The sequence below is a fragment of the Micromonospora sp. NPDC020750 genome (assembly GCF_044334565.1).
In the GTDB taxonomy this organism is placed as follows: Bacteria; Actinomycetota; Actinomycetes; order Mycobacteriales; family Micromonosporaceae; genus Micromonospora.
In genome coordinates this window covers 200,364-311,466 of sequence record NZ_JBIRTH010000007.1, presented here as the reverse complement: position 1 = coordinate 311,466, position 111,103 = coordinate 200,364, and the positions used below count along the sequence as shown (strand labels likewise).

114 protein-coding genes, 3 tRNA genes, 1 pseudogene and 1 riboswitch (1 of these 119 running past the window's edge) are annotated in these 111,103 nt (G+C 73.4%); of the genes and pseudogenes, 62 read left to right on the top strand and 56 right to left on the bottom strand.

Annotated features, from left to right (window positions below):
• From ACH4T9_RS22885 to ACH4T9_RS22805, 17 genes are all read left to right on the top strand, one after another.
• Positions 1-59, top strand: partial view of a DivIVA domain-containing protein gene (locus tag ACH4T9_RS22885; protein ID WP_396671729.1) — the end only. The gene continues 310 nt to the left of window position 1, outside the view; 59 of the gene's 369 nt are visible here — the last part of the coding sequence; the start codon falls outside the window, past its left edge; its stop codon occupies positions 57-59.
• Positions 56-307: a hypothetical protein gene (locus ACH4T9_RS22880; RefSeq protein WP_396671728.1), complete on the top strand. Its 252-nt coding sequence runs from the start codon at positions 56-58 to the stop codon at positions 305-307. Before ACH4T9_RS22885 ends, ACH4T9_RS22880 begins: the two co-directional genes overlap by 4 nt.
• Positions 308-468: 161 nt before the next feature.
• Entirely contained in the window at positions 469-3,057 is a 2,589-nt protein-coding gene (gene clpB / locus ACH4T9_RS22875; protein ID WP_396671727.1) for an ATP-dependent chaperone ClpB, read from the top strand.
• Between the two features lie 91 nt (positions 3,058-3,148).
• Positions 3,149-3,520 (top strand): hypothetical protein, encoded by a 372-nt coding sequence (locus ACH4T9_RS22870; RefSeq protein ID WP_396671726.1) that lies wholly within the window; start codon positions 3,149-3,151, stop codon positions 3,518-3,520.
• Positions 3,521-3,589: 69 nt separating this feature from the next.
• Complete coding sequence (locus ACH4T9_RS22865) at positions 3,590-4,471, top strand: hypothetical protein (protein ID WP_396671725.1); 882 nt, start codon at positions 3,590-3,592, stop codon at positions 4,469-4,471.
• 83 nt (positions 4,472-4,554) lie between these two features.
• Positions 4,555-5,187, top strand: a complete 633-nt coding sequence (locus tag ACH4T9_RS22860) for a DUF4178 domain-containing protein (protein ID WP_396672065.1) — start codon at positions 4,555-4,557, stop codon at positions 5,185-5,187.
• A gap of 3 nt (positions 5,188-5,190) precedes the next feature.
• The gene (locus ACH4T9_RS22855) at positions 5,191-5,694 is read left to right on the top strand and encodes a DUF2617 family protein (protein WP_396671724.1); all 504 of its coding nucleotides are present in this window, start codon (positions 5,191-5,193) and stop codon (positions 5,692-5,694) included.
• Between the two features lie 55 nt (positions 5,695-5,749).
• Positions 5,750-6,178, top strand: a complete 429-nt coding sequence (locus ACH4T9_RS22850; protein WP_350880472.1) for a DUF4247 domain-containing protein — start codon at positions 5,750-5,752, stop codon at positions 6,176-6,178.
• A 35-nt stretch (positions 6,179-6,213) separates the two neighbouring features.
• The gene (locus tag ACH4T9_RS22845) at positions 6,214-6,636 is read left to right on the top strand and encodes a DUF350 domain-containing protein (protein WP_396671723.1); all 423 of its coding nucleotides are present in this window, start codon (positions 6,214-6,216) and stop codon (positions 6,634-6,636) included.
• On the top strand, positions 6,636-7,418 hold the full coding sequence (locus ACH4T9_RS22840; RefSeq protein ID WP_396671722.1) for a hypothetical protein: 783 nt from the start codon (positions 6,636-6,638) through the stop codon (positions 7,416-7,418). The genes ACH4T9_RS22845 and ACH4T9_RS22840 overlap by 1 nt, the downstream gene beginning before the upstream one ends.
• Positions 7,415-9,007, top strand: coding sequence for a polyamine aminopropyltransferase (locus ACH4T9_RS22835; protein WP_396671721.1), 1,593 nt, complete (start codon positions 7,415-7,417; stop codon positions 9,005-9,007). Before ACH4T9_RS22840 ends, ACH4T9_RS22835 begins: the two co-directional genes overlap by 4 nt.
• Before the next feature lie 40 nt (positions 9,008-9,047).
• Entirely contained in the window at positions 9,048-10,070 is a 1,023-nt protein-coding gene (locus ACH4T9_RS22830) for a hypothetical protein (RefSeq protein WP_396672064.1), read from the top strand.
• 58 nt (positions 10,071-10,128) lie between these two features.
• Positions 10,129-11,109 (top strand): hypothetical protein, encoded by a 981-nt coding sequence (locus tag ACH4T9_RS22825; RefSeq protein ID WP_396671720.1) that lies wholly within the window; start codon positions 10,129-10,131, stop codon positions 11,107-11,109.
• A 126-nt stretch (positions 11,110-11,235) separates the two neighbouring features.
• Positions 11,236-11,841, top strand: a complete 606-nt coding sequence (locus ACH4T9_RS22820) for a hypothetical protein (RefSeq protein ID WP_396671719.1) — start codon at positions 11,236-11,238, stop codon at positions 11,839-11,841.
• 8 nt (positions 11,842-11,849) lie between these two features.
• Entirely contained in the window at positions 11,850-12,659 is an 810-nt protein-coding gene (locus ACH4T9_RS22815; RefSeq protein WP_396671718.1) for an SDR family NAD(P)-dependent oxidoreductase, read from the top strand.
• 166 nt (positions 12,660-12,825) lie between these two features.
• Complete coding sequence (gene pyrE / locus ACH4T9_RS22810) at positions 12,826-13,365, top strand: orotate phosphoribosyltransferase (protein WP_396671717.1); 540 nt, start codon at positions 12,826-12,828, stop codon at positions 13,363-13,365.
• 57 nt (positions 13,366-13,422) lie between these two features.
• The gene (locus ACH4T9_RS22805) at positions 13,423-13,800 is read left to right on the top strand and encodes a helix-turn-helix transcriptional regulator (protein WP_007454255.1); all 378 of its coding nucleotides are present in this window, start codon (positions 13,423-13,425) and stop codon (positions 13,798-13,800) included.
• Positions 13,801-14,008: 208 nt separating this feature from the next.
• Here ACH4T9_RS22805 and ACH4T9_RS22800 read toward each other — a convergent pair whose 3' ends face one another.
• From ACH4T9_RS22800 to ACH4T9_RS22790, 3 genes are all read right to left on the bottom strand, one after another.
• The gene (locus ACH4T9_RS22800; protein WP_396671716.1) at positions 14,009-14,929 is read right to left on the bottom strand and encodes a DedA family protein; all 921 of its coding nucleotides are present in this window, start codon (positions 14,927-14,929) and stop codon (positions 14,009-14,011) included.
• Positions 14,930-15,026: 97 nt separating this feature from the next.
• Entirely contained in the window at positions 15,027-17,549 is a 2,523-nt protein-coding gene (locus tag ACH4T9_RS22795) for a polynucleotide kinase-phosphatase (RefSeq protein ID WP_396671715.1), read from the bottom strand.
• Positions 17,546-19,036 (bottom strand): 3' terminal RNA ribose 2'-O-methyltransferase Hen1, encoded by a 1,491-nt coding sequence (locus ACH4T9_RS22790; protein ID WP_396671714.1) that lies wholly within the window; start codon positions 19,034-19,036, stop codon positions 17,546-17,548. The genes ACH4T9_RS22795 and ACH4T9_RS22790 overlap by 4 nt, the downstream gene beginning before the upstream one ends.
• Positions 19,037-19,156: 120 nt before the next feature.
• Between ACH4T9_RS22790 and ACH4T9_RS22785 the strand changes: the two genes are divergently transcribed.
• On the top strand, positions 19,157-19,360 hold the full coding sequence (locus ACH4T9_RS22785) for a hypothetical protein (RefSeq protein WP_396671713.1): 204 nt from the start codon (positions 19,157-19,159) through the stop codon (positions 19,358-19,360).
• Between the two features lie 70 nt (positions 19,361-19,430).
• Here ACH4T9_RS22785 and ACH4T9_RS22780 read toward each other — a convergent pair whose 3' ends face one another.
• The gene (locus ACH4T9_RS22780) at positions 19,431-19,643 is read right to left on the bottom strand and encodes a hypothetical protein (protein WP_396671712.1); all 213 of its coding nucleotides are present in this window, start codon (positions 19,641-19,643) and stop codon (positions 19,431-19,433) included.
• Positions 19,644-19,776: 133 nt separating this feature from the next.
• On the opposite strand from ACH4T9_RS22780, the gene ACH4T9_RS22775 reads away from it, so the two are divergent.
• Together ACH4T9_RS22775 and fbaA are read left to right on the top strand one after the other, a co-directional pair.
• Positions 19,777-20,160 carry a phage holin family protein gene (locus ACH4T9_RS22775; protein ID WP_350880498.1) on the top strand — a complete coding sequence of 128 codons (384 nt, stop codon included), beginning with the start codon at positions 19,777-19,779 and terminating at the stop codon, positions 20,158-20,160.
• A gap of 179 nt (positions 20,161-20,339) precedes the next feature.
• Positions 20,340-21,362 carry a class II fructose-bisphosphate aldolase gene (gene fbaA / locus ACH4T9_RS22770; protein WP_350880500.1) on the top strand — a complete coding sequence of 341 codons (1,023 nt, stop codon included), beginning with the start codon at positions 20,340-20,342 and terminating at the stop codon, positions 21,360-21,362.
• Positions 21,363-21,424: 62 nt separating this feature from the next.
• Here the strand turns inward: fbaA and ACH4T9_RS22765 are convergent, their stop codons facing one another.
• The gene (locus ACH4T9_RS22765) at positions 21,425-22,633 is read right to left on the bottom strand and encodes an LOG family protein (RefSeq protein ID WP_396671711.1); all 1,209 of its coding nucleotides are present in this window, start codon (positions 22,631-22,633) and stop codon (positions 21,425-21,427) included.
• A 324-nt stretch (positions 22,634-22,957) separates the two neighbouring features.
• Between ACH4T9_RS22765 and ACH4T9_RS22760 the strand changes: the two genes are divergently transcribed.
• Positions 22,958-23,386, top strand: coding sequence for a DUF3151 domain-containing protein (locus tag ACH4T9_RS22760; protein WP_396671710.1), 429 nt, complete (start codon positions 22,958-22,960; stop codon positions 23,384-23,386).
• Positions 23,387-23,444: 58 nt separating this feature from the next.
• Here ACH4T9_RS22760 and ACH4T9_RS22755 read toward each other — a convergent pair whose 3' ends face one another.
• Positions 23,445-25,232 carry a chromosome partitioning protein gene (locus ACH4T9_RS22755; protein WP_396672063.1) on the bottom strand — a complete coding sequence of 596 codons (1,788 nt, stop codon included), beginning with the start codon at positions 25,230-25,232 and terminating at the stop codon, positions 23,445-23,447.
• Positions 25,233-26,125: 893 nt separating this feature from the next.
• Complete coding sequence (locus ACH4T9_RS22750; RefSeq protein ID WP_396671709.1) at positions 26,126-27,124, bottom strand: hypothetical protein; 999 nt, start codon at positions 27,122-27,124, stop codon at positions 26,126-26,128.
• A gap of 122 nt (positions 27,125-27,246) precedes the next feature.
• On the opposite strand from ACH4T9_RS22750, the gene ACH4T9_RS22745 reads away from it, so the two are divergent.
• The 4 genes from ACH4T9_RS22745 (at position 27,247) to ACH4T9_RS22730 (ending at position 31,235) form a co-directional block, all read left to right on the top strand.
• On the top strand, positions 27,247-28,536 hold the full coding sequence (locus tag ACH4T9_RS22745) for an adenylosuccinate synthase (RefSeq protein WP_350880507.1): 1,290 nt from the start codon (positions 27,247-27,249) through the stop codon (positions 28,534-28,536).
• Between the two features lie 171 nt (positions 28,537-28,707).
• Entirely contained in the window at positions 28,708-29,682 is a 975-nt protein-coding gene (locus ACH4T9_RS22740) for a type IV toxin-antitoxin system AbiEi family antitoxin domain-containing protein (RefSeq protein ID WP_396671708.1), read from the top strand.
• A 91-nt stretch (positions 29,683-29,773) separates the two neighbouring features.
• Positions 29,774-31,033 (top strand): phosphoribosylamine--glycine ligase, encoded by a 1,260-nt coding sequence (gene purD, locus ACH4T9_RS22735; RefSeq protein WP_396671707.1) that lies wholly within the window; start codon positions 29,774-29,776, stop codon positions 31,031-31,033.
• Positions 31,034-31,091: 58 nt separating this feature from the next.
• A complete protein-coding gene (locus ACH4T9_RS22730) occupies positions 31,092-31,235 on the top strand; it encodes a hypothetical protein (protein ID WP_396671706.1) in 144 nt (47 codons plus the stop codon).
• 157 nt (positions 31,236-31,392) lie between these two features.
• On the opposite strand, the gene ACH4T9_RS22725 is transcribed toward ACH4T9_RS22730, so the two are convergent.
• The 4 genes from ACH4T9_RS22725 to ACH4T9_RS22710 all read right to left on the bottom strand — a co-directional run bounded on the left by ACH4T9_RS22725 (position 31,393) and on the right by ACH4T9_RS22710 (position 36,198).
• The gene (locus tag ACH4T9_RS22725) at positions 31,393-32,616 is read right to left on the bottom strand and encodes a serine hydrolase domain-containing protein (protein WP_396671705.1); all 1,224 of its coding nucleotides are present in this window, start codon (positions 32,614-32,616) and stop codon (positions 31,393-31,395) included.
• A 142-nt stretch (positions 32,617-32,758) separates the two neighbouring features.
• Entirely contained in the window at positions 32,759-34,321 is a 1,563-nt protein-coding gene (locus ACH4T9_RS22720; protein WP_396671704.1) for an AMP-binding protein, read from the bottom strand.
• Between the two features lie 208 nt (positions 34,322-34,529).
• Positions 34,530-35,744, bottom strand: a complete 1,215-nt coding sequence (locus ACH4T9_RS22715) for an acyl-CoA dehydrogenase family protein (RefSeq protein ID WP_396671703.1) — start codon at positions 35,742-35,744, stop codon at positions 34,530-34,532.
• 1 nt (position 35,745) lies between these two features.
• Positions 35,746-36,198 carry an SCP2 sterol-binding domain-containing protein gene (locus tag ACH4T9_RS22710; RefSeq protein WP_396671702.1) on the bottom strand — a complete coding sequence of 151 codons (453 nt, stop codon included), beginning with the start codon at positions 36,196-36,198 and terminating at the stop codon, positions 35,746-35,748.
• Positions 36,199-36,286: 88 nt separating this feature from the next.
• Between ACH4T9_RS22710 and ACH4T9_RS22705 the strand changes: the two genes are divergently transcribed.
• The 6 genes and pseudogenes from ACH4T9_RS22705 (at position 36,287) to ACH4T9_RS22680 (ending at position 41,160) form a co-directional block, all read left to right on the top strand.
• The gene (locus ACH4T9_RS22705) at positions 36,287-36,925 is read left to right on the top strand and encodes a TetR/AcrR family transcriptional regulator (protein ID WP_396671701.1); all 639 of its coding nucleotides are present in this window, start codon (positions 36,287-36,289) and stop codon (positions 36,923-36,925) included.
• A gap of 267 nt (positions 36,926-37,192) precedes the next feature.
• A pseudogene (locus tag ACH4T9_RS22700) lies at positions 37,193-37,381 on the top strand (helix-turn-helix domain-containing protein); the annotation flags it as partial.
• Between the two features lie 198 nt (positions 37,382-37,579).
• Positions 37,580-38,185, top strand: coding sequence for an NBR1-Ig-like domain-containing protein (locus tag ACH4T9_RS22695; protein ID WP_396672062.1), 606 nt, complete (start codon positions 37,580-37,582; stop codon positions 38,183-38,185).
• A gap of 261 nt (positions 38,186-38,446) precedes the next feature.
• A complete protein-coding gene (locus ACH4T9_RS22690) occupies positions 38,447-39,310 on the top strand; it encodes a peptidoglycan-binding protein (RefSeq protein ID WP_396671700.1) in 864 nt (287 codons plus the stop codon).
• 52 nt (positions 39,311-39,362) lie between these two features.
• On the top strand, positions 39,363-40,145 hold the full coding sequence (locus ACH4T9_RS22685) for a peptidase inhibitor family I36 protein (RefSeq protein ID WP_396671699.1): 783 nt from the start codon (positions 39,363-39,365) through the stop codon (positions 40,143-40,145).
• A gap of 82 nt (positions 40,146-40,227) precedes the next feature.
• The gene (locus ACH4T9_RS22680) at positions 40,228-41,160 is read left to right on the top strand and encodes a SpoIID/LytB domain-containing protein (RefSeq protein ID WP_396671698.1); all 933 of its coding nucleotides are present in this window, start codon (positions 40,228-40,230) and stop codon (positions 41,158-41,160) included.
• Between the two features lie 138 nt (positions 41,161-41,298).
• Here the strand turns inward: ACH4T9_RS22680 and ACH4T9_RS22675 are convergent, their stop codons facing one another.
• From ACH4T9_RS22675 to ACH4T9_RS22645, 7 genes are all read right to left on the bottom strand, one after another.
• Positions 41,299-41,916: a DedA family protein gene (locus ACH4T9_RS22675; protein ID WP_396672061.1), complete on the bottom strand. Its 618-nt coding sequence runs from the start codon at positions 41,914-41,916 to the stop codon at positions 41,299-41,301.
• A gap of 57 nt (positions 41,917-41,973) precedes the next feature.
• Positions 41,974-43,212, bottom strand: coding sequence for an adenylosuccinate synthetase (locus ACH4T9_RS22670; protein WP_396671697.1), 1,239 nt, complete (start codon positions 43,210-43,212; stop codon positions 41,974-41,976).
• The gene (locus ACH4T9_RS22665; RefSeq protein ID WP_396671696.1) at positions 43,209-44,174 is read right to left on the bottom strand and encodes a hypothetical protein; all 966 of its coding nucleotides are present in this window, start codon (positions 44,172-44,174) and stop codon (positions 43,209-43,211) included. Before ACH4T9_RS22665 ends, ACH4T9_RS22670 begins: the two co-directional genes overlap by 4 nt.
• A gap of 9 nt (positions 44,175-44,183) precedes the next feature.
• The gene (locus tag ACH4T9_RS22660) at positions 44,184-45,158 is read right to left on the bottom strand and encodes a serine/threonine protein kinase (RefSeq protein ID WP_396671695.1); all 975 of its coding nucleotides are present in this window, start codon (positions 45,156-45,158) and stop codon (positions 44,184-44,186) included.
• Positions 45,155-45,907 (bottom strand): NUDIX domain-containing protein, encoded by a 753-nt coding sequence (locus tag ACH4T9_RS22655; RefSeq protein WP_396671694.1) that lies wholly within the window; start codon positions 45,905-45,907, stop codon positions 45,155-45,157. The genes ACH4T9_RS22660 and ACH4T9_RS22655 overlap by 4 nt, the downstream gene beginning before the upstream one ends.
• A 94-nt stretch (positions 45,908-46,001) precedes the next feature.
• Complete coding sequence (locus tag ACH4T9_RS22650) at positions 46,002-46,865, bottom strand: MaoC/PaaZ C-terminal domain-containing protein (RefSeq protein WP_396672060.1); 864 nt, start codon at positions 46,863-46,865, stop codon at positions 46,002-46,004.
• A complete protein-coding gene (locus tag ACH4T9_RS22645; protein WP_396671693.1) occupies positions 46,865-48,223 on the bottom strand; it encodes a 3-oxoacyl-ACP reductase in 1,359 nt (452 codons plus the stop codon). The genes ACH4T9_RS22650 and ACH4T9_RS22645 overlap by 1 nt, the downstream gene beginning before the upstream one ends.
• 56 nt (positions 48,224-48,279) lie before the next feature.
• On the opposite strand from ACH4T9_RS22645, the gene ACH4T9_RS22640 reads away from it, so the two are divergent.
• The 5 genes from ACH4T9_RS22640 (at position 48,280) to purB (ending at position 52,333) form a co-directional block, all read left to right on the top strand.
• The gene (locus ACH4T9_RS22640; protein ID WP_396671692.1) at positions 48,280-49,572 is read left to right on the top strand and encodes an acetyl-CoA C-acetyltransferase; all 1,293 of its coding nucleotides are present in this window, start codon (positions 48,280-48,282) and stop codon (positions 49,570-49,572) included.
• Between the two features lie 52 nt (positions 49,573-49,624).
• A complete protein-coding gene (locus tag ACH4T9_RS22635; RefSeq protein ID WP_396671691.1) occupies positions 49,625-49,759 on the top strand; it encodes a hypothetical protein in 135 nt (44 codons plus the stop codon).
• Positions 49,760-49,788: 29 nt separating this feature from the next.
• On the top strand, positions 49,789-50,040 hold the full coding sequence (locus tag ACH4T9_RS22630; RefSeq protein WP_396671690.1) for a hypothetical protein: 252 nt from the start codon (positions 49,789-49,791) through the stop codon (positions 50,038-50,040).
• Between the two features lie 185 nt (positions 50,041-50,225).
• Positions 50,226-50,855: a hypothetical protein gene (locus ACH4T9_RS22625; protein WP_396671689.1), complete on the top strand. Its 630-nt coding sequence runs from the start codon at positions 50,226-50,228 to the stop codon at positions 50,853-50,855.
• Positions 50,856-50,908: 53 nt separating this feature from the next.
• Entirely contained in the window at positions 50,909-52,333 is a 1,425-nt protein-coding gene (gene purB / locus ACH4T9_RS22620; protein WP_396671688.1) for an adenylosuccinate lyase, read from the top strand.
• Positions 52,334-52,419: 86 nt separating this feature from the next.
• Here the strand turns inward: purB and ACH4T9_RS22615 are convergent, their stop codons facing one another.
• Positions 52,420-52,986, bottom strand: a complete 567-nt coding sequence (locus tag ACH4T9_RS22615) for a YbjQ family protein (protein WP_350880553.1) — start codon at positions 52,984-52,986, stop codon at positions 52,420-52,422.
• Between the two features lie 63 nt (positions 52,987-53,049).
• Positions 53,050-53,733 (bottom strand): S1 family peptidase, encoded by a 684-nt coding sequence (locus ACH4T9_RS22610; protein WP_396671687.1) that lies wholly within the window; start codon positions 53,731-53,733, stop codon positions 53,050-53,052.
• Between the two features lie 356 nt (positions 53,734-54,089).
• On the opposite strand from ACH4T9_RS22610, the gene purS reads away from it, so the two are divergent.
• The 4 genes from purS to ACH4T9_RS22590 all read left to right on the top strand — a co-directional run bounded on the left by purS (position 54,090) and on the right by ACH4T9_RS22590 (position 58,689).
• The gene (purS, locus tag ACH4T9_RS22605) at positions 54,090-54,353 is read left to right on the top strand and encodes a phosphoribosylformylglycinamidine synthase subunit PurS (RefSeq protein ID WP_396671686.1); all 264 of its coding nucleotides are present in this window, start codon (positions 54,090-54,092) and stop codon (positions 54,351-54,353) included.
• On the top strand, positions 54,350-55,033 hold the full coding sequence (gene purQ, locus ACH4T9_RS22600) for a phosphoribosylformylglycinamidine synthase subunit PurQ (RefSeq protein WP_350880559.1): 684 nt from the start codon (positions 54,350-54,352) through the stop codon (positions 55,031-55,033). Before purS ends, purQ begins: the two co-directional genes overlap by 4 nt.
• 64 nt (positions 55,034-55,097) lie before the next feature.
• Positions 55,098-57,929 carry a phosphoribosylformylglycinamidine synthase subunit PurL gene (gene purL / locus ACH4T9_RS22595; RefSeq protein ID WP_396671685.1) on the top strand — a complete coding sequence of 944 codons (2,832 nt, stop codon included), beginning with the start codon at positions 55,098-55,100 and terminating at the stop codon, positions 57,927-57,929.
• 4 nt (positions 57,930-57,933) lie between these two features.
• A complete protein-coding gene (locus ACH4T9_RS22590; protein ID WP_396672059.1) occupies positions 57,934-58,689 on the top strand; it encodes a 2-phosphosulfolactate phosphatase in 756 nt (251 codons plus the stop codon).
• A 128-nt stretch (positions 58,690-58,817) separates the two neighbouring features.
• Here ACH4T9_RS22590 and ACH4T9_RS22585 read toward each other — a convergent pair whose 3' ends face one another.
• Positions 58,818-61,028, bottom strand: coding sequence for a carboxypeptidase-like regulatory domain-containing protein (locus ACH4T9_RS22585; protein ID WP_396671684.1), 2,211 nt, complete (start codon positions 61,026-61,028; stop codon positions 58,818-58,820).
• Positions 61,029-61,159: 131 nt separating this feature from the next.
• On the opposite strand from ACH4T9_RS22585, the gene ACH4T9_RS22580 reads away from it, so the two are divergent.
• From ACH4T9_RS22580 to amcA, 5 genes are all read left to right on the top strand, one after another.
• Entirely contained in the window at positions 61,160-61,495 is a 336-nt protein-coding gene (locus tag ACH4T9_RS22580; RefSeq protein WP_396672058.1) for a sterol carrier family protein, read from the top strand.
• 160 nt (positions 61,496-61,655) lie between these two features.
• Positions 61,656-63,194, top strand: a complete 1,539-nt coding sequence (gene purF, locus ACH4T9_RS22575; protein ID WP_396671683.1) for an amidophosphoribosyltransferase — start codon at positions 61,656-61,658, stop codon at positions 63,192-63,194.
• Positions 63,195-63,258: 64 nt separating this feature from the next.
• Complete coding sequence (purM, locus tag ACH4T9_RS22570; protein ID WP_396671682.1) at positions 63,259-64,413, top strand: phosphoribosylformylglycinamidine cyclo-ligase; 1,155 nt, start codon at positions 63,259-63,261, stop codon at positions 64,411-64,413.
• Positions 64,414-64,542: 129 nt separating this feature from the next.
• Positions 64,543-65,649: a cyclophane-forming radical SAM peptide maturase AmcB gene (gene amcB, locus ACH4T9_RS22565; protein WP_396672057.1), complete on the top strand. Its 1,107-nt coding sequence runs from the start codon at positions 64,543-64,545 to the stop codon at positions 65,647-65,649.
• Positions 65,618-65,854, top strand: coding sequence for a multiple cyclophane-containing RiPP AmcA (gene amcA, locus ACH4T9_RS22560; protein WP_396671681.1), 237 nt, complete (start codon positions 65,618-65,620; stop codon positions 65,852-65,854). Before amcB ends, amcA begins: the two co-directional genes overlap by 32 nt.
• 150 nt (positions 65,855-66,004) lie before the next feature.
• Here amcA and ACH4T9_RS22555 read toward each other — a convergent pair whose 3' ends face one another.
• Together ACH4T9_RS22555 and ACH4T9_RS22550 are read right to left on the bottom strand one after the other, a co-directional pair.
• Positions 66,005-66,217 (bottom strand): DUF3073 domain-containing protein, encoded by a 213-nt coding sequence (locus ACH4T9_RS22555; RefSeq protein WP_387017165.1) that lies wholly within the window; start codon positions 66,215-66,217, stop codon positions 66,005-66,007.
• 313 nt (positions 66,218-66,530) lie between these two features.
• Complete coding sequence (locus tag ACH4T9_RS22550; RefSeq protein ID WP_396671680.1) at positions 66,531-67,613, bottom strand: Glu/Leu/Phe/Val dehydrogenase; 1,083 nt, start codon at positions 67,611-67,613, stop codon at positions 66,531-66,533.
• A 212-nt stretch (positions 67,614-67,825) separates the two neighbouring features.
• On the opposite strand from ACH4T9_RS22550, the gene ACH4T9_RS22545 reads away from it, so the two are divergent.
• Positions 67,826-68,665, top strand: coding sequence for a hypothetical protein (locus tag ACH4T9_RS22545; protein WP_396671679.1), 840 nt, complete (start codon positions 67,826-67,828; stop codon positions 68,663-68,665).
• Between the two features lie 284 nt (positions 68,666-68,949).
• Positions 68,950-69,159, top strand: coding sequence for a BldC family transcriptional regulator (locus ACH4T9_RS22540; RefSeq protein ID WP_007073996.1), 210 nt, complete (start codon positions 68,950-68,952; stop codon positions 69,157-69,159).
• Positions 69,160-69,240: 81 nt separating this feature from the next.
• Here the strand turns inward: ACH4T9_RS22540 and ACH4T9_RS22535 are convergent, their stop codons facing one another.
• Positions 69,241-69,621, bottom strand: a complete 381-nt coding sequence (locus ACH4T9_RS22535) for a PPOX class F420-dependent oxidoreductase (RefSeq protein WP_396671678.1) — start codon at positions 69,619-69,621, stop codon at positions 69,241-69,243.
• Positions 69,622-69,674: 53 nt separating this feature from the next.
• Between ACH4T9_RS22535 and ACH4T9_RS22530 the strand changes: the two genes are divergently transcribed.
• Positions 69,675-70,454 carry a class I SAM-dependent methyltransferase gene (locus tag ACH4T9_RS22530; RefSeq protein WP_396671677.1) on the top strand — a complete coding sequence of 260 codons (780 nt, stop codon included), beginning with the start codon at positions 69,675-69,677 and terminating at the stop codon, positions 70,452-70,454.
• Between the two features lie 157 nt (positions 70,455-70,611).
• On the opposite strand, the gene ACH4T9_RS22525 is transcribed toward ACH4T9_RS22530, so the two are convergent.
• Positions 70,612-70,899 carry a hypothetical protein gene (locus ACH4T9_RS22525; protein WP_396671676.1) on the bottom strand — a complete coding sequence of 96 codons (288 nt, stop codon included), beginning with the start codon at positions 70,897-70,899 and terminating at the stop codon, positions 70,612-70,614.
• 163 nt (positions 70,900-71,062) lie between these two features.
• On the opposite strand from ACH4T9_RS22525, the gene ACH4T9_RS22520 reads away from it, so the two are divergent.
• The gene (locus ACH4T9_RS22520) at positions 71,063-71,917 is read left to right on the top strand and encodes a 3-hydroxyacyl-CoA dehydrogenase family protein (protein WP_396671675.1); all 855 of its coding nucleotides are present in this window, start codon (positions 71,063-71,065) and stop codon (positions 71,915-71,917) included.
• Positions 71,914-72,657 carry an enoyl-CoA hydratase/isomerase family protein gene (locus tag ACH4T9_RS22515; protein ID WP_396671674.1) on the top strand — a complete coding sequence of 248 codons (744 nt, stop codon included), beginning with the start codon at positions 71,914-71,916 and terminating at the stop codon, positions 72,655-72,657. Before ACH4T9_RS22520 ends, ACH4T9_RS22515 begins: the two co-directional genes overlap by 4 nt.
• A gap of 83 nt (positions 72,658-72,740) precedes the next feature.
• Here the strand turns inward: ACH4T9_RS22515 and ACH4T9_RS22510 are convergent, their stop codons facing one another.
• Positions 72,741-74,081 carry an ABC transporter substrate-binding protein gene (locus ACH4T9_RS22510; RefSeq protein ID WP_396671673.1) on the bottom strand — a complete coding sequence of 447 codons (1,341 nt, stop codon included), beginning with the start codon at positions 74,079-74,081 and terminating at the stop codon, positions 72,741-72,743.
• A gap of 169 nt (positions 74,082-74,250) precedes the next feature.
• Between ACH4T9_RS22510 and ACH4T9_RS22505 the strand changes: the two genes are divergently transcribed.
• On the top strand, positions 74,251-74,640 hold the full coding sequence (locus tag ACH4T9_RS22505; protein WP_396671672.1) for a hypothetical protein: 390 nt from the start codon (positions 74,251-74,253) through the stop codon (positions 74,638-74,640).
• A 45-nt stretch (positions 74,641-74,685) separates the two neighbouring features.
• Here ACH4T9_RS22505 and ACH4T9_RS22500 read toward each other — a convergent pair whose 3' ends face one another.
• The gene (locus ACH4T9_RS22500; protein WP_396671671.1) at positions 74,686-75,132 is read right to left on the bottom strand and encodes a hypothetical protein; all 447 of its coding nucleotides are present in this window, start codon (positions 75,130-75,132) and stop codon (positions 74,686-74,688) included.
• A gap of 124 nt (positions 75,133-75,256) precedes the next feature.
• Between ACH4T9_RS22500 and ACH4T9_RS22495 the strand changes: the two genes are divergently transcribed.
• Complete coding sequence (locus tag ACH4T9_RS22495) at positions 75,257-75,958, top strand: DUF2786 domain-containing protein (protein WP_396671670.1); 702 nt, start codon at positions 75,257-75,259, stop codon at positions 75,956-75,958.
• A 106-nt stretch (positions 75,959-76,064) separates the two neighbouring features.
• On the opposite strand, the gene ACH4T9_RS22490 is transcribed toward ACH4T9_RS22495, so the two are convergent.
• From ACH4T9_RS22490 to ACH4T9_RS22450, 9 genes are all read right to left on the bottom strand, one after another.
• Complete coding sequence (locus ACH4T9_RS22490; RefSeq protein WP_396671669.1) at positions 76,065-76,574, bottom strand: SRPBCC family protein; 510 nt, start codon at positions 76,572-76,574, stop codon at positions 76,065-76,067.
• A 279-nt stretch (positions 76,575-76,853) separates the two neighbouring features.
• Positions 76,854-76,927 (bottom strand) — tRNA-Phe (locus tag ACH4T9_RS22485).
• A gap of 104 nt (positions 76,928-77,031) precedes the next feature.
• Positions 77,032-77,105: transfer RNA gene (locus ACH4T9_RS22480), tRNA-Asp, on the bottom strand.
• Between the two features lie 31 nt (positions 77,106-77,136).
• Positions 77,137-77,209, bottom strand: a tRNA-Glu gene (locus ACH4T9_RS22475).
• Positions 77,210-77,363: 154 nt separating this feature from the next.
• Positions 77,364-78,161: a polysaccharide deacetylase family protein gene (locus ACH4T9_RS22470; RefSeq protein ID WP_396671668.1), complete on the bottom strand. Its 798-nt coding sequence runs from the start codon at positions 78,159-78,161 to the stop codon at positions 77,364-77,366.
• 71 nt (positions 78,162-78,232) lie between these two features.
• A complete protein-coding gene (locus tag ACH4T9_RS22465; protein WP_396671667.1) occupies positions 78,233-79,186 on the bottom strand; it encodes a MerR family transcriptional regulator in 954 nt (317 codons plus the stop codon).
• Positions 79,176-79,796: an isopentenyl-diphosphate Delta-isomerase gene (gene idi, locus ACH4T9_RS22460; protein WP_396671666.1), complete on the bottom strand. Its 621-nt coding sequence runs from the start codon at positions 79,794-79,796 to the stop codon at positions 79,176-79,178. Before idi ends, ACH4T9_RS22465 begins: the two co-directional genes overlap by 11 nt.
• Positions 79,793-81,274, bottom strand: coding sequence for a phytoene desaturase family protein (crtI, locus tag ACH4T9_RS22455; protein ID WP_396671665.1), 1,482 nt, complete (start codon positions 81,272-81,274; stop codon positions 79,793-79,795). Before crtI ends, idi begins: the two co-directional genes overlap by 4 nt.
• Before the next feature lie 28 nt (positions 81,275-81,302).
• Positions 81,303-82,457 (bottom strand): polyprenyl synthetase family protein, encoded by a 1,155-nt coding sequence (locus ACH4T9_RS22450; RefSeq protein WP_396671664.1) that lies wholly within the window; start codon positions 82,455-82,457, stop codon positions 81,303-81,305.
• Between the two features lie 66 nt (positions 82,458-82,523).
• On the opposite strand from ACH4T9_RS22450, the gene ACH4T9_RS22445 reads away from it, so the two are divergent.
• A complete protein-coding gene (locus ACH4T9_RS22445) occupies positions 82,524-83,447 on the top strand; it encodes a phytoene/squalene synthase family protein (protein ID WP_396671663.1) in 924 nt (307 codons plus the stop codon).
• 15 nt (positions 83,448-83,462) lie between these two features.
• Here ACH4T9_RS22445 and ACH4T9_RS22440 read toward each other — a convergent pair whose 3' ends face one another.
• On the bottom strand, positions 83,463-84,527 hold the full coding sequence (locus ACH4T9_RS22440; RefSeq protein ID WP_396671662.1) for a serine hydrolase domain-containing protein: 1,065 nt from the start codon (positions 84,525-84,527) through the stop codon (positions 83,463-83,465).
• An 84-nt stretch (positions 84,528-84,611) separates the two neighbouring features.
• Between ACH4T9_RS22440 and ACH4T9_RS22435 the strand changes: the two genes are divergently transcribed.
• Positions 84,612-86,057 (top strand): dihydrolipoyl dehydrogenase family protein, encoded by a 1,446-nt coding sequence (locus ACH4T9_RS22435; protein ID WP_396672056.1) that lies wholly within the window; start codon positions 84,612-84,614, stop codon positions 86,055-86,057.
• Positions 86,058-86,119: 62 nt separating this feature from the next.
• On the opposite strand, the gene ACH4T9_RS22430 is transcribed toward ACH4T9_RS22435, so the two are convergent.
• Positions 86,120-86,887, bottom strand: a complete 768-nt coding sequence (locus ACH4T9_RS22430; RefSeq protein ID WP_396671661.1) for a crotonase/enoyl-CoA hydratase family protein — start codon at positions 86,885-86,887, stop codon at positions 86,120-86,122.
• A 194-nt stretch (positions 86,888-87,081) separates the two neighbouring features.
• Positions 87,082-87,281: riboswitch (cobalamin riboswitch) on the top strand.
• 34 nt (positions 87,282-87,315) lie between these two features.
• Here ACH4T9_RS22430 and bluB point away from each other — a divergent pair.
• The 3 genes from bluB (at position 87,316) to ACH4T9_RS22415 (ending at position 89,407) form a co-directional block, all read left to right on the top strand.
• Positions 87,316-87,960 carry a 5,6-dimethylbenzimidazole synthase gene (gene bluB / locus ACH4T9_RS22425; protein WP_396671660.1) on the top strand — a complete coding sequence of 215 codons (645 nt, stop codon included), beginning with the start codon at positions 87,316-87,318 and terminating at the stop codon, positions 87,958-87,960.
• A 68-nt stretch (positions 87,961-88,028) separates the two neighbouring features.
• Entirely contained in the window at positions 88,029-88,373 is a 345-nt protein-coding gene (locus ACH4T9_RS22420; RefSeq protein WP_396671659.1) for a hypothetical protein, read from the top strand.
• A gap of 182 nt (positions 88,374-88,555) precedes the next feature.
• Complete coding sequence (locus tag ACH4T9_RS22415) at positions 88,556-89,407, top strand: DUF2231 domain-containing protein (RefSeq protein ID WP_396671658.1); 852 nt, start codon at positions 88,556-88,558, stop codon at positions 89,405-89,407.
• Positions 89,408-89,608: 201 nt separating this feature from the next.
• Here the strand turns inward: ACH4T9_RS22415 and ACH4T9_RS22410 are convergent, their stop codons facing one another.
• From ACH4T9_RS22410 to ACH4T9_RS22355, 12 genes are all read right to left on the bottom strand, one after another.
• The gene (locus tag ACH4T9_RS22410; RefSeq protein ID WP_396671657.1) at positions 89,609-90,769 is read right to left on the bottom strand and encodes a LysM peptidoglycan-binding domain-containing protein; all 1,161 of its coding nucleotides are present in this window, start codon (positions 90,767-90,769) and stop codon (positions 89,609-89,611) included.
• A gap of 16 nt (positions 90,770-90,785) precedes the next feature.
• Positions 90,786-91,217 (bottom strand): hypothetical protein, encoded by a 432-nt coding sequence (locus ACH4T9_RS22405; protein WP_396671656.1) that lies wholly within the window; start codon positions 91,215-91,217, stop codon positions 90,786-90,788.
• Positions 91,214-91,783, bottom strand: a complete 570-nt coding sequence (locus ACH4T9_RS22400; RefSeq protein ID WP_396672055.1) for a TadE/TadG family type IV pilus assembly protein — start codon at positions 91,781-91,783, stop codon at positions 91,214-91,216. Before ACH4T9_RS22400 ends, ACH4T9_RS22405 begins: the two co-directional genes overlap by 4 nt.
• A 62-nt stretch (positions 91,784-91,845) precedes the next feature.
• Positions 91,846-92,256: a TadE/TadG family type IV pilus assembly protein gene (locus ACH4T9_RS22395; RefSeq protein WP_396672054.1), complete on the bottom strand. Its 411-nt coding sequence runs from the start codon at positions 92,254-92,256 to the stop codon at positions 91,846-91,848.
• Positions 92,257-92,414: 158 nt separating this feature from the next.
• Positions 92,415-92,618: a hypothetical protein gene (locus ACH4T9_RS22390; RefSeq protein WP_396671655.1), complete on the bottom strand. Its 204-nt coding sequence runs from the start codon at positions 92,616-92,618 to the stop codon at positions 92,415-92,417.
• A 29-nt stretch (positions 92,619-92,647) separates the two neighbouring features.
• A complete protein-coding gene (locus ACH4T9_RS22385) occupies positions 92,648-93,517 on the bottom strand; it encodes a type II secretion system F family protein (protein ID WP_396672053.1) in 870 nt (289 codons plus the stop codon).
• Between the two features lie 159 nt (positions 93,518-93,676).
• Complete coding sequence (locus tag ACH4T9_RS22380) at positions 93,677-94,633, bottom strand: type II secretion system F family protein (RefSeq protein ID WP_396671654.1); 957 nt, start codon at positions 94,631-94,633, stop codon at positions 93,677-93,679.
• The gene (locus tag ACH4T9_RS22375) at positions 94,582-96,138 is read right to left on the bottom strand and encodes a CpaF family protein (protein ID WP_396671653.1); all 1,557 of its coding nucleotides are present in this window, start codon (positions 96,136-96,138) and stop codon (positions 94,582-94,584) included. Before ACH4T9_RS22375 ends, ACH4T9_RS22380 begins: the two co-directional genes overlap by 52 nt.
• A complete protein-coding gene (locus tag ACH4T9_RS22370) occupies positions 96,128-96,928 on the bottom strand; it encodes a ParA family protein (RefSeq protein ID WP_396671652.1) in 801 nt (266 codons plus the stop codon). Before ACH4T9_RS22370 ends, ACH4T9_RS22375 begins: the two co-directional genes overlap by 11 nt.
• A 2-nt stretch (positions 96,929-96,930) precedes the next feature.
• On the bottom strand, positions 96,931-97,587 hold the full coding sequence (locus ACH4T9_RS22365; protein WP_396671651.1) for an SAF domain-containing protein: 657 nt from the start codon (positions 97,585-97,587) through the stop codon (positions 96,931-96,933).
• Complete coding sequence (locus ACH4T9_RS22360; protein WP_396672052.1) at positions 97,584-98,498, bottom strand: hypothetical protein; 915 nt, start codon at positions 98,496-98,498, stop codon at positions 97,584-97,586. Before ACH4T9_RS22360 ends, ACH4T9_RS22365 begins: the two co-directional genes overlap by 4 nt.
• 101 nt (positions 98,499-98,599) lie before the next feature.
• Positions 98,600-99,061, bottom strand: coding sequence for a hypothetical protein (locus tag ACH4T9_RS22355; protein WP_396672051.1), 462 nt, complete (start codon positions 99,059-99,061; stop codon positions 98,600-98,602).
• 651 nt (positions 99,062-99,712) lie between these two features.
• Here ACH4T9_RS22355 and ACH4T9_RS22350 point away from each other — a divergent pair.
• Positions 99,713-100,621 carry a prepilin peptidase gene (locus ACH4T9_RS22350; protein WP_396671650.1) on the top strand — a complete coding sequence of 303 codons (909 nt, stop codon included), beginning with the start codon at positions 99,713-99,715 and terminating at the stop codon, positions 100,619-100,621.
• Between the two features lie 14 nt (positions 100,622-100,635).
• Here the strand turns inward: ACH4T9_RS22350 and ACH4T9_RS22345 are convergent, their stop codons facing one another.
• Entirely contained in the window at positions 100,636-101,262 is a 627-nt protein-coding gene (locus ACH4T9_RS22345) for a phosphatase PAP2 family protein (protein WP_396671649.1), read from the bottom strand.
• 127 nt (positions 101,263-101,389) lie between these two features.
• Positions 101,390-101,869, bottom strand: a complete 480-nt coding sequence (locus ACH4T9_RS22340; RefSeq protein WP_396671648.1) for a hypothetical protein — start codon at positions 101,867-101,869, stop codon at positions 101,390-101,392.
• A 170-nt stretch (positions 101,870-102,039) separates the two neighbouring features.
• Between ACH4T9_RS22340 and ACH4T9_RS22335 the strand changes: the two genes are divergently transcribed.
• On the top strand, positions 102,040-102,882 hold the full coding sequence (locus tag ACH4T9_RS22335) for an SAM-dependent methyltransferase (protein ID WP_396671647.1): 843 nt from the start codon (positions 102,040-102,042) through the stop codon (positions 102,880-102,882).
• A gap of 82 nt (positions 102,883-102,964) precedes the next feature.
• On the opposite strand, the gene ACH4T9_RS22330 is transcribed toward ACH4T9_RS22335, so the two are convergent.
• The 3 genes from ACH4T9_RS22330 to ACH4T9_RS22320 form a co-directional block, all read right to left on the bottom strand.
• The gene (locus ACH4T9_RS22330) at positions 102,965-103,567 is read right to left on the bottom strand and encodes an FHA domain-containing protein (RefSeq protein WP_396671646.1); all 603 of its coding nucleotides are present in this window, start codon (positions 103,565-103,567) and stop codon (positions 102,965-102,967) included.
• Between the two features lie 16 nt (positions 103,568-103,583).
• Positions 103,584-105,548, bottom strand: coding sequence for a protein kinase (locus tag ACH4T9_RS22325; RefSeq protein WP_396671645.1), 1,965 nt, complete (start codon positions 105,546-105,548; stop codon positions 103,584-103,586).
• Between the two features lie 146 nt (positions 105,549-105,694).
• Positions 105,695-105,931: a hypothetical protein gene (locus ACH4T9_RS22320; protein ID WP_396686855.1), complete on the bottom strand. Its 237-nt coding sequence runs from the start codon at positions 105,929-105,931 to the stop codon at positions 105,695-105,697.
• Positions 105,932-106,183: 252 nt separating this feature from the next.
• Between ACH4T9_RS22320 and ACH4T9_RS22315 the strand changes: the two genes are divergently transcribed.
• Positions 106,184-106,720, top strand: coding sequence for a hypothetical protein (locus ACH4T9_RS22315; protein ID WP_396671643.1), 537 nt, complete (start codon positions 106,184-106,186; stop codon positions 106,718-106,720).
• A 58-nt stretch (positions 106,721-106,778) separates the two neighbouring features.
• On the opposite strand, the gene ACH4T9_RS22310 is transcribed toward ACH4T9_RS22315, so the two are convergent.
• Entirely contained in the window at positions 106,779-107,375 is a 597-nt protein-coding gene (locus ACH4T9_RS22310) for a TetR/AcrR family transcriptional regulator (RefSeq protein ID WP_396671642.1), read from the bottom strand.
• A gap of 9 nt (positions 107,376-107,384) precedes the next feature.
• Here ACH4T9_RS22310 and ACH4T9_RS22305 point away from each other — a divergent pair, with 9 nt between their 5' ends.
• On the top strand, positions 107,385-108,401 hold the full coding sequence (locus ACH4T9_RS22305) for an SDR family oxidoreductase (RefSeq protein ID WP_396671641.1): 1,017 nt from the start codon (positions 107,385-107,387) through the stop codon (positions 108,399-108,401).
• A gap of 210 nt (positions 108,402-108,611) precedes the next feature.
• A complete protein-coding gene (locus ACH4T9_RS22300) occupies positions 108,612-110,861 on the top strand; it encodes an MMPL family transporter (RefSeq protein WP_396671640.1) in 2,250 nt (749 codons plus the stop codon).
• Positions 110,862-111,103 lie beyond the last annotated feature (242 nt).

Genomic DNA, 111,103 nt, shown 5'->3' with positions numbered 1-111,103 from the left:
GGGAGTGGCAGTCCCGCCAGGCACCCGCCGCGCGCGACCTGGCCCGGCGGCGGCCGTGAGCCGCCGGTACGTCATCCATCTGCCGGTGACGGCGGCCGACCTGGCCCGCGCCAAGATCCTGGCCCGGACCGCCGTCCGCTCGCTGGCCATCGTCGCCCCCGTCGATCCCGGCGAGACCACCGTCTCGACCGAGGACGACCAGGGGGTACGCCACCGCGTGTTCTGCGACCGCCGGCTCGATGGTGGGCGGCGGTGCGTGCTGCGGGCCGAACACGAGACGCCCTGCACCGCCCGCGTACCCCGCTGATCGGGGCTGCGCCCGCTCCTCGATCCGGACCGTTGGCCGTCCGGCCCGGTGCCCCCGGAGGCGCGCCGGAACGTGACCCAGCTCACACACCCAGGGTTGAGCGGAATAGGCTCAACCCTGGGTGTGTCCTTCCTAGTGGACACGCCGATCCGGGGGAGCCCATGAACACGGAACGTCTCACCACCAAGAGCCGCGAAACCATCACCGGTGCCGTCGCGCTGGCGAACCAGCGCGGCCACGCCACCGTGGAGCCCTGGCACCTGCTGCTGTCGCTGCTGGACACCGAGGGGTCGACCGCCGCAGGTCTGCTGCGCGCCGCCGGGGCCGACCCCGCCGAGCTGCGCCGGGCCGCCCAGCGCGCGGTCGACGGCCTGCCGGCAGCCAGGGGCTCCAGCCTCGCCGAGCCCACCCTGGCCCGCGAGTTCGTCAACGCCATCGGCGCCGCCGAGCAGATCGCCCGGCCGCTGGGCGACGAGTACACCTCGACCGAGCACCTGCTCGCCGGCCTGGCCCGGGTCGGCGGCGCGGTCGCCAGCGCGCTGAAGAACGCCGGCGCGACCGAGGAGAACCTGGTCGCCGCCTTCCCGACCGTCCGGGGCGGGGACCGGCGGGTCACCACCGCCGACCCGGAGCAGACCTACCAGGCACTGACCAAGTACGGCGTCGACCTGACCGCCAGCGCGCGGGACGGCAAGATCGACCCGGTGATCGGCCGGGACTCCGAGATCCGCCGGGTGATCCAGGTGCTGTCCCGGCGTACCAAGAACAACCCGGTGCTGATCGGCGAGCCCGGCGTCGGCAAGACGGCGATCGTCGAGGGGCTGGCCCAGCGGATCGTGGCCGGCGACGTGCCCGAGTCGCTGCGGGGCAAGAAGCTGGTCTCGCTCGACCTCGGCGCGATGGTGGCCGGCGCGCAGTACCGGGGGCAGTTCGAGGAGCGGCTGAAGTCGGTGCTGGAGGAGATCAAGAACTCCAACGGCCAGGTCATCACCTTCCTCGACGAGCTGCACACCGTCGTCGGTGCCGGCAAGGGCGAGGGCTCGATGGACGCCGGCAACATGCTCAAGCCGATGCTGGCGCGCGGCGAGCTGCGGATGGTCGGCGCGACCACCCTCGACGAGTACCGCGAACACATCGAGAAGGACCCGGCCCTGGAGCGCCGCTTCCAGCCGGTGCTGGTCGGCGAGCCGACCATCGAGGACACCATCGGCATCCTGCGCGGCCTCAAGGAGCGCTACGAGGTGCACCACGGGGTACGGATCACGGACGCCGCCCTGGTCGCCGCCGCATCCCTGTCCGACCGGTACATCACCGAGCGATTCCTGCCGGACAAGGCCATCGACCTCGTTGACGAGTCCGCGTCCCGGTTGCGCATGGAGATCGACTCCCGGCCGGTCGAGGTGGACGAGATCGAGCGGGCGGTGCGCCGGCTGGAGATCGAGGAGATGGCGCTGGCCAAGGAGCCGGACGCCGCCTCTGCGGAGCGGTTGGAGCGGCTGCGCAAGGAGTTGGCCGACAAGCGCGAGCAGCTCACCGCGCTGTCCGAGCGCTGGCATGTGGAGAAGGACCACATCACCCGGCTCTCCACGGCCAAGGAGGAGCTGGAGCGGCTCGGCGGCGAGGCCGAGCGGGCCGAGCGCGACGGCGAGCTGGAGCGGGCCGCCGAGCTGCGCTACGGCCGGATTCCCGAGCTCAAGGCCGACCTGGCGAAGGCCGAGGAGGAGCTGGCCCGGCTCCAGGCCGAGGGCGCGATGCTCAAGGAGGAGGTCGGCGCGGACGACATCGCAGCCGTGGTCGCCTCCTGGACCGGCATCCCCGCCGGCCGGCTGCTGGAGGGCGAGACCGCCAAGCTGCTCCGGATGGAGGAGTCGCTGGGCTCGCGGGTCGTCGGCCAGGCCGAGGGCGTCGCCGCAGTCTCCGACGCGGTCCGCCGGGCCCGGGCCGGCGTCGCCGACCCGGACCGCCCGACCGGCAGCTTCCTGTTCCTCGGCCCGACCGGCGTCGGCAAGACCGAGCTGGCCAAGGCGCTCGCGGAGTTCCTCTTCGACGACGAGCGGGCCATGGTCCGCATCGACATGAGCGAGTACGGCGAGAAGCACTCCGTCGCCCGCCTCGTCGGCGCCCCGCCCGGGTACGTGGGCTACGAGGCGGGCGGCCAGCTCACCGAGGCGGTGCGCCGCCGGCCGTACTCCGTGATCCTGCTGGACGAGGTGGAGAAGGCCCACCCCGACGTGTTCGACGTGCTGCTCCAGGTGCTCGACGACGGTCGGCTCACCGACGGCCAGGGCCGCACGGTGGACTTCCGCAACGCGATCCTGATCCTCACGTCCAACCTCGGGTCGTCGGTGATCAGCGACCTGACGATGGCCGAGGAACAGCGCCGGGAAGGCGTCCTCGCGGTGGTCCGGTCGCACTTCAAGCCGGAATTCCTCAACCGGCTCGACGACATCGTGGTCTTCGCCGCGCTGCACGGGGACGACCTGCGGGCCATCGTGGACATCCAGCTTGAGCGGATGCGTCGGCGGCTGGCCGACCGCCGGCTCGGCCTGGAGATCACCGAGGCGGCCCGCGGCTGGCTCGCCGAGCACGGGTACGACCCGATCTACGGGGCCCGGCCGCTGCGCCGGCTGGTGCAGTCCGCCATCGGCGACCAGCTCGCCAGGGCGCTGCTCTCCGGCACGGTCCGCGACGGCGACACGGTGAGGGTCGACCTGGCCGACGGCAGGGACGGCCTGACCGTCACCGCCTGACGCCGCCGCCCAGGTGTCGGAAGGGGCCCCCGGTGCAACGTTCTGGCGTTGACAGGGGGCCTCTTCGCCCGATCGGGGTATGGAGGTGGGCATGTTCGGACGCGGAAACAAGGAGCTCGACGCGGCGGTGCGGGAGCTGGCGAAGGCCGACACCCTCGCGTTCGGCGGGGTGGGCTTCGCCGGCACGCTGTTGCCGGTGACCGAGGCGTACCGGGAGGTCGAGCGGCAGCTCGACGCGCACCCGGAGCAGGCCCGGCGGAAGGTCGACCGGCTGCTGGAACACGGCTCGCCAGCCGGTCGGGCGTACGCGGCGACGCTGCTCGGCCGGGTCGACCCGGCGGGCGCGCGGGCGGCGTGGGAGTCACTGCGCGACGAGCCGGCCGAGTTCACCACCTTCGGCGGCTGCGTCATGGGCCGGAGCCGGCTGGGCGAGTACGCCGCCGCCCGGCTCGCCGAGGGTTGATCGACCAGCCGGGTCGACGCTGACCGATCGGGGCTGACACCCACCGGCCGCCGGCCGTACGGTCCTGCCATGACCGCACCCGTGGCCGCCCCGGTCCGTCCGCCCCGACCGACCTCGGTCGTCGTCGCCTGCTGGCTCCAGATCGCCACCGTGCTGATCCTGCTCGGACTGGTCGCCCTGATGGTGTACGAGGCGGTGCGCTTCGACGGCGAGATCAGCCGGGTGGCCCGGCTGGTGCCGGACGCGGACCCCGCCGAGGTGCGCGACGAGCGGGACACCAACGTCTTCGGCACCCTCTTCATGGGCATTCCCGTCCTGCTGCTCGCCGGCTGGCTCGCCGGCACCGCACTACCGCTGCTGCGAGGGCGCAACGTCGCGCGCATCCTGGTCTTCGTCTCCGGCGGTGGGCAACTGCTGCTCTGTCTCGGTCCGGCGTGCTCCAGCACGCTGCTGTTCCCGCTCGTCCTCGCGCTCGGGTTCTCCGAGGAGATGGGCCCCGAGGGGGAGCCGCTCCCCGGGGATGACTTCTGGCAGGAGTCGAGGTTCCTGGAGACCCTGTACGGCCGGCAGGAGTCACACGACGATGTGATCTTCCCGATCATCGGGATCAGCGCGCTGACCGCGCTGCTGCTCACCGCGACCGTGGTGCTGCTGCTCTCCCTGCCGCCCGCGAACCGGTACTTCCGCCCTCGGGCGCAGCCGCCGGCCGGTCCGGTGCCCTACGTCGGCTGGCCCACCGCCCCGCTCCCGCCGGTCGCGCCGGCGGGCGCCTGGGTGCCGGCCGGGTACCCGGTCCCGCCGGGGTACCTGATCTGCCCCGACCCGGCCCTGCACCTCGCCCACCCCCCGACGTCGCCCGGCCCGGCCGGTCCGGCGTCGGTGCCGCCCGGTTCGACCCCCGCGCCGGCCGGTCCCCCGGTCCCCGATCCGCCCGCAGCGCCAGGTAGCTGAGCCCCTACTCAGCGATCGCGAGGTTCCCCGACGTGCGCAGGGTTGTTACCGTCTCCGCCGACGCAACTGGGGAGGCGATCGGATTGAACGGATCGGTGGCATATCTGGTGACGGCGGCGGGCTGCCTCATCGGGGTGGCCGGGATCGTCATCGCCGTGGTGGCGATTCGGCGGAGCCGGACCAAGCCGCCCCGGCACCCCGGCCCGACCGACCCGTTCCGCGACCGGGACGCCGACGCGCTGCGGGGCGACCCGCGCCGGCTGAGCCCCGGCGACATCGTCGAGATCCGTGGGAGGCCGTACGCGGTGCGCGGCTCGGTGCTGCTCAAGGAGGGCAGCTGGGCCTGGTCGGAGCACCTGCTCGACGACGCCGGCGGCGGCCAGCTCTGGCTCTCCGTCGAGGAGGACCCGGACCTGGAGCTGGTGTTCTGGACGACCGACCCGGCGCTCACCCTCACGCCGGGCGCGCCGACCGTCGACCTCGACGGCCACCGGTACACCAGCAACGAGTCCGGGCACGCGCTCTTCACCGGCACCGGGACCACCGGCCTTGACCCGTCCGGCGCCATGCGCTATCACGACTACCGGGGCCCGGGCGCCCTCCGGCTCTCCTTCGAGGCGTACGGCAACGCCGCGTGGGAGGTGGCGCGGGGCGAGGTGCTGCACCGCTCCGAGGTGATGATCTACCCGCAGGCCGGCCCCGGGAAGGTGAGCTGACCCGTGCTGGTCACCCTCGACACCCCGTACGTCGACACCAGCGCCGCCGACCTCAGCCTCGCCCTCGGCGACGCGGAGCGCCCCGCGCTGCACGTGCTCGACCTCGACCTGCCCGCCGGTGTCCGGCTGCGGCTGCGCCTGCTCGGCGCCTCCCACCAGGTGGTGCTCCGCGCGGCGGGCACCGAGCTGACCGAGACCGTGGCCTGCCTGCCCGGCAGCCCGCCCGAGCTGCCCGCCACGAGGCTGGACGAGGCGAACGGCTACCGGTTCACCGCCACGGTGCTGCGGCCGGCCGGAACGGAGCTGAGCGACCGGGTCGCCGCGCTCCGCGCAGAACTGGCCGGCGACCCGTACGCCCTGGTCGGGGTCTTCCCGGGCGACGCGGACGCGGTGACCGCCCTCGCGGTCCGACCGGATCCGCCGGACGGGACGGTCTCCTGGCGCACCTGGCACGCGTACCCCCAGACCAACGAGCTGGTCCTGACCGAGACGGTGGTTTCCCTGTGAGCGCGAGGAGTGAGTCGGGTTTGCGAGCCCCGCAGTCGGGAACGGAGGCGACCCTGTGAAGACGTACCGACCCTGGTTCGTGGTGGGAGCGGCGGTCGCCGTGATCGGTGCGCTGATCGCCGCCTTCGCGATCTTCTACGGCAACTTCTCCCCACGCGGCTACGTGGAGGACAGGTACACCCGGGCGGCGAGCCGGGACATCGGCGGGAACGCCGCAGCGTACACCTCGTCGAAGTCGCCCAGCCAGGTCGCCGACGAGATGACCGACGCCTGGAAGCCGGCCGACCAGTACATCGACGGCAGCGGCGTCTATCTGCGCTACGACGACGACTCGGTGGTGATCCTGCCGATCGCCGCCGGCTCGGTGATCCTGCTCGAACGCATGACCACCGCCTACCCCCGCTACCACTCGACCGTCGGGTCGCACTGGGGCTGGGGACGCGGCAGCACCGTCCGGGGCGGCGGCCCCGGCACCGGCAAGTAGCCCGACGACCGACCCCCTCACCCTGGAGCCCTCCTGTGCAGAACCTCGTCATCGATCTGCTGGTCACCCTCGCCTACGGCGTGGTCGGCGTCGTCCTGATGGGCATCGGCTACGGGCTGGTCGACGTGGCCACCCCCGGCAAGCTCCACGAGCTGATCTGGACCGAGCGCAACCGCAACGCCGCGCTGTTGCTCTCCTCCAACCTGCTCGGCGTCGGCACCATCGTGGTCGCGGCGATCGTGGCCAGCGAGGACGACTTCCTCATCGGTCTGGTCGGCGCGACGGCGTACGGGATCGTCGGCCTGGTCATCATGGCCGCCGCGTTCCTGCTGCTCGACGCGGTGACCCCGGGCCGGCTCGGTGAGCTGCTCGTCGACCCGGAGCCGCACCCCGCCGTGTGGGTGTCGGCCGTGGTGCACCTCGCCACCGGCGCGATCATCGCCGCCGCGATCAGCTGATGGCCTCCGCAGCTCACCGGGGTCGCGGCCGGCCGGGCAAGCCGACGGCGAAGGCGACGTCCTCGGCCGCCTCCGGCTGGATCGTCGGCCTGGTCACCGTCGTCGTGGTCGGTGGCTGCATCGGCGTCGGCGTCCTCAACGGCGACTCCGGCGGCACCACCGTCCCCGCCCCGGCGACCGACGAGCGCGCCGACACCGTGCCGATTCTCGCGCAGGCCGCCACCAGCCAGGGCATCTGCTACGGCTGGCGGCTGGAGAGCTACTACGGCTCCGTGGTCAGCGTCGGCTCCAACCTCGGCGACGGGGTGGCCGTGGTCGACAACCCGGCCTGCCCGCGCTGGGTCGAGGTGACCGCCGAGGTCAGGTACACCTCGGAGAGCAGCGAGAGCAGTGACTCGGCGACCGTCGACGTGACGGGCTCGACCGACATCGACCGCTCCGACCTGTACGCCGTGGAGAACGGGCTGCAGCGGTTCGGGCTGGACGACGACGCCTTCGTCGACGACCCCGGCTGGGCGGTCTGCCGGGCGGCCGTGGCGTTGCCCCTGCTGGTCGCCGAGGCCGGCGTGGCCGAGCCCGCCGCCACCCCGGCCGCCGCGCCGGGCTCCTCGGCGTCGCCGCTGCCGGCCGCGGGCAGCGACTTCTGGCGGGACCGGTGGGGCTGGCTGCTCGCCACCGCCGGGCTGCTGCTGGTCGCCGCGCTGCTGTTCACCGTCGGGTTCGTGCGGCGCAGTCGGCAGCGCGCCCAGGCGCCCGCCGGGCGTACCCGGGGGAGGGCATGACCACCGAGGCGCCGGCGGCGGCCGACGGCGGCCCCACCGCCCGGCCGCGCTGGCGGCTGTCCCGCGCGGCGGTGCTGGTCGCGGTCTTCGTCTGCGCCGCCTGTGGCCTGGTGTACGAGCTGGCCCTCGTCGCCCTCGGCAGCTACCTGATCGGCGACACCGTCGGCCAGGCGTCGATCGTGCTCGGCGTGATGGTCTTCGCGATGGGCGTCGGCGCGCTCGCCGCCAAGCCGTTGCAGTCCCGGGCCGCCGCCGCGTTCGCGTTGGTCGAGCTGGCCCTGGCCCTGCTCGGCGGGCTGTCGGTGCTCGGCCTGTACGCCGCCTTCGCCTGGCTGGACCTGTACGGTCCGGCGCTGGTCGGCACCGCGTTCGTGCTCGGCCTGCTGATCGGCGCGGAGATCCCGCTGCTGATGGTCATGCTGCAACGCATCCGGGAACAGTCCGCCGGCAGCGCGGTGGCCGACCTGTTCGCCGCCGACTACGTCGGCGCACTGCTCGGCGGGCTCGCCTTCCCGTTCCTGCTGATGCCCGTCTTCGGCCAGCTCAAGGGTGCCCTGGTGGTCGGCGCGGTGAACGCGGTGGCCGGCGTCGCGCTGGTCTGCACGGTGTTCCGCGCCGAGCTGAGCCGCCGGGCGCGGATCGCGGTCGGCGCCGGCTCCGTCGTGGTCGCCCTCTGCCTCGGGTACGCGTGGATCACCGCCCACGACTTCGAGGTGACCGCCCGGCAGCAGCTCTACCGGGACCCGGTGGTGCACGCCGAGCGCAGCCGGTACCAGGAGATCGTGCTCACCCGCTCGGTGCGGGAGGTCGGCCACGCCGACACCGACCTGCGGCTGTTCCTCAACGGCGACCTCCAGTTCAGCTCGGTCGACGAGTACCGCTACCACGAGGCGCTGGTGCACCCCGCGCTGAACGGCCCCCGCGGCGAGGTGCTGGTGCTCGGCGCCGGGGACGGGCTCGCGGTCCGGGAGATCCTGCGCTACCCCGACGTGCGCCGGGTGACCGTGGTCGACCTCGACCCGGCCGTGGTGGCGCTCGCCCGCAGCGAGCCGCAGCTACGCCGGCTCAACGGCGACGCGTTCGCCGACCCCCGGGTGCGGGTGGTCAACGTCGACGCGTTCGGTTGGCTGCGCGCCGCCACCGAGCGGTTCGACGTGGTGGTCGCCGACCTCCCCGACCCGGACGAGACGGCCACCGCCAAGCTCTACACCGTCGAGTTCTACGAGCTGATCCGGGCGGTGCTCGCCGAGCGCGGACGGCTGGTCGTGCAGTCCGGCTCGCCGTACTTCGCGCCCCGGTCGTACTGGTCGATCGAGGCGTCGGTGCGGGAGGCCGGCTTCGCCACCGTGCCGTACCACGTCGACGTGCCGAGCTTCGGCGACTGGGGGTTCGTGCTCGCCGCGCCGGGGGGCACCCCGCCGGGGCTGGCGCTGCCGGCCGACGCGTCAGGGCTGCGCTTCCTCACCGCCGGGACGCTGGCGTCGGCCGCGAACTTCCCCGCCGACCGGAGCCGGATCGACCTGCCCGCCTCGACCCTGTTGCGGCCCCGCGTGCTGGAGTACGCCCGCGCCGAGTGGCGCGGCTACTAGGGTCGTTGCCATGGTGCGCGGACCGTCGCGTCGCCGGTGGATGCCGCCCCGGGCGGAGGCTGCTGCGGCGTACCTCCAGGCGTTCGTCCTGTCCGGGGTGGCCTCTGTGCTGCTCATCCGGGCGTACCTCCAGGCCACCGACTACCCGCAGCTCGGCGGCGGCGGCCTGCACATCGCGCACGTGCTCTGGGGTGGCCTGCTGATGACCGCCGGCCTCGGCGTGGCGCTGGTCTTCCTCGGCGGCGCGGCCCGGATGACCGGCGCGATCCTCGGCGGCATCGGATTCGGCCTGTTCATCGACGAGGTGGGAAAGTTCGTCACCACCGGCACGGACTACTTCTACGCCCCGGCAGCCGGCATCATCTACGGCGTCTTCGCCCTGCTCGTGGTCATCACCCAGGCGGTACGCGGCCGGACCCGGCTGCTCCCCGCCGAGCGCACCGCGAACGCCCTGGACGCCGTGCTCGGCGGCCTGATCAACGGTCTCACCGACCGGCGTCGGGCCGAGGTGCTCCGGCTGGCCCGGGGCTCCGGGGCGCTGACCGAGGCCGCCGTGGCCGGGCTGCTCGACGCGGTGCCCCGCCGGGAGCCGCCGCCGCCCCGGTTCTGGCAGCCCTGGCTGGCCCGGCTCCGCCGGTTCGTCATCGGGCTGACCGCCCAGCGCTGGCTGGTCAGCCTGGTGGTGGTCTACCTGGTGGCGGCGCCGGCCCTGACCCTGATCGGCGTGCTGCTGGACGGGGTGACCGGCGCGCTGGACCAGGAGCGGGAGTGGGGCGCGGTGCTCGGCGTCTCGGCGTCCGCGCTGGTCACCGCCGTGCTCAGCGTCACGGCGGCGTTCCGGCTGCGCCGGGACCCGGTCGATGCGTTCCGGCTGTTCAAGCTGGCGATCCTGGTCGACCTGCTGTTCGGGCAGATCTTCAACTTCACGGTCAACCAGTTCGGCGCGGTCACCGCGGTGGGCGCCGACCTGTTCCTGCTCGCCGTGGTGACCGCCGAGCACCGGCAGCTGCGCCGGGAAGCCGAGCGGCATGCGTCCGCGTCCGGCGCGCCCCGCACAGTCTGACGTGCCGGGCTGGCCCGTACTGGATACGGTGTGAACCCGACTCCAGGGAAGGAGCGCCGTGGTCGACCCCCACAGCCCACCGCCGGCCCGGACACGTCCGGCCGTCGTCACCATTTCCAGCTACCTGCTGATCCTCGTCGCCGCGATCCAGGTGATCCAGCTGATCCTGACGCTGACCACCATCGGCACCACCCGCGACGTGCTGCACGACGCGTACTCGGGCACTGACGCCAACGGCGCCGACGCGCTGGCGGATTTCACCGTCGCGATCGGCATCGGTGGGGCCATCCTGGTCCTGCTCATCGGGATCGGGCTGGTGGTGCTGGCCATGCTCAACAACCGGGGCCGTAACGGCGCCCGGATCACCACCTGGGTGGTCGGCGGCATCCTGGTCTGCTGCACCGGCAGCAACCTGATCAGCGGGCTCGCCGGCGGCTTCGCCGGCAGCGGCCAGACCTCCGGCGACGCGCCGAGTCCGGAGGAGATCCAGCGCCGGTTGGAGCAGGAGCTGCCCTCGTGGCTGACGCCGGTCAGCACCCTGCTCGCCGTCGTCGCGCTGCTCGCCCTGCTGACCGCGCTGATCCTGCTGGCCCTGCCGGCCGCGAACGAGTTCTTCCGTAAGCCGCAGCAGGGCTGGGAGCCCCCGGTTCCGGGTGCCGCCTACCCGGCCTACCCCCAGAATCCGGGCTACCCACAGAACCCGGGCTACCCGCAGGCCCCGGCGTATCCGCAGACCCCCGGCTACCCGGCGGCACCCGGCTACCCGCACGGTCCGGGCCAGCCCGGCCAGCCGACCCACCCGCACGCGACCCCCGGCCCGTCCTCCCCGGACCAGCCGACTCCGTACCCGGACCAGCCGACCCCGGGGCCGTCCTCGTCCGACCGGCCGGACCCGTCCGGGCCGGGCCAGTGGGGCGACTCGGGGCCGTCCACGAGCGGCGGGTACTCCGGGCCGTCCGGCGGCGACTCCGGATCGTCCTCCGGCGGTGGCGGCGACTCCGGATCGTCCTCCGGCGGTGGATCGTCGTCGTCGGACTGAGCACCGGACACCGCCCAGGCCGTCGGCCGGCGCAGCCCGGGTGGCGGACTGGGCACGCCGGATAACGGCGACATCGACGATCCCTCCGAGTAGGTTCCACACGGACGCCTACCGGAGGGATCTGTCGTGTCGTACCCCGATCAGGCGCAGCCCCGTCGCCCCGCGGCCGTGGGGCTGGCGGCGGCGGTGCTGGTGCTGATGGCCGTCGGCGCGCTGGCCTACGCGGTCGCCGGTCTGGTCGCCCTCGGCGGCACCGTCGACCGGTTCCGGGCGGCGGCGGCCGGCACCACCGTCGGTTCCGGGGAGATCGACGGCCTGGTCACCCTGTTGCGGCTGGCGGTGGGGGTGTCGGCGGCGCTGACCGTGCTGGTCGGCGTCGTGCTCGTCGGGCTGGCGTTCGGCCTGTTCGCCGGCCGGCCCGGGGCCCGCGTGGCGACCTGGGTGGTCTGCGGACTGGGCCTGGCCTTCGGCTGTTGCGGGCTCGCGGCGCTGGTCGGCCAGCGGGCCGTTCCGCTGCGGCTGTCCGGGAGGGACCAGGCCACCACCGCCGAGCTGCTCGGGCTCCTCGGCGACGCCTACCCGTCCTGGTGGATCCCGGCCAACGCGGCCCTTTCCGCCGGCCAGATACTCGGTTACCTTGTGGTAACCGCGTTGCTGACCCTGCCGGCCGCCAACGCGTGGTTCCGCCGAGGCCGTCCCGTGCCGGCCGTGCCCCTGTACCCGAGCCGCTGAGGACACCCGTGACGGCAGAGCAGGTTCCCGCCGAGCGCCGCGCGCTGGTCACCGGCGCGACCGCCGGTATCGGCGCGGAGTTCGCGCGCCGGCTGGCCGCCGACGGTTGGGCCCTCGTGCTGGTGGCGCGCGACGCCGCGCGGCTGGCGGCGGTCGCCGCGGAACTGACCGGCAGGTACGGCCGTCCGGCCGAGGTGATCGCGGCGGACCTGTCCACCGACGACGGTTGCGCCGCCGTGGAACGCCGGCTGGCCGAGGGCAGCCCGGTCGAGCTGCTGGTCAACAACGCCGGGATCAGCCTCAACCAGCCCTTCCTGAGCTCCTCCGTCGCCGACGAGTCACGCTTGCTGCGGCTGAACGTGCACGCCGTGCTGCGGCTGACCCTCGCCGCGGTCGGCCCGATGACCCGCCGGGGCCACGGGGCAGTGATAAATGTCTCTTCGGTTGCGGGCTTCGGGCCGGTCATGCCCGGCTCGACGTACCCGGCCAGCAAGGCGTGGGTCACCGCGTTCAGCGAGTCCGTCGACCTGACCACCGCCGCGTCCGGGGTGCGCGTGATGGCCCTGTGTCCCGGCTACACCCGCACCGGCGCGCACGAACGGCTCGGGATCGACATGTCCGGGACCCCCCGTTTCATGTGGCTCCAGGCCGGACAGGTGGTCGACGAAGCCCTTCGTGACCTGCGGAAAGGCCGCTCCGTAAGTGTTCCGTCGCGGCGCTACAAGCTGGCCGTCGCCGGGGTCCGGCACGCGCCGCGGAGCCTGCTGCGCCGGTTCGCCCGGGACACCCGCGGTCGCGACGACCGCCGCGCCGGCTGACCTACGGCACAGTGCCTTTCGTCGGGCCCGGCGGCAGGTGTCCGCCCCTGCCCGGCGGCAGCGGTCGCACAGAGTAGCCGAACATCGCCAACCATCGGTCGCCCGCAGGGCTGATCGGGTGGACCCGACACACGGCTCCCAGACTTGCGCAGTAACCTCTATCGCCATGGGGGACCACGACGACCTGCGCAAATTCATCAACGACCTAGCCGTGGTCCACGGGCGGGTGGTGCTCTCGTCGGGCCAGGAGGCGGACTGGTACGTCGATCTGCGGCGTGTCACGCTCCATCACCAGGCCGCACCGCTGGTCGGTCGAGCACTGCTCGACCTGACCTCCGACTGGGAGTACGACGCCGTCGGTGGCCTGACCCTGGGCGCCGACCCCGTCGCCCTCGCAATGCTGCACGCCGCGTCGACGACCGACCGGTCGCTCGATGCTTTTGTCGTCCGTAAAGCGGGTAAGGCTCATGGTCTGCAACGCCGCATCGAGGGACCGGACGTGGCTGGACGGCGGGTGTTGGCGGTCGAGGACACGTCAACCACCGGCGGCAGCGTGCTGACCGCGGTTGAAGCGTTGCGCGAGGCCGGGGCCGAAGTGGTGGGTGTTGCGGTTATTGTTGATCGTGGCGCCGGCGACGCGGTGCGAGCCGCCGGACTGCCGTATCGGGCGGCCTATACGTTGGCTGACCTCGGCCTTGTGGCCTAAAAGTTTGCCGATTCGGATCTGCTGATATGCAGGCGGATCGATGCTGCTGGTGGAAGGATGGAATACGTGGGAACTGCGTTGGCTGAAATGACCATGCCTCAGATCTCGCCGCTTGCCGGCGAGCCGATCGAACGTGCCGACGCCGAGCGGCTTGCGGGGGTCCTCAAGGCCCTCGCGGACCCCGCTCGGCTGCGGCTGCTCAGCCTGATCCAGTCGGCGCCCGAGGGCGAGGCGTGCGTGTGCGACCTGACCGCACCGCTCGGCCTCTCCCAGCCGACGGTCAGTCACCACCTGCGTATCCTCACCGAGGCCGGCTTGCTGGAGCGGGAGAAGCGCGGTGTCTGGGCGTACTACCGGCTGGTGCCGTCCGCGATCGCGACGATCGCGGATCTGCTCACCCCGCCGCGCAAGCGGGCCACCAAGAAGGCTCGCTGACGACAAGGCTCTGTTCCGGGCCGTCCCGCCTCGGGTCGGCATCGGGTGGCGTGTCAGGGGTGGCGCCACCACCGGGCGGTGACGCGGGGCCGCGTCACCGGCAGTTGCCTCGTTGATTCGTCCGCCGTCGATCCGTCACGGCCTCGACCGATGGCCGGTCCCGCAGCTCGGGGCCGGCCATCGGCGTACGCCGGGACGGATCGCGCCGTCAGCGGCCCCTGCCCTGCTCCGGCCACCGGCCGCCATCGTGTGGCTGCTGCGGCTCCTGCTGCCCGTACTGGGGGTACTGCTGCTGCGGTGCCTGCTGCTGCCCGTTCGGCTGCTGCGGCGACCGGTCGTGGGCGTGGTGGTGACGGTGGTGCTCCACGGTGTCCCGGACGGCCTCCATCGCGCCGGCGGCGCTCGCCGCCGCCACCACGGTCATCACCTCGCCGCGCTTGCGGGCCCGCCGGTCGCGGAGGAACTCGAAGAAGATCGGCAGCACCGAGATCAAGATGATCAGCGCGACCACCGGCAGGATGTACCGGTCGATCTTGTCGCCGATCGCGTTGTAGATCTGTTCGGCGAGCAGGTACCCGATCAGCAGGATGCCGTCCACCCAGAGGATCGCGCCGACGACGTTCCAGAGCAGGAACTGCCTGGCCGGCATGCCGAGCGTCCCGGCCACCGGGTTGAGGAACGTGCGGACGATCGGGATGAACCGGGCCAGCACCACGGCCTTGGCCGGGCCGAACTTCTGGAAGTAGTACTCCGCCTTCTCCACGTACTCCCGCTTGAACAGCCGGGAGTTGGGGCGCTCGAACATCCGCCGGCCGTACCGCGCGCCGAGCCAGTGCCCGAGCTGGGCGCCGACGATCGCGCAGATCGGCCCGCCGATCAGCAGCCCGATCAGGGAGATCCGGGTGCCGTCGCCGAAGATCGCGTCCGCCACCGGCGATGCGGCGACGCCGGCCAGGAACAGCAGCGAGTCGCCCGGGAAGAAGAAGCCGACGAGCAGCCCCGTCTCGGCGAACAGGATCACCCAGACACCGATCAGCCCGAAGGTATGGAGCAATTCCTTCGGGTCGAGCGGATTCAGGGCGACGGTCTCGACGGCCGCCCGTGCCTTCTCTGCTGTGTCCACGGCCACACAGGGTACCGAACCCCGGTTCCGCTCCCGCCCGGCACCGCCCCGGTCCACCCGGGACGGTGCCGGGCCGCGCCCTCGGCCAGCCCTTCGACCACCGTCACAGGCGGGGGTCGACCGGCTCGGACTCGCAGGCCAGGATGGCGAAGACCAGCTCGTGGCGGCGCCAGAGCGGGGCGCCCGTCGCCAGCGCGTCCAGGGCGGCGAGCCCGAGGGCATGCTCCCGCAGGGCCAGCCCCCGCTTGCGGCCCAGCGACCGTCGGCGCAGCGCGGCGAGCTGTTCCGGCCCGGTGTACCCGGGGCCATAGATGATCCGCAGGTACTCCCGGCCCCGGCACTTGATCCCCGGCTGGAGCAGCGACCCCCGCGAGGACCGGGCGGCCGGCCCGGCGTACGGCTTGACCACCATGCCCTCCCCGCCGCCGCCGGTCAGCGCCAGCCACCAGTCGGTGGCGTCGGCCTCGGCCGAGGCGTCGGCCAGGTCGACGACCCGCCGCCGGGTGAGGGTGAACAATCCCGGGTCGGCGGCGCACAGCCGGTCGGCCAGGTCGAGGTGCCAGCCGTGGTCCCGGTCGGCGTGGCTGGCCCCGGCGGAGGCGAGCACCACGAACGGGGCGAGGGTCACCCCGCGCAGCCCGTCAGTCGGCGCCACGTACGCCCGGTACGCCGCCGAGTACGCCTCGACCTCCACGGACCGGACGGCCATCCGCTCCCGCAGCTCCCCGACCGGCAGGCCCCGACCGGCCACCGCGTCCAGAGTGGCCAGCACCGCCGGCAGGGCGGCCCGACCGGCCGCGCCCACGCTCGCGTACTGCTCGCGGATCAGCCCGCCCGCCTTCGCCGACCAGGGCAGCAGCTCGCAGTCCAGCAGCAGCCAGTCGGTGCCCAGCTCCGCCCACAGCCCCGCCGTGGTCACCGCCGCCCGGACCCGGTCCAGCAGCTCGCCGTCCAGCGGCGGGCCGAAGAACGGCCGGCCGGTGCGGGTGTGCACCACGCCGCCGCCCGGCCCGAACGGGCCGCCGTCGGGGTCGCGGCAGACCAGCACCACGGCACGCGAGCCCATGTGCTTCTCCTCGCAGACCACCCGGTCGACGCCAGCCGACCGGTAGTCGGCGAACGCCTGCGCCGGGTGCTCCAGGAATCCCTCGACCGTCGACGTCGAGCACGGCGCCATCGTCGGCGGCAGCCAGGTCAGCCAGCTCGGGTCGACCGCGAACCGGCTCATCACCTCCAGCGCGGCGGCGGCGTTCTCCGCCGGCACGGTCAGCGTCCCGTACGGGTGCTCGACGTGCCGTCGGCCGGAGACGTCGCGCAGGTCCAGCACCGTGTCCGGGCGGGCCGGGACCGGCGCGACCAGCGGCCGGGCCGGGGCGTACCACTCCTGCACCGCGCCGACGGAGACCAGCTCCCGCTCCGGGTAGCGCAGCGCGGTCAACTTCCCGCCGAAGACGCAACCGGTGTCGACGCAGATCGTGTTGTTCACCCATTCCGGCTCCGGGGCGGGCGTGTGCCCGTACACGACCATGGCCGAGCCCCGGTAGTCGCGCGCCCACGGGTAGCGCACCGGCAGGCCGTACTCGTCGACCTCGCCGGTGGTCTCCCCGTACAGCGCGAACGCGCGGACCCGGCCCGACGCGCGGCCGTGGTACTCCTCCTTCAACCCGGCGTGCGCGACCACCAGCCGGCCGCCGTCCAGCACGAAGTGACTGACCAGGCCGTCGATGAAGGCCGTCGCCTCGGCCACGAAGCTGTCCGGCTCCGCCGCCAGTTGGGCCAGCGTCTCCGGCAGGCCGTGGGTGAGCCGCACGTCCGCGCCGCGCAGCTTGCGCAGCAGCTTCTGCTCGTGGTTGCCCGGCACGCAGATCGCGTGCCCGGCCGCCACCATGCCCATCACCAGGCGGAGCACCCCGGGGGAGTCCGGGCCGCGGTCCACCAGGTCACCCACGAAGACGGCGGTACGACCAGCCGGATGCGCCGCGTCCACCGGGCGGCCCGCGTCGTCGCGGCGCAGGCCGTAGCCGAGCCGGAGCAGCAGCGCCTCCAACTCCTCGCGGCAGCCGTGCACGTCGCCGACGATGTCGAACGGTCCGGTCAGGTCCCGCCGGTCGTTGAACAGCTTCTCGAACCGGATCTCCGCCGCGTCGATCTCCTCGACGCCGCGCAGCACGTGCACCTTGCGGAAGCCCTCCCGGGCCAGCTGGCTGTACGACCGGCGCAGGTCCCGCTGCATCCGGGCCAGCACGGGTCGGCCGAAGGTGCGGTCCGTGCGGGCCTGCGTCCGCTCCCAGGCCAGCGCCTCCGGCACGTCCAGCACGATCGCTACCGGCAGCACGTCGTGCTCCCGGGCCACCCGGACCAGCCCGGCGCGGGCGTGCGGCTGGAGGTTGGTGGCGTCCACGACGGTGAGCCGGCCGCGCCGCAGCCGGATCCCGGCGACGTGGTGCAGCGCGTCGAACGCGTCCGCCGACGCCGACTGGTCGTTCTCGTCGTCGGCGACCAGCGCCCGGAACGCGTCGGAGGAGAGCACCTGGCTCGGGGCGAAGTGTCGCCGGGCGAAGGTGGACTTGCCGGAACCGGAGACGCCGACCAGCGCCACCAGGGCCAGCTCGGGGATGTCGATCATCGGCCCGCCTCCTTCGGTGCGGTCGTCTCCGTTGTGGCCTTCGGCTGCGCCGTGGCATTCGTCGGTTCAGTGGTGAACACGGCGAGCTGGGTGGGGGCGCCGACCTCGGGGTCGTCGTCGCCGATCCCGCCGATCGTCGCGGTGTAGCCGTGCGTGGTGGTGACCCGGTCGACCCAGGCGGCGAACTCCGCGCGGGTCCACTCGAAGCGGTGGTCCGGGTGCCGGAACCGCCCCGCGCCCAGCCCCTCGTAGCGGACGTTGTGCTCGGCGTTCGGCGTGGTCACCACGACCGTGGCGGGCCGGGCGTGGCCGAACACGGCGTCCTCCAGCGCCGGCAGGCGGGGCAGGTCGACGTGCTCGACGACCTCCATGAGCACCGCCGCGTCGTACCCGCGCAGCCGGTCGTCCCGGTAGGTCAGGGCGGACTGCCACAGCCGGATCCGGTCCCGCTGCCGCTCCGGCAGCCGGTCCAGCCGCAGCCGGCGCTCGGCCAGCGTCAGCGCCTGGGCGGACACGTCGGTGCCGACGACCTCGGTGTACCGGCGGTCGCCCACCAGGGCGGACAGCAGCGCCCCGCCGCCGCAGCCGAGATCCAACACCCGGGTCGCCCCGCTGGCCGCGAGGGCGGCGAGCACCGCCTCCCGGCGGCGTACCGCCAGCGACGGCCGGCGCGCGGCCTCCCCGCCGTCGGCCTCGGCCTCGGCCACGCTGTCGGCGGGCGGCTCCTCGGCCAGCCGCTGCTCGGCGAGGCGGGCCATGGCCTCCCCGGCCAGGGCCCGGCGGTGGGCCAGGTAGCGGCGGGTGATGGTGGACCGCTCCGGGTGGCCGGCCAGCCAGCCGGCACCCGCCCGGAGCAGCTTGTCGATCTCGTCCGGCGCAACCCAGTAGTGCTTCGCGTCGTCGAGCACCGGCAGCAGCACGTACAGGTGGTTCAGCGCGTCGGCGAGCCGCAGCGTGCCAGTCAGCGTCAGGTCGACGTACCGGCTGTCGCCCCACTCCGGGTACGTCTCGTCGAGCGGGATCGGGTCGGCCGCCACCGCCCAGCCCAGCGGCGCGAACATCCGGGCGGCCAGGTCGGCGCCGCCCCGGCAGCGCAGCACGGGCACCCGGATCTCCAGCGGGATCTCGGCGGCGGCCAGCTCCGGCCGGTCCCGGGACTCGCCGCGCAGGGCGGACCGGAACACCCTGGCCAGCGCCGAGGCGAGCAGGCTCGACGCGGCGTACGGGCGGTCGTTGACCCACTGGCCGAGGGTGAAGCCGTCCGGGGCGGTCGGCTGGCCCCGATTCTTGCCGCGACCGCCGGCCAGCCGCAGCGGGTCCACGTCGACCAGCAGGGCCACGGTGCAGCGCCCCTCGTCCGCCTCGGGGTAGACCACGTGCGCGACGCCTACGGGCAGCTCGAAGGAGTGCACCCGGTCCGGGTGCTTGACCAGCAGGTACCCGAGGTCGGTCGCCGGCCGGTGGGTGGTGGTCAGGGTGAGCAGCACCCACCCATGGTGTCAGGGACTTCGATCTTGCGTCGTCCCGTTTTAGGCCCGCGAAGGTGGGCGCGGTGGCAAGCGGGGCCGGCGCGGCACCCTCACCCCGTACGGCGGATCGGAGATCTGATGAGCCGAACGGTTGATCACCTCTGCCGCAACGTTCAGCCGGCCCGGTCCCGTCATCAGAGCAGGACACCGGGAGTCGACGCCCCGGCCCACCGCTACGAGCCGGACCCGGCCGCCGCCCCGGAGTTGCTCGCCGCGTTGCGCGAGGACCGCCTCGCGGCGTGGGTCGCGGCGCACCCCGAGCGGGTCACCGGCCTGCGCTGACGCCGGCGGCGACGGGGTGGACACCCCACGCACCCGCCGCCGGCGGCCCGCTGCCGCCCGCCGATCGGGATCAGCGGTAGTCGTCCTCGTCGGGCGCGACCACCCGGGCCTGTTCCATGGCGTCCCAGTCGTCGACCTCCAGGCCACGGCTCGGCTCCTGTTCGCCGTCGGCCGGGTCGATCGAGGTGGCCTGCTCCACGGCGTCGGCCGGGGACGCCTCCGGGTCCCGCTCCTCCGGAGCGAGGTGGTCGCTCGGAGCGAAGTCCTCGTCGGGCTGACCCATCGTCCCTCCCTGATTCCGGTGGAAAGCTACCCACACCGTACGGGCTGACCCGGGTGCGCGCTCGGGGCCGAGGAGAAAGCCGAGTAGCCGGAATCGGTCCTCCGGGCCCGGCGGGCGGTGCCAGGATGGTGTCGTGGGATTCCTGATCCGGCTGGTGATCACGGCGATCGCTCTGTGGATCGCCACTCTGGTCGTGCCCGGCGTCGAGGTGGGCGGCCGGCACGGCGGCAACACGGCGCTCACCCTCGTGGTGGTGGCGTTGATCTTCGGCGTGGTCAACGCCGTGCTGAAGCCGGTGATCAAGGTGGTGGGCTGCGTCTTCTACCTGCTGACCCTGGGGCTGTTCGCGCTGGTGGTCAACGCGCTGCTGTTCCTGCTGACCGACTGGATCGCCCGCCAGCTGGACCTGCCGTTCCGGGTCGACGGCTTCTGGGCGGCCTTCTGGGGGGCCATCGTGATGGCCGTCGTGAGCTGGCTGATCAGCGTCGCCGTGCCGGATCGGTGGGAGGGCCGGTGAGGTGTCGGAGGGGGTGCCCGGTGCCCCGGTCGCCGGCCCACGCCTCGGGCGGGTCAAGGGTCGGTTACGCCCGTGGTCACCCTCTACGGGATACTTCCGGCGGAGGACAGCGCGGTCCGGCGCACCCACGGAAGACAGCGGCCAGTACGGCCGACAGCGGTAAGTAAGGAGCGTTCGATATGCCCATCGCTTCCCCCGAGGCCTACGCGGAGATGCTGGACCGTGCCAAGGCGGGCCGGTACGCGTACCCCGCGATCAACGTGACCTCCTCCCAGACGCTGAACGCGGCCCTGAAGGGCTTCGCCGACGCGGAGAGCGACGGCATCATCCAGGTCTCCACCGGCGGCGCGGAGTACCTGTCCGGCCCGTCCGTGAAGGACATGGTCACCGGTGCCGTGGCGTTCGCCGCGTACGCCCACGAGGTCGCCAAGAAGTACCCGGTCAACATCGCCCTGCACACCGACCACTGCCCGAAGGACAAGCTGGACAAGTTCGTCCGGCCCCTGATGCAGATCTCCAAGGAGCGGGTCGCCGCCGGCCAGGATCCGCTGTTCCAGTCGCACATGTGGGACGGCTCGGCCGTGCCGGTGGCGGAGAACCTGAAGATCGCGTCCGAGCTGCTGGACCGGGCCGCCGAGGCCAAGATCGTCCTGGAGATCGAGGTCGGCGTCGTCGGTGGCGAGGAGGACGGCGTCGAGAACGCCATCAACGACAAGCTCTACACCACCGTCGAGGACGGCCTGGCCATGGTCGAGGCCCTCGGCCTGGGCGAGAAGGGCCGCTACATGGCGGCGCTGACCTTCGGCAACGTGCACGGCGTCTACAAGCCGGGCAACGTCAAGCTCCGCCCGGAGATCCTCAACCAGATCCAGGAGGCGGTCGGCGCCAAGTACGGCAAGGACAAGCCGCTCAGCCTGGTCTTCCACGGCGGCTCCGGCTCGCTGCTGTCCGAGATCCGCGAGGCGCTGGACTACGGCGTGGTGAAGATGAACATCGACACCGACACCCAGTACGCCTTCACCCGGCCCGTCGCCGACCACATGTTGCGTAACTACGACGGCGTGCTGAAGATCGACGGCGAGGTCGGCAACAAGAAGCAGTACGACCCGCGCGCCTGGGGCAAGCTCGCCGAGGCCGGGCTCGCCGCCCGCGTCGCCGAGGCCTGCGAGCACCTGCGCTCCACCGGTACCAGGATGAAGTAACACCCACCCGTACGACACGGCGGCCGGCACCCGGGAGGGGCCGGCCGTCGTCGTCACGGGGGTCAGCCGGCGGTCAGCACCCGGACCGCCTCCCGCACGTCGTCGGTGAGGTGCACGGTGCCGGAGAGGTCACCGAACGGCGAGGCGGTCAGCAGCGGACGCAGCAGCGCCTCGATCGGCAGCTCCGTCGTCCAGTAGGCCCGGTCCAGGAAGACGTACGCGCCGCTCGACCCGTCCGTGCCGTAGTACGTCTTCGTCGCCGCCTGGAACACCTCCTGCACGGTGCCGGCCCGGCCGGGCGCGAAGACGATCCCGCCCCGGGCCAGCCGCAGGATGGTGTCCTCCCGGATGGCGTTGGAGAAGTACTTGGCGATCCGCCCGGCGAACAGGTTCGCCGGCTCGTGCCCGTACAGCCAGGTGGGGATGGCGAGCCCGCCGGCTCGCGCCCAGTCCACGCCGGCGCCGCGCTGCTGCGGCACGTCCGGCGGCGCGCCGTACCGGGCCCGGACCTCCAGCGCGGCGGCGGTGTAGCGCTCGTGGTCGGTGAAGTCCGGCGCGGTCGTCAGCAGGTCGATCGCCGCGGTCAGCTCCTCAACCGGCCGGCTCGACAGGTAGGCGCCCAGGTTGGCCGCCTCCATCACGCCGGGCCCGCCGCCGGTCACCACCAGCCGGTCGGCCCGGGCCAGCTCCCAGCCCAGCACCGCCGCCATCCGGTACGGCACGCTGCCCCGTCGGACGGCGTGCCCACCCATCACACCGACCACCGACTGCGGGCCGTGCGTGGCGAGCCAGGCGCGGGTGGCGTCGACCAGTGCGTTGTCCACGCCGTGATCGTGCAGCCGCTGGCCGAGCGCCTCCTTGACCTCGGGCAGCGCGCCGCCGTGCGCCCGGAAGTGCTCGTACACCCGGGTGTCGTACATGTTCGCGAAGCCGCCTTCGGCGAAGCCGGCGGCCAGTTCGTCGGGGGTGTAGAGGTGCGACGGCTGGGTCGGGTACGGCAGCCCGGAGAAGGGCGGCACCACGTTCGCACCGCGCCGGACCAGGTCGGCGCCCACCTCACGGGAGGCGAAGCGGCAGCCGACGAAGAGGGTGCCGGTCACCTCCGTCCCGGTGAGGTCGGGGACCGGGTCGAGGTCCAGGCGTAGGCCCTGGACGGTCAGCCCGCCCAGGGTGCCGGTGGTCAACCGCTGTTCGAAGATGCTGCGGGTCTCGATCTCGGTGGTGCTGGTGTCGTGCGGGGAGATGACATCCGCTGGAGGTGGGGTCGGCACCAGCCCATCCTGCCCACCCGGGGCAACCCGCCAAACCCGCCCGCCGGGACGCACCGCTGACCCGTCCGCCCGCCCGACCCGCCGGTTCGGCGGTGCGCCGGGCTCTGGACGACAGGAGCCCGGTGGCCTCGCCACCGGGCTCCTGCGTGACCGGTTCCTGGGGAGGCTCCGGACCAATAGTTGTAATGGAGAACATCTCCCGGCGGCATGGGCCGCAGGTCCCCCGGCGTGGGGCCGCAGGCGTGACCAATGCCTCAACCGTTCAGCCAACCAGGTCTGCCGACCCGCTCGCGCGACGTAGAGCGAAGCGGGTTGAATGGGACGATGCAGAACCTGTTGCCTGAGCCGCCGGCCACCCTCCTGCCGGTCCACGACGAGGCCGACGCCACGCTCGCCGCCGCCACCGAGGCCGGCACCGACGAGGCGTACGCCGAAGTCGCGGCCCGTTTCCCGACCTACAGCGCCGGCTGGGCGGCGCTCGCGGGCCGCGCCCTGGCCGCCGGCCAGGTCGTCTCGGCGTACGCGTACGCCCGGACCGGGTACCACCGGGGCCTGGACCAGCTGCGCCGCAGCGGCTGGAAAGGGCACGGCCCGGTGCCCTGGTCGCACGCGCCGAACCAGGGCTTCCTGCGCTGTCTGTACGTGCTCTCCCGGGCCGCCGGCGAGATCGGCGAGGCCGACGAGGCGGCCCGCTGCGCCCAGTTCCTGCGCGACTGCGATCCCGCCGCCGGGGACGCCCTGGCCAGCGCCTGATCCCTGCGAGCCGGTGCGACGGCCGGTCCGGCACCTGCCGGACCGGCCGTCGCGCTACTCAGAGCCCTTCGGCGACCGATGCGGCGATCTTCAGCCACGCGTCCCGGGTTGCCGAGGAGAGTCCTCCGTACCGGATCGGCTCACCGGTGTCGATCAAGCGCTCGTACGGGGCCAGCAGCACCGCCCGGGTCCGGGCCGCGAAGTGGTCCTGGATGGCCGGCAGGTCGATCTCCTTGCGTGACGGCGGCATGGACACCACCGTCACCGCCTGCCGGACCAGTCGCTGCCGGCCGCTCTGCTCCAGGTGGTCGAGCATCCGGGCGGCGGTCTCCGCCGAGTCGTTGCGCGCCGACATGGTCACCACGAGTTGGTCGGTGGCGTCCATCGCGGCCTGCCAGTTCTGCGCCCGGACGTTGTTGCCGGTGTCCACGAAGATCAGCTTGTAGAACCGGCTGACCACCTCCCGGATCTCGGCGAACGCCGACGCGGTGAGCATCTCCCCGCCGGTGGCCGACTCGTCCGAGGCGAGCACGTCGAACATCCCCTCGCCCTGCGAGCGGACGTACTGCGACAGGTCGCCGACCCGCCCGTGGGCACCCTGGAACTGGCCCAGGTCGCGCAGCATGTCGCGCACCGTGCGGGAGTGGAAGTCCTGCTGGGCGCGCATCCCGAGGGTGCCCTGGGTCTCGTTGTTGTCCCAGGCCAGCACGTACCCGCCGCGCTTCTGCCCGAACGTCATGGCGAGCAGCAGGATCGCCACGGTCTTGCCCGCGCCGCCCTTCGGGTTGACCACGGTCACCTGGCGCAGCCCGCCGAAGTTGCGGCGAACCATCTCGATGTCGTGGCGCAACTCCTGCTCGTGCCGCCCCGGCGGGAGCTTGATCAGCCCCGTCTTGTTCACCACGGCCCGTACGCCCATCGTGGCTACCGGGTCGGCCGGGCGGATCTGCCGGCGGCGGGTGAAGTCCTCGGCGGTCGGCGCGGTCCCGAGGTCGGGCGTCCAGCCCACGTCCGGGTATCCGGGCGGCACCCGGGTCACCCCGTCCGCCTCCTGGTAGGGCGGGTGCGTCACCGGGGCCGCCGGCTGCTGGCCGTGCTGCGGCCAGCCCGGGGGATACCAGCTCGGCTGCCCCGCGACGGGGGGCCCCGGGGCGGGCTGCTGTCCCGGCCCCCACCCCGCCGGTGGGCCCGTCACGGCCGCCGGTCCCCCGGCCGCGTACGGGTCGGCCGCCGGGATGGGGGCCGTGTACGGGTCGGCCGGCGTGCCGCCGGCGGCGGGCGGATAGGGGGTCGGGGGCAGCGGCCCGGGCGGGTTCATCACCGGCGGGAACGGCCCCGGCGGGTGCACTGCGCTTCCCGCCGGACCGGGTGCCGCACGCCAACTGGCATGCGGCACCGGTCCCCCCGGCTCCGTCCCGTCTGGCTCGGTCCCGCCAGCCGTCCCGACCGCAGCCGTCCCGACCGCAGCCGTCCCGACCGCAGCCGTCCCGACCGGACCCGGGCCTTCCTGCTCCGGTCCGCTCATGCCGGAACGCCTCGGTGGCAGGGCCCACGGGGACTCGGCCGTCCCCCGCGCTCCGCCGTTCGATCCCGGCACCGATCCGCCGGCCGTTCCGTTCCGCCCGTCGCCGCTCTCGGCAGCCCCGCTCTCGGCCGGTCCGCTTGCGGCCGGTCCGCTTGCGGCCGGTCCGCTTGCGGCCGGTCCGCTTGCGGCCGTTCCGCTCTCGGCCGGTCCGCCGCTCGCGCCCGGGTCGGTCACCGCCGTCGGACCGGTCACCTCGGGGAAGGTCGGGCCGACCGTCGGCGGCACGGTCGTCGGCGGCGCGGTCGTCGGGGGGCCGGGCATCGGGGGCAAGGTCGTCGGCGGTGTCGACGGGTCGGCCGGACCCACCGGCCGACGGGCCGGAATCGGGGCCGGGTGCGCGGTGGCCGCCTGGTCCAGGGTGAAGGGCAGGTGCAGATCCACCGGCCCGGGCGTCGGCTGCCCGGCCCGGGGGGCCGGCACACCGCCTACGGAGGTCGGCGCCCACGCGGTCTCCGACGGCACCGGCGCCCACCCGTCCGGTCCGTTCGCCGACCACTCGTCGGGCCCCGATGCGCTCTGCCCGTGCCCGTGCCCGTGCCCCTGGTCGTGTCCGTGGCCACCCCCGGCCTGCCCGCCCTGCGGTCCGACCACGGGGTATCCGCCCTGCAGCCCGGCGGTGGCCGGGTACCCGCCCTGCGTCCCGGCCTCTGGATACCCGGCCTGCGGCGCGACGGTGGGCGGGTATGCGTCCTGCTGCCCCGTCCCGGGCCGCGTGGCCGGCGAGGCAGCCAACGACGGGTACGCGCTCTGCGCGTCAGACCCCGGCCCGGGGACCGGTGGAAGGGGTGTCGGCTGCTGGGGTGTTGGCTGCTGGGGCGCACTCACCGCCCACGTCGGGCCGGAGTCGGCCGGCCCGGGATCGGTCGGGTCCGGCGGCCAGAGCGGTTCGATGTCCCGCTCCGGAGCTGGCTGCTGGCCGGGTACGTGGACCCGGTCGGCGTTGTCGTCCACGACGGTTCCTCCCCATTCCTCCTGCCGAGGATAGGCCCCGGGGCCGAGCCGTCGGCCATCGACGCGGATCTCCACCGGTCCGCGCCCCGGAGGCACTCCCCCCGGACACCCCAGCGTGCCGGCGAATCGTCCGGCATGGTGGCCGTCCCCGGCATGGTGGCCGTACCCGGGGCGGGCGCCGCCGGAAACGCCACAGAGGCTCTTCAGGCCGTCCAGACCGCCCAGGCGCCCGGCTCGGTCCACCACGACCGCTTTCGGCTCAGCTCCCCCTCGACCCCGTCGTCGAGGTAGGGCACCCGCTCGTCGCGCGGGATGACGGCCACCGCGCGCCCCCGCGCCCGGCGCACCTCGAACCGCATCCGCTTCCTGCCCAACGTCGAGCGGGTCACCACAGGAACGGCCACCGCCACCTCGACCACGCCGTCCGTCGGGTCTCCGGCGGTGAGCAGGGGAAGGCCGTCGAGCTGGGCGTATCCGCCCGCGTTGCCGATGGCGCAGGCCAGGAGGGGGTCGTCGCCCGCCGAGAGCACGACGTCGTCGACCTCGATCCGGCCCCGCCAGTGCAGCGGCCGGCCGGCGTCGTCGGCGGCGCCGAGCAGCGCGCCGTCCAGCGTCACCGAGCCGCCGTCGTTTCGCAGCAGGTCGAGCCGGCGGGGGGTGCCGTCCAGGATCGCGGCGGCCACGGCCACCGGGTCGCGCGGCAGCCCGAGCTGCGCCGCCAGGTCACGCTGCCCGCCGCCCCTGGCCGGGTCGAGCGGGAGTACGCCCACCGGCGGCAGGTCCGGCACCGTACGGTTCCCGGCCAGGTCGGCGGGGCGGCGGCTGGGCGGTGGGGCGTACCGCCGGACGAGCCGGCGCACGACGGCCCGCAGCTGGCTGTCGCTGGCCGTGGCGACGACCAGCCGGGTCTTCGAGTCGGGATCGGGCCAGGTGAGCCCGTCGGGGCGAGGTGGGCCGTCGAGCCGCGCCAGCACCTTGTCGATCTCGGCGTCCGAGCATGCGGTGACGGTCTCCACCCGGGCGCCCCGGGCGGTCAGCGCATCCGCGCAGGCCAGCACCGGCACCCGGGGAGTCTCGCACCGTTCCTCGGCCCGCTCGGGAGCGTCTCCGGTGGTGTCACCGCAGCAGGCCCCGCCGCTGCCGCAGCCCCCGCCGGGAGCGTCCCGCTCCGAGCCGAGGGTGAGCAGCACCACGTCGTACACGAAAGATTCTCCTGACTCTCGACGAACCCCTGCTGATCCCGCCCTGACCTCTTGTTAGCCTGACACCCCGGGCTCGCCGACCGGTCGCCACCTGGCACCCGAGCCTTCTGGAGGCGGAAAAGATGCCAGCGATCGTGCTCATCGGTGCTCAGTGGGGCGACGAGGGCAAGGGCAAGGTTACCGACCTGCTGGGTGAGCGGGTCGACTACGTCGTGCGCTACTCCGGCGGCAACAATGCCGGCCATACGGTGATCACCCCTGATGGGCAGAAGTACGCCCTGCACCTGATGCCGTCCGGCGCGCTCTCACCGAGCGCGATGATCATCATCGGCAACGGTGTGGTGGTCGACCCGAAGGTGCTGCTGACCGAGATCGACGGCCTCGCCGAGCGCGGGGTGGACGTGTCCCGGTTGCGGATCTCCGGTGACGCGCACCTGATCATGCCGCACCACCGGGCCCTGGACCTGGTGGTGGAGCGCTACCTCGGCAGCTCCCGGATCGGCACCACCGGCCGGGGCATCGGCCCGGCGTACGGGGACAAGGTCGCCCGGATGGGTATCCGGCTTCAGGATCTGCTCGACCCGGGCATCCTGCGCAAGAAGCTGGAGCTCGCGCTACGCGAGAAGAACCAGATCCTGTTCAAGGTGTACAACCGCAAGGCGATCGACGTCGAGGCGACCGTCGAGGAGTACCTGGAGTACGCCGAGCGGCTCAAGCCGTACATCGCCGAGACCCGGGTGATGCTCTGGGACGCCCTCGACCGGGGCGAGACGGTCCTGCTGGAGGGCGCCCAGGCCACCATGCTCGACATGGACCACGGCACGTACCCCTTCGTGACCTCGTCGAACCCGACGGCGGGCGGGGCGTGCGTGGGCGCCGGCATCCCGCCGACCGCGATCAACAAGGTCATCGCGGTGAGCAAGGCGTACACCACCCGGGTGGGCTCCGGTCCGTTCCCGACCGAGCTGTTCGACGACAACGGTCAGCACCTGCGCAAGGTCGGCCACGAGTACGGCACGACCACCGGCCGGGAGCGCCGCTGCGGCTGGTTCGACGCCGTCGTGGCCCGGTACGCCTGCCGCCTCAACGGCGTCACCGACCTGGTGATCACCAAGCTGGACGTGCTCACCGGCCTGCCGAAGGTCCCGCTCTGCGTCGGGTACGAGATCAACGGCGAGCGCTTCGACGACATGCCGATGACGCAGACCGAGTTCCACCACGCCACGCCGATCTACGAGGAGCACGACGGCTGGTGGGAGGACATCACCAAGGCGAGGACCGAGGCCGACCTCCCGGAGAACGCGAGACGCTACATCGCCCGCATCGAGGAGATCTGCGGCACCCGAGTCAGCATCGTAGGCGTGGGCCCAGGCCGCGAGGAAAACGTAACCCGCCACCCCCTCCTCCCCTAACCCCCTCCCTCTCCCTCCCCTCCCTCCGGCCTCCCCCCCGCCAGCCCCGTTGATCATGAAGTTATTGCCTGCCATCTCGGCGTGTCGCGGCAATAACTTCATGATCAACGCAGGCGGGTGGTGGGGGTTTTCCACAGGGTGGTGGGGGTTTTCCACAGGGGGTTTCGGGGGGTGGGTTGGGGGCGGGAACCTGGGTTCGTGGATGCGGTGGGGGCGGTTGGGGCGGTGGGGGTGGTGCGGCGGGTTGCCGCTGCGCAGGACGGTGTCGTGACGTTGGCGCAGGCGCGTGCCGCCGGTCTCACCGTGCACGAGGTCCAACGGTTGTGCCGCTCGGGGCGGTGGCGGGCGATCGCGCGAGGCGGTTACCTCGTGGACGCCGACCTGTACGACGGCGTCCCCCGGGTGGCCCGGATCAGGGCGGCGGTGGCGTCCTTCGGCCCGGGCGCAGCCGCCGTCCTCGGGACCGCCGCCGAGCTGCACCGGATCGCGGGGCTGCCCCGGTCCGACGCGATACACCTGTCCGTGCCCGGGGCGGTCGCCAGGCCGGCCCGCGCCGCGCACCCCGAGGTGGTCGTACACCAGTTGGTGATCGCGCCGGGTCAGCTCGGCTCGGTCGGGGGGATCGCGGCGACCGGGCCCCTGCGTACCGTCTCGGATCTCATCCTCCGTGAGGACCGCTACACCGCCGTGTCCCTGCTCGACTCCGCGCTGAACCGAGGACTCCTCGGGTCCGAGGAGTTGCGCCTGATCCCGTCCATGATCCGGGGCAGGCGGGGAGCGGTCTCGGCCCGCCTCCACCTCACCGAGGCGGACGGTCGGGCGCAGTCGCCGCTGGAGACCCGGACGAGGCTGCGCTGCGTCGACGGCGGGGTGCCGCCCGAGGTACTCCAGTTGGAGGTGCGTGACTCCGACGGTTACCTGCTCGGCATCGGTGATCTCGGCTGGCGTGCCGCGCGTCTGATCGCCGAGGCCGACGGGCGGGAGCCGCACAGCGGTCCGCAGGCGGTCTACGCCGACCGTCGACGCCAGAACCGACTGGTCAACGCGGGCTGGCGGGTCCTGCGTTTCACCTGGTCGGACACCCTGCGTCCCGACTACATCCCCTGGGCCGTCCGGCAGGCACTCAGGGACGCCTCTCTCCGTTGATCATGAAGTTATCGCCCCCGACACGCCGGGCGGCCGACAACAACTTCATGATCAACGGGTGGGGGGGAGGGGGTGGGTAGGATTTCCGGTCGTGCGGGTACTTCTTTTGGGTGGTGGGGGGCGGGAGCATGCGCTCGCGCTCGGGCTCGGCGCGGATCCGGCCGTCGAGGGGCTGATCGCCGCGCCCGGTAATCCCGGGATCGCCGGGGTGGCCCGGGTGGCCGAGCTGCGGGCGGTGGATGTCGCCGATCCCGCCGCAGTGGCCGCGCTGGCCGTGGAGACCGGCGTCGACCTGGTGGTGATCGGGCCCGAGGCGCCGCTGGTCGCCGGGGTCGCCGACGCCGTGCGTGCCAAGGGCATCGCGGCGTTCGGGCCGTCCGCAGAGGCCGCCCGGCTGGAGGGCTCGAAGACGTTCGCCAAGGACGTGATGACCGCCGCCGGCGTGCCGACCGCCCGGGCGTACACCTGCGCGGACGAGGCGTCCACCGCCGCCGCGCTGGACGAGTTCGGCCCGCCGTACGTGGTGAAGAACGACGGGCTGGCCGCCGGTAAGGGGGTCGTCGTCACCGACGACCGGGCCGCCGCGCTGGCGCACGCCGCCGAGTGCGGCCGGGTCGTCGTCGAGGAGTACCTGGCCGGCCCCGAGGTCTCCCTCTTCGTGGTCACCGACGGCGAGGCGGCGGTGCCGCTGCTGCCCGCGCAGGACTTCAAGCGGGTCGGCGACGGCGACTCCGGCCCGAACACCGGCGGCATGGGGGCGTACGCGCCGCTGCCCTGGGCGCCGTCCGGCCTGGTCGACGAGGTGATGGCCGACGTCGTCCACCCCACCCTGGCCGAGATGCGCCGCCGGGGCACCCCGTTCGCCGGGCTGCTCTACGTGGGCCTGGCGATGACCGCCGCCGGCCCTCGGGTGATCGAGTTCAACGCCCGTTTCGGTGACCCGGAGACCCAGGTCGTCCTCGCCCTGCTGGAGACACCGCTCGGCGGCCTGCTGCACGCCGCCGCCACCGGCACCCTGGCCGACCATCCGCCGCTGCGCTGGCGCGACGGCGCGGCGGTGACCGTGGTCGTGGCCGCCGACAACTACCCGGGCCCTCCGCGCACCGGCGACGTGATCACCGGCGCCGACCGTCCGGGCGTGATCCACGCGGGCACCGCCCGCCGGGCCGCCGACGGCGCGTTGCTCTCCGCCGGGGGCCGGGTTGTCTGCGGTACGGCCACCGGCCCCACCCTCGCCGCCGCGCGGGACGCCGCGTACGCGCTGGTCGGCGGCATCGGGCTGGCCGGCTCGCACCACCGCACCGACATCGCCGCCGCGGCGGTCGACGGTCGGATCACAATTCCCCGCTGACCAGGCAACCCCCGCCCTTCTCACCTCCGTTTGACCGGTGAGGTGAGGGGGTGGCGGATTGCCTGCCGACATCGAGGGCTACCGCGAGTACGTCGCTTCGCGGCTGGAGCCGTTGCGTCGCACGGCGTACCTGCTCTGCGGCGACTGGCACACGGCGGACGACCTGGTGTCGATGGCGCTGGTCCGGCTGTTTCCGGAATGAAGTGGTCGGCAAACAGCTGCAGAGCTCGAAGACCGCCGACGAGCCCCTGCTCACCGTGGAACAGCTCGCCGCGATCGCCCGGGCACCCGGCCTGACCGTTTACTCGTGAACCGTGGGTCGGTCGGCCGGGGCCGTCGGGGCGATCGGTGGGCGCGGGTCAGAACATGCCGAGGGCGGCGCCGATGACGGCCTGGGCGGTGGCGCTCAGCTCCTCGCCCTTGGCGTTCGTCGCGGTGATCGAGTACTCCACCCGGAACCGGCCGTCCCGGGTGGAGGCCACGGCGGCCAAATAGCCGAACCGGGAGCCGGTCTTGGCCCACAGGGTCTCGCCGTTCGGCAGCGGCATGGCGGTCAGCCCGGCGCTGTACCGGGCCGGCCCGCCCTCGACGTCGTCCACCTGCGGGAGGGTGAACATCTCGGTGAGCTGCGGCTCCGGCACCACCCGGCCGGTGAACAGCGCCGTGATGAAGGTGTCCAGGTCGGCGATGCTGGAGATGACGTCCCCGGAGGCCGGGGTGAAGGTCTGGCTCCAGGTGGTCGCGTCCACCAGCTCGGTCACCCCGCCGCGCACCACGGCCTGGTAGCCGTGCGCGTGCGGGCCGCGGATGCGCGGGTCGTCGCCCGGCGCGTACGTGTCCCGCAGGCCGAGCGGCCGGGCGATCCGCCGGTCAAGCTCCGCCTCGTACGAGTGGCCGGTGACCTTCTCGATCAGCAGGCCGGCGACGATGTAGCCCATGTTGGTGTAGTGCTGCTTCTCGCCGGGGGAGAACTCGCGCGGGTTGTCCAGCCCGCGCCGGACGATCTGTTCCGGGGTCCACCGGTCGTACCGGTGGGCGAGCTGCCACTCGACGCCGCCCGGCATCGTCGGGCTGGGGATGCCGCTGGTGTGGTCGAGCAGCTGGCGGACGGTCACGGTCGGGTAGTCGGCGGGCAGCAGGCCGGGCAGGTATCCCTGCACCGGCCCGTTGAGGTCGACCCGCCCCTCGGCGGCGAGCTGGAGCACCAGGGCGGCGGTGAAGACCTTGGTTGCGCTGCCCACCCGGAACCGCGCGTGCGCCGGCACCGGGGCCTGGGCGCGCAGGTCCCGTACGCCGCTGGTGCCTGTCCAGCAGCCCTCCGGGGTGGTGATCCGCACCTGGGCGCTGGTCGCGTCGGCGCTGGGTAGGCCGGCGATCGCCGCCCGGAGGGGGCTGGGGTCGAGGGTGCCGAGCCGGCAGCCGGCGCCGCCACGGCCGAGCACCGTCGCCCCGGCAGCCACGGAGCCAGCGGCGGCGGGGTCGGCGGTGGACGGGGCGGCGTAGGCCGCGCCGGGGGCGGTGACGGTCAGCAGGGCGCCGAGCGCCGTGGCGACGAGGACGGTCCGGCGATTCGTGGTTTTCATGCCGTCGAGCCTGCCCGCCGGGGAGAGCCCGGGGCATCCGGGAGAGTCCCCCGGCGCACCCCGGCCGGCGGCTCGGGTGAGTCCCTGAGTGCCCGGTCCACGGCTGGGGAGAATCCTTCGGTCGTGGTGGTGGCGCATCCCGTCAGTCGTAGTAGCGGCGCAGCTCGCGGCTCAGCACCTTGCCGGTGGCGTTGCGCGGCAGGTACTTCACGAAGACCACGTCCCGGGGCACGGAGAACCGGGCCAGGTAGTGCCGGACGTACTCGCGGACCGCCTCCGGGTCCAGCGTCTCGCCGGGGTGCAGCGCGAGGAACGCGGCCAGTCGCTGGCCGTACTCCGGGTCCGGCACGCCGATGACGGCAGCCTCCCGGACCTGGGGGAGCCGGGCGATCAGGTCCTCCACCTCGGACGGGAAGACGTTCTCCCCGCCGGAGACGATCATGTCGTCGGCTCGCCCGTCGACGAAGAGGAGCCCGTCGACGCCGACCCGGCCGAGGTCCCCGGTGTCCAGCAGCCCGTCCCGGCTCTCCCGTCCCGCTCCCGAGGTGTAGCCCTCGAACAGCATCTCGTTGCCCACGAAGATCCGGCCGACCTGGCCGTCGGGGACCTGCCGCCCCTCCTCGTCGAGGATCCGCAGCCGGGTGCCGTGCGGCGGCCGGCCGGCGGTGGTGGGGGCCCGTCGTAGGTCGGCGGGGCCCGCGATGGACGCCCAGGAGACCTCGGTGGAGCCGTACAGGTTGTAGAGGACGTCGCCGTAGGCGTCCATGAACCTCGTGGCGAGCCCGCCGGGCAGCGCGGAACCGCTGACCGCGACCACCTTCAGCGGCGGCCTCCGGCCGGGCGGGGGCACCTCCATCAGCCGCTGCACCATCACCGGCACCGCGAACATGGCGTCGCAGCGCTGCGCCGCCAGCGCGTCCAGCGTGGCGGCCGGGTCGAAGCGGCGGTGCAGCACGATGGTCGCCCGCAGGGCGAAGCAGACCTGGAGGGCGGCGTACCCCCAGGTGTGGAACAGCGGCGCGGCGATCAGCACGGTGTGCCGGACGTGCAGCGGGATGCGGTCGATGATGGACACCAGCGGGCCGAAGCCGTGCGGGGTGGGCCGGCGGGCCCCCTTGGGCGCGCCGGTGGTGCCGGAGGTGAGCACGATGGTTCGGCCGTCGCGCGGCGGCGGCCGGAGGTCGCCGGGCTGCGCCCACGTGACCAGCTCCTCCTGCCGGGCCTCGTCGACCCGGTGCAGCTCGGCGGGGAGGCCGGGGAGCCGGTCGGCGAACTCGGCGTCGTGCACCAGGACCTTGAGCGCCTGCTCCTCGGCGATGGTGGCGAGCTGCGCGGCGGAGAGCCCGGAGTTGACCAGCACCGCGTCCGCGCCGAGCAGGGTGGTGGCGACCATGGCTTCGATCAGCCCGTGGTGGTTGCGGCAGAGCAGCCCGATCCGGTCCCCGGCCTGGACGCCGAGCACGCCGCGCAGCGACTTCGCCAGCCGCTCGGCCCGGTCCAGCAGGTCCCGGTACGTCAGTTCGGCGCCCAGCTCGTCGATGACGGCGGTGCGGCCCGGTTCCCGGGCGGCGGCCTGGCGCAGCTCGCCGGCGAGGCCCCAACCCCACCTGCGCAGCGCGCCGAGCTGGGAGGCGATCCGGGTCGGTCGGCCCGGGGTGAGCAGCCCGCGCCGGGTCAGCGTGGCGACGACGAACGGCAGGTCCATGCACGGCCTCCTTCGGCGGTGCGGGGCCCCACCTGTGGGGCTCCTCGCCGGGCGTGTCAGGTCTCAGGTGCCGCCGGTGTTGCTGGGGGCCGGCCACGCCCTGCTCACGGGCCCCTCCGGTGCCGGTCTCCACCGCGCAGGCGCCCTCGGCGACGAGGGTGCCGGCGCGGTGGTCGCGCGTGGTGGTGCGGGGCCGCTCCGGCGGCGGTCAGCGGATGTGCACGCCGGAGATGGCCCGGGAGATGACCAGCCGCTGGATCTCCGAGGTGCCCTCGAAGATGGTGTAGATCTTCGCGTCCCGGTACCAGCGCTCGACCGGGTGGTCCCGCAGGAAGCCGGCCCCGCCGAGCAACTGGACCGCCTTCTCGGTGACCGAGACGGCCACCTCGCCGGCCTTGAGCTTGGACATCGAGCCCTCGCCGGCGGTGAACGGGCGGTTGTTGCGACCCATCCAGGACGCCCGCCAGACCAGCAGCCGGGCCGCGTCGATCTCCATCCTCATGTCGGCCAGCGCGAACGCGACGGCCTGGTTCTCGATGATCGGCCGACCGAACTGGACCCGGTCCTTCGCATAGTCGAGGGCGTATTCGTAGGCGGCCCGGGCCACGCCGAGCGCCTGCGCGCCGACGGTCGGCCGGGACAGCTCGAAGGTGCGCATCGCGGCCTGGCCGGAGGCGCGCTGGCCGGAGCGGGCCCGGGCGAGCCGCTCCAGGAGGGCCTCCCGCCCGCCGAGCAGGCAGCTGCCCGGCACCCGGACGTCGTCGAGGAAGACGTCCGCCGTGTGCGAGGCGCGCAGCCCCAGCTTGCGCAGCTTCCGGGTGGCGCTCAACCCGGCGGTGCCCGGCGGTACGACGAACGCGGCCTGGCCGCGCGAGCCGAGCGTCGGGTCGATCGAGGCGGTGACGACATGCACCCCGGCGATCCCACCGTTGGTGGCGTACGCCTTCTGCCCGCGCAGCACCCACTCGTCGGTGGCCTCGTCGTAGACGGCCCGGGTGCGCATCGCGCCGACGTCGGAGCCGGCCTCCGGCTCGGTGGTGCAGAACGCCGCGACGGCGGGTGAGTCGACGTCGCCGAAGCACTGCGGGACCCACTCGACGAGCTGGTCGGGGGTGCCCGCGCCGTAGATGGCGGCCACCGCGAGGGAGGTGCCGAAGATGCCCAGGCCGATGCCGGCGTCGCCCCAGAAGAGCTCCTCGCTGGCGATCGGGAGGGACAGGCCGGTGGGGTCGGCCCAGCAGGTGGCGAGGAACTCGAAGCCGTACAGGCCGACTTTCGCCGCCTCCTGGATGACGGGCCAGGGGGTCTCTTCCCGTTCGTCCCACTCGGCGGCGGCCGGGCGCACGACCTCGGCGGCGAAGCCGTGCACCCAGTCCCGCAGGTCCCGCTGTTCCTCGTTCAGGTCGAGCGAGAACTCGGCCATGTCAGCCCTTGGGGATGTCGAACAGGTTGGCGATGTTGGCGGCCAGGCCCAGGTCGCCCTTGGCCTTCAGCTTGCCCGTCATGAACATCATGACCGGGTTGGCCCCGCCGGAGACGATCTTCAGGAACTCGACCGGGCCCATGGTGAGGCTCAGCTTCGGGTCGTGCTGCGGGGTCTCGTTGACCACGCAGGCGCCGTCGGCGATGGCGATCTCGTACGTGTCGGTGCCACCGTCGGGGCGGCCGGTGATGTTCCAGTGGATCACCGCGTTGGTGGCGCCGGCCCGGTCGGCGCGGAACAGCGAGGGCATCCGGCCGAAGACCTCGCTCAGAACCTTGCCGCGCAGGTCGCCGGACATCACCTCGGCGATCTTGTCGTCGGGGGTGGACTTGACCAGCTGGGCGAACTCCTTCGGGCCGTAGTTGGCGAAGTTTGCCGGGTCGAAGTCGGTCATGGGAGATGCACCTCTCGGGCGGTGAATATGGTTACTCAAGTGTGGTTACTCAAGCGTAACCTTACGCATGAGTAGGTATGCTCGCAAGGTGTCCAGCACCCCCACCTTCAAGCGCCTGCCCCGGGCCGTACGCGAGCAGCAGATGCTCGACGCGGCCGTCCGGGTCTTCTCCCGGCGCGGCTTCCACGCGGCCAGCATGGACGAGATCGCCGAGGCCGCCGGCATCTCCAAGCCCATGGTCTACGCATACCTCGGCACCAAGGAGGAGCTCTTCGTCGCCTGCCTGCACCGCGAGGGCACCCGGATGACGGAGGCAATCGCCGGGGCCGCCGCCCCCGATCTGGACGCCGACGAGCGGCTCTGGCGCGGGCTGCGGGCGTTCTTCGGCTTCGTCGGGGCGCACCGGGACGGCTGGGCGGTGCTCTACCGGCAGGCCCGGGGCTCGCAGCCGTTCGCCGGGGAACTGGCCGCCATGCGGGCCCGGCTCGTCGAGGTGGTCGCCGGGATGCTCGACCACGCGCTGCGCGCCCGGGGGCGCGAGGTGAGCGCAACAGACCTGGAGGTCGTCGCGTACGCCCTGGTCGGCGCGAGCGAGTCGCTGGCCGACTGGCTCGCCGACCACCCGGAGGCCGACCCGGAGAAGACCGCCACCCGGATGATGAACGTCGCCTGGCTCGGCGCCGACCAGCTTCTGCGCGGCAGCACCTGGCGTCCGCCGCAGCAGTAGCCCGGCGGGAAACCGTCGGCGGGCGCCGCAGGCGCAGCCAGCCCGGCGGCCACGAGGATGCGCACACTACGTCGGGAAAGACCCTTCGTCTTTGACCTACATCAATGTACCGGGACCGTCGCGCCCGGTATCGTCATCCATGACAATGATGGCCGTCGAGGCCCGTTCGGTACCTCTCACACCGTTCTGACAACACCTGACGACGGCGTCTGACATGGGGGACGAGTGGAAGACCAGCGTGCTGCCGCCGAGTCGATTCAGGACGGCATGGCCGCCGAGAGGTTCGCCCATCAGTTGCGAACACTGCGGACCAGCGTGGGCAACCCGTCATTCCGGAAAATGGCTGGGCGGTCGGGCCGCATCTCGCACACGACGCTGCACGAGGCTGCCGCCGGGACCAGGTTTCCCTCGTGGGAGACCACGCGCGAGTTCGTCCGGGCCTGCGGGGCGGACGAGGTCCAGTGGCGGCGCCGATGGGAGGACGCTCAGAGCCCGGGGACGGGACACTCCGTCCCGGACGGCGACCTGATGGCGGTCAGCACCGATTCCTCGGCCGCAGTCGAAACCCGGGGCACCCTGGACGCGGTGACGTCCGGCGTCGTGGCCGCCGAGACGTCCCACGCCGTGGACACTCCGGCGGCCGGTAGGCCCGCCGTGTCCGGCGTCGCCGCGTCTTCGGACCTCGTGCCGGTGGGCCAACGCGCGCTGCGGGCCGTGGAGCACCCGCAGGCGGCGGAGGACGAGGTCACGGGTGTGCGACGGCACCGGTTGCGGTGGCTCGCCGTCGTGGTGGCGGTGGCGGTGGTCGCCGTCCTGGGCGTCACCGTCCGCGGCCTGTCGTCCCCGGACGGCCCCGGCGCCGTGGCGGCGTCGCCGTCATCGGCAGGGTTCTCGGACGCGCTGATTCCCGGGGACTCGAGCCAGTTCGTCGCCGACGTCACCATCCCCGACGGTACGCGGGTGAAGGTGAACGCCCGCTTCGTGAAGGTGTGGGCGCTCGCGAACGTGGGATCGGTCGATTGGCACAAACGCTTCCTGGCGCGGATGAACCCCACCGGTGACGATGACGGTTGCCAGGTGCCGGATCGGGTGGCGATCGGCGACACGCCGCCCGGCGAGCAGGTGATGATCAGTGTTCCGGTCATCGCGCCGAGCCGCCCCGGGAAGTGCTGGGTCAGCTGGAAGATCGTCGACGAGCACGGGCGGGCCTACTTTCCCAGCCGCCGGCCGATTTACTTCATGGTCACCGTCACCGCCTGACTGCGTCCGGCGGCAGCCGCGGTCAAGCCCGCCGAGCCGCCGCCCCGGTCGATTTCCCGGGTCCCGGCTCGCCCCGACCGGTGTCAGAGCGCGAATGTTCGATGTAAGTCCCGGGTGCCACCCAAGCTGACAACAGCGAATTTGCCCAGGTCGATGACGGCCGTACGGATCTGACAGGACAGCGGGGTACCGAACAGCAGGCCCCTTCTCGCAGAGTGATGTTCGTTCCGAGCGACTCATCACCTACGAGGAGGATTGACAATGCACCGTCCCTGGTTAGCCGTCGGGCTCGCCACGCTCTGCGTGGCCGTCGGCGTCCCGGCCCATGCACGGGCCGCGACATCCGACGCCACAGCGCAGCGGACCGTCACCGTGGCCGGGCGGTCCGTCGTGGACATGGAGGCCACCGTCCTGGCCGCCCAGATCGACCCCCGCCGTGACGACGACACGCTGACCCCGGGCGCGAAGAGCTCCGTGCTCGCCGTCGAGCAGGCGCTCCAGGCCCAGAACCTGCTCAACGCGCAGTGGGTTGACGGTTACTTCGGCACCGAGACCATCTCGGCGTACGCGGCCTACCAGCGCTCGCTCGGATACACCGGCCTGGCCGCGAACGGGTTGCCCGGCACGACGTCGCTGACGAAGCTCGGCCGGAACCGGTACACCGTCGGCAACACGATCGGCCCGGGCGCGAAGGTCCAGCGTGACGGGTACGTCGTCGACGCCCGTACTCAGGCGATGCTGGCCGAGGCGCAGCGTCTGCTCGGTCACACCCTGGTGCTCGAGCAGGGCTCGTACAACCCCGGGGGCGACCCGACCTCGGCCGGTACGCACGACGGCGGGGGTGTGGTGGACATCGCGGTCACCGGCATGACCGCGGCCACGCGTACCGCCGCCGTCCGGGCTCTACGCCAGGTCGGCTTCGCAGCCTGGGTCCGTAACCCGAGTCAGGGTGACTGGCCGTGGCACATCCACGCCGTGGCGATCAACGACACGGACCTGTCCAGCCAGGCGCAGCACCAGGCCGGCGACTACTACCTCGGCATGAACGGCCTGGCCAACCGTGGCCCGGACGACGGCCCCCGGATTCCGATCAAAACCTGGGAGCAGTACCAGCGCGGGCAGTGACCCGCATCCGGCCCGATCCACCAACCATCGCTCACTGCCATGAGAGGACACCATGATCATCCGCAAGAGTCTCGCCGTCGTCGGCGCCGCGCTCGCCATGACCACCTCCATCCTCAGCGTCGCCTCGCCGGCGTCGGCGGCGGCCCGGGACGGGGTCTGCGACAGCGGCGAGTTCTGCTACTACTACAACAGTGACGAGGCCGGCTCGGTCTCGGACTTCACCGGGTCGCTCGGCGACTACGGCACGACCCAGCCGTCGTGCTACGAGTTCAAGGGCGCGGGCAACGGCCAGGGCGTGTGCGTGAAGAACAACGCCGCGTCGGTGTGGAACCGCACGAGCACGACCGTGCGGGTCTACTTCAACAGCAACTTCGCCGGTGCGAGCCAGGACTTCGCGGCCGGGGCGAAGGGCAACCTCAACGCCACGCTGAAGAACAACAACGCCTCGCACGACATCGTCGGCTCCGGCGGCGGCACCTACCCGGCCGACCCGCGCGCGTCCGAGGCTGTCGCGTTCGCGAGGGCGCGGCTCGGGCACACCGACTGGAACAACCAGTGCGAGCTGTTCGTCGAGCGGGCGTTCGGCACCAGCGGCCGGTTCGCCACGGCGCTCACGCACTACAACTGGCAGAAGAGCAACGGGCGTATTCACACCGGCTCGGTGCCGCCTGCCGGAACGGCCGTCTTCTTCACGTCCACCACGTACGCCGGGCACGTCATGCTCTCGATCGGCGGCAACAGCGCCATCAGCACCGGACCGACCGTTTACCAGACCAACTCGTTCCGGAGCCGGTCCGACTACCTGGGCTGGGCCTACGTCCCGAGCGGCTGGTGACCCGGCATGCGCTCGCACCTGCACCTGAACAGCGCCCAGGCCAACTTCCAGCACCCGCTCCACTTCTGATCGGCGGACGCGAATGACCATCCTGAGAAGAGTTCCGGGCATTCTGGCCGTCCTGGTGGTGGCGCTCGCCGGCGTCGCGGTGGCACCGGGCGCGGCGTCCGCCGCCGGCCGCGACGGGGCCTGCGACAGCGGCGAGTTCTGCTACTACTACAACAGCGACCAGGCTGGTTCGATCTCGGATTTCACTGATTCGCTCGGGGACTACGGCACGACCCAGCCGTCGTGCTACGAGTTCAAGGGTGCGGGCAACGGGCAGGGCGTGTGCGTGAAGAACAACGCCGCGTCGGTGTGGAACCGCACGGGCAAGACTGTGCGGGTCTACTTCAACAGCGACTTCGCCGGTGCGAGCCAGGACTTCGCGGCCGGGGCGGAGGGCAACCTCAACGCCACGCTGAAGAACAACAACGCCTCGCACGAGCTGCTGGGCACGGGCGGGCCGACGGGCTGCACCACCGACGGCACCAACAGCAAGCTGCCGAGCACCATCCTCGTCTACCGGGTCGGTCTCGGGCGAGTCGACCGGGTCGACTTCAAGACGTACGTCAAGAACGTCCTCCCGAACGAGTGGGTGACGAGCTGGCCGGGCGCCTCGCTGCAGGCTGGTGCCGTAGCCGTCAAGAGCTACGGCTGGTACTGGGCGCTGCACTCGACCCGGAAGACCCCCGGCGGACAGTGCTACGACGTCCGTGACGACACCGCCGACCAGGTCTACCGGCCGTCGTCGGCGCAGACGTCGACGTCCTCCGCGGTGGACAGCACCTGGTCGACCCGGATGACCCGGAACGGCAACATCCTGCGGGCACACTACTGCGCGACCACGACCGCGTGCGGTGGCTGGGTGACCGGGGACTGGATGTCGCAGTACGGCTCGCGTGATCTCGCGAACGCGGGCAACAACTACCAGACGATTCTGCGCTACTACTACAGCAACGTGGTTGTTTCCTGACGTCACGCCCGAACCGCGCCGCCCGCCGCAGATCCGCGACGGGCGGCGCGCTCGTGGCTGCGGCACGTTACGGTGCCACCCGTGCTCGCCCGGCTGCCCCACGTCGGCCGACCGTTACCGCCGGGCCACCGTTGTTGCTCAACTCCGGCCGGCGGCGCGGCGCTGGGCGCGGCCCCGCAGCCGGCGGATCGCCTCCAGCAGCCCGGTGATCGCGACCGACAGCCCGACGCCCGCCAGCAGGCCCGCGACGGGATTCCGCTCGAAGGCCAGCCCGCCGAAGTAGCCGAGCAGCCCGCAGTAGACCGCCCAGGAGCTGGCGGCCAGGGTGTCGAAGAGCAGGAACGCCCGCAGCGGGTACCGCACGGCGCCCATCGTGAGGGTCACGGCCGTACGCCCGCCGGGCACGTACCGGGCGGTCATGAGGATGATGCCGCCGCGCCGGTCCACCGCCCGGCGGGCCCACTCCGATCCGGCCCGTCGGCGGCTCTCCGCTGGCAGCCGGGTGAGCCGGCGCGCGCCGCCGCCCCGGCCGATGGCGTACGACAGGTTGTCGCCGGTCAGCGCGCCGACCGCCGCCACCACGATCACTGCGGTCAGGTCGGGCTGCCCGGCCGCCGCGAAGACCCCGGCGGTGACCACGACCGTCTCGCCGGGGACCGCCGGGAAGACGGCGTCCACCGCGGTGACCAGGAAGATCACCAGATAGACCCACGGCGAGGCGACCGTGTCGTGGAGCAGGTCGAGCACCGACTGCATGCCCTTCATGCTCTGCCGATCGAGTGTCAGGAAGGGGCTCTTCCTGCACAAAAGGCATTAAAGGGTGCCACTCCTTACCGTCTTGCCCTCGGCGGTGGGCGAGTGGGAGGTGAGCACCACCGGGACGTCGAGCGCCTCCTGCACCGCCGAGGGCCAGTCGGCCGGCGGGCCGTCGTCGTACACCGGGCGGGCCGCCAGCAGGCGGGCGGTGAGCGCGGCCTGGCGGTCCAGGTCGCCGGGCGGGCCGGGCTCCAGCCGGTCGGCGATGTCGTAGCGGCGGCAGATCCGCAGCCCCCGGTCGGCCAGGTCGAGGTGGGTGAGCGCGAGGCCGTCGACCCCGCCGGCCACCGCCAGGGCGTACCGGTGGGCGACCGCGTCGAAGTGGCCGAACCGGAACCGCCCCTGCCACGGGTTGGTCGGGTTGCGCGGGTCGGCCAGCGGCAGCGCCGGATCCTCGGTGACCAGTGGACCGGGGCCGTGCCGGGTGGTCGCGATCCGCAGCACGCCCAGCCGCTCGGCCCCGCCGGGCTGGCCCGCCTCGGCGAGCAGGGTCTCGACGTTGGCGAACGTGGTGGTGCTCCACGTCGTGTACGGGTGGAAGCCGTGCCACTCGTCGAGCAGCACCCCCTGCGCCCCTTCGAAGACGCAGGTCCCGGCGCGCAGCACCCCGGCCAGGTACGCCCGGTCGACGATCGCCACCCGTTCGGCGAACCCGCTGAACGCGGGCAGGCAGTCCTCCACCGGCGGGGCGTCCAGCGGGCCGAGTTCGGCGGTCAGCCGGTCCCGTAGCGCGGCGAGCCGTCGGCGCAGCACAGCCGGGGTGCGGCAGTCCGCCACCCGAGGCGCGGAGTCGGGGTGGGCGAGGCCGTACGCGACGGTCTCGCCCACCCCCAGCCCGCAGGAGCCGTGCCGGTCGGCACCCCGGGCCAGTTCCCGGGCCCGGTTCGCGGCCCGGTGGTACGGGGTCGCCAGCAGCGCCTCCCCGTCGACCGTGAGCCGGTCGAGCGCGTCGGGCACCCCCACCGAGGCGAGGTGGTCGGCCTCGGCGGCCAGGGCCAGCGGGTCCACCACCACGTGCCGCGCCAGGTGGGTCCGCACCCCGGGGCGGAACGTTCCCGCCCCGAACTGCGCGAACGTGTGGTGCCGACCGTCGCGCAGGACGACGTTGTGCGCCGCCTGCGCGCCCCCGTTGAAGCGGACCACCGTGTGGACCGGCCGCGTCTCGCACAGCCAGTCCACGACGGTGCCCTTGCCGGCGTCGCCGTAGCCGAGGTCGACCACTGCCACGTGGTTCACAGCCGGGTGACCCCCCGGGTCGACGGCGGCGCCGACGGGGTCGGCAACGCGCACACCTGGTCCCTCGGGCCGCCGCGGAGCCGGGCCAGCGCCTTGGACACCGTGCCGGTGGCCGTCGAGCCGGCCCGCTTCAGGTCAGCCAGGCCCTGGTCCAGGTCGACGGCCTGCTCGCCGAGGCCGACGGTCAGCGCGATGGTCTCGCAGACCGCGTCCAGGTCGTCCAGCACGACGGCGTTCTGCCCCAGCAGGTCGCGCCAGAAGTCCAGCACCTTGGAGTTGCCGGCGTAGTGGCTGCCGGCGGGGAGCAGGTAGTACGTGTCCCAGCGGCGGGTCACCTCGTCGACGATCTGCCGCAGCGGCACGTCCTCGCCCAGGTCGTCGCCGATCAGGCGGCTCACCTGCCGCCGGTCGACCCTGGGGTAGGCCAGCTCGTCGCCGATGACGAACAGGTAGCCGCGCCGGCCCCGCTTCTCCCAGCAGTCGGTCACCGTGTGCCGGGCCATGTAGTACATGGCCAGCTCGTACGACTCCGTCATCTGGCCGCCACCGCCGCCCTCCAGCACGATCCGGCCGAGGTCGTCGTCCATCCGGTTGTCCGACTCGAACTGGCCGATCTGCAACGGCACCCGGTCGCAGGTGGCGTCGCCGATCGCGCCGAACATGATCTGCGGGTCGCGGGCGTACCCCTGGCGCAGCAGCAGCCCGAGCAGCTGCGGCAGCTTGGTCTGGAGAGTGCGGGGCACGTTTCTCATCGAGCCGGTCACGTCGAACAGCACCGAGATGGCCGTCGACTGTGGGTGCTCGGTCGAGTCGCGGCTCTCCCGCATCGCACCGCGCGGGTCGAGGGCGGGGTGCACGGTGCGCGCCCCGCTGTCGCTGTAGGAGAACGCGCTCTTGCCGGTGGTCCGGCGGTATCGGTCGGCGGCGTCGTACACGTCGGTGGACCACATTCCACTGCCCATGGCAGGCTCCTAGGGGTTGAGGGTGAAGGGTCGGAAGGTGCGCGGCCCGTAGAGCCGCTCCAGCACCTCGTCCAGCTCGCCGAGCAGTCGCCAGGCGTCGTCGGGCCGGGAGTTCAGGGCCGGGCGGCGGCAGCCGTCGGCAAAGGCGCGCAGCTCGCGCGGGGCGCGGTCGCCCATCAGCCAGGTCATGCAGCGGGCGGCCATCGCCAGGTCGGTGCCCGGCCCGCAGGGCCGCTTCGCGGCGACCTCGGGCGGGTACCAGTCCTCGTGGCCGGGCACCAGCGCCGGGACCGCGCCCTCGCCGACCACCGAGAAGCACCAGTCCACGAGCACCACGCCGTGCCCGTCGGGGTCGATCAGCACGTGCCGGGGCAGCACCGCACCGTGCACCACGCCGGCCCGGTGGGCCAGGCCGAGGGCGACCAGCAGCCGCCGCCACATCCAGGCCGCGTCCCGGGCGTCCAGCCCGTCCGGGTACGCCCGGCGCACCTCGTCCAGACTGCGCAGGCCGGGCGCGGTGGCCAGCACGCTGATCTGTCGCTGCGCGCCGGTCACCGCGTCCCGGTGCTGGAAGGAGCCGACGAGCCGGGGCACGTACGGCAGGTAGCGCGGGTCGCCCCGTTCCTCGACGGTGCGCAGGGCGTGCGCCTCGCGGGCCATCAGGTCGTTGTCGGTGGGGTTGCGGGGCAGCTTGAGCAGCCGGTCCGCCCCGACGTCGTACAGGTCGGCCAGGTCGCCGGTGTGGGCGAGCGGGCCGAGCCGGTACGCCCCGAGGACGAACACCTGGCTGGCCCGCCAGCGGGTGGTGACCCGCACGAACGCGTCGGTGGCCTCGGCGCGTACCGCCTCGTCGAGCGCGCCCAGCCGATCGGGGTGCAGGGCCGCGACCAGCTCGCGGTACCGGTGTGCCGGCGCGTCGGCGCCGAACAGGTCGGCGTCGGTGCGGGCCGTCGCTACCAGCCGGATGGCCTCGTCGGTCCTCATCGCACCGTCTCCTCCCGGGCCGGGCGCAGCAGCGCCGGGTGCAGCAGCCGGGCGTCGCCGGCGCGGTAGAGCTTGGCGCGCGGGCCGCCGCGGGTGCCGCCGCGCTCGGTGCTGGCGCCGGTGCCCTCCACGAAGCCCGGCACGGAGAGCACCTTGCGGTGGAAGTTGCCCGGGTGCAGCGGGTGCCCCCAGACCGTCTCGTAGACGGCGCGCAGCTCGGTGACGGTGAACTCGGAGTCCAGGAAGCGGGTGGCCAGCGGGGTGTACTCCAGCTTGGACCGCGCCCGTTCCAGCCCGTCCTCGATGACCCGGGCGTGGTCGAAGGCGAGCTGCCGGCTGGCCAGCGCGCTGACCGGCAGCCAGAGCGCCTCGTCGACGTCGCTGCCGGCGGCCGGGTCCGGCAGGTCGGGGGCGAACGCGAGGTGGGCCACCGAGACGACCCGCATCCGGGGGTCCCGGTCGGGGGCGCCGTAGCTGGCGAGCTGCTCCAGGTGGATCCGGCGCAGCCGCTCGCCGCCGAGCCCGGTCTCCTCGGCCAGCTCGCGGCGGGCCCCGGCGGTCAGGTCCTCGTCGGGTTGGACGAAGCCGCCGGGCAGCGCCCAGTGGCCCTCGAACGGCGGCGCGCCCCGGCGGACGAGCAGCAGGTGCAGCGCGCCCTCGCGAATGGTCAGCGCGACCACGTCCACGGTCACGGCGACGGCCGGATGGTCCCGCGGGTCGTAGGCGGCAAGGAACTCCTGCTCGTTCACGTCTTCTCTCTCACTCTGAGAACAACTCAATGTGAGAACAACTTAGCCCACGAAAGAGTGAACGGCAAGCCCCCCGCTCGGCAGGGGTGGACGGTCAGCGGACGGCGCCCGCCAGGTGTGGGCGGCCGGAACGCGCGTCGTGCAGCGCGAACGCCCAGGCCGCGCCGTCGGCGGTGGCGGTGAGGGCCACCGTGGACGGCAGCGGCACCGGCAGCTTGAACGCCACGTCGACCGTGTACGCGTCCGGCAGCCGGCTCTCCAGGGCGGCCAGGCAGCGCGCCTTGCTCCACATGCCGTGCGCGATCGGGCGCGGGAACCCGAACAGCCGCGCCCCGAGCCGGGAGGTGTGGATCGGGTTGTGGTCGCCGGAGACCCGGGCGTAGTCGGTGCCCACCCGGGGCGTCACCCGCCAGTGCGCGGTGGCGGCCGGCGCCGGGGGTCGCTCGCCCCGATCGCGCCGCTCGCCGCCGCCGGCCGTGCGCTCCCTGCCGAGGTACGTCGAGACGCCCCGCCACACCTCCTCCCCGCCGACCGACCCGACGAGCACCACGTCGACCTGCCGGCCCCGGTCGTGCGGGCGCAGATCCTCGGCGTACGCCCGGAGGCCCAGCGTCTCGCCGGACCCGACGGGCCGGTGCACGGTGATCCGGTTGGCCACGTGCACCAGGCCGACCAGCGGCATCGGGAACTCCGGCGCGGTCATCAGCCGCAGCGCCAGCGGAAAGCCCATGACGTGCGGGTACGTCGCCGGCAGCCGGTCGGTCAGCCGGAACCCGCAGACCCGGTCGTAGTCGGCCAGGTGCGCCCGGTCGACGGCGACCCCGGCAACGGTCAGCTCGGCCCCGGGCAGCACGTCACCGCGCCGGCGGCCGGTCCCGGGCAGGGCCCCGAGCAGGGCCCGCCGGTACAGCGGGCCGGCCTGCGGCAACCGGGGCAGTTCCACGACCGTCCTGGCCATCACGCCCCCAGCAGACTCTGGCCGCAGACCCGGACAATGTTGCCGCTGACCGCGCCGCTGGCCGGCCAGGCCAGCCAGCCGATCGTCTCGGCCACGTCCACCGGCAGGCCGCCCTGGGACATGCTGTTCATCCGGCGGCCCGCCTCCCGGATCACCAGCGGGATCCGGGCGGTCAGCCGGGTCTCGATGAACCCGGGCGCGACCGCGTTCACGCTGATCCCGCGCTCGCGCAGCACCGGGGCGAGCGACTGCACCAGGCCGATCACCCCGGCCTTGGAGGTGGCGTAGTTGGTCTGGCCCCGGTTGCCGGCGATCCCGGCGATCGAGGAGACCGAGACGATCCGCCCGCCGGCCGGGATCAGCCCGCGCTCCAGCAGCACGTCGTTGATCCGCTCCTGGCTGGAGAGGTTCACGTCGAGCACCTGGTCCCACCGGTCGGCGTCCATCCGGCCCAGGGTCTTGTCCCGGGTGATGCCGGCGTTGTGCACCACCACGTCGACGTGCCCGTGCCGGCCGGCCAGGTGGTCGGCGAGCCGGGTCGGCGCGTCCGGGGCGGTCAGGTCGAGCTGCACGGCGGTGGCGGCGATCTCGTTGGCCACGGCGGCCAGTTCGTCCCCGGCGGCCGGGACGTCCAGCGCGACCACCTTCGCCCCGTCGCGGGCCAGCACCCGGGCCAGCGCCGCACCGATGCCCCGGGCCGCCCCGGTGACCAGGACGACCTGGCCGTCCAACGGCCGGTCCCAGTCGGCCGGCGGCTCGGCCTGGCCCGCGCCGATCCGGATCACCTGCCCGGAGACGTACGCGGACCGGCCGGAGAGCAGGAACCGCAGGGTGGCCTCCAGGCCGGTGCCCGTGCCCGCGTCCCCGGCCGGGGTGACGTGGACGAGCTGGGCGGTCACGCCCCGCCCGAACTCCTTGCCGATGCTGCGGGTCAGCCCTTCGAGGGCCCGCTGGGCGGTCGCCTCGCGCGGCGAGCCGCACTCCTGGGGCGGGGTGCCCAACACGATCACCCGGCCGCTGGGCAGCACCGAGCGGGCCTGCGGGTGGAAGAACTCGTGGAGCTGGCGCAGGCCGGTGGAGTCGGTGATGCCGGTGGCGTCGTACACCAGGGCGGCGTGCCGCCGCTCCGGGCCGGGCGCGGCGGCCGGGTCGGCCAGCTCGACCCCGGCGGCGGTCATGATCCTGCCGACCTGCTCGGCGAGCCGGCCGCCGGTGGCCGCGCCGAGCAGCACCGGCCCGGGGACCAGCGGATCGCCGGGGGCGTGCCGGCGCAGTCGTGGCGGGTCGGGCAGCCCGAGGCGCTTGACCAGCGCGCGGCCGGCCCCCGATCGGACGAAACTCGCGTACCTGTCGGTCATAGGCGTAGCCTACTGGCCAGTAGGTTGTGGGCAAGTCCTGAATTGGAGGCGGGATCGTGCAGAGCATCCGGCGGGTCGCGGTCATCGGCGGCAACCGCATCCCCTTCGCCCGGTCCAACTCCCGGTACGCCAGCGCGTCCAACACGGACCTGCTCGGCGCGGCGCTGGACGGCCTGGTGGCCCGGTTCGGGCTGGCCGGGCAGCGGGTCGGCGAGGTCGTCGCGGGGGCGGTGCTGAAGCACTCGAAGGACTTCAACCTGACCCGCGAGGTGGTGCTCGGCTCCCGCCTCGACCCGCGCACCCCGGCGTACGACATCCAGCAGGCCTGCGGCACCGGCCTGGAGGCGGCGATCCTGGTCGCCAACAAGATCGCCCTCGGGCAGCTCGACGTCGGCATCGCCGGCGGCGTGGACACCACCTCCGACGCGCCGCTCGCGGTCAACGAGGAGATGCGCCGCACCCTGCTCCGGCTCAACAGCGCCCGGACCCTCGGCGAGCGGCTGAGGATCGCCGCGAAGCTGCGCCCGTCGCAGCCGTTCCAGCCGGAGATCCCGCGCAACGCCGAGCCGCGCACCGGGCTGTCGATGGGCGAGCACGCCGCCCGTACCGCGCTGCGCTGGGACGTCGACCGGCAGGCCCAGGACGAGCTGGCGCTGCGCTCCCACCAGCGGCTCGCCGCCGCGTACGAGCGGGGGTTCTTCGACGACCTGATGACGCCGTACCTCGGGCTGACCCGGGACCAGAACCTGCGCCCGGACACCAGCCTGGAGAAGCTCGGCTCGCTGAAGCCGGCCTTCGGGCACAAGGGTCCGGACGCCGACCGGGCCACCATGACCGCCGGCAACTCCTCGCCGCTCACCGACGGCGCGTCAACGGTGCTGCTCGCGTCCGAGGAGTGGGCGCGCGAGCACAGCCTCCCGGTGCTCGCCTGGTTCAGCTGGTCCGAGACGGCCGCCGTGGACTTCGTGCACGGCGACGAGGGGCTGCTGATGGCCCCCGCGTACGCCGTGCCCCGGATGCTGGCCCGGGCCGGGCTGACGTTGCAGGACTTCGACCACTACGAGATCCACGAGGCGTTCGCCTCCCAGGTGCTGGCCACCCTGGCCGCCTGGGAGTCGCCGGAGTTCTGCAAGGACCGGCTGGGCCTGGACGCCCCGCTCGGCGCGATCGACCGGGACCGGCTCAACGTCAACGGCTCGTCGCTGGCCGCGGGGCACCCGTTCGCCGCCACCGGCGGGCGGATCGTGGCCACCCTGGCCAAGCTGCTCGCCGAGAAGGGCAGCGGGCGGGGGCTGATCTCGATCTGCGCGGCCGGCGGCCAGGGCGTGACGGCGATCCTGGAGCGCTGACGCCACGGCGTTCGACCCCGCCGGCCGGGGCACCCAGTTCCAGCTCAACCCGGTGTACCTGCCGCGGGCCGGGGTCGGCCTGAGCATCACGTGGCTGCTCCAGAACGGGTACCTGGTCGAGGAGGACCTGACGACGGCGTTCTGCGCCGCCCCGCTCCAGCGCGGTTACGCTCCCGCCGTCTGCTGACGACAGGAGATGCGGAGGGGAGGCCGGGCGTGGACAGGTACGAGGTGCGCGGCGCCCTGCTGGCGGTGGGGCTGTCACCGGACGCCTTCCAGATCGAGGGCGTGCACGAGCACGTGCCGGTCCCGCCCGACTTCTGGTTCCTGCGCCGCTCGCCGGACGGGCGTTGGGAGATCGGCCTGTACGAGCGCGGCGTGCACGACGTCCGCCAGGCGTACGACGCCGAGCAGGCTGCCGCTGCCGGCCTGTACGCCGCCCTGACCGGCCGTCCCACGCCCTGCTGAGCCGGCCCCGTACTAGCCCTGCTGAGCCGGGCCGTACGTCGCTTTGCTGAGCCGGACCCGTCGCCCTGCTCCCGCTGCCTTCCCGACGGTGTTCGCGCAGGTCGGATCGCTCTTGCTGGATGTGCCTACCTTGGGTGCCAGCCCGCCCGGACGTCCCGGTGGCGGTGCCTCCTCTAGGAGTGGTCATGCCCGGTCGAGCTCTGCTCCGCCCCGCTGCCGTCGTCGTCCTGGCCGCCGCGCTCGCGGCCAGCGGCTGCACGTCCACCGCCACGAGTTCCACGGAATCCACCGCGTCGACCACCGTGACCGAGGCCCCCGCCGACCCGCCGACGCCGACCCCCGGCGACGGCGGCACCGGCGACAGCGGCTCGGGCCCCGGCTCCGGCGCGACGGCCAGCACCGGCGCGAAGGGCGGCGGGTCGCCCGGGGGCGGCGCGAAGGGCGGCGGCACCGGCAGCAGCGGTGGCCAGTCCGGCACGAAGTCGACGTCGAACGCGCCCACCATCACCTACTTCCGCGTCGCCGACAAGCCGTTCTGTCCGGCCGGGACCAACGTCAACCCGATCGCCGGGGGCCCGGTCCTCGTGGAGTGGAGGGTCAGCAACGTCGACTCCGTCGCCCTCTCGATCGACGGCCCCGGCATTTACGCCGACGACTACCCGTCGGCCGGTAGTGAGGCCTTCCTCTTCCCCTGCTCGGGTGGGGAGGGCGACATCCAGAAGCACACGTACACGCTGACCGCGCGTAACTCCCACGGCAAGCAGACCAAGACCATCGTGGTGAGCGCCCCGGTGCACGACGTGCCCACGGTGTGAGTGTCGGTGGCCTGGCTCGGGTGACGAGCCCGACGTGCGGGAGAATGAGGTACGTGACGACGATCCCGAACGTGCTCGCCCACCGGTACGCCTCGCCCGAACTGGTCGCCCTCTGGTCGCCGGAGGAGAAGGTACGGATGGAACGGAGGCTCTGGCTCGCCGTCCTCCGCGCCCAGCGCGACCTGGGCGTGGCCGTCCCCGACGGGGTCGTCGAGGCGTACGAGCGGGTGCTCGACGACGTCGACCTGGCCGCGATCGCCGAGCGCGAGCGGGTCACCCGGCACGACGTGAAGGCCCGGATCGAGGAGTTCAGCGCGCTCGCCGGGCACGAACACGTGCACAAGGGGATGACCTCCCGGGACCTCACCGAGAACGTCGAGCAACTCCAGGTACGTGCCTCGCTGGAGCTGGTCCGGGACCGGGTCGTCGCCACGCTGGCCCGGCTGGCCCGGCTCGCCCACGAGCACTCCGGCCTGGTGCTGACCGGCCGCTCGCACAACGTCGCCGCGCAGGCCACCACGCTGGGCAAGCGCTTCGCGTCGGCCGCCGAGGAACTGCTGATCGCGTACGAGCGGCTGGAAGACCTGATCAACTGGTACCCCCTGCGTGGGATCAAGGGCCCGGTCGGCACCTCCGCCGACCAGCTCGACCTGTTCGACGGTGACGCCGCGAAGGTCGCCGAGCTGGAGCGCCGGGTCGCCGAGCACCTCGGCTTCTCCCGGGTGCTGGACAGCGTCGGTCAGGTCTACCCGCGCTCGATCGACATGGCGGTGCTGGCCGCACTGGCCCAGGTGGCCGCCGCGCCGTCGTCGCTGGCCACCACGATCCGGCTGATGGTCGGCCAGGAGCTGGTCACCGAGGGCTTCAAGGCGGGCCAGGTGGGTTCCAGCGCGATGCCGCACAAGATGAACACCAGGTCCAGCGAGCGGGTGAACGGCTTCGCCGTGATCATCCGGGGGTACCTGTCGATGGTCGGCGAGCTGGCCGGCGACCAGTGGAACGAGGGGGACGTCTCCTGCTCGGTGGTCCGCCGGGTCGCCCTGCCGGACGCGTTCTTCGCCGCCGACGGGCTGTTCCAGACGTTCCTCACCGTGCTCGACGAGTTCGGGGCGTACCCGGCGGTGATCAACCGGGAGCTGGAGCGCTTCCTGCCCTTCCTGGCCAGCACGAAGATCCTGGTCGGGGCGGTCCGGCGGGGCGTCGGCCGGGAGGCCGCGCACGAGGCGATCAAGGAGCACGCGGTCGGTGTGGCGTTGGCCATGCGCGAGCGGGGCACCGCCGAGAACGACCTCTTCGACCGTCTGGCCGGGGACGAGCGACTCGGCTTGTCCCGCGCCGACATCGACGACCTGGTCGCCGACCGCACCGCCTTCGTCGGCGCCGCCGAGGCCCAGGTCAACGCGGTCACCACCCGCATCGCCAAGATCGTCACCGCCCACCCCGACGCCGCCAACTACTCCCCGCCCCCCATCCTCTGATCACCCCACCCGCCTCGCCTCCCCTACCGGACGGGACTGCGACCGGGGCGGGGACCGCACCGGTCGGGGTCGCGCCCGGGGGTGGGTCAGGAGTTGCGGGTGGGGGTTTCGGCGGCGGAGCTGAGGTTGGGGGCGCTGGCCGGTTCGGCGATGCCGCCGGGGGACCCGGTGATCGCCGGGTCGTTGGCCGTCTCGGCCGCGATCATGGGCTGGTCCGGGGGCATGATGTCCGGGGTCTTGGGGGCCACGATCACCGCCGTGCCGTACGCGCAGATCTCCATCCACATCTCGCCGCAGTCCCGGCTGTCGAAGCGCATGCCGATCACGGCGTTCGCGCCGAGGCGGCGGGCCTCCTCGCCGAGGCGGGCCACCGAGTCCGTCCGCCAGCGGGTCAGGTTGTCCGGCGCCATCGGGTCGTACGCGCCGCCACGGAGGTTCTTCACCCCCTCGCGGTACGGGTTGCGCGTCCTGGCCATCGAGGACACCACTTCGCCGAGGATCTGGCGGATCTCGTAGCCGGGCAGTTGATCCGTCGTCACGACCAGCACGGTTCGATGCTGTCGCATCGGCCGGGGGCCGGTTCGTCGGCCGTGGTCAGCTGACCGGATGCTGCAAAACGGGTCGGCGCGGACGGCCGGCGCTCCGCCGACCATCCGCGCCGACCGCGGTGTCAACGACCCGACAGGCCCCAGACGGGGTGCCGGGACGGGTGACCGTCAGACACCGGCCACCGAGGTGATCCAGGCCCGGTTGTACGCGACGCTGCCGTAGTTCTGGATGCTCGACCCGTCGGCGGTGGAGGCCACGCCGACCTGGAGCCCGTTGTAGAACTCCGGGCCGCCCGAGTCACCCCGCCACGCGTTTCCGTTGATCCGGGTGCTCCGGATCGCCTGCCCGCCGTACGCGTCGGTCACGTTGGTGCTGGTCACCTGGACGCTGGCGGTCTTGAGCTGGCTGGAGGCGGAGCAGCCGCTGTAGCAGGTCATGCCCCAGCCGTAGATCGTGTTGGTGGAGCCGACCGGCGGGTTGGCGCTGGCCAGCGAAACGGTGGACGTGCTGACCGTGCTGGACAGCCGCAGCAGGGCCAGGTCGTAGCGGGTGTACGAGGCGCTCACGGTGCGGGTGGTGCCGCCCGAGGCGTAGTAGACGCTGCCGACCCGCACGGACATGGTGCCGCTGACGCAGTGCCGGGCGGTGAGCACCCACTGCGCGGCGATGACGCTGCCGGAGCAGGTGAACGAGCCGTTGCTGAAAACGGCGGCCGCCCACGGGGCGGAGGAGACGGTGCCGCCGCCGATGATCGGCTGAGGGCCGGCCGGGGCGGCGACTGCGCCACCGGCGGCGCCCAGGACGCCGACCAGGGCGGTTCCGACCACGGCGAGCAGGGAACGGATACGCATCGGGACGTACTCCTTGCCTCTCGGACCCGGGATCGCCGGGTCGGTCGCGCCGGCGTGGGTTGCGGTTCACCCGCCGACAGTGCATAGAGTTCTGTCGATGGATAGTAGGGGTTGGCGCATCTCGCGGCAAGGGTGCAATCGAGACAAGCCGATGTAACAATTTGGCTCTCCGTGGCGCGGCGAACGACCTGCTCCGGGACGTTTCACGCAGGACCGGACACCGGGCGGCCGGTTATGTTGATCACTGCCTGAACTGCCCCCGGCCGGTGCGGCTGAGGCGGTATCTGCCAGGTAGGCTGGCTGCGCTCGCCCGTTGTGGGTCGGCACCCAACTGCGTACACAGTCAGGAGTGCCCAGTGCCTCGCGTCGTCGTCGACGTCATGCTCAAGCCCGAGATCCTCGATCCTCAGGGCCAGGCCGTCGCAAACGCGCTGCCCCGGCTCGGCGTCAGCGACGTCGCCTCTGTCCGGATCGGCAGGCGGATCGAGATCGAGTTCACCGGTGAACCGGACCTGGACCGGGCCCGGGAGATTGCCGACAAGCTGCTCGCCAACCCGGTCATCGAGGACTTCACCGTCCGCGTGGTCGAGGCCGACGAGACCGTGGGCGCACGCTCGTGACCGCGCGGGTCGGTGTGGTGACGTTCCCCGGCTCGCTCGACGACGGGGACGCCGCCCGGGCCGTCCGGATCGCCGGAGCCGAGCCGGTCCGGCTCTGGCACGGCGAGGCGGACCTGCGCGGGGTGGACGCCGTCGTCCTCCCCGGCGGCTTCTCCTACGGCGACTACCTGCGCTGCGGTGCCATCGCCCGGTTCGCCCCGGTGATGGAGACCCTGGTGGACGCCGCCCGGGGCGGCCTGCCCGTGCTCGGCATCTGCAACGGTTTCCAGATCCTCTGCGAGGCCCACCTGTTGCCCGGCGCGCTCACCCGCAACCAGCACCTGCACTTCCGTAACCGGGACCAGGCCCTCCGGATCGAGGCCGCCGGCACGGCGTGGACGAACACGTTCCAGCCGGGCCAGGAGGTGCTGATCCCGGTCAAGAACGGCGAGGGCTGCTACGTCGCCGACGCCGCGACGCTCGACCAGCTCGAGGCCGAGGGCCGGGTCGTCGCCCGCTACGTTCGCGGCAACCCCAACGGGTCGCAGCGCGACATCGCCGCGATCACCAACCCCGCCGGCAACGTGGTCGGCATCATGCCGCACCCCGAGCACGCGGTGGAGGCGCTCACCGGCCCCTCCCTGGACGGCCTCGGCTTCTTCACCTCGGTGCTCAAGCACCTGGTGGGGGCCCCGGCGTGACCGTGCGCGGCACCATCGGTCGGCTCAACCGCCCCTGCGGCGGCGAGCGCAGCGAGGAGAGGTCATGACCACCCATCCGGACCCGGCGGTACGGGAGAACCCGGGCGGCTTCCCGGCCGTCCCGGCGGAGCCGTTCACGGCTCCCGTGGCGCCGCAGCCCGGCCCGGTCCCGGCCCGGCCCGTCGAGGCGGCCCGCCACCCCGACCAGGCTCGGTCCGCGCCCACCGGCGACTGGGCGCACGGCCCGGACACCGTGCCGCGTGCCATGGACACCCCCGGCGAGCTCCAGCCGTACGCCGAGCTGGGCCTGCGCGACGACGAGTACGACCGGATCCGGCACATCCTCGGTCGCCGCCCCACCCAGGCCGAGCTGGCCATGTACTCGATCATGTGGAGCGAGCACTGCTCCTACAAGTCGAGCAAGGTGCACCTGCGCCAGTTCGGCGAGAAGGCCCCGCCGAGCGACCGGCTGCTCGCCGGCATCGGCGAGAACGCCGGCGTGGTCCAGGTCTCCGCCGAACTGGCGGTGACCTTCAAGGTCGAGTCGCACAACCACCCGAGCTTCGTCGAGCCGTACCAGGGCGCGGCGACCGGCGTCGGCGGCATCGTCCGGGACATCCTCGCCATGGGCGCCCGCCCGGTCGCCGTGATGGATCCGCTGCGCTTCGGTGCGGCCGATCACCCCGACACCGCCCGGGTGCTGCCCGGCGTGGTGGCCGGAGTCGCCGGCTACGGCAACTGCCTCGGCCTGCCCAACATCGGCGGCGAGGTCGTCTTCGACCCCTGCTACCAGGGCAACCCCCTGGTCAACGCGCTCTGCCTCGGCGTGCTCCCGGTCGACCGGCTGCAGAAGAAGGAAGCTGCCGGCCCCGGCAACGTCGTGGTGCTGATGGGTGCCCGGACCGGCCGGGACGGCATCGGCGGCGTGTCGGTGCTGGCCAGCGCCACCTTCGACGAGGGCAGCGAGCAGCGCCGCCCGTCCGTGCAGGTCGGCGACCCGTTCATGGAGAAGCTGCTCATCGAGGCATGCCTGGAGCTGTACGACGCCGAGCTGGTCGTCGGCATCCAGGACCTCGGCGGCGCCGGGTTGACCTGCGCGCTCACCGAGACCGCCGCCTCCGCCGGCACCGGCATGCGGGTCCGGCTGGAGCGGGTCCCGCTGCGCGAGGCCTCGATGGAGCCGCACGAGATCCTGGCCAGCGAGTCGCAGGAGCGGATGCTGCTGGTCGTCGCCCCGGACAAGCTGGAGGCGGTGCTCAAGACCGCCGAGAAGTGGGGCGTCTGGGCCACCGCCATCGGCGAGGTCACCGCGCCGTCCCCGGACGGCCAGCCGGGCCGGCTGGTGATCACCTGGCGCGACCATCTCGTGGTGGACGTCCCGCCGGGCTCGCTGGTCGACGACGGTCCGGTCTACGCCCGTCCGATGCGCGAGCCGGCCGACCTGATCCTCATCCAGGCCGACCGGGCCGAGACGCTGCCCCGGCCGGCGACCCCGGAGGCGCTGCGGGAGACCGTGCTGCGCATGATCGCGTCGCCGAACCTGGCCGACAAGACCTGGGTCACCGAGCAGTACGACCGGTACGTGCTGGGCAACACCGTGCTCGCCCAGCCGGAGGACTCCGGCGTGATCCGGATCGACGAGCGCACCGGTCTGGGCGTCGCCCTGTCGCTGGACGGCAACGGCCGGTACGCCCGGCTCGACCCGTATCACGGCACGAAGCTGGCACTGGCCGAGGCGTACCGGAACGTGGCGGTGACCGGCGCGAAGCCGATCGCCGTGACCAACTGCCTCAACTTCGGCTCGCCGGAGGACCCGGGCGTGATGTGGCAGTTCGCCGAGGCCGTCCGCGGTCTGGCGGACGGCTGCCTGGAGCTGGGCATCCCGGTTACCGGCGGCAACGTCAGCTTCTACAACCAGACCGGAGCGGCGGCGATCCACCCGACCCCGGTGGTCGGCGTGCTCGGCGTGCTGGACGACGTGGCCGAGCGCGTGTCGATGGGCTTCGTCCCGCGCACCGGCGGCGATCACGACCAGCTCTTCCTGCTCGGCGAGACGCACGTGGAGCTCTCCGGCTCGGAGTGGGCCTGGGTGACCCACGAGCACCTCGGCGGCATCCCGCCGCAGGTCGACCTGTCCCGCGAGCGGCAGCTCGCCGAGCTGCTGGCCGAGGCCGCCCGGGTCGGGCACCTCAGCTCGGCGCACGATCTGTCCGACGGTGGCCTCGCGCAGAGCCTGGTCGAGTCCTGCCTGCGCCGCGGGGTCGGAGCGCAGATCGCGGTGCCGGAGCACTTCGCCGGCGGTTCGATGCCGTTCGTCTTCCTGTTCAGCGAGTCCGCCGGGCGGGTCCTGGTCTCGGTGCCGCGCGGCCACGAGAAGGCGTTCACCTCCCTCTGCGCCGAGCGCGGGGTCCCGTGGGAGGCCATCGGGGTCACCGACCAGGCCGGCGGGGCCCTTGAGGTGCGCGGCCAGTTCCGGATCGGCCTGGACGAGCTGCGCGCCGTACACGGTGCCACGCTGCCCCGGCTCTTCGGCGGGACGGAGTCGGCCGAGGCCGCCCCGGCCGGGCGGGGCACCGCTCCGGCGGCGACCGCGGCTGCTCCGGCTCCGGCGGTCGACACCGTCGAGGGTGCCCGGGAGGCGGCGGCCCCCGTCGCCGCGCCGGCCGATCGGGTGGCGCCGGAGCACACCGGCTCCGCCGTGACCGATCGGACGGCCGCCGACACGACGGCGACTGCCGAGGCCAGGCCCACCGCCGACGCCCCGGGCGGGGCGTCCGGGCAGCCGGTCGACGGCGGGCCCGAGCGGGTCGACGGCGCGGAGCGGGCCGCCGGTCCCTCCGGGGCGACCGAACCTGGCGCTGGTGGTGCCGGGTTCGCCGCGCCCGATCAGCGCTGAGACGTTGGCCGCGGCCGTCTTCGCCCAACCCGGCTCCGGCGCCCGGTTCGACTGGGGGCTGACCGGCGCGGCGGAGCTCGGCCGCGTCTGCGCGGTCCTGGTGGTGGTGGACGTGCTCTCGTTCACCACCACCGTGGAGATCGCGGTCGCCCGGGGGATGCGGGTGCACCCGTTCCCCTGGGGCGAGCAGGCGGCGGAGTACGCGCGCCGGGTCGGCGCGGTCGCGGCCGTGGGCCGCCGGCAGCTGACCCCGGAGCACCCGTGGTCGCTCTCCCCGGCGGCGCTGCGCACCGCGCCGGTCGTCGCCGACCTCGTGCTGCCGTCGCCGAACGGCTCGGCGATCAGCGCCGCCGCCAGCGCCACCGGGCTTCCGGTGGTCGCAGCCTGCCTGCGCAACGCCCGCGCCGTCGGGCGCTGGCTGTGCGAGCGGGGGTACGGCTCGGCCGACGCCCCGATCGGCGTGATCGCCTCCGGCGAGCGCTGGCCCGACGGCGCCCTGCGACCCTCCGTGGAGGACCAGCTCGGGGCGGGGTGTGTGCTCGACATCCTCTCCGGGGTGCCCGGCGGGTTGTCGGTGGAGGCCGCGATGACCCTCGCCGCGCTGGCCAGCACCCCGGACGTGCCGGCCGCCGTGCGTGGCTGCGTCTCCGGCCGGGAACTCGTCGAGGGCGGCTTTGCCGACGACGTGGAGGTCGCGGTCCAGGTCGGCGTCTCGGACGTGGTGCCGGTGCTGCGGCAGGGCGTCTTCTCGGCCGCCTGAGCTGGCTCGCCCGCCCCTCGGCCGGGTCCCCTTTCTCTCTGTCCCTCCCCGGCCCCGACGGGCGAGAGCGGCTGCCCGACGGGGCAGCCGCTCTCTGCGTCGCGGTGCGGGCGGTCGATCCGCGAGGGTCAGTCGTCCAGCCAGTCCAGCCGACGCCCGCCACGGTCCTGCTGCGGCGGGCCGTCGGGCCGGGCCCGACCCGGCTGGGCCTGGTCGCCGTAGCCGCCCTGCTGCTGGTCGTAGCTGGTCGGCTGGTCGTATCCGTGCCCCTGCTGCGGGGGCTCCTGGCCGTACCCCCCACGGTGCTGCGGGGGCTCCTGGCCGTACCCCCCGCCCTGCTGGTCGTACCCGCCTGCCTGGCCGTAGCCGCCCTGCTGGCCGTAGCTCTCGCCGCCGTAGCTGCCGCCGCGCTGACCGTAGCCGCCGCCCTGCTGGCCGGCGTCGTAACCGCCCGGCTGGCTGCCGTAGGCACCGCCCTGCTGACCAGCGTCGTAACCGCCCGGCTGGCCGCCGTAGGCACCGCCCTGCTGGCCGTACCCGCCGCCGGTGGGCTCGCCGCCGCGGCCGTACTGCGGAGGCGGCTCCGGCTGGCCGTAGTTGTGGCCCTGGTCGGCCTGGTAGGTGCTGGTCGGGTACGGGTCAGCCGGCGGGGTGTACGAGCCGGTGCCCTCGCCGGTGTACCGGCCGGTCGGCTCGTCGTAGCGCTCGCCGTAGCCGCCGCCCTGGCCCGGGTAGCCCCCGGCCGCCGCGTCCGCCGGTGCGCCGTAGCCCCGGCTGCCGTAGCCGCCGCCGGACGCCGGGGCGTCGGTGCCGTACCCGCCGGGCGTGCCGGGCGTGCCGCCGTACCCGCTCCCGGAGGCGTACCCGCCACCGGTCGAGGTGGGGGCGTTGCCGTACCCGCCGCCGGACGCCGGGGCGTCGGTGCCGTGCCCGCCGTAGCCGCCGGTGGAGGCGGGCGCGGTGCCGTAGCCGGCCCCGGAGGCGGGCGCGCTGCCGTAGCCCCCGGCCGCGCCGTAGCCGCCGCCCTGGGGCTCGTCGCCGTATCCGCCGCCGCTGCCGGCTCCCCAGCCGCCCTGCTGGCCACCGGGGCCGTACGCGGACGGCGGGGCGGCGTACGGGTCCGGCGGGACGTCGTCCACGATCGGCCGCTGCATCATCGTCGGCGCGTCGCTGAGCGAGGTGCCGCCGACCATCGTCGGGTCCGGCCCGGCGCCGACCCGGTTGACCACCCGGGTCTTGTCGTCCGCCCCGTGGTACGCCCCCCGGGCGGCGGGCACCGCGCCCGCCGCGGCGGCACCGGCCGGGGCGTCGTCGTCGGTGTCGTCGCCGTTCTCCCGGCGCTTCATCCAGAGCAGCACGATGGTGCCCACGCCGACGGCCACGAACAGACCACCGAGCAGGATGAGCAGCCAGTTGAAGCCGTCGGAGTCGTTCTCGGCGGCGGCGTTCTTCGGGGCCCCCGGGGTGGCCGCGGGGCTCTCCTCGGGGCTCTCCTCGGTCGGCTCCTCGGTGGGCAGCGGCTCCTCGCTGGCCGATGGGGTGGGAGTCGGGCTCACCTCGACCTTGATCGCCAGGCTGATCCGCTGCCCGGTCACGCTCTGCCCGGCGCTCGCGTCGAAGGACTTGGTGGTGCGGAACTCGCCCCGGACGGCACCGATACCGATCCGGCCCGGGGTGATCGGCCGGTCCTTGCTGCCGGTGAAGCGGAAGCTCCCGCTGCCGTCGCTGGTGGTCTCGTAGCGGTGGCCGCCGCTGTCCTGGAGCATGACGGTGGCGTTCGGCACCGCCGTGTCGTTGGCTGTGGCCACCACCTTGCCGGAGACCGACTTGACGGTCTGCACCTGCTCCTGCGTCGGCTCCGGCGCGGCATTCGCCTTCACGGTGAGCTGGAAGTCCCGACCGTTCTGGCCGCCCTGGATGCTGGTCGCGTTGACCGTCACCCGCTGGTTGTCCGCGTTCGGCGCGTCGCCGGAGGCGCGGAGCTGGACGACGTGGTTCACCGGGCCGGTGCCGTTGAAGTCGACCTTGCCGCAGCCGCTCCCACAGCTCACGCCTCGCGGGAGACCCGCCACGGCGATGACGACGAACTTCTCGTCGTCGCTCCTCGGCGTCAGCTGCACGTTGACGGCGGTGGTACCGCCTGCCTGGATGGTGGCCGAACCAGGGGAGATGCTGATGTCGGCTGCCAGGGCGGGTGCGGCGGGGGCGGCGAACAGGACGCCGACCACCAGCGCCACGACCACACCGGCCCGCTGCTTCCAGGCACGTCGGTGTGTTGACACGTCCACCGCCTTCCGGTCTGACTTCCCTGGCCGGCGGGGCGCCGGGCCGGGGATCATCACGGTACGAATACGCCGTCGGCAACTATGCCTTGTCTGACCGGATCGGCGCGACCCAGGGCCGTGTCGAAAGCGTCGGAGCCGGGTCGTATCGTCCCGTCGTGTCCTCTCCGCACACAAAGTCCGCAGCCGTGGCTGCCGCGCTCGCCGCCCTCGACGAGGGTCGTACGCCCGAACGGCTGGTGTTTCGGGAGGCGGTTCGTGCCCTCTTGGCCGCCCTTGCGGACCGAGCTCCCGGCCGATCGGTGGAAGTGCGTGTCCCACCCTACGGTGCAGTTCAGTGCATTCCTGGTCCCCGACACACCCGTGGCACCCCGCCCAACGTCGTCGAGCTGGACCCGGCGACCTGGTTGGAGCTGGCGACGGGCCGCCGAAGCTGGGCGGACGCGGTCGCCGAGGGGCGAGTGCGGGTCAGCGGTGTCCGCGCTGACCTCTCCGTGCACCTTCCGCTCCGACTGGGCGACTAGCCATCACGCCGGACACGGAAAGTGGTCGCACCGTGACTCTCAGTATTGACACTCATTCGCGTACACTCTGAGGCGACGACAGTGGTCCCGGCCGAGCAAGCGTGGATCCGCCCCCGAGATCCCGCCCGGCCAGTCCAGACCCAGCATGAGGGAGCGGTAAGTGCCCCGAGGCGACGGCCGGCTGAGCCACGACCTTGATCCCCAACGACCCGGCCCGCAGGACGCCTGTGGCGTCTTCGGCGTCTGGGCGCCCGGGGAGGCGGTCGCCAACCTGACCTACCTCGGGCTCTACGCCCTCCAGCACCGGGGCCAGGAGGCCGCCGGGATCGCCGTCAGCGACGGTTCGGGCGTGGTGGTCTACAAGGATCTCGGCCTGGTGGCCCAGGTCTTCGACGAGCCCACCCTGGCCAGCCTGCGCGGGCATCTGGCGATCGGGCACGCGCGCTACTCGACGACGGGCGGCTCGACCTGGGAGAACGCCCAGCCGACCATCCGGTCCACCAGTGCGGGCATCACGATCGCGCTGGCGCACAACGGCAACCTGGTCAACACCGCCGAGCTGCAGCGTGAGGTCGCCGAGCGGGGCATGGTCGCCGACGGCTCGACCAACGACACCTCGCTGGTGACCATGCTGCTGGCCAGCCGGCCGGACCTCTCGGTCGAGGCCGCCGCGCTGGAGGTTCTGCCCCAGCTGCGCGGCGCGTTCAGTTTCGTCTTCATGGACGAGTCGACGCTCTACGCGGCCCGCGACCCGCACGGCGTGCGCCCGCTGGTCCTCGGCCGGCTGGAGCGCGGCTGGGTGGTGGCCAGCGAGACGGCCGCCCTGGACATCGTCGGGGCGAGCGTGGTCCGCGAGGTGGAGCCGGGCGAGCTGATCGCCATCGACGAGGACGGCCTGCGGTCCAGCCGGTTCGCCGCGCCGGAGCCGAAGGGCTGCCTCTTCGAGTACGTCTACATCGCGCGGCCGGACGCCACCATCGCCGGGCGCAACGTGCACGCCGCCCGGGTGCAGATCGGCCGCCAGCTCGCCAAGGAGCACCCGGTCGAGGCCGACCTGGTCATCCCGGTGCCGGAGTCCGGCACCCCGGCGGCGATCGGCTACGCGGAGGAGTCCGGGATCACCTACGGCGCCGGCCTGATGAAGAACCCGTACGTGGGGCGCACCTTCATCCAGCCGTCGCAGACCCTGCGTCAGCTCGGCATCCGGCTCAAGCTCAACCCGCTGCGGGAGAACGTGCGGGGCAAGCGGCTGGTCGTCGTGGACGACTCGATCGTGCGCGGCAACACCCAGCGGGCCATCGTCCGGATGCTGCGCGAGGCGGGCGCTCTGGAGGTTCATGTCCGGATCTCCTCCCCGCCGGTCAACTGGCCGTGTTTCTACGGCATCGACTTCGCCACCCGGGCCGAGTTGCTCGCCAACGGGCTGGACAACGAGGGCATCCGGCGCTCCATCGGCGCCGACACGCTGGGCTACGTCTCGTTGTCGGGCCTGATCGCCGCGACCGAGCAGCCGAAGACCCGGCTCTGCCGGGCCTGTTTCGACGGGGAGTACCCGATCGAGCTGCCGGCCGGGAACCTGATCGGCAAGCACGTGCTCGAGGGAGTGGGACGCCGAGTCGCTGGTGCCCCGAGCGTCCCGGAGCACGCCGATGCACCGCTCGTCGCCGCTCCGGGCGGCGCGACCGTACACCGCCCATAGCACCGCCCGACGCGGGCCCGCCGGTCAGCCCCGGTACCCCGCGAGAACCACAAAGGGGAGAACCGTGACGCACGTGTCCGAGCGCAGCGGCACAGGAAGCAGCCCGACCGGCGCCGGTGGCGACCGCCAGCCCTGGACGGCCGGCACCGGCCGCCCGGCGCGCAAACGCTCGGTCTCGTACGCGGACGCCGGCGTCTCGATCGAGGCGGGCGACCGCGCGGTCGAGCTGCTCAAGTCCAAGGTGAAGCAGACCCGTCGCCCGGAGGTCATGGGCGACCTCGGCGGCTTCGCCGGCCTGTTCCGGCTGGACACGAAGAAGTACAAGAACCCGATCCTGGCGTCCTCGACCGACGGCGTCGGCACCAAGCTGGTGATCGCCCAGCAGCTCGACATCCACGACACGATCGGCATCGACCTGGTCGCCATGGTTGTCGACGACCTGGTGGCCTGCGGCGCCGAGCCGCTGTTCCTGCTCGACTACATCGCCTGCGGCGAGGTCGTCCCGGACAAGGTGGCCGAGATCGGCGCCGGCATCGCCGACGGCTGCCGGTACGCCGGCTGCGCGTTGCTGGGCGGCGAGACCGCCGAGCACCCCGGCGTGTTGCGCCCGGACGAGTACGACGTCTCCGCCACCGGCGTCGGCGTGGTCGAGGAGAGCGAGATCCTCAGCCCGGACCGGGTCGAGATCGGCGACGTGGTCATCGCCATGCGTTCCTCGGGCCTGCACTCCAACGGGTACTCCCTGGTCCGGCACGTGCTGCTGGGGGCCGGCCGGATGCGGCTGGACGTGGTGATCGACGACTTCGGTCGGCAGCGCACCCTCGGCGAGGAACTGCTCACCCCGACCAAGATCTATGCCCAGGACTGCCTCAAGCTGATCGCCGAGGCCGAGGTGCGCTCGATCGCGCACGTCACCGGCGGCGGCATCCCGGGCAATCTGGTCCGGATTCTGCCCGAGCACGTCGACGCGGTGGTCAACCGCTCCACCTGGAAGCCGCAGCCGATCTTCGACCTGATCCAGTCCAAGGGCCGGATCGAGGACCATGAGATGGATGCGACCTTCAACATGGGCGTCGGCATGTTCGCGATCGTCTCCGCCGAGGACGCCGACCGGGCCCTGGCCACGCTGACCGGCCGGGGCGTCGACGCCTGGCAGGCCGGCGAGATCATCGAGGGCACGGGCAGGGTGCAGATGGTCGGCCAGCACACCCGGGGCTGATCACGCAGCGCTGATCATCCGAGCACCTGATCAGGGGTTCACCCGAGTGGTCATCGCCGCCTAGCCTGAAGGACACCCTTCGGGCCAGGAAGGAGGGCGATGGTTGCTCGAGAACGGCAGGTGAGCGGGATGCGGGGACTCTCCCCGGTCCCGGCTTACGTCGTGATGCAGCCGACGACCCTCTGCAACCTGGACTGCGCGTACTGCTACCTGCCGTTCCGGGCGGCGGACCGGCGGATGCCGGTCGCGGTGGCCCAGGCGGTCGCCGCGTCGGTGAACCCGTGGGCGTCGGCCGGCCGGTTCTCGGTGGTGTGGCACGGCGGGGAGCCCCTCGCGACCGGGCGGGAGCACCTGGCCGCGCTGCTCGCCCCGTTCGGGCCGGAGGTCGAACACCACGTACAGACCAACGCCACCCTGATCGACGACGCCTGGTGCGACTTTCTCGCCGAGCACCGGGTGCGGGTCAGTGTGAGCGTGGACGGGCCGCGTGGGCGCAACGGCGACCGGGTCACCCGGGCCGGCCGGCCGGCGTACGACCGGATCGTGCGCGGGATCGAGACGCTGCGCCGGCACGGGCTGCCGTTCTCGGCGCTGGCGGTGGTCAGCGACCCGACCCCGGGCCGGGCCACCGAGCTGTACGACTACTTCCTCGGCCTCGGCTGCGAGGTGCTGGGGGTCAACATCGAGGAGACCGAGGGGGTCAACACCCGCGGCAACGCCCACGAGGCGGCTCCGGTGCGGGCGTTCTGGGCCGAGCTGGTGGCCGCCTGGCGTCGGGATCCCCGGATCCACCTGCGCGAGGTGGAGTGGTCGCTGCGGTACGCGGCGGCGGTGCTCGACGGCAGCTCCGACGATCTGCTGCCCCGGCGGCTCGACCCGATCCCCACGGTCGGCCACGACGGGTCGGTGACCGTGCTCTCCCCGGAGCTGGCCGGCTTCACCGACCCCGGGTACGGCGACTTCAGCAGTGGCAACGTGTTGACCACTCCGCTGGCCGAGATCCTGGCCGGGGCGGAGCGGAGGACCCCCTGGGTGGGTGAGTTCCTGGCCGGCGTGGAGGCGTGCCGGGCGTCCTGCCCGTACTTCGGCTTCTGCGGGGGTGGGCACGCAGCCAACCGTTACTTCGAGCTGGGGCGTTTCGACGGTACGGAGACCGAGCACTGCCGCAACAGCAAGATCCGCCTACTGGAGGGAGTGTTGGACCATGCCCGAGACCATCGGAGACCGGCAGGCTGAACGTGTCGGGGGAGACACCGGGCGACCGGTCGTCGACCGGGTGCGGGACACCGCCGCCGGGCTGGCCGACCTGCTCCAGGAGGCGGAGGACGCGCGCCGGCTGCGTTCGGAGGCGGCCGGGGGCGAGGGTGCCGGGGCGGTCTGCGCCTGGAACCACTTCGAGAACATCCCGACGTTCTACAACTGGAACAACCGGCCCCGGTGAGGGGCGGGCGGGTCCGAGATCAAGGACCTGCCGCGGTGACCGGATCGGCTCCGGCACGGCAGGCCCCTGATCATCGGGTGGTATGCCGCCTCCTGATGGGCACATGCGTGAGCACGCGGGGCTTGCCGCGTGCTCAGATGTTCCCGGAGGTCAGCGGGTGGGACGGACCCAGGGGTCCGGGTCTTCGTCCGGGTGATCGTCGTCGTCGACGACCTCTTTGTAGTCGTCGTCGACGACGACGTGGTCCGACTTACCAGCACCCGCCAGTTCGCGCTGCAAGGCGGTGAGGTCGGTGTTCGGGGAGTGGTACTTCAACTCCCGGGCCACCTTTGTCTGCTTGGCCTTAGCACGGCCGCGCCCCATGGCTCGACCCCCTCGCACAGAATGCGGGGCAGCCCGAAGGCGGGCCCCGATGACGTCAGGCATCTCTCGTGGCTCTTACGGTACATGGGGATGCCGCTGTTCGGCACCTCGGGTTACCGTCTGCCGGCCCTGCGCGTCGCAGTGACCCGGCTGTCACCAAGTGTACTGGGGTAAGGGCCGAATGCCGAACCGCCCATGACGCCGGACAGATGGGCGGCAATCACCTCTATTTCCAGCTTAACGCCGCAGCCCGTCCCGCTCCACCCGAGGAGCCCGACCCGGTGCGTTATCCGTACCGGGCCGGGCGTGGCGCTCAGCGCAGGTGGATGGAGCGCAGCCGGCCGACCTCCGCCATCCGGCGCTCGGCGAGCCGGTCCGCCGCCACCGCCGGGGGGACACCCTCATCGTCGGCCAGCCGCAGGATCTGGCGGGTGGTGTCGTAGATCTTCGTGGCCCGCAGCTTGGCCCGCTCGAAGTTGAAGCCCTCGATCTCGTCCGCGACCTGGATCACGCCGCCGGCGTTCACCACGTAGTCGGGGGCGTAGAGGACGCCCCGGTCGGCGAGCAGCTTCTCGATTCCCGGGTGGGCGAGCTGGTTGTTGGCCGCCCCGGCGACCACCTTCGCCCGCAGCGCCGGCACGGTCTCGTCGTCCAGGGCGCCGCCCAGCGCGCAGGGGGCGTACACGTCGATGTCGGCGGCGACCAGCCCGGCGGCGTCCTCGATCAGCTCGACCTGCGGGTGGTTGGCGCGGACCCACTCGCGCGCCCGCGGGTCGACGTCGGTCGCCACCACCTCGGCGTGGTCGTCGAGCAGGTGCCGGGTCAGGTGCTTGCCGACCTTGCCCAGCCCGGCCACGCCGACCCGTCGGCCGTTCAGGGTGGGGGCGCCCCAGACGTGCTCGGCGGCGGCCCGCATGCCCTGGAAGACGCCCCACGCGGTGAGCACCGACGAGTCGCCCGCGCCGCCGTGCTCCACGCTGCGTCCGGTGACGTAGCGGGTCTCCCGGGCGATCACGTCCATGTCGGCGACGTAGGTGCCGACGTCGCACGCGGTGTAGTAGCGGCCGTTCAGCGACTCGACGAAGCGGCCGTACGCGCGCAGCAGCGCCTCGCCCTTGAGCTGCACCGGGTCGCCCCAGATCACGGCCTTGCCGCCACCCAGGTCCAGCCCGGCCAGGGCGTTCTTGTACGCCATGCCGCGGGACAGGCCGAGCACGTCGGCCAGCGCCGCCTCCTCGCTGGCGTACGGGTAGAACCGGGTGCCGCCGAGCGCGGGGCCCAGCGCGGTGGAGTAGATCCCGATGATCGCCCGGAGTCCGGTCTGCGTGTCCTGACAGAAAACGACCTGTTCGTGGCCGGTGGATGACGGGCCGTCGGTGCTGGCAAATACGCCCATGGCTGACTCCTGTGTCGGTGCGTCCTTTTGGGACGCGGACCTGTGGCACGCCGGCGGGATGGTGCCGGTGGGTCGAGCCTAATGTCGGCCGAAGCCGTACTGTCGTCTCAGCATGTCCGAAGTCCGGGCGTCCGGGCGGGTGAGCAGGGCCGCCGGGCGTGCGACCGGGGCGCTGGCCGCGTCTGGATTCCGTCTCGTGGGAGGATCGCGCAGTGCCGTCGCTCTTCGCTTCGTACCTGCGGGTGTACGAGCCGCTGACCGCCTTCGACCGGGATCGTCAGTCGTACTGGCGGCGCTACGCGTCCGACGGGCGGGCGGTGGCCCCGTCGGAGGGGCCGGGGCGGCAACGTACGGCGGTCATCGAGGCGCTGGGCGCGGGCTGGACCCGGCTGCCCGACCCGCCCGAGGAGGCGTACGTCCTGGAGGCCGACGACAGCCTGCTGGTCTGCCCGTGGAACCTGCGGATCCGGGTGGCCGAGGCGGCGCTGAGCGCTCGGGACGGCGTGCCGTCGGTGCTGGCCGACGCGTTCGTGCCGCCGGTCCTCGCCGATCAGGCCAAGGCGGTGGTGGAGGACTGGCGTAGCGGGGCCCGGGTGCTGGAACACGGCGTCCCCCGGGTGCACGAGCAGATCGCCACGTGGGGCGTGCCGCTGCGCTGGTTCGTCCTGTTCGATTTCGAGGAGCGGGACCTGGTGACCCATCCGGGGCGACGCGCGCTGCGCTACCGGACGGAGATCGCCAAGGCCCGGCGCCGATCGTCCCGGGCGCTGTCGGTGTTGCGTAAGACCGTCGGCGAGGCGCCGATCACCGAGGCGGTCGAGGAGGCCGCCCGGTGGCTGGAGGAGTTCCACCCGCGCTCGGTGGTGGAGCTGGACTACGGCGGCCTCGTCCAGTTGCTCTCCGACGAGACCCTCGACGCGGACGACTCGCCGGCGCTCGTCGCCACCGGGCTCGCCGGGCTCTCCAAGGGGGAGGCCGAGGAGGCGTCCACGGCCTACGACACGTTGGTCGCTCGCTGGCGAGCGGTCCAGCTCCTGGAACGCTGCAACTAGTCCCCACCTGGGCGAAGACCGCCCAGGAAGCCGTAAAACGCCTCTGGGAGCGCTCCCGAATTGAGGTGTGCTCGTAGTTGGAGCATCACGACCAGTGATTATGAGTCCGAATAAGGTGGTTCGTGCCGTGTATTAGTCGTATAAATCGGGCATGGTTCATCCGTCCGTCTAGGGACCTTCGGCCGTTCGGCCCATGTCGGACATCGGGGACTAGCCGGACCATGGGAGACGCGTCGGCCGGCGGGACCCCGGCCGATGTCTATACCTGTGGAGGAGTGACCGATATGGCATCGCGAACGCACGAACCGGAGCCGCTGCTCACACCGGCCGAGGTGGCGTCGATGTTCCGTGTCGACCCGAAGACGGTGACCCGGTGGGCGAAGGCTGGCAAGCTCAGCGCCATCCGGACCCTCGGGGGGCACCGCCGTTACCGCGAGTCGGAGGTTCGGGCTCTGCTGCAGGGGCAGATTCCCCAGCAGCGCCAGGGAGACTGACCGCCGGGAATTCTACAGACGTACGGAGCAGGGGCGGCGGACAACGGTCCGCCGCCCCTGCTCCGTGTCCGGCCCGGGCGGTCACTCCGACAGGCTGATCCGGATGCCCACCGTCCCCCGCTCGCCCCGCCGCAGCCGGCTGCCCAGCAGGCTGAGCCGCCCCACCAGCCGGTACTTCTGCTTCAGCAGTTCGCGGATCCGGCGGGTGTCCGCCGGGCCGCAGATGGTCGCGTGACCGGACACCGCCTCGCCGTGCGGCCGGCCCCGCAGGTCGCACGGTGCCACCGTCACCTCGCCACTGCGCCGGATCCGCTTCACCTTGCCCGAGTCGGCGACGGTCCAGGCGGCCAGCGCGTCACCGTCGCGGGCGGCCCACACGGGGGTGGGCACCGCCCGCCCGTCCCTGCGGAACGTGGTCAACAGGACGTACTTCTCCGCAGCGAGGCGGTCCAAGGTGGTCACGCCGCAAGAATACGACCGCGCGACCCGCCGACCATGGGGTTAGCGTGAACCCCGTGACCGGGGAACCCAGGATCGGCGACGTATTCGGCGAGCTGCTGCGGGACGCGCTCGCCGTGCAGACCGGGATCGGCCCCCGGCCGATGGCCGGCGGGCGGCTGCCCCGGCCCGTCATCGAGATCATCGAGCGGGACGACGGCCTCATCAACGGCGCCCCCGCCGCCCACTACCTGGCCGGCCCCGCCGAGTGGCAGCCGTACGACCACCGGGCGGTGGACCGGGTCCGGGGCGAGACGCTGGACATCGGCGTCGGCGCCGGCCGGATCGCGCTGCTGCTCCAGGAGCGCGGAGTGCCGGTGACCGGGCTGGACACCTCCCTCGGCGCGTTGAAGGTGTGTCGCCGGCGCGGGGTGCGGAACCTGGTGCACGGCACGATCGACGAGCACGTCGCCGACGGCCGGCGGTACGACACCTTCCTGCTGCTCGGCAACAACCTCGGGCTGATCGAGGGGCGGGACCGGGCGTCGGCGTTCCTCGCCACGCTCGCCGCGCTGGCCAGGCCCGGTGCGCAGGTCATCGCGCACGGCACCGACCCGTACGGCACCACCGACCCGGTGCACACCGGCTACCACGAGCTGAACCGGCACCGGGGTCGGCTCGGCGGGCAGCTGCGGCTGCGGCTGCGGTACCGGGAACTGGGCACCGAGTGGTTCGACTACCTGGTCTGCTCGGTGGCCGAGCTGGCCGAGCTGGTCCGCGGCACCCCGTGGCGACTGACCGACGTGGATGACCGGGACGCCCCGTACTACCTGGCGACCCTGATGCTGACCGGCTGACCGGTCCGCGGGCGACTCCGGTACGCGCAAGGGGCCCTTGCCTCCGGTACGCGGAAGGGGCCCTTGCCTCCGGTACGCGGAAGGGGCCCTTGCCTCCGGTACGCGGAAGGGGCCCTTGCCGGGCGGGAAGCCTCGGCAGGGACCCCTTCCGCGCGCCTCAGACCCGGACGGTCGGGGGGAGCGGCTCCGGCGGGAGGCCACCGTCGCCGTCGACCACCTCGTCGGGAGTCCCGTCCTCGTCGAGGTCGACCATGGTGATGTCCACCTTGCCGTCGCCGTCGGTGTCGAACTGGAACAGGTCGGCCCGACCGTCGCCGTCGGTGTCGACGACCCAGACGTCGGTCTTGCCGTCGTTGTTGGTGTCCGCGCGGAGCAGGTCGACCCGCTCGTCCCCGCGGGTCTCCACCGTCGCCGGGTTCTCCACACTCTCCGGTGCCTGGCTCATGTTCCGGTCCTTCCCTCGGTTGACGGCGCAGTACCCGGTTCGGCGTGCCCCCACGCATGCCGCCGATGCCCGTGCTGCATAGGGTCGCACCCATGAGCCAGCGGAGCGGGCGGCCCGGCGTGGCGGAGACCCCGCATGCCGCCGTGCGCAGCGAGGAGACGTCATGAATCGTTTTGTCGTCGTCGGGGCCGGCACGATGGGCCTGGGCATCGCCTACGTGGCGGCCGGCGCGGGATACCACGTCGAACTGGTCGAGGTCGACCCCGACCGGTCGACCGCCGCCGAGGCGCGGCTCGGTGAGCTGTGGGACCGGGCCGTCCAGCGGGGGAAGCTCGCCGCGGACGAGGCGGCGGCGCACCGGGGTCGGGTGACGCTGGTCGCCTCCCTCGGTGCCGTCGCGCCCGAGCCCGACGTGGTCGTGGAAGCCGTGCCGGAGCGGCTGGAGCTCAAGCGCGCCGTCCTGCGGGCCGCCGCCGCGCTGCGCCCCGCGCTGCTGGGCAGCAACACCTCCAGCATCTCCATCGGGGAACTGGCCGCCGGGCTGGACCGGCCGGAGCGCTTCGTCGGGCTGCACTTCTTCAACCCCGTCTGGGCCATGGCGCTGCTGGAGGTCGTGGTCGGCGCGGACACCGCCGAGGAGACCACCGCGGCGGCCGTCGCGCTCGCCGGCCGGCTGGGCAAGGACCCCGTCGTCGTACGCGACCTGCCCGGCTTCGCCACCTCCCGGCTCGGGGTGGCCCTCGGGCTGGAGGCGATCCGGATGGTCGCCGACGGGGTGGCCGACCCGGCCGACATCGACAAGGCGATGGTGCTCGGCTACCGGCACCCGGTGGGCCCGCTGGAGCTGACCGACCTGGTCGGGCTGGATGTCCGGCTGGACATCGCCCGCACCCTCCAGACCGCCTACGGGGACCGGTACGCGCCGCCGCCGTTGCTGGAGCGGATGGTCGCCGACGGCAGGCTGGGCAGGAAGTCCGGGCAGGGCTTCTACCGCTGGGAAGGAGGCGAGAAGCGGTGAGCGGGCTGCGGATCGACGAGCGGCCGGACCGGCTGGTGGTGACGCTGGACCGGCCCGAGAAGCGCAACGCGATCGACGCCGACCTGATCGGTGAGCTGCACGACGTCTGCGCCGAACTGGAGGCGCGGCCCCGCCTGCTGCTGCTCACCGGCGGCGCGGAGGGGATCTTCGCGGGCGGGGCGGACATCGCCCAGCTCCGCGAGCGGGGCCGGCTGGACGCGCTCGCCGCGATCAACTCCGCCGCCTTCGCCCGGATCCGGGCGTTGCCGATGCCCACCGTCGCCGCCGTCGACGGCCCGGCGCTGGGCGGTGGCGCTGAGCTGGCGTACGCGTGCGACCTGCGGGTGTGTACGGCGCGCGCCGTCTTCGGCCAGCCGGAGGTGCGGCTGGGCATCCTGGCCGGCGCGGGCGCGACCCACCGGCTCCCGGCGCTGGTCGGCGAGGCCCGGGCCAAGGAGTTGCTGTTCACCGGCCGTCGGGTGGATGCCGCGGAGGCGCTGCGGATCGGGCTGGTCAACCAGGTGGTGGACGAGCCCACCGAGCTGCTGCCCGCCGCGCACGGGCTGCTCGACGAGATCGCCAAGGGCTCCTCCCTGGCGCTGCGGCTGACCAAGCTGGCCGTGGACGCACCGCCGGCCGCCCACCCGCACCTCGACCTGGTCAGCCAGGCGGTGCTCTTCGAGGACGAGGAGAAGCGGCGGCGGATGACCGAGTTCCTGGAGCGCCGCAGGCCCCGCTGACGGCGCGTCGCAGCCGGGCCCGGTGCGCCGGACGCGCGACGGCCGCCCCCGCGAGTCTGCCGGGGCGGCCGTCGCGCGTCGGGTCAGTGCCGGATCTGCACCCCGGAGTCGGCGAGCGCCCGGATCACCTGCGCGGACTCGGCGAAGCCGATGACCAGCACGGCATCCGCGTCGTACTTCTTGATCTCCTGGGCGCCGGCGGTGAAGTCCAGCGGTGGAGCCTTCGCGTCGGCCGGCGGATCGTACGTCAGCAGCTTCACCCGGTCGCTGCCGATGCCGGCCCGCTCCAGCTCGGCGCGGACGTTCTCCTGAAGGCCCTCGCCGTAGGAGTCCTTCCGGGCGACCAGCACGATCTTGTGTGGCCCGTCGCGCAGTATCACGTCCGCCAGCGCCCGCCCCTGGAGGCTGTCCGGCGGTGCGGTGCGGAAGTAGAGGCCCTTGTCCTCCACCGAGGTCAGCCCCGCGTCCGTGTTGGACGGTGCGAACAGCACCCGGCCGGCGGCGACCACGTCCGGCAGAATGGCGCGGGAGATGCCCGAGGCGCCGGCGCCGATGATGACGTGCGCGCCGTCCCGGACGTGCTTGGCCACGGTGGCCTTCGCGACGTCCGGGTTGGTGCCGTCGTCGCCGTCGAGCCAGACCACCGGCTCGCCGAGCACCCCGCCCGCGGCGTTGACCTCCTTGACCGCCAGGGCGGATCCGGCGGCCAGCGGCGGGTACGCCAGGGCCAGGTCGCCGGTGCGCGGCAGCAGGCCGCCCAGGACCAGTGGCGCCGAGGGGACCTTCCCGCCGCGCTGCTTGTACGGCCGGGGCGGGTTCTTCGTGCTCGCGGCCGACTCGTCGCCGGCGCCGACGAACTCGGTCTTGCCGTCGTCGATCTTGCGGTCCCCGAAGGTCAGGGTGGCGTAGCTGGCCGTGGCCGGCTCCCCGGCGTCGGTGAACCCGGCCCGGTTGAGCGACACCCCCCGGTACTCGATGTCCTGGCCGGCACGGGCCAGCTTCAGGCAGTCCGCCGCCTTCTCGCACCGCTGGCCGTTGTTGGTGACGCCGACGATCTGCTTGGCGATCTGCGTCGGCTCGGTGCTGCCGGCAAGCTGCGTGGCCAGCGCGGTGATGACCACCGCGTCGTACGCCTCGGCCGCGTAGAGGTAGTCGCCGAGCTTCGGGTAGACGGACCGGAGTCGGCTCTTGAAGGCTTCCGGCAGCGGCGTGAGCGGGGTCGTGCCCTTCATGCCGTCGATCAGATCGGCGCGCTCCTTCAGCTCCGCGGCGTACCCATTGATCATGTTGCCGTCGATGCCGTAGAGGCGGACCTGTGTGGTGGTGGTCTCCTCTGACTTGCCGGTGCCGCAGGCGGCACCGGCAAGGAGCAACGCCCCGCAGGCCACCAGGGCGGCGGCGCGCGAGCCGTGTGATACGAACATGGTCGTCCTTCCTCCGGCGAAGGTCCGCTGCGCACATTAGCGTGCCGAGCTGGGCTGCGGGGATGTGGAGCCCGGTCAATTGCCTGCTAGCCGCGCAGGCGTACGCAGGGTCACCGGTTCGACGCTCTCGGGTGGTCACGGGTTGACCACCCGTCGTACAGTGCGCCGGGTGACGGACGTACCGCAGCAGACGCTGGACGACGCGACCGCCGTGCTCCACTCGGCCCTGGCCGGAGACGGCGACGCGGTGGTGGGCGCCTTCGACGAGGTGGTCGACCGGGCCGGCCTCGCCGGGGCGTACGGGGTGGCCTGGTGCCTGGCGGCCACGATGGTCGGGGACGTGCCCGCTCCCGGCGGCGCGGCGCTGGACTTTCCCGGCATCGACGAGGCCGGCTACGACACCCGCTGGGTGGCCCGCTTCGTCAGCGCGTACGCCAACGCCGACGCCGACACCGGGGAAGCGCTCTTCGGCGCGGCGGTCGCCGACGGCCTGCTGCCGGACTGCCTGCTCACCCTCGCCGGCTCGACGGTGGCCACCCTGCGCAGCCGGGCCGCCTGACGCCCCGGCGCCGGCCCGGGTGGCCGGGCGCCGGGGCGCCGCCGCTCAGAACGCGTGGTACGCGACCAGCGGCTCGTACTCGTAGCGCAGGTTCGAGAAGCGGACCCGGAAGTTCACCCCGTCCCGGACGTTGGTGGCCACCGTGATCCACCCGGACTTCGCCGGGAGGTAGGTCCAGTAGTTGCAGCTGTTGGTCTTGTCGACGAAGACCACGCAGGCCTGGGTGCCGAAGCTGCTCGCGTTGCGGACGTTGACGTCCGCACAGCGGCTGGTGGCCCGGTAGGTGCCGGCCTCCCCGCCCCAGCTCCCGGTCTGGAAGTACGAGCGCACCGCGCCGCCGTAGCAGGTGGCGTCGGTGCCGGCGAGGTTCACCGCGGGTGTTCCCGCGCCGGGACTCGCGGGCGCGGGGGCCGCCTGGGCGGGGGCCGCGAGGGCGAGCAGCGACACCGCTGCCGTCATCGTGGCCAGTAGGCGGACGACCGGGGATGACATGGGCGCCTCCAAGCGTTGACTGACCGTCCGTACCGGACGTCTGACCAAGGGCAACGATGATACGGGTCGATGGGTCTCACCGCTGGCCCGGCAGCGTCCGGGACGGTGTGATAGCTCTGGTGGCATGTCGGAGGTCATGCTTGTCAAGGTGCGCAAGCTGCTGGCGAAGGCCGAGGACCCGGCCTGCACGCCGGAGGAGTCGGCCGCGTTCACCGCCAAGGCAACCGAGCTGATCGCCCGCTACGGCGTGGACCGGGCCCTGCTGGCGGCCCGCGACCCGGCCACCGACCCGGTCGGTGACCGGGTGGTCGAGGTCGTCGCCCCGTACGCCCGGGACAAGGCCGGCCTGCTCGCCGCCGTCGCCGCCCCGCTGCGCTGCCGCTGCGTCCGTCGCCGGCACGGCAGCAGCTTCGCGATGCACCTGTTCGGCTTCGCCAGCGACCTGGAGCGGGTCGACCTGCTCTTCACCTCGCTGCTGGTGCAGGCGGCGCACGGGCTGGCCGGGGCGGTCGTCCCGGTGGGGGAGCACCCGGCCGCGTTCCGGCGCTCCTGGCTCGCCGGCTTCGCCCAGGTGGTCGGCACACGGCTGGTCGAGGCGGAGGCCGGGGCGGTCGCCGACTCCGGCGGGACCTCGGTCGCGCTCGTGCTGGTCGACCGCTCAGACCGGGTCCAGCGCCGGGTGGCCGAGGCCTACCCCCGGCTGCGCACCGCCGCTCCGCGCCGGCTCGCCGGCACCGGTTTCGGCTCGGGTGCCGCGGCCGGCCGCAGCGCCGACCTGGGCGGCCAGCGCCTACCCCCCACCCGAACCCGACAACTCCCCCACTGACCCGGTGGTCGACCCCTTTCCCACACTTCCAGTGAAAGCGTTGCCATCCGCTGCCCCACGGGCACTCTTTCTCTGAAAGTGCGTGTGGGAGAGGTCGGCCGTCGGGTCAGGGTTGGGTGACTGAGGCCAGGTAGCGGGAGAGCAGCTCGTGCCAGCCCGCGGTGAGCGCCTGCCGGTATCCCTCGGCGGCCTCGCCGTGCCGGTCGAAGTGCCGGTGCTCGACCTCCACCCGGGTCCGCTCCGGCCCCTCCGGCAGGAACAGCACCTCCACCTCGCTGGCCTGCGCCGGGTCGGGGGCCGGCACCCGGTCCGGGCCGATCTGCCAGCTGAACACCAGCCGCCGGGGCGGGTCCCAGGTGAGCACGCGGCCCCAGTCGCTCCGGAAGCCGTACGGGCCGATCTCGTAGAGCATGCCTCCGGCGCGTGGCTCGATGCCGAGCTCCGCCAGCGCCGCCGGGCCGGACCAGGTGTACTCCCGGACCCACCAGTCGGTCAGCGCACCGGTGAACACGGCGAAGGCCCGCTCGGTGGAGGCAGGGATGAGGAGACTGCTGCGCAGCGAGTACCGCGCGACATCCTGTCGGACGTCTGCCGGTTCGGCCATCTCCTGTCCCATAGGCCCGGACCATACCGGCTGATGCCCCAGCGTGCAGCTTCGTGCTTGCCCTGAATCGGACACGGCGCGTCCGGATTGCGGACAGTGGCGATTCAACTCCGGACACGCGGACGGCGAACGGGTTGCGTCCGACGGGCGAACGGGTGTCCGGTGCCGGATGGGACGGCCTGGGTGCCGAGTACTCCGGGCAGCACGTGAGCTATCCGCCCAGACATAGCGGAAGCCCCCCATCGCGTTGCCGCAGATGAGGGGCTTCCTGTAGCCCGGCGAAAGGCTATGTGGCCAGGGGCGGGGTCGAACCGCCGACCTTCCGATTTTCAGTCGGACGCTCGTACCAACTGAGCTACCTGGCCGTGCCGCTCGGCTCATGGTACCCAAAAGGCGGGATCACCGCCGGCAGGGAACCTGCTCCGATACGCAGAACGCCGCGCATGGTACGCGCGGCGATCAGCGCTTGCGGTCCTGACGGGACTTGAACCCGCGACCTCCGCCTTGACAGGGCGGCGAGCACTCCAACTGCTCCACAGGACCTGGCTGGTGTTGCTCCGGCTTGCGCCGGTCGTGCCCCCAACGGGATTCGAACCCGTGCTACCGCCTTGAAAGGGCGACGTCCTGGGCCGCTAGACGATGAGGGCGGCCCCGCCATCATTGCACACTCGCAACTTCTAGCGGACTTGCTCCCATCCGGCCCCGCCGGAGGCTTGGAAAGCATACGTGACGGGCGGCCCGCGAAACAAATCGGTATGGCCGAGGGCTCGCTCGCCCGCAAAACCGCAGGTCATGGCTGGTTCAACTGAGCCGGACCAGCCCGTAGCGCCGCTTCAGGTCGCCGATGAGGTGGGCGCAGGCGGAGATCGTGGCGGCCCGATTCCCGCCGCCGTCGTGCATCAGCACGATCGCGCCGGGTCGGACGGCACCGGTCACCCGACGGGTGATCGTCGGGGCGGAGGGCTTGGCCCAGTCCTGCGGATCGACACTCCAGTGCAGCGGCCGCATGCCGAGCTGCCGTCCCATCGCCACGACCTCCGGAGTCCACTTCCCGCCCGGCTGGCGGTAGAACGGAACCTTGGCGCCCGGCGCCGCCGCCTGGATGGCGCGGTTGGTGCGTACCAGGTCGGCCCGGATCTCGGCGACCGGCCGCCGGCCGAGGTCCAGGTCGTGCCGCCAACTGTGGTTGCACAGTTGGTGGCCCTCCCGGGCGATCCGCGCGACCAACTCGGGGTACGCCCGGGCCCGGGTGCCGATCACGCAGAAGGTGGCCTTCGCCCCGGCGCGGTGCAACTGGTCCAGGATCTTCGGCGTCCAGACCGGATCGGGCCCGTCGTCGAACGTCAACGCGACCGCCCGCCCGCCGCTGGTCCGGCGCAGCCCGGGCGGGAGCGTGGTGGGCTGCGGGCGCAGCCGTGGCGGGACGGTCCGGGTCGGCTTGGCCGAGGGGCTCGGCTTCGGCTGCGGTGTCTGTTTCGGCGATGCCGAGGCCGCCGGTGCGGGGGCGGCCTCCGGGGAGCGGCCGGTTGTCCGCTCGCCGCAGCCGGCGAGGAACAGGATCAGGCTGATGCCGAACGCCAGGGCGGCGCGCTCACTCATCGTCACTCCGAGGGGCCGGGTACGTGGGCCACCCGACGCTAGTGGACGAAACGTGAAAACGGCCAGTGCGGTCAGTCTCCTGTCGGCCGGTCCAGGGAGTCGCGTACCGCGAGGGCGAGCGAGACCGCCTCGGCGAGGTCGACCGGGCGGACCACGCCGGCCGGCAGGGAGTCGGCCCACCAGCCCGGGCCGGCGGCCAGCACCAACAGGGGCCGGCGCGGGCTGGTCAGCAGCACGGTGAGCTGGGCCGGGTCGGCGGTGGCCCGGGTGTGCGACCAGACCACCACGGCGGCCGGCCCGGTGCGGTTGACCGCCTCGACCAGGGCCGCCGCCGGCACCCGGGCACCGAGCATCCGGTACGCCATGCCGGCCTCGGCCAGCGCGGCGGCCAGCGCCTCCAGCGGCAGGGTGTGCTGCTCCTCGTCGGCGCAGGAAAGCAGGATCCGGGCCGGACCGGTGGCCGTCCCGACCCGTGGGACGGTGGCGAACGCCTCGGAGACGCACCGGGACACCAGGTGTTCCACCTCGATCAGCCCGGCCGTGGCGGCGTGCCGCTCGCCGATGCCGACGAGCACCGGCCGCAGGAGCCTGTCCCAGGTGGCGACGACGCCGTCGGCGGCCAGGGCGCGGGCGATCGCCTCGCCGATCGCCACCGAATCCAGCCGCATGGCGGCCCGGGCCAGCCCACGGGCCGCCGGGCCGGCCCGGCCGACCGGGATCGCCTGGCCACCACCGTCGCGGACCCCGACCGCGCGGACCTCAGCGAGGGCACCGGTGGGCACCTCGCCGGTCGGCCCCGGTGCCTGCCGGGCCCACCGGGCCGCCTCGGCCGGGGTAATCCCCTCCGCGGTCAGCCTGCGCATCGTCTCCAGGCGCGCGAGGTCTGCCGCCGTGTACCGCCGGTGGTGGCCCGGCACGTGCTGGCTGGGGCCGAGTCCGTAGCGCTGGTGCCAGGTGCGCAGCGTGGTGACCGCGACGCCCAGTCGGCGTGCCACGGCCCCCGCGCTCAGCGCCTCATCGGCCACCCGACCGCTCCGACGCGTCGTCCGCCGGAAGGCCGGCCGGGGCCGCGCTGGGACCGGGGGCGCCCGCCGCAGGCCCGGAGGTACGCAGCAGGCGGTTCACCACCCCGCCCAGCCAGGGCGCGTACGCGCGGGGGTCGACGTCCAGATCGGTCTCCAGCGTCGCCGGGTCGACCCAGCGCACCTCGGCCACCTCGTCCGGGTCGGGACGCAGGGGCGCGTCGGCCGGCACGTCGGCGCGCAGCACGTGGTCGTACTCGAACTCGACCCGCCCGGTGGTGGGGTCCTCCGCGTAGTAGACGTACACCCCGACCTCGGTGAGGTCGACGGGCCCGGCGCCCAACTCCTCGCCCAGCCGCCGGTTGGCGGCCTCGACCAGCGACTCGCCCGGGGCCGGGTGGCCGCAGCACGAGTTGGCCCAGCGCAGCGGGAACCGGGTCTTGGCGGCGGCGCGACGTTGCAGCAGCACCCGGCCGTCCGGGTCGACCAGCAGCACCGAGAAGGCCCGGTGCAGCCGGCCCGGCGGTTGGTGGGCGGCGGCCACCGAGGCCTCGCCGTGCGCCCGGCCGTCGTCGTCGACCAGCTCGACCAGGTGGTCCTCCCGGCCGCTCATCGGGCCGGCCCCGTGATGCGGGCGGCGGCCAGCTTGCCGGAGATCAGGACCATCGGCACGCCGACTCCCGGCTGGGTGCCGGAGCCGACGAACACCACGTTGTCGAGCGTCCGATGCAGGTTCGACGGGCGGAACGGGCCGGTCTGGAAGAGGCTGTGCGCCGACGCGAACGGGGTCCCGGCCGCCATGCCCTGCTCGGCCCACTCGGCCGGGGTGACCGCGCGTAGCACCTCGACGCCGTCGCCGAAGCCGACGTATCCGCGCTCCTCCAGCGTCCCGACGAGCTGGTCGGTGTAGCGGCGGGTCAGGTCACCGCGCCAGTCGAACGGGGCCCGGTCGAGGTTGGGCACCGGGGCGAGCACGTAGTAGGTGTGGCGGTCGGCCGGGGCGACCGACGGGTCGGTGCGGCTGGGATTGGTGACCAGCAGCGACGGGTCGGTCATCAGCTCCCCTCGCCGGATCACCTCGTCGAACGTGCCCTTCCAGGACCGTCCGAAGTGGATGTTGTGGTGGGCGATTTTCTCATAGCTCTGCCGCGAGCCGACGTGCAGCACCACGCAGGACGGCGAGTAGGTGAGCCGGCGCTGCCGGGCAGCGGGAAGCAGGTCCCGGTAGGCGACCGGCAGGTCGGGGTTGAGCACCACCACGTCGGCCGGGATGAACTCGTCGTCCGTGGTGAGCACGCCGGTCGCCCGGCCGTTCGCGGTCTCCACCCGGGTCACCGTGGTGCCGTACCGGATCTGCACGCCGTGCTTCTCCGCCGCGCCGGCCATCCCCCGGGAGACCGCGTGGATACCGCCGCGTGGGAAGTAGACCCCGGCCACCGAGTCGAGGTACGCGATGACCGCGTAGATGGCCAGCGCGTCGTGCGGGGCGAGCCCGGCGTACATCGCCTGGAAGGAGAAGATCCGCTGGGTGCGCGGGTCCTGGAAGAACTGGCCGATCTTCGTCTGGAGCCGGCGGAACGCGCCGTTGGCCAGCAGCTTCAGCAGGTTGCCGGTGAGCAGGTCGGTCGGGGCGTCGAGGTTGCGCTCGATGAAGTCCGCCCGCTCCAGTCGCCACAGCTCCCGGGCGTAGTCCACGAAGCGTAGGTACCCGTCGGCCTCCCGGGGGCCGCAGACGGAGGCGATCTCGGCCGCCATCCGGGTGGTGTCGGTGATCACGTCCAGCGTCGAGCCGTCCGGGTAGTACGCCCGGTACGCCGGGTCCAGCGGCATCAGCTCGACCCAGTCGCCCAACTCCTCACCGACCGCGCCGAGCGCCTCGTCGATCAGGTCGGGCATGGTGAGGACGGTCGGGCCGGTGTCGAACTCGTACCCGTCGACGCCGAGCCGCCCGGCCCGGCCGCCCGGCACCGGCTCCCGCTCGACCACCGTCACCTGCCGGCCGCCGCCGGCCAGGTACAGCGCGCACGCCAGCCCGCCGAGCCCGGCGCCGACGACCACCACCTGGTCCGTACGTCCCGTCACGGTCCGCACGTGACCACCTCCTTCGAAATGTCGCTCATCATGCCCGCCGGTCGGTGGTGGCGGTGGCGAGGCCCGTCAGCGCGGTGCGCGCGGTCTCGTCGATCGGCGCGGTGTCCAGCGCGGCCAGCGCCTCGGCGACCCGGTCGGAGATCATCCGCTCGACCCGGGCGACCGCCCCGGTGTCGGCGACCAACTGGGCCAGCCGGGACATCTCCCGGGCTCCGGTGACCGCGCCGGCCCGGTCCAGCGCCCGACGCTGCGCCGGGGTGGCGAACTGTCGGGCCAACATCAGCAGCGCGGTCGGCTTGCCGCTGCGCAGGTCGTCGCCGGCCGGCTTGCCGGTGGTCACCGGGTCACCGTAGACCCCGAGCAGGTCGTCGCGGAGCTGGAACGCCTCGCCGACGGCCAGGCCGTAGCGGGTGTACGCGGCGGTCAGCGGCGCGTCGGTGCTGGCGCCGGCCAGGCAGGCGCCGAAGAGCAGTGGCCGCTGGACGGTGTAGCTGGCCGTCTTGTAGCGGGCCACCCGCAGCGCCCGGTCCACCGACCAGTTCGCCGCGTCGTTCTCGCCCAGGACGTCGAGGTACTGCCCGGCGATCGTCTCGACCCGCATCCGGTCGTAGCAGTGCCGGACGTCGAGCAGTCGCGCCGGCGGCACGGCGGCGCGGGACATCAGCCGGTCGGCCCAGACCATGCAGAGGTCGCCGATGAGCACGGCCACCGACTCGCCGAACCGGTCGGGGTCGCCGGCGTGCCCGGCGGCGACGTGCCGGGCGGCGGCGGCCCGGTGCGCTGTCGGCCGGCCGCGCCGGGTGTCGGAGGCGTCCATCACGTCGTCGTGCACGAGCGCGAACGTGTGCAGCAGTTCCAGGGCCGCCAGCGCCGGCAGCACCGTCTGGAGCGGCTCGTCGCCGCCCGCGCCGCCCCGCCACCCCCAGTACGCGAAGGTCGGGCGGACCCGCTTGCCGCCGGCCAGCACGCAGTCGCGCGCGGTCGAGGCGAAGCCACCCATCTCCGCGTCGATCTCGGTGAGCGAGGCGACCTCGGCGGCCAGGAACGTCGTGAGGGTGTCGTCCACCCCCCGGGCCAGGTCGTTGGCGAACGCGGCCAGCACGCCGCGGACCGGATCGTCCGTCGCTTCCGGCTGTGCCGGTGCGACGCGGAGGGTGTCACCCACAACTGCGTCGTTGGCCATGTGGGCGAGCGTACCCTAGGGTTACGAGTTGCGTCGATTCCTGCGTCGATAGTCAGAGGAGGGTCAGTGGACACCGACCTCGCCGCCGCCTATGGCCGCTGCCGTGACCTGCACAAACATCATGGCCGCACCTACTATCTCGCCACCCGGCTGCTTCCCGCCTGGAAACGGCGACACGTGCACGCCCTGTACGGATTCACCCGGTACGCCGACGAGATCGTCGACCGCACCGAGGACCTGCCGCCCGCCGAGCGGTCCGCCCGGCTCGACGACTGGTCGGCCCGTTTCCTGGCCGGGCTGCACGGCGCCCCGGTCGACGACCCGCTGCTGCCCGCCGTGCTGCACACCATCGCCGTCTTCGACCTCGACCGGTCCGACTTCGCGTCGTTTCTGCGCAGCATGGCGATGGACCTGACGGTCACCGCGTACCCGACCTACGGCGACCTGCTCGACTACATGGAGGGCTCGGCCGCCGTCATCGGCACCATGATGCTGCCGATCCTCGGCAGCTCCGACCCCGCCGCCGCCCGGGAGCCGGCCCGCCAGCTCGGCCTCGCCTTCCAGCTCACCAACTTCATCCGGGACGTGGCCGAGGACCTGACGCGCGGCCGGACGTACCTGCCGGACGAGGACCTTGCCAAGTTCGATGTCACCCGCGGGGACCTGTACACCGCCGCCGCGCGCCGTCGCACCAGCCCGAAAATCCGCGAGCTGATCGAGTACGAGGTGACCCGCGCCCAGGCTCACTACGAGGCCGCCGCCCCGGGCGTCACCCTGCTGTCGCCCGCCTCGCAGGCCTGCATGCGGACCGCGTACGTGCTCTACGGCGGCATCCTCGACGAGGTGGCCGCCCAGGACTACGACGTGTTCGCCCGGCGGGCGCTGGTGCCCCGGCGGCGACGGATGGCCGTCGCCGGGCGGGCCATACTCACCCCGGCCGGCACCCCGGTCGTGGTTCCCGGGCCGGGGCTGGCGGTTGGCCGGACCTGAGCCCGGTGCGCCTCGTCACAGGCAGGAGTGCAGGGCCTCCACCAGCTCGTCGACCCGGTCGTGGTCGGCGAGCCGGGCGGTGGCGTACGCGAACGTGTAGCCCCGTTCCGGGTCGGCCCAGGCGCTGCTGCCGCCGATCCCGCCCATGCCCCAGCTCCCGTCCGGCTCCCGCTGCATGCCCAGCGTCCAGCAGGCCCGGCGGTCCAGCACCAGGTCTGGGCCGTCGTACTGGGTCCGGGTCGCCTCGGCGACCAGGTCCGGGCCGAACAGGCGCACCCCGTCCAGGACGCCGCCGGCCAGCAGGCCGGCGTAGAGGCGGGCCAGGGCGGCGGCGGTGCCGTGCAGGTTCACCGCCGGCATCTCCGCGCCCCGCCACAGCGGGCTGTTCAGCACCGCCAGGTCCAGCCCGCCCGCCGGGTTGCCCAGCGCCCGGGCCCGCAGCGACCCCGGCTCGCCCAGCGCCCGGGCCGGCCAGCCCGGATCGGCGTACGACAGCTCGGCGCACCGCCGTTGGTCCGCCGCGTCCAGGCCGAAGGCCAGGTCGAGCCGCCACGGGCCGGCGATCTCCTCGGCCAGGAACCGGCCCACCGGCCGCCCGTCCACCCGCCGCACCAGCTCGCCCACCAGGTGCCCGTACGTCCAGGCGTGCTCGCCCGCGACCGACCCCGGCTCCCACTGCGGCTCGGCGGCGGCCAGGTCGGCGCAGAGCAGGTCCCAGTCGGCGACCGCCCCGGCCGGGCGGGGCACCGGAAACGCCGGCAGCCCGGCGGTGTGGCTGAGCACCTGCCGGACGGTCGCCGGGGCGCGGAACCCCGGCCAGTGGTCGGCGACTGGGTCGTCGAGGTCGATCCGGCCCCGGTCGACCAGCGCCAGCAGGCACAGCGCGGCCACCGGCTTGCCGACCGAGTACACGTTGACCAGGGTGTCCGGCGCCCACTGCCGACCCGGCCGGCCGGCGCCGGCGACGAGGTCGACGACCGGCCGGCCGTCGTACCAGACGGCGAGACCGGCCCCCGTCTCCCGGCCGGCGGAGAACAGGTCGTGGAAGCAGTCCCGGACCGGGCCGAAGCGTGGGCGCATCCGGCCACGGTAGGGGAGACGCGCGGGCACCGACATGGCGACACGGTGCGGTGCGGTGGCGCGGTGCGGAATGCTGGCGGCATGGTGGAAGCGGAACTGGTGGACGTGGTCGTGGTCGGGCTCGGCGTCGGCGGCGAGGAGGTGGCCGGGCGCCTCGCCGAGGCGGGCCTCGACGTCGTCGGCATCGAGCGGAGCCTGGTCGGCGGGGAGTGCCCGTACTGGGGGTGCATCCCGAGCAAGATGATGATCCGGGCGGCGAACGCGGTCGCCGAGGCCCGGCGGGTCAACGAGTTCGCCGGCACGGCCCAGGTCCAGCCGGACTGGGCGCCGGTGGCGAAGCGGATCCGCGCGGAGGCCACCGACACCTGGGACGACCGGGTTGCGGTGGAACGGTTCACCGGCAAGGGCGGCCGGTTCGTGCGCGGCAGCGGCCGGCTCGACGGCCCCGGCCGGGTACGCGTCGGCGACCAGGTCTTCCAGGCCCGGCACGGGATCGTGCTCGGCACCGGCACCCGGCCCTCCGTGCCGCCGATCGCCGGGCTCGCCGACACCCCGTACTGGACGAACCACCAGGCAGTCGAGGTCGAGGAGCTGCCCGGGTCGCTGCTCGTGCTCGGCGGCGGCGCGATCGGGCTGGAGCTGGCCCAGGTCTTCGCCCGGTTCGGGGTGGCGGTGACGGTGATCGAGGCGGCGGACCGGGTGCTCGCCGTCGAGGAGCCCGAGGCGTCCGAGGTGGCCGCCGCCGCGCTGCGCGCGGACGGGGTGCGGATCTCCACCGGGGTGAAGGCCGAGCGGGTCGACCACGACGGGCGGGCGTTCACCCTGAGCGCGGCCGGCGGCGTCGAGTTCACCGCCGAGAAGCTGCTGGTGGTGACCGGCCGGCGGGCGCACCTCGACGAGTTGGGGCTGGACGGCGTCGGGGTGGACCCGTCCCAGCGGTACCTCGCCGTCGACGACCGGATGCGCGCCGCCGAGGGCCTCTGGGCGGTCGGCGACCTGACCGGCGAGGGCGCGTTCACCCACATCGCCATGTACCAGGCGGCCATCGTGGTCGCCGACGTGCTCGACCACGCCCGGCGGGCGCGGTCCGGCCCGGACGCCAGCGGCACCGCCAGCGCGGTCGGCGGCGCGGCGAGCACGGCGGGGGCGGGGATCGCCGGTGGCGTGCCGCACGCCGACTACCGGGCGCTGCCCCGGGTCACCTTCACCGACCCCGAGGTGGGCGCGGTCGGGCTGACCGAGCGGCAGGCCCGCGAGCGCGGCATCAACGTGCAGGTCGGCGTGAGCCAGCTCGGCTCGTCCACCCGGGGCTGGATCCACCGGGCCGACGGACTGATCAAGCTGGTCGCCGACGCCGACCGGGGCGTCCTGGTCGGCGCGACCTCGGTCGGCCCGGCCGGCGGCGAGGTGCTGTCGGGCCTGGTGGTGGCGGTACACGCGGCGGTCCCGTTGACCCAGCTCCGGAACATGATCTACGCGTATCCGACGTTCCACCGCGCCATCGAGGACGCCCTGCGCAAGCTGAGGTAGCGCCGCCGCTGGTTCTCGGATCGTCCGACGCGCACGGCGTCGTGCCGGTGCGGTGCGGACGATCAGGGAGACGCGGGTGCGCCGTGCCGGCCGGAGCCCGCGGCGAAGCGGGCCGCGCCCGCCGCCGCGTCGGCCGCCAGCGACTCCGCGCCGTGGGCCAGCTCGACCGCGAAGGCCTCCGGCTCGGTCAGGTTGGCGCCGGCCAGCACCGCCGCCCGGTCGTTGCGCAGGCAGGTCTGCGGGTGGCGGGCGATCCCGGCGGCCAGCCGCTCGGCCTCCACCCGGGCCTCACCCGGCGCGACCAGCCGGTTCACCAGACCCATCGCGTACGCCTCCTCGGCCGGCACCGGTCGGCCGGTGAGGATCAGGTCCATCGCCCGGCTCTCGCCGATCAGCCTGGGCAGCCGGAAGGTCCCCCCGTCGACCAGCGGCACCCCCCAGCGCCGGCAGAAGACCCCGAGCACCGCGTCGGACTCGGCCACCCGCAGGTCGCACCAGAGGGCCAGTTCCAGCCCGCCGGCCACGGCGTACCCGGAGATCGCCGCGATCACCGGCTTGGACAGTCGCATCCGCGTCGGGCCCATCGGACTGTCGCCGTCGGGCTCGACCCGGTTGCCGCCGGGGGTGCCGATCGCCTTCAGGTCCGCGCCGGCGCAGAACGTCCCGCCCGCCCCCCAGAGCACGGCCACCGCCGCCTCCGAATCGGCATCGAAGGCGCGGAACGCGTCGGCCAGGGCCCGGGCGGTCGACCCGTCGACGGCGTTGCGGGCCGACGGCCGGTCCAGGATCACCGTGGTTATGGCCCCGGCGCTTTCGATCCGTACCCCCATCGGCGTCCCTCCTGGTCGGGCGGCTCGACCCTCGGCCGCGGGCCGCCGGGCCGGCGGTGCGGGCCGAGGTGGCCGGCGGGCCGGCCCTCGGGGTGGTGGTGGACACCCCGACATCGACCGTAGCGGCCCGTCCGCCCCGACGGCGCACGGGCGGAGCCGGGCCGGCCGGCACCGGGCGCGGCGCTACCATCGGCGGCGGCACGATCATGTGAGGTGCCCCGCGCCTGCGGGGAGAATCGGGAAGCCGGTGGGAATCCGGCACGGGCCCGCCGCGGTGACCGGGGAGCCGCCGTCCACGCGCGTCACGCGCAGCCACTGGCCGCACGGCTGGGAAGGCGGACGGTCGGGCGTCGATCCGGGAGTCCGAAGACCGGCCTCGCGTCGGGTGCCCACCACAGCGGTGGGCCGAGCGCAGCGGGAGCCTGCCTGTGGACATCTACGACACCATCCACCGCCGCCGGGACGTCCGGGCCGAGTTCACCGGAGAGCCGGTGCCGGCGGACACCCTGCACCGGATCCTCGACGCGGCGCACGCCGCGCCCAGCGTCGGCTACTCGCAGCCGTGGGACTTCGTCCTGGTCCGGGACGCCGGGATCCGCCGCCGGTTCCACGAGCACGTCCAGGCCGAACGGGACACGTTCGCTGCCACCCTCGACGGCGAGGCGGCCGAGCGGTTCGCCCGGATCAAGATCGACGGAGTGCTGGAGTCGACCCTGTCGATCGTGGTCACCTACGACCCGGCGCGGGGCGGCCCGGCCGTCCTCGGGCGGCACGCCATCGCCGACGCCGGGCTCTACTCGGTCTGCCTGGCCATCCAGAACCTGTGGCTCGCCGCCACCGCCGAAGGGCTCGGCGTCGGTTGGGTCTCCTTCTACCGGGAACCGTTCCTGGCCGGGCTGCTCGGTATCCCGGACGGCATCCGGCCGGTGGCGTGGCTCTGCCTCGGGCCAGTCACCCACCTGGCGACCGTGCCGGACCTGGAACGGCACGGGTGGCGGCGGAAGCGTCCCCTCGCCGAGGCGGTGCACCACGACCGTTGGGCGGCGACCGACCGGCGAACGGCTGATTCATGAACCTCGATTGCTGAGATAGCGTGGCATTCACCCTCAGTCCTCAACCCGCTACGTTCGGGAGGATCTTCATGCGTGCCACCGTCAGGGTCCTGCTCGCCTCCGTCCTCACCACCCTCGGCCTGACCGCCGCCGTAGCCACCCCGGCCCTGGCCAGCGCCCCCGCGCCCTTCTGCGAGTCCGGCGCGTCGCAGTTCTACTGCGACGCCACCAGCACCGGCACGACGACCTGGACGGTCACCTGGTACTCCGGCAGCGTCGGGACCTTCACGAGCGCCGGACCGACGCTCTTCGCCAGCTGCCCCTTCTCCAACATCGGCCTGCAGGTGCGGGTCAGCTACAGCTACTTCGACGGCAGCGTGACCCAGTACAGCGACACCGGTAGGTTCATCTGCCGCAGCGGCCCCTGGCAGTAGTCGCCGGGTCCCGCGCCGCCGGGCGGTCGGTGGCGCGGGACCCCACCGTCGGCACCCGGGGCGGTGACGTGCGGGTCGGCGACGGTGTCGGCCGCGTCCCCGGACGGCCGGCCGACACGCACGGCGACAAGCTCGTCACCGCCGACCGGTTTGCGACCGCTCCTGCCGGGAAGTCGGACGGGATGCGGGCACTCTTGACGAGAATCGAACAGAATCCGGCGCTGGACCGGGTCGGGGACCGGTTGCAGCGCGCCGTCCAGGCCACCATCCGCCCGCAGCGGGTGCGCGACCTGCTGCACGGCGTCTTCCTCGGGCATCCGCTGCACCCGGCGCTGGTGCAGGTGCCGGTGGGCGCCTGGATCAGCGCCGCCGTGCTGGACCTCATGCCCGGTCAGCGTCGGGCGGCCACCACGCTGGTCGGGCTGGGCACGGTCGGCGCCCTCCCGGCGGCGGTCGCGGGGCTGAACGACTGGGCGGCCCTCACCCGGGACCAGCGCCGGGTCGGCCTGGTGCACGCCGCCTCCAACACCGTCGGCCTGGCCCTGTACGCCGGCTCGCTGGCCGCCCGGCTGCGTGGGCGGCACGGGACCGGGCGGGCGCTGGCGTACCTCGGGCTGACCGCGGCGAGCGCGGGGGCCTACCTCGGGGGGCACCTGGCGTACAAGCAGGGGGCCCAGGTCAACCAGAGCGTGTCCGAGCTGAACCGGATCAGTGACGGCTGGCACCCGCTCGCGGACATGGCCATGCTGCCGCAGCGGAAGCTGGTCACCCGCGAGGTGGACGACGTTTCGGTCATCCTCTACCGGCACGGCGACGAGGTCACCGTGATGCTGGAGCACTGCCCGCACCAGGGCGGTCCGCTCGGCGAGGGCGAGGTCACCGAGATCGACGGGCACGCCTGCGTGGTCTGCCCGTGGCACGGCAGCGCCTTCCGGCTCAACGGGGGCGAGGTCATGCACGGGCCGTCCGGGAACGACCAGCAGATCCTGCCGACCCGGGTGGTCGACGGGGTGTTGCAGGCCCGACTGCCCTGAGCTTTCCGCTCCCGCCACCCCGCTCCCGCCACCCCGCTCCCGCCACCCCGCTCCCGCCACCCCGCTCCCGCCACCCCGCTCCCGCCACCCCGCCGGGCCCGCCCTGCGCGCACTTTCACGGAATGTGTGGCATCGGCGCGCGCCATGGCCACACATTCCGTGAAAGTGCGCGCAGGGGAGGCGGGGTGGGGGCGGCCGGCGTCAGTTCCGGCGGTGCCGGCCGGAGACCAGGGCCCGCGCGCCGGCGGCGGCCCGGGCGATGCCCGGCCGGCGGCGCAGCCCGAGGACCGCGCCGATCTGTGCCCCGACGATGCTGGCCACGGCGAGCACCGCCGAGACCGCGAGCGGACGGTTCACCTGGTCCTCCTCGCTCGCCCGGGACGCCCCAGCGGCCATCGCCGGCTGCGGCCCGGAGGGCGGCTGGGCCACCTGCTGGCTGCCGCGGGTCGACTCGGCCGACGGTTGGGTGGCCGACGGCGCGGGCGCCGGGCGGGTGGCCGGCGGCGTCGCCGCCGGGGTCGCCGGAGCTTCGGCAGCCGGCGGGGTGGCCGGGGTCGCCGGCGGGGGAGTGACCGCGCCGCCGGGGGCGGGGGCCGTGGGCCGGACCACCAGCCGGCCGGTGGCGTGCGTACGGGCCCCGGCGTCGCCCGCGCCGTCGGGCAGCCTGATGAGCTGCCCCGGGCGGATCCGGTCGGGGTCGTGCAGCCCGTTCAGCTTCGCCACGTCCCGGTACCGGTCGAAGTCGTCGAGGTAGCGCTCGGCGACCTCGCCCAGGTAATCGCCCTTCGCCACCTGGTACACCGTCGGCTCCACCGGCTCGGGTAGCTGGGCCGCCGTGGTGACCACGACCGGCGGCGCCGTCCGCGCGCCGACCGGAAGTGTCGCGCTGACCGGCCGGGCCATCGGGGCCGCCGCGGCGACGGCCGGCTGCGCCACCGTCGGGTACGGGCCGGCCAGCACCGTCGCCGCGCTGGCCGCCGCCGGGCTCGCCGCGATGATCAGGGCCACCGAGCCGACCAGCGCCGCCGCGGCCCGCTGCTGCCGGCTGATTCCGGGCAGCCGGGGTGCCGGTCGGCGCAGCGACTGCGCGCCCAACTCCACGAGCACCGAGAAGGCGAAGGTGGCCCAGCCGAACCAGCCGACCAGGGCCAGCGCCCGCAGGAACAGTTGGCCGTCGTCCCGGCTGGTCAGCGTGACGCCGATCTCGGCGAGGGTGGGTACCTGGTCGGGGAGCGGGTTGCCGGCGAACGCGATCAGCGCCACCGGCCCCCCGACCAGCACCGCGATCAGCACGACCAGCGCGCCGAACCCGGTGAGGACCTGTCCGGTCCGCCGTGCGGCGGAGCGACCCGGTGCGGCCATGGCGTTCCTTCCCTTCCTACGGGTCCTCGGTGAGGGCCCGCGCGGTGGCCTCACCGGAGACGGTGACGGTGTTGCCGAAGCCGAAGAAGCCGAGCATGTACCGGTCGTAGGTGACCGTGACGTGCACCCGGATGAGGGTCTCCCCGCCGACGACCGGGAACTCGACGGAGGAGGCGGTCACGTCCGCCGCGGCGAGGTAGCTGTTCACCGCAGCCCTGGCGGCCACCTGGTCGATCACCTTGGGCCCGCCCTCGATGGCCTTCGCCCGGTCGATGGCCTGGCCGCCGGTCCGGGCCGCCTCCGCGGCCAGGTTGTCGGCCCGCTGCATGGACCGCAGCTGACCGGCGCCGTCGAAGGCCAGCCCGATGATCGCGAGGACGCCGATCATCCCCGCCGCGAGGAACAGGCTGACCCTGCCGTCGTCGCCGCGGAGCCGGCCGGCGGTCACGACCTGCTCCGGTAGCGGTCCAGCGGTGAGGTGAAGGCGGCCGAGATCGTCCGGTTGGTCGGCATCGCCGGCAGCAGCGACAGGTCGATGTCGGCGAAGGAGACCGTGCAGGCCACCCACACGGTGACGGCGGCGGGCTCGCCGGGATCGCTGGCGAAGGCCTCGTCGAAGCTGACCGCATCGCCGTCGACCGAGCCGCTGAAGGTGAGCGTCGGCTGGCCGGCGCAGTTCGCCCGCTGCCAGTCGAGCTGGTTGCTCGCGGCGGCCAGGGCCTGCTGCCGGGCGGTGGCGGCGTCCCGGGAGATGGAGGCGGCCCGGGCGGCATCGTGCGCCGCCGACTCGATCGCCTCCTGGGCGATCGCCGTACGCCCGGCCACGCCGGCCAGCACGAGCAGCGCGAGGAACGCCGGGGCGAGCACGGCCACCTCGACGGCGACCGAACCGCGTTCGTCCCGCCGTGAGCGGGTGCCCGGCGGGCCACCCTCGTCCCGACCTGGGCGGTGGGCGGCGTCCGGACCGGCGCCGGGGCGGCGTCGGCCGCGGACCGCGTCCCGCGCCTGCCGCAGGAGCCGGGCGGCCCGGAATCGGCGTCGGTCGTCGGCCGGCACGTCACGTCTCCGCACGCCGCTCATCCCGTCGTCCACCGTTCGACCGTGCCGTGGGCGGTCTGCCGCACCGGGAAGCTGACCCAGGGGACTACCGACAGGGCGGTGCCGGTCACCGTGCAGGTCACCTCGGTGGCGGCCGTCACGCAGTCCGGCCCCGGCGAGTCCCAGCCGACCAGCCAGTCACCTGCCGAGGTGAGGAAGTCGGTCGCCTGCTGTTCCCCGGCCCCGTCGGGAGCCTGAAGGACGCGCTGGGCGTTGACCGCGCTCTGCGCGGCGTTCAGCGCGGTGGCCCGGGCGACGAACCAGGCGGCGGCCTGGATCGAGGCGAAGAGCAGTACCAGGATCGCCGGCATCACGACGGCCAGTTCCACCGGGTTGGCGCCCCGCTCGGCCGGGCCGTCGGCGAGTCTCCGCCGGGCCCCGGCCAGCAGCCCCCAGGACGCCTCCCCGGGTGGCCGCCGTACGCTGCCGCGCGCCCACCCGCCCGGTCGCCGCCGTACGCCGTCGCGGGCCCGCCCCGGTGCGCGCAGGCCGGTGGGCCGGTCGGCGGGTGCCGACCGGCTCCGGTCCGCGCGTGCGGGGCGGCCCGTCACGGTTTCGACCCGCCGTCCGGGATGGCGTTCATCCAGCTGTTGGCCTTGGTCAGGGCGAGGGCGGTGACCGCCATGGCGACGGTGACCAGGCCGGCGATGATCACGGCGGTCGGCACCGGGCTGTCGCCGCGCTCGCCGTCGCGGCGCAGCTCGGCCAGCCGCGTCGTCAACGCGATGTGCAGATAGGCGATGAGATGCATGACGTGCTCCTTCGAACTGGGGAGGGGTTTCACAACCGGGCGAGGAACGGGTAGATGGCGAAGCCGAGCAGCACGAAGACCAGCAGTGAGCCGGGGATGTCCAGCCGGCTGGTGACCGCCTCGGCCCGGGCCAGGTTGTCGGTGCGGATCTGGTCGCGCAGCGAGTCGGCCCGGCTGCGCAGCGTCTCGTGCACCTGCGCGCCCTCGCTGCCGGCGGAGCGCATGATCGCCCCGACGTCGCCCAGCTCCGGGATGCCGATCTTCTCGGCCAGCTCGCGCAGCTCGTCCCAGGGCGAGTGCATCTGCATCTGGGCGATCCGCAGCGACTCCCGGATCCGGTCGAAGACCCAGCCGTCGCAGACCGCCGCGGCCCGCTCCAGGGCCTGCACCGGGCCGTGCGCGGCGGAGAGCTGCAACGCCACCAGGTCCAGATAGGTGCAGACCGCCTGGCGGAACTCGTCCCGGGCAGCGTCCGCGCGGGTCAGCACGCTGCGGTGCGCCACCAGGGCGGCGACCAGCGCCATCCCCAGGCTCCCCAGCAGCGGTACGAACACCGGCACGGACACCCCGCCGAGGAAGAGCACCGCACCGGCCAGGGTCGGGGTGACCAGGCCGACCAGCGCGGAGAGCAGCAGGGACAGGGCGTACTGCTCCGGGGTGCGGTCGATCAGGGCGAGCTGCCGGTGCGGCGGACGCAGCCAGCGGGCCAGCCCGCCGACCCAGTCGAGGCGTTGCGCACCGCTCGCGGCGGTCCGGCCGGTGCCCGGCGGCTGGTGCAGCCGGCGCAGCGCGGGGCCGAGCGCCGGTGCGGCCGGCAGCGCCTCCCGGACCACCAGGAAGACCCCGAACCCCACCGCCGCGCCGCCGCAGACGGCCACGGTGAGCTGCCAGTTGAGGATCACCGGTGCCACCTTTCGTTCGCGGCTGCGGGGCTCGCAAGCTCACTCCTCGCGCTCACGGGGTGCCGCCTTTCGTTCGCGACTGCGGGGCTCGCAAGCTCACTCCTCGCGCTCACGGGTGCCGCCTTTCGTTCGCGGCTGCGGGGCTCGCAAGCTCACTCACGCGATCGCCTCCGTCCGGTCGGGGGCGGGCAGGAAGCGGGCCGGCCGGGGCGGCTGGCTCATCGCCCGCACCCAGGCCAGCAGCCCGATGAACGCCCCGCCGAGCACGGCCATCACGAGCTGCCCCACCGGCGTGCCGTACGGGCGGACGTACTCGGTGTTGACCAGGCCGTACGCGAGGGTCAGCAGGGTCATCCCGGTGAGGAACCGGACCGCGAACCGCGGCTGGGTGCGCTTGGCCTCGATCTCCCGGCGGGTGGCCACCTCGGCGCCGGCCGCGCTGGCGATGGAGCCCAGCACGTCGCCGAGCCGCTCCCCCCGGTCGGTCAGGTGCAGGATCAGCGCCGCCACCACCTGGTCGCAGACCGGGTCCCCGATCTCGTCGGCGAACGCGAGCAGGGCCGTGCGGGCCTGCCAGCCGGCCTGGAGCCGGGCGGCGAGCGTCCGTACCTCCTCCGCGATCTCCTCGGGCACGGTGGCGATGGTGCCGAGGATGGCCTGCTGGAGGCCCTGGCCCGTGGACGAGACGTCCTTGAGCCGGCGGGTCCACTCGCCGACCGCCTCGATCCGGGAGATGGCCCGTTGTTCGGCGCGGCCGACCGCGAACAGCCACGGCGCGCCGGGCACCGCCACGGCGACCAGCAGGCCGACCACGGGCAGCCCGGTGAGCAGGAACGCCAGCGCGCCGCCGAGCACCGCGCCGCCGATCAGCACCTGGTGGTTGCGCTGCTCCCGGGCGGTGGTGCCGGAGCCGAGCCAGAGTCGGCGCAGCCCGCCACCCGGGCCCGCGCCCGGAGCCGGGCCGGCGGGCCGGGTGGTGCCGACCAGCGCCACCACCGCCAGCACCAGGCCGGCCACGCATGCCGCGCCGGACACCACGGCGATCAGCTCGATGTTCGGGGTCACCGGGTCACCGGCCTGACGCCGAGCCGGGTGTGCCGGGGACGCTGCCACGCCCCGGCCCCGGCCTCGATCCACCGACCCAGCAGCCGGGCGTCGTAGCCCACCCGCAGGAGCTGGTCGCGGACGCGTTCGGGCAGGTGACGGGGGATGGCCCGGCCGTCCGGCCCCGGACCGAAGACGCTGGTGGTGGTGATCCGGCTGCCCTCGCCGACCCCGATCACCTCCTCCACGTGGGAGACGAAGCGGTACTTGCGGCCACCGATCGCGGTCTCGTCCTCGACGGTGACGTAGACGATCAGGTCGAGGGCGTTGCCGGCCATTCGGCGGGCCTGGTCGACGGTCATCTCCCGGCCGTGCGACAGCGCCAGCTCGACGATCCGCTCGCCCACCCCGCCCGGACTGCGGGCGTGAATGGTGCACATCGATCCGCGGCTGGTGGTCATCGCCTGGAGCATCGGCACGATCTCCCGGGACCGCACCTCGCCGACGATGATCCGCAGCACGCCCATCCGCAGCGACACGGGAATCAGGTCGGCGATGCTCACCTCGCCGGCCGGGCGGCCGTCCAGCCCGCGTTCGCCGTGCCCCTCCCGTGCCTCGAAGCTCATCACCGCCCGGTGCTTGTGCCCCCGGCGGGCGGGAAGCAGCTCCCGGCTCTCCTCCAGCAGCACGTACGGCTCATCGGCCGGGATCTCGTCCATCAGCGCCCGGATGACGGTGGTCTTCCCCGCCCCGGCCAGCCCGGCGACCATGATGTTCAGCCCGGCCCGCATGGACGCCCGCAGGAAGTCGCGCAGCAGCGGGTCGATCATCTCGTCCAGGTCGCCCCGGCTGCCGGCGATGTCGTCGAGGCTCACCTCGAGGGTGTTGTGCTTGCGGATCACCGCGTACGGGCGGTGGCTGACCAGGAACACGGCGGCCAGCCGGCTGCCGTCGGGCAGTTGCAGGTCCAGGGTGGGCTTCGAGGTGGACAGGGACCGCTCGGTCGCCCCGGCCCGGCGGGCCGCCGCCTGCAGGATCTCCACCAGCTCGTCGTCGCTGTCGGCGATCGGGTCGGCCCAGTCGACCCCGCCGCCGTGCCGGGTGATGCGCACCTGGTCGCAGCCGAGGATGTGCACCTCCTCGATGGTGTCGTCGACCAGCAGCGTCTGGAGCCGCCCGAGGCCGACCAGTTCGGCGGTCACCTGGTCGAGCAGCAGCCGCTCCTCCCCGGCGGGCATCGGGGTGCCGGCCCGGCGGACCGCGTCGGCGTACTCGGCGACCACCGCGACGGCAAGGCGGGCCCGCTCGACGTCCTCGGCGTCGGCGTCGAACTCCCGGCCGCGCTGCCACAGCGTGAGCCGTTCGCTCAGCTCCCGGCGCAGCTCCCGGACCACGGCGAAGTCGACCCGGGGCCGGGGCGGCGTCGGCGCGACGGTCGGCGGCGGGGCGGGGCCCACCGGCGGGACCGGTTGCTGGTGCCGCCCGTTCGGGGCCGGCGGCAGCGGCGGGGCGATGGAGGTCGCACCCTGCTGCTGCGGGACCCGGGGGTCGTGCGACACCGGCTCAAACCGCATCCGGCACCCCTTGGGCGGCCGGCCAGGCCAGCCGGGCCCGGCGGCGGTCCAGCAGCGCCCGGATCGGCACCTCCAGGGCTCCGGCCCCGCGCATCAGCGGTCGGCCGGCCCGCACGGTGCCGCCGAGGGTGAGCACCTCCGCGGTACGCGGGTCCTCCGGCAGCCGCGCGATCACCGGCAGCCGCAGCGCCTTGCTGATCTCGCCGCGCCCGTGCCCGTCGCCGATCGGCAGCAGCCGCAGCGTGCCGGGCGGCACCCGGTGCTCGGTGAAGTCCCGCTCGATCGCCCGGATCATGGACCGGGTGGCGGACAGGTCGGGCAGCTTCGCCCGGGTGACCAGGAGGACCACGGCGGCGGCGCGCAGGATCGGCCACGGCGGGCCGGTCACCTGGAGTCGCCCACAGTCGACGAGCACGTCGTACGGGAGCTGGCCGCGTTCCAGGTCGAGGAAGAAGTCGGCGAACCGGTGCCAGAGCGGGGTGACGCTGCCGGCCTGCGCGGGGTCGACGACACCGGGCAGCAGCAGACGCTCCCGGCGGGGCGCGTCGAGGTCGACGAGCTGGGACCAGAACGCGGACTCCAGGCTCCCGTCGCGCAACTCCCCGACGGCCAGCTCGCCGATGCCCCGGGGGCCGTCCAGCACCCCGCCGAGGTAGCCGGCGAGGACCGACCCGCCGGACGGGTCGCACTCGGCGAGCACCAGCCGCCGGTGCCAGGTCAGAGCGCAGGCCAGCGCGGTCGTGGTGACGCCGGGTGAACCCTTCGCCGAGACCAGCGCGATGATCGCCATGCTCAGGCCGCCCCAATCAGCACGACCGCGATCCGGTCCTGGGCGGCCAGCGCCACGATGGCAGGCACGTCCCGGGCGGTGAGCGCCACGTAGACCACGACGCTGCTGCTGCTCGGCGTGGCCGTGTCGATCACGGTGGCCTCGAACCGGGTGCTGCCGGCGCTCTGCCCGTTGGCGTTGCGGTTCGGGGTGCTGACCAGCAGTACCCGGTCGCCGGGGTGCAGCCGCTTCGCCGGCACCCGGCCCGGGGCGAGGTCGAGGGAGATCTGCTGCTGGCCGGGGCCGAGCAGCGGGTCGTCGGTGAGCTGGGCGGGGGTGAGCAGGGTTCCCGGGGCCAGTGCGACGGCCGCCCGCTTGCCGACCACCTCGTTGAGCTGTCCCGCCGGCACCGGCCGCAGCCCTTGCCCGCCGGCCACCTGCACGGTGACCAGGTCGTCGGCGCTGAGCGTCCGGCCCACCTCCACCGGCCGGGCCACCGCGAGGTAGCTGCCGGTCGCCCGGACGGAGGTGACCGCGAACGCCGCGCCGAGGCCGCCGAGGGCGATCAGCAGCACCGCGAGGCCGAGCAGGCCGGGGCGGGCCCGGCGCTGCCGGAGCACCTTGGGCGGGGCGATGGGGGCGTCCACCGGCCCCGTGCCGTTGCGCGTCGCCAGACTCACCGGGTCACCACCTGAAGCTCGTCGATCTCGATCTGGACCGTGCCGCTGGTCCGGGTCTGGGGAATGTCGCCGCTCTGGTTCCCGCCGACCCAGTGCACGGTCCAGAAGGTGGTGGCGTAGACGTCGTATGTGGCGGCCCTGGCGTAGCCGCTGTCGAAACCGCAGTCGGGGGAGCGCCGGCCGGCGCCTGGGCCGCCCACCTGGTACGGGGTGCCGGGGCCCTCGCACTTGACCTTCGTGCTGTTGTCCGCGCTCGTGCCGTCGCCCATGTTCCAGACGATCTCCTTGACGGTCGCGGTGATGCTCACCGTCAGGCCACGGTCGGTCTTCGAGGCCGTCAGCGGACCGAAGTAGTTTTCACCCGGGCTGGCCCACATCCACACCGGCAGGCCGACCAGGCCGGGGCCCTTGCTCTTGCGCGGGGCGACGGACGCCCGGGGCGGGAGCAGCGAGATCGAGGCGAGCGCGCGGCGGGCCAGTTCCTCCGGGTCGGGCGGGGCACCGTAGCCGGGCGGCGGGGCGTCCCGCAGTTCCTCGCGGATGCTGCCGAGGTCCCCGCCGTTGCAGGTGAGCTGGTACCACTGCTTGCCCTCGGGGGTGCCCGGCGGCTGCGGCTGCTTCAGCTTGTAGTAGCAGCCATCGCCGTTGTTGAACCAGCCGAGGATGCTGTCGTAGCAGGGGAGGACCTTGCCGCCCCACTGGCACTTGCCGGCCGGCCCGTCGTTGCCGCCCCCGCCGCCGCCGGGTTTCCCGCCGCCGCCCGGGGTGCCCGGGTCGTCGTCCCAGATATTGCAGTCGTTCTGGCCGACGGGGCACTCCACCCCGCCACCCCGGGCCGCCGCCGCGACGGGGGCGGTGGGCGGGGCCGCCACGACCGCGAGCACGAGGGCCAGGCCGATCCCGGCGAGCAGCCGCCCGGGCCGCGGATCGCGGAGCCGGCGGTGGGCGGGCCGTGGACGTACCGCTGGTGCGTCGCGCCGGCCGGGGGCTGCGGCGGCCCGTCCGCCCCGGGTCAGCACGGCTGGTCCTCGTGGGCGGCACCGGAGCTGATCAGCCAGCGGCCGTCCGCGTACCGGGTGGCCGTCGCGGTGGCCAGGTGCCGCCCGCCGCCCGAGCCGGGCACGACTTTCTTCGTCTTCGTGTAGACCAGCCGGTAGCCGGTGGCGTCCACACAGTCCTGGATTTCCACCGTGGCCGGGACGCCGTCCAGGCTCACGGAGGTGACGGTGGGATCGGAAACGAGCGTTCCGGTACGCATGGCACCGTGCTCCTTCGCGTCGCGAATTGCCAGTCGAACCCGGGTCAGCAATGGATCTGCCAGGAACCTGGTCAGTTCCGGGTGGAACGGATCGCTGCGGCGGTTCGCCGTCCGGGACGCCGCGAGATATCCGGAATATGCGGTGAGCGCCGATTCTCGGGCCGCCCGTTCCTCGGCCGCCGAATGGCTCTGGGTCGTCTTCGGTGCCGCCGACAGGGGCTGCGCCGTGGTCCCGGGTTCCGCGCCGCAGGCGGCGACCGGTCCGATCACCAGGACCGCGACCAGGAAGATCGTCCATCGGTCGGGGTGCTGTGCTCGCAACGCCGCCCCTCCTTGCTGGCGACCCGGCCAGGCGGCACGCCGACCGCTCCCGGGTGTGCGGCAACGCGGCCGGATGATGTCATCTGGATATTGCTGCGTCACCGCGGTATTCGCCTGTGCTGATCTTAGAAAAGCCGTGAATCGATGTCCTCGCGTTGCCTCCGACGCCGCTTGCGGGGTTGCGCCGTACTCAAGGGGCGAGCATAAGCTGACGCCTGCCGATGCAACAGAGGCAATTCATGCGAACACTATGGGTGACGGGTGGGTGGTGGTGGGGGATGGCGCGTGCGGGACCGGACATCGCGGGGTCGGGGTCGCCCTCGGACGGCACCATGACGGCTGTGACATCGGCTGCGGGTGTGGGGTGCGCGGTCCTTTCGGCCGGTCAGCCGGCCCGCTCCGGGAGGGTGGGTCCGAAATGCCCGCAGGTCGGGGTGCCTACCGTGCCCGTCCGGCCGCCCCACCGGCCGCGCGGCCCCGCTCGGCCCTGGCGGGGTGTGGCCGGGTCGGATTCGGCGTCATCCGCTACCCGAGGGCGAGTCGAAGGTGACTCACCGTGTCCTCTCCGACCCGGCCGCCCGGCCGGCCCGGGGGCCGGGCATGCCCGCTGACCCCCCGTCCCGGCCCCTCGCGGCACCCGTCGAACCGGTCGAGCCCGCGTCGGTCGTGCCCGCGTCGGTCGTGCCGGTCCCGCCGCCCGAGCCGGGGGCTCGTGCCGGGTCGCGAGGGCGGCCGTGGGCGCGACTCGCGGCGATCCTGGCCGTCGCCCCGGTGCTCCGCCTCGCAGTCGCCCGGTACGCCGTACCGCCCGGGGCGCCGGACCGGACGGCCTGCCCGACCTGCGGTACGCCGCTCGCGCTCGACCGGCCCTGGCCGGCGCTCGGGCCGGCGGCCCGCTGTCCGGCCTGCCGGTCCCGGGTCGGCGCGCCGCCCGGCACGGTCGAGGTCGCCGTGCTGGCGGCGCTGTCGGTGCTCGTGGCGGCGGGCGGGACGCCGGGCGAGCGGGCAGCCCTGGCCTGGTGGCTCGGCTGGGCGGTGCCGCTGGTCTTCGTCGACGCGGCCGTGCACCGGCTGCCCGACCGGCTCACCTGGCCGGCGGCCCTTGGGGCTCAGGCGCTGCTCGGGGTGGCCGCGCTGGCCGCCGCCGGGCCCGCTCCCTGGCTGCGGGCGGCGGCGGCCGGGGTCGGTTTGGCGCTCTGCTTTGCCGCCACCACCCTGGTGCTCGGGCGGCGCGGCTTCGGCCTCGGCGACGCCAAGCTGGCGCTCGGGGTGGGCGCGCTGCTCGGCTGGCACGGCTGGCCGGTCCTGGTGCTCGGGGTGCTGGTGACGTTCACGCTCTCCGCGCTGACCAGCCTGGCGCTGCTGCTGGCCCGCCGGGTCCGCTGGTCCAGCCACCTGCCCTTCGGTCCGTTCCTGGTGCTCGGAACGGTCGTCACCCTGCTTCTCGTCCGCTGACCGGGGTCCTTCCGTCAGCGGCCCCGGCTGGCGTCGGCCACCGGGCGGTCGGCCCGGCGTTCCCGGCGGCGCAGCACCTCCGCGACCGGCCGGGCCAGCAGCGGGGTGCCGACGGTGGCCACCAGCGCGCCGAGGAGCAGGCCGGCGGCCACGTCGTGCGGGTAGTGCACGCCGACGAAGGCGCGGGAGAACGCGGCCAGCACGGCCAGTGGGACCGCGTACCAGGCGAGTCGGGGGGACAGCAGCAGGATCACGGCGGCCAGCGCGCCCGCGATCGTCGAGTGGTTGCTCGGGAAGGACCAGTCGCCCACGGGTGGGCACTGCCCGGCGACGATCACCAGGTCGGCCGGGGTGCGGCAGGGGCGCTCCTCGTCCACCACCGTCTTGAGTAGCTCGCTGCCGCCGTACGCGAGGACGACCGCGACCGGCGCGGCCACGGCGAGCGCGAGGCTGCGCGGACCGGCACCCAGCCTCGGCAGGGCCGCCGCCACGAACAGGAGCCCGAGCAGGATGATCGACCACTCGGTGAAGTGCGCGGCGAACCACTGCACCGAAGCGGGCGTGCCGTCCGCGAAGTCGACGATGCCGCGGTACCAGTCGACGCTGAACTGGGGAGCATCCGACAAGAAGCCGTCAATCATGCCTCAACCTACCAAGTGTTCATCTTCCGTTCACCTGATCACACGGTAGGCGACCGGGCCGAATCCCCGCACCGGACGAACGTCAGGTGGCAGCCCCGACCAAGGTCGGTGCGGGCCCGGGACAGCTTCACGACTGGCCGGGCACCGGCCGGGGCACGCCGCCCGACATCCGCTCGACGACCTCCTCCAGCGCCTCGAAGGCGTACGCCCAGTTGTGGCACTTGAAGCTGCGCAGCCCGTCGATGGGTGTCCGGCAGTCGGAACAGTGCACGCCGCCGATCGCGTTCGGCACCTCCGTGTTGACGTACCGGCGGTCGCCGAGGATCACCCGGGCGATCATCGCCGGGTCGTGCACGCCGTGCAGCGCCGACGAGACGATGTCGAGCCAGGTCATCCGCCGGCCGCACTTCGGGCAGTCCGGCTCGTCGCCGCTGACCCACAGGGGCGCCCCGATGCTGCGCGCCGGCATCCCGAGCAGCTTCTCGATCCGGCGGACGTCGTGCTCCGGCGTCACCCAGCGGTGCCGGCCGGGCAGCGCGGCCGGTGAGTCGTACACGGCGCGGAACAGCACGGGGTCGACCTCGACGGTCTCTCGCTGACGGGTCATCGCGTACCTCCTCGACCTGGCGGCGCCGACCCTGCCGGCGTCGCAGCCCCACCGTCGCCGCGGACCGACGACGGATACAACCGGATCAACGACACGCGGGGTCGATGGCGGTCGTGCGTGGGTGCTAGACATTCAGGACGCGTACCGAGCTGCCGCAGTGGAGGGACATCGTGACCAGCGACCCGGCGCCGACCCCACCCGGCGCGGAAAAGAGCGACGCCACCAGCGCCGGGACGGCCGGGTCAGGCGTCGAGAGCCGGCCGAACGTCGCCCGGATGTACGACTACTACCTGGGCGGCTGCCACAACTTCGCCGCCGACCGGGCCGCCGCCCGGCAGCTGCTGGAGCTCTTCCCGGACACCGGCGTAGCCGCCCAGACCAACCGTGCGTTCCTGCGTCGCGCCGTCCGGTACGCCGCCGAGCAGGGCGTGCGGCAGTTCCTCGACATCGGTGCGGGGCTGCCCACCCAGGGCAACGTGCACGAGGTCGTGCAGTCCGTGGCCCCCGACTCACGGGTCGTCTACGTCGACTACGACGAGGTCGCCGTCGCGTACGCCCGGCGGCTGCTCGGCGACGCGACCCGCACGGTCGTGGTCCGGGGCGACCTGCGCCGGCCGGACGAGCTGCTGACCCACCCCGACGTGACCGCGTCGATCGACTTCACCCGCCCGGTCGCCGTGCTGCTGGTGGCGGTGCTGCACTTCGTGCCGGACGCCGAGGACCCGTACGCGGCGGTCGCCCGGCTGCGCGACGCCACCGCCCCCGGCAGCCAGCTCCTGCTGTCCCACCTGACGCTCGACGGCGCCCCGCCGCTGCCCGCGCAGCGGGGCCGGGCCGTCTACCAGCAGAGCACCGCCCCGCTGGTGCCCCGCACCCGCGCCGACATCCTCCGGTTCTTCGACGGGTACGACCTGATCGAGCCGGGCCTGGCCTGGCTGGCCGACTGGCGGCCCGACGGCGAGCCGCGGGACGGGGTGTCGCACGGTTTCGGCGGGGTGGGCGTCCGCCGCTGAAGCCGTGCGGCCGGGACGAACGGCACGTCGGCCGGTGCTCCCCGGGCGCGGCGGGTCAGGGCAGGCGGATCGGGGCGGCGGGTCAGGGAGCGGCCGACTGCTGGCCGGCCGAGCCGCGGCGCACCGCCTCGCTGGCCAGCCGCGACCGGCGCCGGTCCTCGTTGGAGGTCAGGTCGAACTTCTCGTACAGCCGGGTCAGGTGCTTCTTCACCGCGCTCTCCGTGACGTGCAGGGCGGTCGCGATCGCGCGCACCGAGGGCGGCTCGGGGAACGGCTGACCGCCGGAGACGTACGGGCGGCAGAGCACCGTGATCACCTCCTGCTCGCGCGGGGTCAGGGCGGGCGGCGCGGGCGGCGCCTCGACGTGCAGGGTCCGGGTGCCGGGGTGCTCCGACGGGGCGTGGAAGAGCAGCCGGGCCGGGCCGACCTCCACCCGGTCCCCGTCCCGCAGGATCTGTGCCTGACGCACCGGGCTGCCGTTGACCGTGGTGCCGTTGGTGCTGCCCAGGTCCCGGATCGACCAGCCGGACGGGTAGCGCTCGACCAGGGCGTGCAGGCGGGACACGAGCCTGCTGTCAATGGGCAACTCGTTGGTCTTCGCCCGCCCGATGGTCAGCGCGTCGGTGGTCAACGGCACCAGCCGGACGCCACCCGCGCCGTACACCTCGAAGTACCCCTCCGCCACCCGCGCCTCCGAACGGTCAGTCGCCGCAGTACGGCTCGGTCGTCGCGCTGGTCGGCACCCCGGTCCGCACGCTCGTCACGGTGGCGGTCGCCGTGGTGCAGCCGCCGTCCACCGGGAGCGGCTCGGTCCACAGCTCGAACGGCTGCCCCGTCGCCCGCTGCCGCACCCCGACCGGCCCGAACGCGTCGAGCGCCCCCGGCGGTCCGGCTGCCCCGGTCCCGGGGCGGACCGTGAGGTCGACGTCCCAGGTGCCGCCGTCGGTCGCCGCGTTGTCCCGGTACTGCTTCCACACCCAGACGTACGCCATGGCGGCCCGGCAGGCAGGCGACCAGTACTGCTTCACCGAGATCGCGCGCAGGCCGCCGGCGTACCCGTACGCCGACGTGCCCACCTGGTAGGCGTCGTCGTAGCAGCGGCCCGGGGGCGCGTCGTCCCGGCTCGCCCGGCGCGGATGGCCGGTCCCGACCACCCGGACGGTCACCGGGTCCGGCGACCCGGCCACGGTCAGCGCCAGCACCGGCCGGCGCGGCCCCGGCGCGCGGGGGGCGAAGACCAGCCGCACCTCGCACGCCCGCCCGGGCGCCAGCGGCCGGGCCGTGCATCCCTCGGCGGTGACCCGGAGGTCCGCGCCGTCCGCCCCGGTCGACGCGACCCCCGTCACCCGCACCGCCCGGTCGCCCGGGTTGCGCACGGTCAGCGTCTGCTCGGCGGAGTCCACGTTGACCTCCTGGTCACCGAGGGTCAGCTCCACCGGCATTTCGATGGGAGCCGGGGTCGGCAGGGCCGCCGACCAGCCGGTGGCCAGCACCGACACCAGCGCGACCAGCAACCCGACGGCACGGGCCAGCGCGCGCCGGGGCACCCCGGGCGGCTGCCGGCCCCGCACGGTGGCGGTGAGGTCCAGGTCGAGAGCCGCCCGGCGGCGCGCGCTGAGCGAGAACCGGGGTCGGGGCGGCACCTGATCGCCATCGGCGGCCGGGGCGTCGTCCGGCCGTGGGTGGGCGGCCCCGTCGTCCCCGCCGCCGGGCATGAGCGGGGTGACCGGCTGGCCGGCGGCGCGCTGTGCCCGCTGGAGGTCCTCGGCGAACGCCACCGCCGTCGGGTGGCGCAGCGCCGGGTCCTTCGCCATCGCCCGCTCCAGCACCACGCACACCGCATCGGGTACGCAGGCCGGCCGCAGGTCGGGCACCGGGTCGACGGCGACCCGCCGGAGCAGCCGCGCCAGCGGCTCCGTCCCGTCCGGCGGCCCCGCGCCCGACGGCGCCTCGGCGAAGGCGGGCGTGCCCCGGATCCAGTGCAGCACCGACGATGCCAGCGCGTACACGTCCGAGGCGACCGAGGCCGGCTCGCCGCGCAGGATCTCCGGCGCGGCGTGCAGCACACTCGTCGTCACCCGGCGTCGTCCGGGGCCGGGCTCCGCCGCCCGGGGCCGGGCCAGCCCGAAGTCGGCCAGCTTCGGCTCGCCGTACCGGGAGATCAGGATGTTCTCCGGCTTCACGTCGCGGTGCAGTACGCCGGCCCGGTGCGCGGTCTCCAGCGCCCCCGCCACCGTGATCCCGCCGGCCACCGCCGCCGGCCATCGCTGCGCCGCCGACTCCGCCTCGGGTGCGCCGCCCGCCTGGGCGGCGGCCAGCCGGTCGGCCAGTGAGCCACCCTCCTCGTACGCCATCAGCAGGTACGGGTTGCCGGCCGCCGTCCGACCGGCCTGGTGCAGGGTGACGATGTGCGGATGGTCGGAGAGCCGCCCCAGCACCCTGAGTTCGCGCTCGAAGCGGGCCCGGGACGGGCCGTGCCAGTCGGCGGCGAGCACCTTGACCGCCACCCAGCGGGAGAAGTCGGGCTGCCAGGCGCGGTAGACCACGCCGAAGCCGCCGCGACCGATCTCGACCGCGTCCGTGCAGCCGGCCACGCCGAGGTCGAGCCCCGGGACTGTGTCGGCCTCCCCGGGGCGGTGGGGTGCCGACTGCTCTGTGTGGACCATGGCGGCCCATTATGACCGAGGGGTGTGCCAGGATCTTCGTCCGCTAGGGACCGGTCACCTGTCGCCAGGCCGTGCCGGGCGACAGGAGGCGGCCATCAGGTGGGGCCCTCCCGATGCCGAGCCCCACCCAACCGCTACGGCAGGTCCTACCGGCAGCTCGTCCGGTACCAGGTGTTGTAGCGGGTGCGGACGCCGTACTCGAAGCCTTCCCCGCAGTTGCCGTACGAGTACATCCCGACCTCTACGGTCTTGCTGGCGTCGGAGTAGTAGATGAAGGTGATGCTCTCGTTGTCGTTGGGGAACGGCAGGGCCATGGCCGGGCTGGCCACGACCGCCGTGGTGCCGGCGACGGTCAGCAGGGTGGCCAGGACGGCGTTCCGCACGAACTTCTTCACTTGAGGGCCTCTCAATCGAGCGGGGTGGATGCTCGAATAATAGTCGTCCATCTATCTTCCGCACAGAGGCTCGAACTTTGCCCCGAGTTCCTGAAAGACCCGCCGACCCGGCAAACTGGGTGGACGGGGCCACCGCGGGTCGGATCGGCATGGCCGGTCTGCCGCCGCGACGTCCCGACGATCATGCAGGAGATCCACGAGGCCGATGGGCCACGGACGGGCAGGAGTGAACCGGCTGGCATGACCGATTTAGACGACGGAGCGCGGCTGGCCGCGTCGATGTCCGGCCGACTCGCCTCCCTGACCTTCGTGGACCGCACCACCGAACAGGTCACCGAACTGCTCATCGACACGATCGCCGAATGGGGCACGGCGCAGGGCTGGCGGGTCTACCGGCGGGCGGCCAGCGTGGTGCCGCTTCCGCCGCCGATGTCCGGACAGCGATCCGTCATCGACATCGCCTGCGCCCGGCCCGCCGCGCCGCCCGTGGTGATCGAGGTCGACCACACCGACCGGCGTCGTACGGTCGAGAAGCTCCTCGCCGAGGCCGACGCCGGGCGGGTGCCGATCTGGGTGCGGTGGGGCGCCCGTGGCTTCGTCACACCACCGGAACCGGTCCGGATGGTCACCGTCCCGGTCACGGCGCGACGCGGCGGGGCAGGCGTGCGGCTGCACTCCCGACAGCCGGCGCGGCAGCTCCCACCGCCGGAGCACCGCGCCGGGCCGGCCGCCGCCGGCCCGCCAGACTCCCTCTTCGACCCCGCCAGGGAGAGTTGAGGCGGCTGCGCGGCACGCGAGGCCACCGGGCGGGTCCCAGTTCAGCTCATGGTTTCGCTCAGTGTGGCTGTGGATTGCTCTGCGGTCGCAGGTCGTGTTCGAGAGTCGCCAGGAAGCTGTCGGCCGCGTCCTGGACGCGGTCTTGGTCACCTGTAGCCAGCAGGTCGAGCAGCAGCCCGCGGATCGTCGCGATCACCAGGGTGGCGGTGCGCGTCGCCGTCGCCGCGTCGGTGTCCGGTCCTTGCGCGTCGACCAGGGCGCTCATCCAGTCGGCCACGACGCGATCGAGGAACTCCGCGAACTGTCGTGGCGCCTGTAAAGCGCGTCCGTAGACCGCGAAGAACAGTCGGAACTCCGCCCACTGGCGCGGGTCGGAGGTGCGGGTCCAGACCGCACGGGCGGCCGCGGCCAGGTCGGGCTGGTCGCCGACCGCATCGCTCGTGGCTGCGAAAGCGCGCTCCCGCAACCGTCCGAGTATGGCCTCGAGCATCTGTTCCTTGGTGCCGAAGTGATGCACCAGTGTTGTGGTTGACACCCCGAGGGCGCGGGCCACCGGTCGCCACGACAGCTCGGCGAACCCGTGCTGTATCGCGTAGTCGACCGCGGCGTCGAGCAGGTCGGCCCGCCGCTGGTGATTGACCGGCCGTCCCGTCATCGCTGCCTCGTGATCCCTCTCGCATTGCGGTTCCTAGAACGATCGTACTACGGTTGTTTCTTGTACGACCGTTCTAAAAACTGGGAGGTCCTCATGCGTGTGTTCGTTACCGGAGCGTCAGGCTGGGTCGGTCGAGGGCTCGTCCCCGAGCTGATCGCCGCCGGCCACAAGGTCACCGGGCTGGCCCGCTCGGATGCGGCGGCCCAATCCCTTCGGGCGATGGGGGCCGAGGTCCGCCCGGGATCGCTCGACGATCTCGACGCCCTGCGCGACGCGGCCGCCTCCTCCGACGGCGTCGTCCACCTCGCGTTCAACCACGACATGTTCTTTGCCGGCGACCTCGCCGGTGCCACCGACGCCGATCGCGCGGCGATCGATGCCTTCGGCGAAGCCCTCGCCGGCACCGGCAAGCCGTTCGTCATGGCCTCCGGCATGCTCGGGGTGCTCGGGCTGCCGTCCGGCGTCGTCGCCACCGAACGCGACGGGCTGGCCTCGGACACCGGCAGCACGGGCCCGATCAGCGGTGCCGGCGGACGGATGGCGAACGCCCGCCAAGCTCTCGCGCTCGCCGGCCACGGGGTCCGCTCCTCGATCGTGCGGCTCCCACCCGCCACGCACGGCAAGGGCGACAACGGCTTCACCACCACCGCGATCGGCTTCGCCCGCCAGAAGGGCGCCGCTGCGTACGTCGGCGACGGCAGCAACCGCTGGCCCGCCGTCCACCGCGATGACGCCGCGCGACTGTTCCGCCTCGCGGTCGAGTCCGCGCCGGCCGGCTCCGTGCTCCACGCGGTCGGCGACGAGGGCGTGCCGATCCGGGCGGTCGCCGACATTTTCGCCGCCCATCTGCACCTTCCCGCAGTCTCCGTCAGCCCCGAGGAAGCTGGCGACTACGTCGGCTGGCTCGGCGATCTCTGGGCAATCGACGGGCCTGCCTCGGCACAGAGCACTCGTGACCTTCTCGGATGGCAACCTGCTGGCCCCGGGCTGATCGCCGACCTCCAGCAGGGCCACTACTTCTCCTGAGTGCGGGCCCGCCCATCGAAGCAGGCGGCGGCGGTTGTGGATCTGCGCCAGGGAGCGGAACGGCGCGGTCATGTTCAGGTCACCCCAAGGGTGGCGGCGAGCTGGTGGGCCCGGTCGGGTCTGCCCTACCCCGCCAACCCGGACAGCCCTACCGGAAACCGGGGTGTGAGCTAGATCGATCCGCGAAGGGCCGGTCCATAGCGTTGAGGCATGACCACGTCGACCGCTCTCCCGCCGCCGTTACCCCGGCAAGACCCGTACGCCCGACCGCGCCACCAGCGGCCCGGCAACCTTGCCGCGCGGATCGCGGGCTGGAGCGCCCGGCACCGCACCATCGCCATCGCCGGCTGGCTGCTGTTCGTGGTCGTGGCGACCGCGCTCAGCGCCGTGTTCGGCACCGTGCAGGCCGCCGACAGCTCGTACGGCCACGGCGAATCCGGCCGGGCCACCGAACTGATCGCCGCCGCAGGCTTCCCCGACCGGGCCGGCGAAATGGTGCTGATCCACAGCGACGACCAGCTCGCCGAATCGCCCACGTTCACCAAGGCCGTCACGGCCACCGTCAGCGCGGTCGAGGGCACCGGCCTGGTGGAGAACGTGCACGCCGACGCGATCTCGGCTGACCGGCACTCGGCCCTGGTCACGTTCGACCTGTCCGGGCCGGCGGACACCGCCGTCGACCGGGTCGACGCCGTACGCGACGCCGTCGCGCGCGTGCAACGGGAGTTTCCGGACCTGCTGGTGGCCCAGACCGGGGACGCCAGCCTGGACCAGTCGCTCAGCGAGATCCTCGCCGGTGACATGCACCGGCTGTCGCTGCTCTCCATCCCGGTCACGCTCGGCATCCTGATCGTGGCGTTCGGCGCGCTGCTGGCCGCCGTACTCCCGATGGGCCTGGCCCTGACCGCGTTCCTGGCCGCCCTCGGCCTGCTCGCCGCCGCCAGCCGGCTGGTGCCCACGGTCGACACCACGATGCACCTGATGCTGCTGATGGGCCTCGCCGTCGGCGTCGACTACTGCCTGTTCTACCTGCGCCGGGAACGGGAGGAACGGGCCCGCGGCGCCGACCCGGAACGGGCCCTGGCGATCGCGGCGGCGACCTCCGGCCGGGCCGTGCTGATTTCCGCGCTGACCGTCATCACCGCCACCTCGGGCATGTTCCTCACCCGCGACACCGTCTTCGCGAGCCTCGCCACCGGCACCATCCTGGTGGTCGCGATCGCCGCCCTCGGCTCGCTCACCGTGCTGCCGGCCGTGCTGTCCAAGATCGGCGACCGGATCGACCTCGGCCGGGTGCCCGGGCTGTACCGGCGCGAGGCGGACGGCCGGGGCTGGGCCAGGTTCCTCAATCTGGTGCTGCGCCGGCCGGGACTGTCCGCGATCCTGGCCACCGTCGCGCTGGTGGCGCTCGCCATGCCGGCGCTCGGCATGCGCACCGCTGAGGAGGACATCACCACGCTGCAGGCCTCCGCCCCGGCGCTGGACACGTTCGTCAAGGTCGGGGCGGCCTTCCCCGGCGGCGGCGACCCGGCCGTACTCGCCGTCCGGGCCGACGACGTCACCACCCCGGCGCTCACCGCCGCCATCGGCCGGTTCCGGTCCGAGGCACTGGCCGCCGGGGCGCTGCACGAGCCGGTGACGGTCGAGATCAACCCCGACCGGACGCTCGCCGTGGTCAGCGCCGGACTGTCCGGAACCGGCATCGACACCGTCTCCGAGCAGGCCGTACGCGCCCTGCGCGAAGACGTCATCCCGCGTACGGTCAACGGCGTCGACGGGGCAGAGGCGCTGCTCACCGGACAGGCCGCCGCCTCGGTCGACTACAACGACGCGATGGGGCGCAGCGCCCCACTGGTGTTCGGATTCGTGCTCGGCCTGGCGTTCCTGCTGCTGCTCGTCTCGTTCCGGTCACTGGTGGTGGCCCTGACCGCGATAGTGCTCAACCTGCTCTCCGTCGCCGCCGCGTACGGGCTGCTGGTGCTGGTCTTCCAGCACGGCTGGGGCGAGAGTGTGCTCAACTTCGAGTCCGCCGGCGCGGTCACCAACTGGGTGCCGCTGTTCCTCTTCGTGATCCTGTTCGGGCTCTCGATGGACTACCACGTCTTCGTGCTCAGCCGGATCCGCGAGGGCTACGACCGGGGCTGGCCGAACAAGCTCGCGGTGTCCCGGGGCATCCGCGGCACCGCAGGCACCATCACCAGCGCCGCTCTGGTCATGGTCGCGGTGTTCGGGCTGTTCACCACCGGCTCGCTGGTGTCGATGAAGGAACTCGGCTTCGGCCTGGCCGTCGCGGTTCTGATCGACGCCACCATCGTCCGGGCCGTGCTGTTGCCCTCGGTGATGGTCCTGCTGGGGGAACGGAACTGGTACCTGCCGGGCTGGCTGGCCTGGCTGCCCACCCTCTCCCATGGCGAGGCGCACGACGACGTCGATCGGGTACGGCAACCGGTCGAGGTCTGAAACGACGGCGCAACGGGGCGAACGCCGTACGGGGCCGAGGGACCCGTACGGCGTCGGCGTCGGCGGATGTCGCTGAGGGTGGCGCACCTCGCGGACGAGAGGCCGCTCGTGCCACAGCCGGGTCCAGCGGCGTGGGGGGGGGGGGGGGGGGGGGGGGGGGGGGGAGAGGGGCGCCCCGGGGGCCCCCCGCGGGGGGATATATTTAAAAAATTTTATAAAAAAAAAACACACCCCCGAGTAAA

Coding starts and splice junctions, on each gene's coding strand:
- ACH4T9_RS22625 (WP_396671689.1), top strand. CDS start 50,226: ATGCCCGGTCGAGCTCTGCTCCGCCCCGCTGCCGTCGTCGTCCTGGCC.
- ACH4T9_RS22470 (WP_396671668.1), bottom strand. CDS start 78,161: ATGAGTGAGCGCGCCGCCCTGGCGTTCGGCATCAGCCTGATCCTGTTC.
- ACH4T9_RS22785 (WP_396671713.1), top strand. CDS start 19,157: ATGAGCCGAACGGTTGATCACCTCTGCCGCAACGTTCAGCCGGCCCGG.
- ACH4T9_RS22430 (WP_396671661.1), bottom strand. CDS start 86,887: ATGGGGGTACGGATCGAAAGCGCCGGGGCCATAACCACGGTGATCCTG.
- amcA (WP_396671681.1), top strand. CDS start 65,618: ATGCCCGAGACCATCGGAGACCGGCAGGCTGAACGTGTCGGGGGAGAC.
- purL (WP_396671685.1), top strand. CDS start 55,098: ATGACCACCCATCCGGACCCGGCGGTACGGGAGAACCCGGGCGGCTTC.
- ACH4T9_RS22760 (WP_396671710.1), top strand. CDS start 22,958: ATGCAGAACCTGTTGCCTGAGCCGCCGGCCACCCTCCTGCCGGTCCAC.
- ACH4T9_RS22490 (WP_396671669.1), bottom strand. CDS start 76,574: ATGGGACAGGAGATGGCCGAACCGGCAGACGTCCGACAGGATGTCGCG.
- ACH4T9_RS22725 (WP_396671705.1), bottom strand. CDS start 32,616: ATGAAAACCACGAATCGCCGGACCGTCCTCGTCGCCACGGCGCTCGGC.
- ACH4T9_RS22370 (WP_396671652.1), bottom strand. CDS start 96,928: ATGGCGATCATCGCGCTGGTCTCGGCGAAGGGTTCACCCGGCGTCACC.
- ACH4T9_RS22685 (WP_396671699.1), top strand. CDS start 39,363: ATGATCATCCGCAAGAGTCTCGCCGTCGTCGGCGCCGCGCTCGCCATG.
- ACH4T9_RS22650 (WP_396672060.1), bottom strand. CDS start 46,865: ATGGCCAGGACGGTCGTGGAACTGCCCCGGTTGCCGCAGGCCGGCCCG.
- clpB (WP_396671727.1), top strand. CDS start 469: ATGAACACGGAACGTCTCACCACCAAGAGCCGCGAAACCATCACCGGT.
- ACH4T9_RS22375 (WP_396671653.1), bottom strand. CDS start 96,138: ATGCGGTTTGAGCCGGTGTCGCACGACCCCCGGGTCCCGCAGCAGCAG.
- ACH4T9_RS22720 (WP_396671704.1), bottom strand. CDS start 34,321: ATGGACCTGCCGTTCGTCGTCGCCACGCTGACCCGGCGCGGGCTGCTC.
- ACH4T9_RS22680 (WP_396671698.1), top strand. CDS start 40,228: ATGACCATCCTGAGAAGAGTTCCGGGCATTCTGGCCGTCCTGGTGGTG.
- ACH4T9_RS22795 (WP_396671715.1), bottom strand. CDS start 17,549: ATGATCGACATCCCCGAGCTGGCCCTGGTGGCGCTGGTCGGCGTCTCC.
- ACH4T9_RS22540 (WP_007073996.1), top strand. CDS start 68,950: ATGGCATCGCGAACGCACGAACCGGAGCCGCTGCTCACACCGGCCGAG.
- ACH4T9_RS22555 (WP_387017165.1), bottom strand. CDS start 66,217: ATGGGGCGCGGCCGTGCTAAGGCCAAGCAGACAAAGGTGGCCCGGGAG.
- idi (WP_396671666.1), bottom strand. CDS start 79,796: ATGAGCGGCCGGGAGGACCACCTGGTCGAGCTGGTCGACGACGACGGC.
- ACH4T9_RS22585 (WP_396671684.1), bottom strand. CDS start 61,028: ATGATCCCCGGCCCGGCGCCCCGCCGGCCAGGGAAGTCAGACCGGAAG.
- ACH4T9_RS22690 (WP_396671700.1), top strand. CDS start 38,447: ATGCACCGTCCCTGGTTAGCCGTCGGGCTCGCCACGCTCTGCGTGGCC.
- ACH4T9_RS22495 (WP_396671670.1), top strand. CDS start 75,257: ATGTCGGAGGTCATGCTTGTCAAGGTGCGCAAGCTGCTGGCGAAGGCC.
- ACH4T9_RS22660 (WP_396671695.1), bottom strand. CDS start 45,158: ATGAGGACCGACGAGGCCATCCGGCTGGTAGCGACGGCCCGCACCGAC.
- ACH4T9_RS22710 (WP_396671702.1), bottom strand. CDS start 36,198: ATGACCGACTTCGACCCGGCAAACTTCGCCAACTACGGCCCGAAGGAG.
- pyrE (WP_396671717.1), top strand. CDS start 12,826: ATGGGGGACCACGACGACCTGCGCAAATTCATCAACGACCTAGCCGTG.
- ACH4T9_RS22410 (WP_396671657.1), bottom strand. CDS start 90,769: ATGGCCGCACCGGGTCGCTCCGCCGCACGGCGGACCGGACAGGTCCTC.
- ACH4T9_RS22310 (WP_396671642.1), bottom strand. CDS start 107,375: ATGACGGGACGGCCGGTCAATCACCAGCGGCGGGCCGACCTGCTCGAC.
- ACH4T9_RS22340 (WP_396671648.1), bottom strand. CDS start 101,869: ATGACCCGTCAGCGAGAGACCGTCGAGGTCGACCCCGTGCTGTTCCGC.
- ACH4T9_RS22450 (WP_396671664.1), bottom strand. CDS start 82,457: ATGGCCAACGACGCAGTTGTGGGTGACACCCTCCGCGTCGCACCGGCA.
- ACH4T9_RS22415 (WP_396671658.1), top strand. CDS start 88,556: ATGCGGGCACTCTTGACGAGAATCGAACAGAATCCGGCGCTGGACCGG.
- ACH4T9_RS22755 (WP_396672063.1), bottom strand. CDS start 25,232: ATGCCCGGCCCCCCGACGACCGCGCCGCCGACGACCGTGCCGCCGACG.
- ACH4T9_RS22780 (WP_396671712.1), bottom strand. CDS start 19,643: ATGGGTCAGCCCGACGAGGACTTCGCTCCGAGCGACCACCTCGCTCCG.
- fbaA (WP_350880500.1), top strand. CDS start 20,340: ATGCCCATCGCTTCCCCCGAGGCCTACGCGGAGATGCTGGACCGTGCC.
- ACH4T9_RS22715 (WP_396671703.1), bottom strand. CDS start 35,744: ATGGCCGAGTTCTCGCTCGACCTGAACGAGGAACAGCGGGACCTGCGG.
- ACH4T9_RS22390 (WP_396671655.1), bottom strand. CDS start 92,618: ATGCATCTCATCGCCTATCTGCACATCGCGTTGACGACGCGGCTGGCC.
- ACH4T9_RS22870 (WP_396671726.1), top strand. CDS start 3,149: ATGTTCGGACGCGGAAACAAGGAGCTCGACGCGGCGGTGCGGGAGCTG.
- ACH4T9_RS22525 (WP_396671676.1), bottom strand. CDS start 70,899: ATGAGCCAGGCACCGGAGAGTGTGGAGAACCCGGCGACGGTGGAGACC.
- ACH4T9_RS22665 (WP_396671696.1), bottom strand. CDS start 44,174: ATGGGCAGTGGAATGTGGTCCACCGACGTGTACGACGCCGCCGACCGA.
- ACH4T9_RS22510 (WP_396671673.1), bottom strand. CDS start 74,081: ATGTTCGTATCACACGGCTCGCGCGCCGCCGCCCTGGTGGCCTGCGGG.
- ACH4T9_RS22840 (WP_396671722.1), top strand. CDS start 6,636: ATGGCCTCCGCAGCTCACCGGGGTCGCGGCCGGCCGGGCAAGCCGACG.
- ACH4T9_RS22745 (WP_350880507.1), top strand. CDS start 27,247: ATGCCAGCGATCGTGCTCATCGGTGCTCAGTGGGGCGACGAGGGCAAG.
- ACH4T9_RS22610 (WP_396671687.1), bottom strand. CDS start 53,733: ATGCGTATCCGTTCCCTGCTCGCCGTGGTCGGAACCGCCCTGGTCGGC.
- ACH4T9_RS22500 (WP_396671671.1), bottom strand. CDS start 75,132: ATGTCATCCCCGGTCGTCCGCCTACTGGCCACGATGACGGCAGCGGTG.
- amcB (WP_396672057.1), top strand. CDS start 64,543: ATGCGGGGACTCTCCCCGGTCCCGGCTTACGTCGTGATGCAGCCGACG.
- ACH4T9_RS22345 (WP_396671649.1), bottom strand. CDS start 101,262: ATGATTGACGGCTTCTTGTCGGATGCTCCCCAGTTCAGCGTCGACTGG.
- ACH4T9_RS22865 (WP_396671725.1), top strand. CDS start 3,590: ATGACCGCACCCGTGGCCGCCCCGGTCCGTCCGCCCCGACCGACCTCG.
- ACH4T9_RS22520 (WP_396671675.1), top strand. CDS start 71,063: ATGAATCGTTTTGTCGTCGTCGGGGCCGGCACGATGGGCCTGGGCATC.
- ACH4T9_RS22550 (WP_396671680.1), bottom strand. CDS start 67,613: ATGGGCGTATTTGCCAGCACCGACGGCCCGTCATCCACCGGCCACGAA.
- ACH4T9_RS22300 (WP_396671640.1), top strand. CDS start 108,612: ATGACCACGTCGACCGCTCTCCCGCCGCCGTTACCCCGGCAAGACCCG.
- ACH4T9_RS22805 (WP_007454255.1), top strand. CDS start 13,423: ATGGAATACGTGGGAACTGCGTTGGCTGAAATGACCATGCCTCAGATC.
- ACH4T9_RS22645 (WP_396671693.1), bottom strand. CDS start 48,223: ATGACCGACAGGTACGCGAGTTTCGTCCGATCGGGGGCCGGCCGCGCG.
- ACH4T9_RS22615 (WP_350880553.1), bottom strand. CDS start 52,986: ATGGTCGGCGGAGCGCCGGCCGTCCGCGCCGACCCGTTTTGCAGCATC.
- ACH4T9_RS22440 (WP_396671662.1), bottom strand. CDS start 84,527: ATGCGCCCACGCTTCGGCCCGGTCCGGGACTGCTTCCACGACCTGTTC.
- ACH4T9_RS22835 (WP_396671721.1), top strand. CDS start 7,415: ATGACCACCGAGGCGCCGGCGGCGGCCGACGGCGGCCCCACCGCCCGG.
- ACH4T9_RS22675 (WP_396672061.1), bottom strand. CDS start 41,916: ATGCAGTCGGTGCTCGACCTGCTCCACGACACGGTCGCCTCGCCGTGG.
- ACH4T9_RS22315 (WP_396671643.1), top strand. CDS start 106,184: ATGACCGATTTAGACGACGGAGCGCGGCTGGCCGCGTCGATGTCCGGC.
- ACH4T9_RS22830 (WP_396672064.1), top strand. CDS start 9,048: ATGCCGCCCCGGGCGGAGGCTGCTGCGGCGTACCTCCAGGCGTTCGTC.
- ACH4T9_RS22420 (WP_396671659.1), top strand. CDS start 88,029: ATGCGTGCCACCGTCAGGGTCCTGCTCGCCTCCGTCCTCACCACCCTC.
- ACH4T9_RS22325 (WP_396671645.1), bottom strand. CDS start 105,548: ATGGTCCACACAGAGCAGTCGGCACCCCACCGCCCCGGGGAGGCCGAC.